The following is a 109740-nucleotide window of genomic DNA, read 5'->3' as shown; positions in this document are numbered from 1 at the left end:
CAAAATATTGACGTAAGTCCAGAATTTCTCCTATTTACCTATTTAACTATTTACCTATGAAACTATATAAATAGTTAAATAGTTGTTCTGTTCATGCGGGTTTCAGAAATTTTGCTATTTAAAAGTACCTTTGCTAAAGGTTCATTCATTTATAAAATAAACTTTTGATAAAACAACTTTAAAATTCAAATTAAAAACCTCCCCCAGGTAATTATCACTTTAAACCAACCTTTAAATCATAAATAAAAGCCTTAGTGAACTCTTATTACTCTCCATAGATCATTTTTGCTTTTGGCAAATAACAAGTCCCCTTACCAAGTACATTATCTTCTACATATTTAATATTTTCTTCTATTGTTTGTCCTCTAAGTGATCCTGTTATAAGTGATTTTACAATTAAATATGTTTTTCCACCTTCAATCATGTGTGCATCATGAAGAATTTTCCCTTCTAGAGTGATAACTTCCTCATCCTTTTGTTATTCCCTTGAAGCATTAATAATTTTCTTTATCATACTCTGAGACATATTCTGTTACTGTAACCATTGAATTATATTTTTCTCACCATTATATATAAAGCCATGAAAGTATGCACCATATATTAAAATATCCATATCAACTTTATAATCAATGCTCTTCACTAATTTTTCAACATATTTTAGAACTCTTTCAATATGTGATAAGTCATGCATTATATCTTTATTTTTATAATAAGGAATAGCAAACTTAACTAACTTTTCTTTACTTATCATTTCATTCTGTATATTTTGATCATCCACCTTTAAGCACCTCTCTTTACCATAAAACATCTATTTAAATTATATATCATAACAAAATATATTGTTATAATATTCTTTATTTTACATAAATTAATTTGCATATTTAAGGCTATTATGATTTTTATATAACATAATTAAAAGAGTACCCTATATTATTCTTTAAATAGTATAGGATACTTTTATTTTAAAAGGTAATTACCTTATATATTCTGTTACAAGATCCGTAAAAAGTATTCCATCTAAATGATCAATCTCATGACAAAAGCACTTTGCTAAGTCACCTGTACCGGTAAATGTGACTTCTTTACCATTTTCATCTAAAGCCTGCACTATAACCTTTGCTGGTCTTTTTAGTTTTCCCCAAGTATCTGGTATACTTAAGCAGCCTTCTACAACCTTTTGTTCTCCTTCTTTGTGGATTATCTCTGGATTAACTAATTTTATCAATCCTTGTCCCATGTCCATTACAACTAATCTTTTTAATATTCCTACCTGTGGAGCAGCTAAGCCACCACCATTTTCTGTATTGTACATAGTATCTGCCATATCATTTAAGATTAATCTAATCCTATCATCTACCTTTTCAACGACCTTGCTTTTTTTTCTTAATATCTCATCATTTGAAAGTCTAATTTTTCTTAATGCCATTTATTCTATACCTCTACTTTACTGTAATCTTGATTTTCTTCTAATATTTTAATAAATTTTTTCTCATTTAAGATATCATTTGTAATAAATTCGCCATTATAAAATAAACTATAGGTAGTAAATGGTGTTGATGAATTTCGAGCTTCTTCTATATTTTCATATTTGTTAACCTGCATATTAATATTCATACTTTTAGCAATTTCCTCAACAAGAGGTACATACTTAGCTGTAAAAGGACATTGATTACTATAATAAAGTACAAATCCCATTTCATCTATTTTACCTTCCTTTGCACATGACTTAAAGGAAGGTTTACTTTCTCCATCTTTAAAAGGTAAATATAACAGTTCATAATAAGGCTCTGCTCTATCTGCAATTAAGAACCCCTTATGAATCAGATATTTTTTATCTGCTAAATAAGGTCTTTTTTTTTCTGAAGATAGAATTACTAATCCCTTTTTTCCTTTGTTTTTACTATCTATAATACATTCATTTAATAATTTATTCGAAATCCCTTGACCCTTATATTGACCAGATACCCAAAGACAATTAATGAACATGTACTCTTCTGCAATAATAGGACACCAAGCTTTCTCTGCAGGTATATACTCAATAAAAACCTTACCTCTTACATCACCTTTTTTAAATACCAATCCATCAGCGAATCTAGCCTTCATCCATATTTTCTTCGATGACACTTGGCATTCACCTTTCTTATCAGCAATAGCACAGCAAATATGTTCCTTTTCAATATTTTCATTGTTTACAGTAATAATATTCAATGATTTATTCCCCTTCCCCAAAATAGTTAAATCTATTATCACTATTTAGTTTTCCAAATTTTATTTATAAAAGTTCCAACTTCCTTCCATGCCGCTTTACTTTCAGGAATTAAGTCTCCTGCCATTTGAAACACATGAAACATACCTTCATAAACAGACAATTTAACTTTAACCTTTTGATTTCTTGCCCTTTCTGCCACAGTGAGAGTATCACTTAAAAGAACTTCATGGGTTCCCACTTGCATAAGCATTGGTGGAAATCCTGTAAAATCTCCATATACCGGTGATATATATGGGTTATGAGGATTATTATCTCCTACATATGCTGAATTATATAACATGTTGTTTGTAGTCTTACCAAAAAGAGGATCAATCTCATAATTTTCTATATAACTTGTACCACTATGAGTTAAATCATTCCAAGGTGACATAACTACAATTCCTGCCGGAAGAGAAATTTCATTATCCCTTAGGTAAAGACACAGTGCTAATGCTAATCCTCCTCCAGCAGAATCTCCTACTACCATGATTTTCTTTGATTCATAATTTTTTTCTTCTATAAGCCACTGATAAGCAGCTATTGCATCTTCTAATGCTGCCGGAAATGGATTCTTTGGAGCTACTCTATAATCAATAGTTAAAACCTCTGTACTTTTACCTAGTTCTGAATAATTTACTGCAAATCTTCTATACACATTTTTCATGGGACCAATGTAGCCTCCACCATGAAGCTGCAGAATTACTTTTCCGTTAGATTTTTCTTCTGGCTTTAAATATTCCATAACAAAATTATCTAACTCTATTTTTTCATATAAATATCCATTAGGACACTTCCAAGGAGGTTCTACAGGATGCTTTCTAAATTTTCCTGTTTGAATTGGTTCCCCCAAGGAAGTATCTGTAATATTATTGATTAATTCTCTAACTAAATTTCCACGAATACTAATCTTTTTCTCTTTCATCTTCTCTCTCCTAGGTATTAAATCTGCGAATTAATTCATTTTTTACGCTTCTATCCCCAAAAACTATGGTACCAATTAAAATAAGAATTGAAATTCCACTAGTTAAAATAGCTAAAAATGGTCTATCTATTAATTTTACCCAAAATAGTATCAAAGGAATAAAGCTAAAAATAGTAATAGCAATTTGATACATAAAATAACTTTGCCAGTTCATAGGATTAACTATCATAAGAAGCACAATTGCTAAGTTAGCAAATAGTATCATTGCAGGAACTGCATAGTTCACAGACCATCCAATGTATCCTGTAACATTATCAATAACTACAACTAGTATTCCAGCTCCTATGGTTTGAACTAATATTTTAGAAGCCAAATTAGCATTATTCATAATGGAATAGGTAACTGTAACTCCAAAATATATAATTCCAACCACTGCAATTAAAGACCATATTACTCCTGAGTAGGTAATATAGTTAATAAAACCTAAAACTACAGAAACTACAGTTAATATAAACAAAAAAATTCTTTTTATTTTATTATATTTACCTATATCAAACTCAACATTAGGATACATACTTGTGGATTCTTCATTCATTTCATCATACTCTAGTACTCTCCTGCATAGAGGGCAAGTATGTGTTTCATCCAATATGTTTACTTGACATCTTCTACACCTTTTCATTTAATACACCATTACTTTCTATTGTTACATCAATTTCTTCTTTAGTTAAAGCTCTAAAGAAAGCTCTTTGCAAATATGTATCTCCTAACACTGAGGAAAAAGTTACTACCACTTTATCTTTATAAGAGCATATTCCACACTTCATTTTTTGTTTTTTAGACACACCTATAATAAAATGAAAATTCTCTATGTAATCCTCAAATTCTGGGAGAACCTTTATATATCCTAAGTTAGATAAAGTCATGGTATTTCCTCTGCTTATTTTTCCATAAACTAACTGTAATGCAATATATTTAAAGGCTAGTGGAGCAAATCTAACTAAAGGTTTTTTCTCGTTGGATACATTATAAGAAATAGTTTCTTCTAGCTTCTCTTTAGTTATATTTTCATCCATCTGTTTATTTACCATAAAAAGAATATCCTCAAAACTATGCTCTTTTCCATCAGATAAAAATTCTATGGCTGTTACAGCAAAGAAGTTCATAGTAGTTGTAGAATCAAAGAAAGATCTAAGATTAATAGGTAAATTAATTGATATAGGATCTTCATGTTTTTGCTTATTTAAGTATTCCTCATAAATACACCATATCAATAACGCCAATAAGTATCTAGTTATACTTACGCCTTTTTCTTTACATTTTGATTTAAGCCCTGCTAGGTCAACATAACCATGAATAACACTTACTGTATCTAGATATAATAATTCTCCCTTTAACTGATAAGCCTTTTTAGTACTATAAGATTTCTTAGCTAACCTCTTATAATTTTTTAAATAACTATCCTCAGTATCAAGTATACATTCACTACTGGGTCTCTTTGTAACTTTTTTAGGGGAATCCTTAATTTTAAGTAGTTCTATATAGTGATAAGTAAGTTCCTTTAAAAAGTTAATAGCACCCATTCCATCTGTAATAGCATGAAAAACCTCTAAGTTAATTCTTTTTTCATAGTAAGATACACGAAATAAAAATTGCTGATTACTACGTGGGTCTATATACTTACATGGGTAAGTAGCTTCTTTTTCTACTATGGGTATTTTTTTATTAGTTTCAAAGTAATACCAAAAAAAACCGCTTCTAAGCCTTACGTTAAATCCATCAAACCATGGAAGTACCTCTTCTAATGCTTGCTGTAAAATTTCTGGTACTACATTTCCCTTCAAAGTGACAGACACTCTAAATACATTACTTAAGTTTTCATTAGCAATGACAGGAAATATTTTTGCTGTATTATCTAATCGTCTCCACTTTGTTTGATGACTTTTTTTATTCATTTATCTTCACTCTTTCTTAACTATTGTTAATATAATAATTCCTAATTACTAATTATTATACCAAATTTAATCTATACTTTCATTAGCTTGCATCTAGTTAGTCACTTTTATAAATATTTTTATATAAAATTAACATAAAAATTAATCTAAATATATAATTAAAATTCTAATCTGCCTTTGTATTCTAGCCATATTAGTGAAAAAATATTAAAAGGTATAGAATAAAAATTCTATACCTTTTAATCAGCTTTTATACCTACAGCTCGTCCTATAGTTCCACCTAACTTTTCCCATACATAATTATGATCCTTATCCGCCTGAGAGAAATCTCCTTTTTCCCATCTATTTAAAATATCTAACAGTTTTTCTCTATCCTCATAATCTATCTTTTCTACAATTCTTTTTAAATTTTGAATTTCTTCTTCTTCCATGGGCAATTCTCCCCAAATTTTATTATTCTCTGCAATTATCTTAGTATTAGCCATTCTATGCATTATATCATAAACATCTGCTTCTGGGTAATAATCTGCTGGCTTCAATTCCTTAGAATCTTCTTTTGATATCTCTTCATTAATTGATTTTATTTCCTGTTGATTTTCTTTAGCTGTTAACTTTCCTGACTTTCTATCCATTAGATAATTTACCCCAAATACAGCAGCTATTATTACAAGAATTACTATAATAAAAATGACAACAGACTTTTTCCTAAAAAAACCCTTCATACACTACTTACCCCCCTTTTATCTTATATGTAAATAATTGTATCAATAACTCCATATACTTTTCAATGATTTTATAAAAAAAAGCCTTATTTCTAAGGCCTAACTACTCTTATAATACCAAATAAATTAACTTTCTATCCTCCAAACTACAGTCACTGTATCTTCTACATCTATATCATCAGGCTGTAAATCAATGTTTGGAGCTCCTCCTGTAGAAATTAGATTCTTATTTATGCTATAAATATCCCTATATAATTGAATATCACTCCCACTATAATCTATACTTAGCACCTTTCCTAATCTTACCCCTGCAGCCTCTGCCATTACTTTAGCCTTTGATCTTGCATCCTCTACAGCTCTTTCCAAAAGTAAATCCTTAACATCTGTATCATCTTTAACCTTATACCTTATAGAAAACTCGGGTGTTGCTTTGCAACCTGCAAGAGCATTAAGGACTCTAGTTAACATCATAGCATTTTGCTCAAATTCAATTCTTAAGTTATTGGTAACTTCATATCCTACAAAAACTCTTCTATAATTCCCATTGGCATCAGTAATATTTTCATACTTAGTGTCCACTCTAAAATTAGTAGTCTTTATATCTTTTTTATCAAAGCCTACACTCCTTAAGCATAATATCAATTCACCCAAGTCTCTACTAGCAGCATTCATAGCTTCTTCATAGGTAGGTTTTAACGTAGTTAATATCATATTAATTTCTATTGTATCTGGTGGTATTGATGCTTTACCCTTTCCTTTCACACTTATAACTCTTTCTTCCATAATATACCTCCTAATTTAATAAATTTGTATAGTATAAACTTATTAAATTAGGATTTAAATATTACTAATAGCTATTATAAAATAAATAACATGCCACAGAGAACTATTATCTGTAGCATGTTATTTAAACATTAGTATACTATACTTCCATAATTATTGGGAATATAGTTGGTCGTCTTTTAGTTTCATCATATAAAAATCTCTCTATGGATCTTTTTACATTGGTCTTCAATACATACCATTCTATCTGATTATTTGCTAAAGAATTTTCAATTTCTTCTCTTGCTATATCTCTAATTTTATTGATCATATCTTCTGCTTCCTTGGCATAAACAAAACCTCTAGTTATAATATCTGGTCCTGCTAATATACTATAATTTTCCTTCTCTATAGTTACAACTACAACAACCATACCATCTTGACCTAAATACCTTCTGTCTCTTAGTACTATGTTACCTACATCGCCTACTCCTATACCATCTACAAGTACCCTTCCAGTATGAACCCTACCAGATATTCTTGCTTGATCCTCAGAAAGCTGAAGTATATCTCCAGTATTCATTATAAATATATTCTCTTCTTCCATACCTAAACTTTTAGCCAGATCTTTGTGATGTTTTAAATGCCTATATTCTCCATGAACAGGCATAAAATACTTTGAATGAACTAATGAATGTATTAATTTTAACTCTTCTTGACAAGCATGCCCAGATACATGGATATCTTCTAAAGCTTCATAGATAACATCTGCGCCTTTTTTATAAAGTTCATTGATAACTTTAGATATCAGCTTATCATTCCCAGGTATAGGAGATGCTGAGATAATAAATAGATCATCACGCTCTAATTGAATCTTTCTATGATTTGAAAAAGCTATTCTAGCAACACCTGCCATAGGCTCTCCTTGGCTACCTGTAGTTATTATAGTTACTTCTTCATTTCTGTAATTTCTTATGTCATCTACATTTATCATAGTTCCTTCTGGAATATGTAAATAACCTAACTCCATAGCTACAGTAGATATATTTTCCATACTTCTACCGCTAAAAGCAATTTTTCTTTTGTACTTAACTGAAGCATCAGCTATTTGTTGCATTCTATGTATATTTGATGCAAAGGTTGCAACTATCACTCTTCCTGTAGCTGTAGAAAAAATTCTATTTAAGGTCTGCCCTATAGACTTTTCTGATAAACTATGACCTTGTCTTTCTACATTAGTACTATCTGCCATTAAAAGCAATACCCCTTCTTTTCCTAATTCAGATATTCTTTTTAAATCCATAACCAAACCATCTATAGGTGTATAATCAATTTTAAAATCTCCAGTATGAACTATATTTCCAATAGGAGTGTGGATAGCTAAGGAACAAGAATCAGCTATACTATGGGTATTTCTTATGAATTCAACTTTAATATCTTCAAATTCTATAGTTTCTCCGGCCTCCACAGTTTTAAGGGTATATTCATTTTCTAAAAAATGTTCTTTTAGTTTATTCCCTAATATACCTAAGGTTAATTTAGTTCCGTAAACCGGTATATTTAGTTGTTTTAAAATATAAGGTAATGAGCCAATGTGATCTTCATGTCCATGAGTAAGAACAAAAGCCTTTACCCTTTCTTTATTATCCATTAAATAAGTTATATCTGGTATGATTAAGTCAACTCCATACATTTCTTCATCCGGAAAAGCTATACCACAATCTATAACTACAATGTCTTTATCATATTCAATAGCAGTAATATTTTTACCTATTTCACCTAGTCCACCCAGAGGTATTACTTTAACAAATTTTTTCTCTTGCATAAAATCCCTTCCTTTAACATTAATTAATATACATTTATTATGTGTTATAGTATGAATTTAAATACTTTCATTAATTTAAATATTTTTTATAGTAAATAAAGAGACTATCCCAACTTTGAGATAGTCCTTATACTTTCTTATAGCTCTAAAATACTATATTTATTTTTTCTTCTTTAACTCGTTCTTATTCTTAACTTTCTTGTCACCCTTCTTATCTTTGCCAGTATTCTTAGCTGCCTTTTTATCTTCCTTGCCCCTACCTCTAGACATATCTTCCTCCTAAATTAATAATTTATATAGTAAAATATATTAATCTATATAAAGAAATATACTGAATTTACTACTATATAAAATTAAAGCTAATAGAAATATCCCTCATTGCAGCTTTATTATCTACAATAAGGGATATTTATTAATTTTATGGGAAAATGTATAATTAATTTTTAAAATTTATCTGTTATTATTTATAGAACTCTTGAGTTGCATAAACTCTATTACCAGCTTTATATACCCCTACCCCTATACTTTCAAAATTAGTTGATAGTATATTTTTTTTATGGCCTTCTGAATTCATCCAGTTAGTCATAAATTGATTAGCTAATGCAGTTGGGTCAGATACTCCTCCAATATATGCTATATTTTCTCCCCAAGCTCTATATGAAACTCCATCAGCCTTCATTTTGGTTGTTATAAGATTTCCACTTAAGTCTTGATGACTAAAATAGTTTTTATCTCCCATATCTTGAGATTTAATTCTAGCATATTTTTCCATAGTTTTGTTATAAGTTAAAGGTGCTACTCCCGCTTTAGCTCTCTCTTCGTTTACTTTATTGAATATAGCTTGTTCAACTTGAGCCATATACTTCTCATTAACAACCGGTGCCTCTGGTACTACTGGTGTTTCAGGCACAACTGGTGCTTCAGTGACAGGAGTTTTAGTTGACGTGTCCTGTCCTGTTGATGGTTGTGTTGTTGGTTGTTCCACTACAGGCTCCTTTACTTGGTCTTTAGAAGGTATACTTGGTACACTTGTGAAATTATTTTGATTTATTATCATCTTTTTCATAGCTTCAAAGTCAGTTATAAAGTTCCCACTCATAAATTTAGTATAATCTACATTGCCATATTGATAGTTACTTATTGTTCTATAACTCACAGTTTTCACTTGATTTCTAGTTCTTACAGCTGCTTCAGCTTGTACTCCACCTACGAATGTACTTCCTACTAATAATAATGTTAATATCGATAATGTTCTCGATTTCATTTCCATTCCTCCTATATTTGGACATAATAACTTGTCCATTTTTCTAGTAGTTAATGTACTTTTACGTCTAACCACCTTGTCCTATCTTTATAACATATAAATTTTAAATTTATAATGGTTGATAATTTCTAATGAATGATACATTATCCTTCAAAGGTAAACATTCTCCATAATGGATTTATTAACTAAATCAAAAATAAGAATATTACTGGATTTCAGGATTTTTGTAAAAATATCCATAGATAAAATTACTAAAAATAATCTTATGAAATTTATGAATATCTTAATGTTTTTAATTGTAATTTCACATATTTTTTAACCTTTATGAAAAATTAATAATAAAAAGGTGGTATTTATACCACCTTAATTATACTAAATCATTAATTATTATATTCATTAATCCCAATTGCCCACTGTTCATCAATAACTTGAAAACCTTTGTATACCTTTTTCTCTATATTATTTAAATATTTATCTCTTATAAAATAATATATTTTCATATCTATATTGTACAATGGTGCTTCTCCTTTTTCATCTATAAGTGTAAAAAACATACTATCTTTAATAATATCATAATCAAAATATATCTTTTTAGTACAAAAATCCAAATTAGTGTCTACCAAATTAGTAATATAATACAATTTATATATTTCCATAACTCTATCATCTAAATTACATTCTAAAATTTTAATTTTTTCTATTAAATCATAGTTACTAGTTACTATTCTAAGTTTATACTCATTACCAAATTGAGGCAAGATTTCGTCTGATAAAGTTTCTAGCTCTTTAGCTAATTCATCATTATCTCTACTATAATTTGTTATTAAATATATCATCTCTTTTTTATTCATATCATGATATAAACAATCATATTCAAAGGTTGATACATGTCCACATATAGGACATTTAAATTTAAAAAATTCATTATCTAATATTTTTTCTTTTATTCTTTCATCTATAGTTACATTAATACTATTCCATAACTTAATGTTACTTTTTATCAAACAATTTGGACAGGTTACTTCCACATTCCTCTTTAAAGCCATAAGTATCCCCCTCTTTTTATTAATAGACTAAGAAAAAGTTTTATTCTATATTGTATATTTTATCACATTATATTGTAAATGTAACTGCATTATTTTCTAAATATTAAAACTTTTATCTCCAATTTTATTCTTTTTATATGAATACAACAGAAAAAGCTACATCTTATATAGACATAGCTTTCAACTTAACTTGAGCTGATAATCATCGCATTAAATATTCTTGATTTCCTTAATCCAATTTACTAGCATTAACTCCATTTCTGCATCCCCTTTAACTGGATACCTCTCAGATAACTTTATGGCCTCTTCATAATATTCTAATGCTTTTTCATTATTATTATTATAGAAAATTTCATAAGCCATCATTATTCTCTTTTTCCCTATCATAAATTTAGAAGCTTTTATATATTTTTTAATATTTTTATCATATATGCTATCAATAAACTCCTTATTACAATCACCTATGAGTTCTAAAAATATTTTTTCGCAATTTATTTCATTTCTATACAATGGGATTATCTTATTAATCCATGGTGTAAAATCTTCAATACACTGTCTTGCCCTTGTAAAATCCATATTATCCAAGTACCAATTGTACTCAATAAGTTTAAGTGAAGAATTGAGTGGATTCACTAAGTTACTTCCTTCATTTAACTTAAATTCTTCCAATTCCATATCTTTAATTCGCATTCCTTGTGATTGTAATCCATTAACCCTAAGCTGTAAATAAAACCCTCTTCTTGCATCTTCATCTTTCAACATTGATATAACATTATATCCATCATTAGAAATTCCTCCAACTTTTAAAGGGATTATATTAGTAAAGGCTGCAAATATACCTGCTGCACTAATTAATATTAGTATTGTTGAAATCGAAACAGGAATTCCTTCTATTAAAACAACTAGTAGTATACCCACTGCTGCTACTATTAAATTCATTATTCCTCCACCATAGTTATACATTATGAAGGGATACCTTCCATCCTTTGCTTCTGGAGGCATCATAAGACACTGACCTGCTGTACCTGGTATACCAAACTTTTTATATCTTATTTTATCTTTGTCTTTAATTATAGTGAAAGATCCTATCCTAAATGATACAAAAGAATATCCTGACATAAATCCAAATAAAAGATGTCCTGCTTCATGAATAATAATATGAATTATATACCCTAAGAAAAATATTAGTATAAGTCCATAGTATTTAAGTAATTCCCAAAAAAAATTATCACTTTTGATATAGGTATCCATAAAACTTTTAAAATAACTTGCAGATAAGAACCCTATACCAGCTCCAATAGCTCCACAAACTACTAAAAACATAAGCCCAGGTAAAAAGTTGCTTTTCTTTTTATTTCCCTTTTTAGTTATTTCTTTTTTTTCATTAATCATTAAAAGCCTCCGTTTTATTAACATTTAATATGAATACAAACTTGTATTCATATTAAATTATATATTATCTTATCTATATATACTATGGTTTATATAGATATCATATAGTAAATATGTTTCTTTTAAAGTATATTATGCACTTTTAGTAAATGGCTCTATTGAAAATTAATAAATATTATTTATAGGCAATTTAGGCATAATTCTTTATTATTTTTATATAAATATATTAGATGTGTATGTGGAGGTTATTTATGACTAAAAAAACTAAACTCCTACTACTCCTATGTATATTAATTATTATAGTGCTACTCAACAAATGTTCAACCACTGATGGCAACTACAAAACTAGTAAAGCTAAAGAACACTCTTCAAAGAGCTCTATAGAAATGACTTATAAAAGCTTTAAGGGTTATAAATACAAAATTCTTAAGTTAGACATGGATGACCAGTTAACTCTTAATATAAAGGTTGAAAATGAAGATGGAAACTTGGCTATATTGCTAATTGATGAGGATGACCACACATTATATAAAATTGAAAACATAGATAATTCTTTAATTCAAACTATAGTCATACCTCATGATGGGAAATACAAAATACAGGTTGAAGGAGATCATAGCGGGAGTTTTAAAATAAGTTGGGATGTAGATTAGACTTCACATTCCGACTTTTTTTATTTTATTTAAACTATTCTACAACAATATAATATTTAAGAGGTATTCTCTTAAGATGTTTTATTGAAATTAGAATTATAAACTTTACTGTTCTAATGAAAATACCTTAATCTATATCCATTCATAGCAGTATCACCTAGCTTTTCCACTAACTTATAATTAGCTACAGCTCCTACTGCTCCTCCTATAACTGGTACAAGCTGAAAAAACTTAGCTAAATCTATATAATCCCTATACTCCTGTTGAAAGATCCTCCAATCAAAATTCTCCTTATCCAAAGGCAACTTATCCGAATATGATCTCCAATTATTTAATATGTGAAATACTTCTATTCTTCTTTTATCACTACAGAAAGCAATTTGAAATATGTAAAGAAGGTGTAATCTTTCTCTATAATCTTTTGTGTCATAACCGTATATACTAGCAATCTCATATAGTAGCTTAATTTTTATACTTAACAAAATAGGAAAGTCAGTTAACCCTATAAAAAACCCACCAAATCCTGTGCTAGCTCCACTTACTGTTGCTATCTTTCTATATAATTGAATCTTTTCCTTTACTAACATCTCTCTCTCTATTATAGGCATATATGTTATAGGTTCCAATGTAGTATATTCAGACCCTAAAATAACTACTTTAACCATATTCTTTATAACTTCTGTGACCATAACATGAAATTTTTCCGGGATAAATCCGTTCATTTTATCTTGTATATTTTTAGAAAGCTTATTCCCAATAGTGGGTTTCCTCATCATTTCTCTTTTCCACTCCATTAGCTCTCCATATATTATATCTTCGTACATATCCATTTCATCACCTTATTTCTTAAATATATACTTTATTTTATCACAATTCATATATTTTTAACCAATTGTAAAAGAGCAGATTACTCTGCTCTTATTTATGATTTTTTTGGTTAGCACAACAATCTACTATGCTATCTACTAAGTTCTGTGACATACATAAAATTGTACACATTAACTGACGATTTGAGCACATCAGGTAATTTAGCATTTGACTATTAATACATCTATAGTATTGAGAGTTTGTATATACATTTTGACAATAAAGAAGTATTAATATCAATATTAATAGTCTATCTTCCTTTCTTTGACATCTAACTTCCTTCGCATCAACAACTCCACCTACTCCACCGTCAGTGGAATCACAATCACAATCGCACTCATAATTGCAATCATATTTACAATCATAGTTGCAATCATCATTGCAATCACATTTATCCTTACAATTATAGTTATCTTTACAATTGCTCATTTAATAACTCCATAATTCTTGCTATATTTTATGTTATGTATGATGCTTCAAATAAGTCACACTATATTACATAAAAATTAATTTTATTTTATTGACGTCGAACAAATGTTCTGTTATAATTCTTGTATAAGATATTTATTTTATTGTAGAAGGTGATTTTCAATGGAGATTAGTGAAAAGCTTAGAGTATTAAGTGGGGCAGCAAAATATGATGTATCATGCTCCTCATCAGGTTCTAATCGTCGAGGAATCAAAGGTGCTTTAGGTTCTTCTGCTCCTAGTGGTATATGTCATTCCTTTACTCCAGATGGAAGATGTATATCTCTTTTAAAAATTTTATTAACTAATTACTGCATATACGACTGTGCCTATTGCATTAATAGGCGAACTAATGATGTAGAAAGAGCTGCCTTTACCGTAGATGAAGTGATAAACTTAACTATAAACTTTTATAGAAGAAACTATATTGAAGGATTGTTTTTAAGCTCAGCAGTAATTAAAAATCCTAATTACACTATGGAACTATTAACATCAGTTGTAAAAAAGTTAAGAAATAATTTTAACTTTCGTGGATATATTCATCTCAAAGCTATTCCAGGAGCTGATGAAGATCTAATAAAAGAAGCTGGTCAATATGTGGATAGAATGAGCGTTAATATTGAGCTTCCTTCTAATAATTCCCTAAAACTTCTAGCCCCTGAAAAAAATAAACAGGATATATTTACTCCTATGAAATCCATAAAAAATAATATAATTATAAGTAATGGAGAGAGAAAGTTATCTAAAAAAGCTACTTTATTTGTACCTGGTGGTCAAAGCACTCAATTAATTGTGGGCGCAACCAAAGAAGATGATTTAGACATTTTAAATCTTACAGAAAATCTCTATAATAACTTCTTACTAAAAAGAGTCTATTATTCAGCCTACATTCCAGTAAACAATGGTAAGAATTTACCCAACTTTAAAACCCCGCCTACCCTTAGAGAGCATAGACTTTATCAAGGGGATTGGTTACTACGGGTATATGGTTTTAAAGCTGAAGAACTTCTTAATAAACAAAATCCAAATTTTGATATAAATTTTGATCCTAAAACTAATTGGGCTCTAAATAATCTTCATATTTTTCCTTTAGAAATTAATACAGCTTCCTATGAACTATTAATTCGGATACCTGGTATAGGTATTAGAGGTGCTAAAAAGATAATTAGTGCTCGAAGAATTGGTTTTCTTACTTTTCAGGATTTAAAGAAATTAGGAGTTGTTTTAAAACGAGCTCAATACTTTATAGTATGTAAAGGTAAGTATTACGGTTCTGTGGCCTTAGATGAAGAAAAAGTAAGATCTGTGCTAAAACCTAAAATTGACTTAAACTATATTGAAAATGAAAGGTATGAACAATTAAGCTTTCTTGGCTTTAACTATAATAACAGTTCTATACCGATTTTAGATAATCAATATAATAAACTTCTATTATCTTCATCCTCCCAATATGATATAAACCCCTTAGATAAAACTTTACTTCTAGAGGATAGAGGTTCCTATATAACTGGAGAACTATAAGTATAATAAAGTTATAGGTGGTGTTACAGCATGAAAGAATTTTTATACGATGGTTCCTTTGAAGGACTTTTAACTACAATTTTCTATGCCTATAGTTATAAAGAGGAAGTTAAAATTACCAAGTCTTCCTCATATATTCCTAGCTTAATCACGACAACGGAAGAAGTAACTACTGAAGATGATAAATTTAATAGAGTATATTCTAGTATAAAAGATAACCTTAGTTACTTAACACTTAAAAATGTATACTATTTATATTTAAGTGCTCTCCCTACTTCTGAGGATTTAATATTTAAATACATTAAGCTATGTTACAAATTTGGAGACAGCATTAATTTAGCTAAAAATAATGATATTATCTTAACTGTAGATAAATATTGCAGAAGAGTTTCTTTAGAAGCTCATAGATTTACTGGATTTGTTAGATTTAAAGAAATAGCTCCCTTTACCTTTTACTCAGTTATAGAGCCTGATCATAATATTCTTCCCCTTATTCAGACTCATTTTATAGAAAGATTTTCTGACCAAAATTTTATAATTCATGATATAAAGAGGGAGCTTGCTTTAATATATAATAAAAAAGACGGTATTATCTCATCTTTTTCTAAAGCTAATGGTGAATATCTAGAAGCGTCCTCTCTCAATGATAATTTTGAAAGCCTTTGGAAAGAATTCTACAATTCTATAAATATAAAGGAACGAGAAAATCTTAAATTAACACGTAGAAGCATGCCTACTAGATATTGGAATCACTTACCTGAAGTAAAATAAGGTCATATACATAGTTTCCCATTTGTATATGACCTTATTTCCATGCAATAGAAACTCTACCTTCCATTACTTTATCTTTTCTAAAAATTTGTATTCTCCTTGAGCATGTACTTGTTCAAGTAAATCATTATATAAGTCTTTTAATTCTTCAGGAGTAGTCATGCCTATTTTATCTATTTCATTGGTATGCTCCTTAAAATATAACTTTGTGCTTATATATTTACCATGAATACTATCTAATACATAAAGTATATTTTTATCATCTAATTCTATTTTCATATTGTCACCCAGTATAGATAAATTTATATAAATTTTCTATACCATTTCCTTTCTATAAATTACTAATTAAAATCTACTTTATTTAAGTTTATACTGTAATCTAATAATGTATATTCTATATAAATACTATTTATCCTTCAATTTAATTTAAAGTATTAACACTTATAGTATTTTATTCTTTCACCCAATATTTTTTACAATCATTAGATCTGCTTAAAAATCCATATTCAATTAATGCTCTTCTTAAAGTGGCATAGTCTTCATATATCCTAGCCAATATTCTATTTATTTCTTTCTCTGGATAAGTTTTCCCTATAGTAAATTTTTTTGTTATTTGCTCTAAAACTATAATCTTTTTCTTTTCCTTAGATGGATATCTTTTTAAACTACCATCTTCATTAATATAATTTTGTATAACTTGAAGCTTTTCTTCAGTAGTTATATTAAATCTATCATCTAAGGTAGTAGCAGTCTTATGAGCATCACAAATAATTCCCTCTTCTAATTTGTTTATCTTCTTATTAGTACTTTCATTTAATAATTCCACCATTACTAAATATAGCTTTGCCTGCTTTTCTTTTTCTCTTAACTTATATCGATGATTTCTTATAGTAGAAGTTGCAACTCCTAATCTACTGGCTATTTCTTTATCCGATATACCTTCTGCAAAAAGCTTTAATACTTCCCTCTGTACATCTGTGATCCCAGTAAAAACCCCATTCATATTTAGTAGATATTCAAGCATGGAATTATGGGCATTCTGAATGTGAAGCTCTGCTGCTTTCCATGATTCATAAAATTCTTCATCTATTCTATATACTTTTCCACTCTGGAATATTCTACCACAAATTAAACATTTAATAGTATCTCCTTCTTCAATATATCCTCTTTTAAGCTCTTCTATGGTTGAACTCCAGAATATTTCATTAGATTTTGCTTCTATTACTCTATTATTTTCAATATCTTTATTTTCTGTATCAACACTCTTTATATTACTTTTTTTTACATTTATTTTATTGTTCATGTGTTTCCTCACTATTTCTCCAATATTCTGATCCATCCTTTTTTCTACATAAAAATTTATAATCTATTAAACTCCTGCGTAGCAAAAAATAATCTTCAAAAGTATGCCATTTTTTAATAATATCATTAACTTCCTTCTCATTATATAAATAGTTATACTTAAACTTAGTAGCTAAATACTTCAGAATCTCAATCTTTACTTCTTTCTTCTTTGGCCATATTTTTATTCTACCTTCATCATCAATAAATCTATCCATATTTTCCAATATAATACCCCCTTGATCAAACATTATTTAATTATTCTATAATATAACTATATGATATATTTAAGATTTCGTCTATATATTTATAGATATATTATAATTTTGTTTGTATTTACACTTTCATATTATAGATTTAACAAACTATTATTAGGATTTATTGAAAAATAAACAGGCAGTTATACTAACTACCTGTTTATACAATACTTTATAAATATAGACCTTATTCTACTACTATGTCTTAATTTAATTTTGAATAATTTTTCCCTTTTCTCTAAATTCTCTAAAAGTAATAACCTCATCAATAAGTAAAATTATTAATAAAATCGTAGAACAAATTGGCCATATTGGATAAATTATTTCATATGCTTGATTTATTACTACCTGTAAATACTTTACTCCAATAAAGCTTAATAAAGTCCAAGCTATAGAGAACTCTAAACATATTATTCCCTTAAAATTATACTTAACATCAGTATAGTCCCAATAATTTTTGTTAAAATGATTCCTCATTATTATTCCCGTTACATACTCCACAATAGTTGGTATTATAAAACATAATGGTATTAAATAATAAATATTAATTTTAAAAGTAGATTCTATTACTACTAAAATGCTCATAGCTATGGCATACATAGGTTTAAATGGTCCACTTAGAAACCCATCCTTTTGAAAGTGCCCTCTAATACAATAGCAAAACAAATTCTCAATTATCCACCCTACAAATCCATAGAAAAAGAAATTAAATGTAAAATATAATAAAAAACTTACAATATCCATAAATACTCCTCCTTCGGTAATATTTTTACCTACATTTATGAATTTATTCTAAGTTTTTCTACATTATTGTTAAATTTTTTCTTAATAATCTTTCATTTAAAAAACATATTATTAGTTAGCACTGATAATATGTTTTAAATATAGATATAAGAGAGGTTATTAAGAACCTCTCTTATCTTTAATATTATTATACTTAAATCTATTTTTTAAATATATCTAATAAGCTTTTAAAGAAACCTTTTTCCTCTTTAACTTCTTCTTTTACTACGCCCTTCTCTTCATCTTCCTTATTATCTGCCTCTGCTTTAACTTCCTCTGTTCTCATAATAAATTTAACTTTTCCATTCATAGAATTATTCATACCTGAAAAAGCACCATATTCCTTAGAAAGTTTTACAAGTTCATCCTTGGCTTCAACTACACCCTGGATATCCTTTATAGCAGTATTACCTTTTTCATTAAGCTTATCTAATCCTTCTTCTTTTAATTTTACAACACCCTTATAGAGTTCTGTATTGCCTTCTTTTAATTGATTTATACCTTTTAATAATTTCCCTGAATTATCATATAGTTCATTACTTCCATTTAATAATGATGAACCTCCAGCTCTTAACTTATTAGTACCATTTACTAAAGAACCAATTCCTTGAGATAGTGATGTACTTCCATTATACAACTCTTCTGAAGCTCCATTAAGTTTTACTGAACTTTCCTTTAAAGTGTTAGTACCTTGTAATAAAAGTTCTCCTTTATTTTTAAACTCATTTGAACCATTAGATAATTCATTTAATCCTTCTTCAAGGTCCTCTGCACCAATAGAAGCACCTTTCATTCCTTGTTGTAGTTTTCCTATGCCATCCTTTTGTCCCTGAGATACAGCTTTAATTCCACCACTTGCCTTTGCAATATTATTTGCTAATTCAGGATTAACCTTTGCAACTGAATCACCCATTGCATCTAATTGAGCTGCTATAGTATCTAAATTTGCTGTAGAATTATTGAGATTTGTTAAACCTTCATTACCTGCAGCTAATCCTTCTTTTAGCTTTGTTGAACCAGCTAAACATGAATTTATCCCTTTATCTATGGAATTATACGCTGTAAATAATTTAGAAGCATTGTCTTCATAAGTTTCTATTCCTTTAGAAAATTGTCCTTGAGCATCCTTTAATTGTGAAAGTCCATTTTGTAGCTTATCAGCTCCAGATTTTAAAGTAGGAGTATTATTAGATAAGCTGTCTATTCCATTACTTAAATCATCAACTCCATTTTTTAAAGTTCCTACTCCATCATTAAATTTAGCATAGTTGGAACTTAACTGCTCTTGACCATCTACTAGCTTTTTAGAACCTTCTAACAATTCATCCCCACCATTTTGAAGTTGAACAAGGGAATCTTTCAAGCTATCTAAACTATCATCATCACTAATATTTTCTAAATCTAGTGCTTCTGTAGTTGCAACCATCATAATAGCTGGCACACTAAAGTTTGTAGTTGTTCCTTCTATTACTAAAGTATCTTTAATATCTAATATACTTCCTAAATTTAAAGACTCTTTTAATCCTGGTGCAGAAACAAAGGTAATTGAGGAATTATTGCCATCTTGAATAAGCTTACCATTATCCACCTTTACGTCATTAAATTTATCATTAGATAACATAATTTCTGAAACTGTGACAAAAGGAACATACAAAGTTCTATTTTCTCCATTGATTTTAACTGTTCGTGATTCATTATTTTTTACTGTTAAAGTTATTTTAAAATTACCTGACTGTCCTAAAGCTTCCTTAGGCTCTACTTTTTTTCCATTAATCTCATAGTTTAGACTAACTGATAAAGGTAATTCTCTCTTACTTTCTCCTTCATAATAAAGATCTTTTCCATCTACCTTCCAAGTTAGTTCCTCTCCACTTATAGTTGGAGTTTCTTCACCCTTAACATTTTTTATATTATCTAAATTACACTTGTCCTTAAATTCTCCTAGATTTTCTTCACCATTTATCCAAGTCGATACTATCTTTTGTTCTGGTTTTCCATTACTATCTAAAATTACATATACTGTTTCATCCTTATTTATTTCTTGCGCCATTGCCACTGTAGAAGTCATCATAGATGCTACTGTAGCTAATACTATAACTCTCTTTGATAATGCTTTTCTTCTCATTTTTATGCAGCCTCCTCACCTTTTTTTATAAAATTTTTACTTGTTTTTATTATAACTTTGTCACTAATTAACAGAATTCCTGGTAATACAAATAAGATTACAAACATACTAATTATTGCTCCTCTAGCCATTAATGTACATAGAGAACTTACCATTTCCAGTTTAGATATAATGCCAACTCCAGCTGTAGCCCCAAAGAATGTCAAAGCGCTAGTAATAATTGATCTAGCCGAGCTTTGAACAGCTATTCTCATAGCATCCATTTTGTTTGATGAAATCTCAAGTTCTTCTTTAAATCTAGAGGTTAATAATATAGCATAATCCACTGTAGCACCTAATTGTATTGTTCCTATCACTATTGAAGCTATGAATGGAATTACACTTCCTGTATAGAAAGGAATACCTAAATTTATAAATATAGCAAGCTCAATAGCAATAACCAAAATTATCGGCAAACTTAATGACATAAATACTAGTGCTATAATTATAAATATAGCTACTATAGATGCTATACTAACATTTTTAAAGTCTATATCCGAAATTTTGATTAAGTCATTAGTCAACGGAGCTTCTCCACTTACTAATCCATCAGAATCATATTTTTTTACTATGTCATTTATTTTTACAAGTTGTTCCTTTACCTCATCTGTTGCTGCTTTATATTCTGAGTTTACTACAAAAAGCTCATAGCCTCCTGACCTTATCTTTTCTAATAAATCTTTTGGTACAAAACTCTCTGGTACCCTTGGTCCTAATATTTTCTCTAGGGCAATTACTGAGGATACGCCCTCTACCTGTTCTAGTTCATCAGCCATAGCTTTAACTTTATAGTTATCTAAGGTATCTTTAATCAAAATCATGTTTGTAGATGTCATTCCATAGTCGTTCTTCAACTTATTAGTGCCTACTATTGATGGTAAATCCTTTGGAAGAGACTCATCTAAATTGTAATATACTTTAGCATTAATCTTACCTATAAACGCAGGGATAAATACTAAAATTCCTATTATCACAAAAGCTTTATGGTGCTTTACCACAAATTCAGAAGTCTTCTCAAAGGTTGGTAGTAAAGTTTTATGTTTATATTTATGAATAACTCTATCAAATGTAAGAATTAAAGCAGGTAAAATAGTTACTGTACATATAACTCCAAGAAGTACTCCTTTAGCCATAACCAGTCCTATATCTTTACCAAGAGCTAAATCCATTGTACAAAGAGCTAAAAATCCAGCTATTGTAGTTAATGAACTTCCTGCTACAGAAGTCATTGTGTTTGCTATAGCATTTGACATAGCTATTACTTTGTCCTTTTGAACTTCTCTTTCTTCATCATATCTGTGAAGTAAGAAAATTGAGTAATCCATAGTTACTCCAAGTTGCAATATTGCTGATAGAGCCTTAGTTATATAGGATATCTCTCCAAAAATAATATTACTTCCCATATTATAAATTACTGCAATTCCTATACTCCCTAAGAATATAACTGGTATTACCACTGAATCCATAGTCAGTGCTAGAACTATTAAAGATAATACTACTGCTATTAATACATAAAATGGAGTTTCCTTATCTGATAAGTCCTTAGTATCTTTAACTATTCCAGCCATCCCACTTAGAAAACTTTGTTCTCCAGCAACCTTTCTTATATCTTCTACAGCATTTTGTGTAATAATATTAGCACTACCTTCCTCTAACATTATTACCATCATAGTTGAATCCTTAGCATAAAATACATCTTGTATGCTACTAGGAAGTATATCCTTAGGAATCGGTGAATCCAAAACATCATTAATCCACAGTACCTTTTGTACTCCTTGAATTTTTTCCACCTTTTCCTTTATTTTTACTACATCCTTATCTTCCATACCTTCTACTATAAGCATACTAAGTGATCCACAATCAAAATCTCTTTTTAGAATCTCTTCTGCTCTTACAGTTTCTAAATCATCTGGTAAATAGCTTAGTATATCATAATTAATTTTAGTCTTAATAAACCCTAATACAGATGGAATAAGTAATAAAAATGCTAAAACTAAAATTATAACTCTGCTCTCAGCTATCTTCTTAGATATTTTTGTCATAGTTTGTGCCCATCTCCCTTTCCTTAATATCCCTCAATTCTATACCGACCAGTCAGTTTCATCAATTGTCATTTATCTTCATTTTTTAGATTTTATGAACTTTTAAACGTTTTCATTGTATCTTATCTCAATTTTTCTTCACTTTTCATGGTACTACATCTTTTAAAAGTAATATTTTTACAACAATGAATTTCTAATCATCAATTCCTTCAATAAAAATCAACCTTTTCCTTTATTACTTAACTATACCCATTGTAAATAGCCATTCTTATTTCATGATAAATTTCAGAAAATTGAACCTTTTTTTCTTATATGTAGATATCTTCATTAAAAGGAAAAATTACATTAACAAATTATTTACTTATTAATATTTAGTAACAATAGATACTTAATATTAAAATCTATTTGCTTTGTAAAATAGCAAGAATTAATTTCTTGCTATTTACATACACTACATTGCTAAATCTATAAGAGAAGATTTAATTATTGGCATACCTTTTTCATTTTCCCCTTCTAATACCCCATAAATCCTAACTACATCTCCGTCTGATATTTTTAAACTTTTAAAATTAAGTTTTCCTAATTCCCATGTAACTACATAAGACTTGGCCTCTTCTCCTTCATCTTGTGTGATTATGAAATTAGCTTTGTCCATATTATCTCCTAAAGAATCTATTGAAGATACAACTCCTACTGCAAATACTTTTTCTCCTTTTAATTCTTCACTTTCTACTTGTGAACTTTGAACTTGTATTGCAGTATCTCTTATATCTATGTTTACATTATTATCTTCTACTTGCTCCTCAATTTGAGTTGTATTTCCTTCATCTTTGTTAGAGTTTTTAATAGACTTATTGCATCCTACCATGGAAGTAACGGCAATACCTAAACACATTATAATCAACAATACTTTTTTCATTTTTTCATCTCCTATATTCTCTCTATAAACTATATATATCAATATCAACATGAAAATAATACATTATTTACAAAGATAAATTATTTTTATCTATATTCTTCATAAAGTATCCCATATCTATAGGAATCATTCCATATAGGTTCTCCATCTAGAGTTCTCTAGAAAAACATATCTTAAAGCATATGTCCCTCTCTCCTCATATATAATCTCTCCAAAAGCTTCTATGAAGATTCATTCTTCACATTTACCCTGCCACTATTCTATGACATTTCTTCTCCTCAAACCCATATTTTAATATTATCCTACACGCTTCTGTTGCATATCCTTGTTCATAAAATTTAGGATTAAAAACATAACCTAACTCCCACCGCTTGATTAACATACTTTTGTATATTTCCTATTATTCCCATAATAGATTTTATACTAAATTTAAAATAAATAAAAATAAGGCTAGTAAGACTTTCATTAGTCTACTGCCCTTAATTTCACTATTGTAAATTATATAAATTTATTTTATAATTAAAACATTTTTAGTTTAGCTAATTTAAAAATTCATCTTGAAAATATGATAGTAGCACTTTTAGAATCACTAAGCAATTCCTAATGCTACATTTACCATTTTATTTGTTCTTGTAGATGCTGCTATTATCTTTTCATAGAGTTCATTATCATTATATCCTTGATTTAAATATTTATTTTCATAATACTCAAAAGGTAGATTAGAATTATTAATACTTAATTTTTCTGCCAACATTCTATCTGCCATTAGCTTTCTAGCTTGTGCTCTATACTTATTTCTTAAAAAGTGAGCTTGCTTTGCTTGTTCTTTTATTGATAATGATTTATCTATTTCATTAATAATATTTTTATCACGTTTATTATACCATATTCTTACTTCTAAATTGTCTAATTTCCCTATTAATTTCTTGTATCTATTAAAATTATTTGCTGTTCTTACCTCTTTAACCTTTCTTACATATTTCATTTTTCTTTCTTAATTATTATATCATATTTGTTAAAATCTATCAAACCGCATCTTTATATACCCCTTTTAATCATATCACCTATAATCTTAATTCCTCCAAACCCGCATGAATAAAACAACTATTTAAATATTTAAATAGTTTCCTATATAAATTATAAAGTCCGTTAACATTCATTTGATCACTTCTTTGTGCTACTTATAAATATCTAATAGAGTTTCTTTTAACAGCTACATATAAATTTTAAAACTTTGCTTCTTCTAGACCTTCAATATACAGACATAGGCTATTCTTCTATTCATAAGTATGAAATTAGTATCAATCCTAATAATGAGAGCATAAAAGTATTTCTAATAAACTTAACATCTATATTTCATATTTAAAAGACTAGGTCTCAGTATAATTAACCTAATCTTTACTCATATAAAATACAATCCTATTAAAATTCTATATGTTGTATTTTTTTACTACTCTTATACTCCTTGGAGATTCTCTTTTTCTTGTTATATATCCCTTTTCTTCAAGCTTATTTAAATGTGCATGAACTGTAGATGTAGATGTTATACCTACAATATCACATAACTCTCTAACTGTTGGTGAAATACTCTCCATCTGTACATATTCATTTATGGCATTAAGAACTATCCTTTGCTTTTTAGTCAACATTTTATAACCCCCTATAAATACATTTTATCAAACATTTGTTCCCTTTTCAATTATGTGTTTATAAAAAGACTAATAAATATTTTACTCCCTACTAGCCTTAAATATTATTTACCTAACTTCTTACAATAATCTATAGCCTTATCTAATGTTTCCTCTCTATTCTTACCCTGTATAAGTACATTTGTATGTCCACTCTTATTCTTAGCTTCTCCTACTGCAATAACTGTTTTATATTGTCCGTAATGTGCATATGGTCTTAAACAGTTTATTGTTGGACAGTTTAACCTATCTGCCATTACCTCGGCTATAGCTTGGTCTGTTGCATTTGAATATTGTATAATATAATCCATTTTCTTTTCTTCTTTGCTATCTGTATTAGGTTTTGGTTTTGTTGGTTTAGATGTATTCGCTTTAGGATTAATTAATCCAGGATAATTAACATAGCAATAGTTCATATCTACATTCCCACTAATACCATTTACTCTTCCATCACTAGCATATTGCCACATATCATGTTTACCTTTATAATTACAAGTTGTATTATATTGAGCCACCCACTTAACCCACTTATTAAACCTAGCATCTGTTAGTTTATTATTAAACCAAGATGTATTTGCATAAATCCCAGCCCAATAACCAGCCTTTTCTATAGCATTGCAAAATACCTCTGCCATATCTGCTATAAGTTTATTAGAGCACTTCCCTGTAGTTCTTGCATCTTCTAAATCATAATAAACTGGATAATCTAATTTATAACCTTTTAATAATCTTAATACATGATCCGCCTCACACTTAGCTTGAACTGTTGATGTTGCATAAGAATAAATATAAACTCCAAATTGTATTCCAAGTCTTGTACATTCCTTAGCATTTCTATGGAATTGCCTGTCATCCTGGCTTGTTATGTTATCACCATATCCTATACTTAAAATTGCATAATCTATTTGACTTTTAACTTTATTCCAGTCTATGTTCCCTTGGTGGTGCGATACATCTATACCTCTTAATTTCATAATCAATTCCTCCTTAGATATAAAAGAGTGAGATTGCTCCCACTCTGTAAACTACTTATTAATTTGTTTTATAAGTTGATTTGTATAAACACTAACACCTACTACTAGAACACCTTGAATTATAGCATTTATATCAAAGCCCATAAGTGCTATAGCTAGACCTATACCTATAGGTAATAGTATTAATGGTATATATTTATCTTTTATTCTTTCTGTACCTTTTAAAATCATACCTATAATATAAAGTACTGGTATTAAAATTAAAGCATTTTCTGTAATGTAATTAATAATCTCCATAATTATATCTCCTTCCTATTTAAATAAATTAGTTTGAATTGCATAAAAAAAGAACCCTAGCAAACTTGTAGCCATAAGTCCTATTAACCAATTTATACTCTTTGTCTGTGCTTCAAGCTTTTCGCAGAGATTATCCATCTTAACATCTGTAGCAGCTCTTCCTCTTTCAAGTTCATCAATGCGCTCACTATGATTATTAATTCTTTTCTCATGTACTTCTAATTTATGTTTTATCAATTCATCATTCATATTTCACCTTCCTAATTTAAAACTTATACCTATAATTATTTCTATTATTTATATACAAACTCTATACATATAATTGATTTATATACTTCTTGTGTTATTGTTGATATATTCATACTTAAATATTTTACTACTACATCTTTTATTTTGTGTGATATAAGTAACTCCCCTCGCAATTATCTAAATAAAAATAGCATACAAGAGCTGTAGATATACTTGCACTAGCATTCAAAAGTCTATCCAATAATACTTTAACTATAAATATAACAGATTTTTCTAACAACACCTTTAAATACAACATCACCTTACACTTTCTTGTAATATAAACTCATATTCCTAATCTAGAATAATTCTTACAATATTTAATGTTCCTAATAGCCATATTATTCTAATTCCTATGCCTACTAATATAATCTTTATATAATTTTTGCTTCAATTATATATATCTTTTAACTATACTTATATACTTTATTTTCCGTCCTCTCACACCACCATGCGTACCGTTCGGTACACGGCGGTTCAATAGAATTACCTACATATTAAATAACTTTCAGTTAATGTTATAAACCCTTGTTCTTTTAGCTAGTTGTTAGATAATATTATTGCTAAAACAGAGCTGTTGGAGATTCTCCAATAGCCTTTTCTTGTGTTTGCATATCCCCACGCTTTGAAGCTATCTAATCCTAATTTAACTAGATTATCATGTTTTGTTTTAATTTTCTTCCACTGCTTCCAATAGCATAGGCGTAGCCTTCGTCTTAGCCATTTATCTAACTCTCTTAACGTACCTTTTAAATCTGCTAACTTAAAGTAATTAATCCAACCAATTATTATTTGTCTTAATTTTACTGCACGATATTCCATGCTCATTGCATTGCTTCGCCCAGTAATTTTCTTAAGCGTAGCTTTTAATTTTTCAATGGATTTACTGTGTACTCTTATTCCCATCTCATTTTTCTTGTTATAAAATGAGAATCCTAAATACTTTAACTTCCACGGTCTATCGACCTTACTTTTGTCCTTATTCACTTTGAGTTTTAAATCTTCTTCTATGAACTTTGTGATACTATACATTACTCTTTCTGCGCCCTCTTTGATTTAACATATATATTACAATCATCAGCATATCTACAGAAATTTAATCCTCGTTTTGCTAGTTCTTTATCAAGTTCATTTAATATGATATTGCTAAGCAATGGAGATAAATTACCTCCTTGAGGTATGCCTTTCTCCGTAGTATTTACTGCTCCGTTCATCATCACACCTGCTTGTAGATATTTTCTTATTAGAAAAATTACCCTAATATCTTTAACCTCTTTATAAACTAATCCTATTAGCTTATCATGGTTTACAGTATCAAAGTATTTCTCTAAATCTATATCAACATCCCACTTATATCCATTATCCATGTACTGTTTACATTTTAGAACTGCTTGATGAGCGCTTCTATTTGGTCTAAATCCATAACTATTCTCAGAAAACTTCTCTTCAAATATTGGGATAAGCACTTGAGCAATGGCTTGTTGTATCCTTCGGTCAACTGCCGTTGGAATTCCCAGTGGACGCTTCTTTCCATTTTGTTTTGGGATTTCTGCACGTCTAACTGGATTTGGTTTATAGCTACCGTCCAATATAGATTGCCTGAGGCTATCGCCATTTTCTTTTAAGTATTGTAGAAGTTCATCTACTTTCATACCATCAATACCATGACTTCCTTTATTAGCTTTAACTCTTTTAAAGGCTTGATTTAGATTGTTTCTATCTATAATCTTCTCTAGCAATCCATTGGAGTATTTAATTTTGGCGTCTTGTCGCTTTTCTAACGTCAATGAAATGCTAGGTGCTCCTACATACTCTTCGAGTTCCACTCTATCCTTCCGTAGGTAACCTTCTCTATGAAGTTGTCTGCTTTCATCACATTTCTTTGTGTTCTTCAAAGTTTCAAAACCTCCTATCGTTCAGTGCTTCCACTCGCTTTCGCGATTAGCGAGAGTACTATGACCTCTGCTGACTTCTCAGACTTCAGCTATGTATCACTACATAGGTTATTGCTTCAAAATTCATTTCTACAATGTATATCTAAGACCTCCCCAGGTAAGAACATAATCTTTCTCTCCATCTATCTGCCACATTTACATTACCTATTTTCGAGTAGTTATTGGGCTTTAGTTTGATTATCAACCTCACCCATAGGTACTGCCTTATATGTAGTTTCTGTTCGTCAGACCAGAGATTTGCCGCTGACTTCCTTCAGATTCCACCTCACGGTGGACACCCTTGTCTTAAGCTATACACTTACCACTACTAGGTCATGTTATGGACTTTCACCCTTAAGATTACGCCCATGCTGGGCGCACTAAGTAAAAGAGACTAGAATTAAATCTAATCTCTTTTCTATTAAATCATTTCACAATATCAGTCTATTGTTGCTGAACTTGTTTTATTGCTACTATTTCATTATACTCTTCCTTGGTTATTTGATTCTTAACAACTCTAGCTTGAAGATACTCTTCATCAGCTTTTCTCATAATCCACATATTTTTTAAAAAATTATAAAAAGGATTCATCTATATCACTCCCATCATTAATTTTTCAAGAGCTTCCATTCTTTGCTCTAGTGAAGGTTGTTGAGGTGTAGTATCTGATGGCTGATTTTCTAAAATAAATTGATATTCTTCATCTGTAACTTCTCTGACTTCAACCTCTTCACTTGTAAACCCACAATTTAATGCATTTTGAAGTTCTGTTTCTATATTACTAAAAGATGATGAAACTATTATTTTATTAGTAGACTTTTCTATTGCAATTATCATTTTTATCCTCCTATCCTAATGCTTCAATAATCATCAATATTGTATCTTCCGGCAATGCTCCATAGACTTCCCAAATAAGATTAAAACCTATATCCGTAAATTTACACGTTGCTCTATTGTATGTGTTGCCTGAGTGTAACATTATAATTCCCATAGTATTACTGTTACCAGCTAAAGTTCCATTTCCGTAACGATATAACGTAGCGTAACCAACACCATTATAAACTCCATCACTATCATAATCAGGTTTATTTTTTAGCGTTGCATGTATTCTTAAAAATTTTGGCTTAAATCCCAAATCAAAACCTTGTGTTCCAACCGTATTGATTACTCTTGAAGATATTCTTACAGTTTTGTTCTGAAGTGAAACGATACTGTTTTTCATTGAACCAATACCATTTAAAAACACATCTCTAAACGGATAAGTTTCACTTCCTATGTTAATCTGATTTGCCTGAGATGTGATTGGTCTAATTAATCTTTGCCCACTATCATTTCCAATTACAATCTGACAAGATGCTAAACTGCCACCTCCGTCAGAACAAAGTTTCATATGTGTTCCGGTACCTTGAATTGTTTGGAACCCTGCTTCATCAGTGTACAGAGTAAGATTACCTATCTTTCCACCATTGTTAAAAAAATTTATAAAATCTTCCAATTTTGAAGTGTGTGTATCAATCTGTTTCTGCAAATTTCCAGCTGCATCAGTACTTAACTGATCTTTAACATGTTGAAACCATACTTCAAAGGAGTTATTATATTGAGCAAATAAATCCGTAGTATCTATATTTTGCATTGGATTATATACATAACCACAATATTCTTGTATAGGTCTCAAGTCTGTTATATTTGCTTGTACTATTTGAGTTGTCCCCTTTTTAACTAATACATCTGCAAGTCCTAATTCCCATATATCATCATCCCTTTGTAAATCAGGTGCTGAATAAGAAGTAGTTCCATAAGCACCCTTTTTTACTTCTATAGATATTTTTCTATTTATCCTATCTAACCTTGTTACAATTCTATCTATTCTATTTAAATCTGAGCTTGCTGGCTCAAGAATTATTTCTCCATCAAAATTATCATAAGCATAATAACCGTTTATAAAACAGCTACCTGCTTTTACTTTCAATTTCATCAAGTCATTAACCATTACCTGAAAATTATTTGATGGATTGGCATATACCCCATTACTTAAAAATTCACTATGATATTTTGCAAAATATTCTTCATCCACAGCCCTATCATAAATAGGAAGCCCACTTTCGTCTATATCTACAATTTCGCTAGGAAATATTCCACTTATAATTGACATTTTATTTCACCTCTCTATTTAATTTTTGCATTATTGTTTTTTCTTCTTTACCAAATACTATAGAAATATCGTGCTTATTATTTTCATACACTTCAGTTATTTCAGTTATTCGCTGATTAACTACTATACCTAATTCATTATCTATATAACTACATAAATCACCTAAATCATAATCTACTTTATATTTAAGATTAGATATAGAATTGACTGTGGTATTAACATTTTCAACAATTCCATATTCATATAGTTTTTCAATCCCCTTTTGATATAACACTTTTTTATACTCCTCTAGTGTCAATTCATCTTGTTTATCTCTGACTTCAAGGAAAATCTCTCTACGCTCATTACCATTGGTTAAATCTATAGCAGTAATTACTTTAATACCGCCCTCTCCTTCACCAACTACATAAGCAAAGTTTTTATACTCTTTATGGTTATACTCGTAGGTAGATGTAGAGATATTCTCATATTCATCACTAAATACAACAATTGAATTTAAACTTTGATTTTCAGTTCTATCTATTCCTTGCCACACTTCAAAGTACATCTTATTCTCCTCATAGTTATATTTAACTCTTATAGATGACTCTTGAGTACTTGTAATATCATATATTTTTTCGCATAGATTTTCATACCCTACTTGCAATGCAATGCCTGTGCCTACTCCATTAACATTACCTAATTTAAGATTATTTATGGGTTTATTAGCAATTGCAAAGTTATTTACAAGATTTCTAACTATATTTTCTACTGTTCCATTCAAATTTTGTATTTTATCTATAACTCTGTAACTAAGTAAAGCCTCTATAAATCTACCTTTAATAGTGCATTGACTATCTTCATTTATATAAGAATAAGTTTCTATAATTCCAACTTCTCTAAAGCTAGAACTATAAATATACTCTCCCCTTCTTAATAGCTGAAAATATTTTGAATCTATATATAACTCATACTCCCCAACATTGTAATATCTTCTAGTCCATATAAGAGATGTGAAACCATCTATAAATCCTATTGGTTCAAATTTGTTATTTAGTATAATTAGTTCTACCATATCCTACACCCCAAAGAATTCAGCTGTCCACTTTGGATAAACATTAAGATTTGTATATCCTTTATCAGCACTATATTTTAATATATTTTCTCCTACCTGCATGTCAATAAAAGAGCTAGAACGATCCATTTTTTGAGAAATATTTTTCCCATTTAGTTCTATCCTCTTAGTACCTTTATTCGTATTAATTGTGAGAATATCACCAGGCATCAAGTCCACTACTATCCTTAAAAATTTTCCTGTAGTTAAGTTTTCTATCTTTGGATTGCTCACCTCACCCTTTGCCATAAATGAGATAATTAACCCTGTATCTTTATCTCCATTATTAATTATTGTAGCCTCTTGTCTCAATACTTTAGCCGACATAATCATACCCCTTGCTGGAATAGTGAAAGGTACAGTAATACTATTAATTTTACCAGCCATATTTTTACTAAACTCTCTCTCATCTTTAAAAAATGGATTAGGACATATCAAATTAATAATAAATTTAAGTGGATCATATAAATTCTCTCTACTATCTTTAAAACCTGCTACCTCATAATTAATTACCCTCTTAACTCCAGAGTAGTTTACATACAACTTTCCAGTCAAATAAGGATTAAAAAATCTAATTAGGTTTTGTCTTCTAGTTTCTGTATCCTCTGTTGATGGATATTCTGCTGTAATAGTTATAAGTCTTGATTCTACTCTTTTACTTTTAACAGTGCCACCATCAAATTGTGCATTATTTACAATATCTACACTATATTCTGAGCTAGAGATTCCTTCTATATTTATTAATTTGTATAATTTATCCTTACCAATCTCTAAAATCTTGCCATTACATTCTAATTTAATATCTATATACTTATCCAAATGCAAGCTCCTTTCTTTGTATTTTTATTGCTCTCGCAACTTCAGATGGTGATTTTACTGGTTGATATATATTAATAATCTCATTAACACCGTTATCATTATTATTTACTATGGAATATGGTGTTTCCATAGCAGCTCTATAACTAGAGTTCATTGCCATATTGCCGGAAACTTTAGTAGTTTCAAAATCAATTGTAGCTTTCATTTTTCTTGTTAGATCTTGTAAATTGCCCCCTACTTCTTTTTCAAGATTTGGAGTTTCTACATCAATACCTACACCAATACCTTTAATAAGGTTTTTACCTATCATATCTCTAAATAGAGTTGATGGTGAGTGAATTCCAAAAAAGTCTTTAAATCCATTTGCTATACTACTGGCTACATTTCTTACTGTATCAACTACTGCACTAACCCCTGCTATAAGACCATTTTTTAAACCCTCCAAACAGTTTGTACCAATTTGTTTCCAATCAGCTTGAGCAAAAGCTCCTATAATTGCAGCTATTATAGTGGGTATATTACCTATTAACGTAGGAATTGCTATAATGAGTCCCTGTATTAGAGCCATTATTATTTGAATTGCCGCACTTATAATTGCTGGCAAATTATTTATAACTGATAATACTATTCCATTTATTATCTTTGGTATTTCCATAATTAATTGAGGTAATGCTCCAATTATTCCTTGTATTAAAGCCATTATTATTTTAATAGCTGCATCTATAACTTGTGGAAGATTTGTTATGATGGTATTTACTATATTTAATAATGCTTGTACAGCCATTGGAATTAACTCTGGTAACATTGCTGCTATTCCATTAATGAGTGCCACAAGAATATCTATACCACTCTGAATTATAAGTGGTAAATTTTCTCCTATAGATGTAATAATAGTTGTTATGGCTTGCATTACTAGTGGTATTAACTCTGGTAACATTGCTGCTATTCCATTCATAAGTGCTAAAACAATTTGAAATCCACTTTCTATAATTAATGGTAAATTTTCTGTTATCAATGTCATAATACTTATAATAGATTCTTGTACTAAAGTTATTAACTGTGGAATAGCTCCTACTAATCCTAATAACAATTCAGATATTAAAGTAATTCCTAGCTCAAATATATTAGGTAACATAGAAATAATACCTTCAGCTAATTGTATTATTATTTGTATTGATGATTCAGCTATTGCTGGCATATTTTCTTGAAATCCAGTTATTAATGATTCTATAATTGAAACTGCTACTTCCATGAATTCAGGAGCCTTGTCAGCTATTCCTGTAATTGCCTGGGTAAATACGTCTCCAACACTACTTGCAAGTCCTTTAAATCCACCTTCATTAAATGCTGAAGATAATTGTCCTATCATATCCGTTGCTGAATCTGTTATTTCTTTTAACGGGGCATCTACGCTATCACTCATATCTTTTCCAAGACTCATTAGTGAGCTTTTAAATATTGTAACTCCACGGCCTAATCCATCTTCCATGGTTGCTGCTGACGCATTTAAGTCTTCTATTTCTTTTCCTGCATTTTTACTAAAATCTGCTATTTTAGATACCCCTTGTGCAAACTCTTTTCCAGCTTTAATTCCATAAGAGCCAACTTTTCCAATAGCTTTAATAGTCCCACTAAAAGCAGCTGATGTAGCCTTACCAATTTTTGATGATATACTTTTAAATGCATCTACTCCGGCTTTACCAACAGTATTAGCTATCTTCCCAAATGCTCCCTTTCCTGATATTCCAACATCAGAACCAATTCTTTCAAAAGCTTTTCTACCATAATCTATAGTTGAAGATGCCATTTTTAACCATCTTGTTTCTTTTATTGAGTCTGTCACTATCATTGCTGAAAGTTTAATATCGGTTTTTAGTGTATTAAAGATTCTTCTTATTTTTTCTGAAAGTCCTCCTACTTTTTCTTCAAAAGTTTTCGCTATCGACTCAAAGAAACTTATCTTAGAAAGCCCTTTATTTAACCCTTGTCCAATTTTACCTATAGCAACAGAGTTAGCCTTAATTATTTCTTTTCCTGCTGCAGTAACTAATTTAGAAATAATTTTTGTACTTTTCTCTTTAGTTTTTTCACCTTCTGATTCTAAATTTTCTAATATACTTTTTAATGTTGCATTTATCTCTTCGTTTATACTTGTATTTGACATAATATCACCTGCCTTTTATAAAGCAGGCTATGGCTCACTACTCTATGGTGTGGCTCTAAGCTCTGGCTTTTCTATTTTTATATTTATTAACCTCTTACATCTACTACATTTTATTTCTCCTTTGATGTAATCAGCTTTAATTAACAATTTATTGCAAAATGGACATTTTACTTTTACTATGCAAATCACCTACCTTTACTAATAAAAAGTGCCTAGTTTTATAAGCACTTTTTATTAGTTTTTATAGTTAGAATACTAAAATTAAAGTATCCCCCTTAAGTCTCCATTTTCCATAAGAGCATTTTCAATTTCTGTAATCTTTTGTTTCTTAGATTTACTCATTGGAATAGCATGAATCCTCTTCATATTACTATAAAAATCCTTTTGTTCTTTGCTCATATTGGTATTTATAGTCATAGATCTGTATCCCATAATTTTTACTATTTCATTGTCTTCCTTTAGAGCTCTAAACATAGCTCTAAATTTCCACCAATGAAAGTATTCTATATCCTGAAGATCTATACCATATTGAGCGAAAAAAGCAGAGTATATATAGTCATCATCATAATCAAAGCAATATGCTCTTGTATCCTTTCCCATAGATACTCTACTATTTCCTGAGCTAGTTCTTTCGCCAATATCTTTTCCACCTCTATAAAACCAAAGGATTTGTTTAATCGCTTCTTCTAAATTATCTGGTATTACTGGATAATATAGAAGAAGAGCATTATATATCTTTTCTTTATCATCAAGCTCATCATCCTGCATCATTATCTCAAACAAAATGGATGTACGAAAATCGTAATTAATCTTATATTCTCTATTATCTATTTCAACTTTTCGAGGTAAAACATCAATTAAAATATTCATTATTTTTTAGAACGCCTTTGAACTCTATTAGAAGAATACTTATTAGCAATGAGTTCAATTTCTTTATTTTTCTCATTTATGCCTGTTATTAGAATCTCAAAAGCCTTTAAACATTCGAGTAAGTTAACTTTATCTCCAAATACTCTTTCATGAGTACCTTGTCCAAAAAGTTCATCAAAAACATTAAAGATGGCTTTGCACTGAGTTCTTATCCCTTCTCCAATTGACATACCCTTTGTTTCTTCTTCTATATTCATTACTTTTTTTATTGCTTTATCATATTTTTCTGCAACATCGGCATCAAATATATCTAATTCTAGCTCAATTCCATTAATATTCATTAAATATTCCTCCTACTAAATTGCAGTAAATGTTTTTGTTGCAGTATTGAATGTACCTTCTATAAAATCTCCTACTGCATTTAAGTTTCCTGATACTACAATAGTTTCTCCGCCTGCTCCAGCTAATCCAGCAACTTCACAACTTACTATAAATTTTCTAGCCTTATAAGTATTCTCACTTCCTTCTATTGGTTGAAATAGTTCAACTTTAACATAGTCAAATTGTGCATCTGCCCCTGTAAGATGATTTCTTCCAACATTATATAATGCCATTACTGCCCCTTCACTTTTAATTAAATCTGATGTGAATGGGAATTGTGTTTGGTATGACTTAATTGTAGTTGAAGATGATTTATCGTTAATATAAACTTTAGTATCAAGTTGAGCTGCTGGATTTTCATCTAATGTATTAAATCCAGCTCCCATTAATTCATATTTTTCTACACCTGTTGATTCACCTATATTTATATAATCTGCTATTTGATGTCTTTGTATTGATTCTCTACTCATTATTTTTTCCTCCTTCTTGGTAATATACCAATCTACATTCTATTTTATATTGTGCTTTATCTAGATTTTTTTCGAAAACATAACCACTTGTTAATGCTTCTATTTTTTGTGCCACTCTCCCATTATCTAATACTGGTAGATTATTAAGCTCTGATTGAAGTTCCAGCCACTTAGCAAAGTTTTCATAGAATTTACTATTAGCTATATTTTGTACTACATCTTGTCCGCATACTTCCCTACTAACAAACATGAAACAGTATTGTCTAAGACTAGTTCCATCAATATACTTTTTTAAAATTTGTTCTCTAGGAAGTTCTTCTATCATATAGGATACTGTATTTTCACCTAAGTAATTAATATTAATACCATCATTAATATTTGCTAGATAAGGACAGGTTCCTATATATTCTTTGATACTTTCTACTATATTCATTTCTACCTCCTCTACTGATTTATATATTTTCAATATCTATTAGCTATTTATTAAAATCATTGTCACAGTTTAAGAGCTTTGGTTACTAGTTTTTAAAATTGAATTAATTTATCTACACCTATTTAGCTAATTAAATTTAAATATATATTTTTACTTACTTTAAATTAGAGGCTATTCTTTCTTTTTAAATTATCCTAATGTATTTCAAAGAATTTATAAATCTTAATATGAAAGTCACCGCATTATTATCACCCCTTTCCTTTAGCTTCATTTCTTATTTGTTAATAAAACTTTTTAACCATAACTCATAGTGATAAATTAGTAATCTAAACTTTATTATTCTTATTTTAAAATTAAAAACTAATTCATTATCTTAAGACTCAACTTTTAATAACTTATCACCACTGCGATGATATTATTCTAGCACCTCTTTAAACCAATTATATAAAGAGAGTTTAAAAGGAATTTATAAAGAATTTAAAAAGAATATATTTGCAAGAGATTTGATAGCTTTTGACTTTATTGCTGATACATATTCTTCTGTAATATAAAGCTTTGCTGAAATATTTCTATTGCTTTCCTTCTGAAAATATCTCATTTCAATAATACTTCTTTCTCTATCTGTAAGAATTTCTAGAGCATTTTCAATCTTTTTTATTTCAGCTTCTTTAACTTTTATAGCATAATTTAATCTATTAATTTCAGCCTCTTTTCTTATTATCATATTTTCCACTGTTGAAGTAATCTTATTAGTTTTTCCTGTCTTCTCCACGTAATTTACACCACTTCCGTCATCATACTCATTTTCTAGTAACTCTATATCTAATTTTATATTTTTAATTTCTGCTTTCGTTTGATTAAAGTTATAAAGCATAGTTTCAATTTTTTTATTCATATTCATATTTATCCCCCTTGAATTTAATTCAATTTTTATTATTTATTCTTGAAATATTATATTGATTTAAATTCAATATAATATTTCATTTGTTAAAGACATATTTCAGCCTAAACTCCATTTATAACACGATTCACTATTATTGATTTATTTATCTAAATATACTTCATTTCTTATGTAACCCCCCATATTTGAATTTAATTCAATATTTATATTTTAATTTTATTGAATTAAATTCAAATTGTCAAGTCGTATTGAACTTTTTTTGATTTTATTTCAACTTGTGTTGATTTTACTTCAAATATGGTTATAATATAATTATAGGAGGTGTAAATATATGAATACACTGGGTATTAGGTTAAAAGAACTTCGAAAAAAACATGGATTAACACAAAAATCATTAGCAGATATCCTTTTAATAGATAATAGCTCAATTTCTAAATATGAGAATGATAAAGCAATACCGGAAAATGAATTGCTTCAAAGAATTGCCGATTTTTTTTCTGTATCTGTAGACTACTTACTTGGTAGAAGTGATATATCATCACCTAAAAAATCAACTTTTGATGATTTAGAATTAAATCCCAAAGATAAAAAAGATATTGAAAAAATTTTTAACAGTACCTTGGAGTCTTTAGAAAATCAAGAAGGACTTATGCTTTCGGGTAATCCTATTAATGATGAAGACTGGGAACTATTAAAATCTGCTATTCAAAATGGAATTGAGTATGCTAAGAAAATGAATAAGATAAAATATACCCCTAAAAAATATAAAAAATAATTTTAAACTTTATTTCGTAAAATTTAATGATGTTTTGGGGGGAATATAATTTTGGAAATTTCAAATTTAGTAAATAACTTAGTAAAAAAATATAAAACTAATGATCCTCGAGAATTATGTGATGCTCTTGGAATAAATGTTATGTACGAAGATTTAGGGTCTATTCATGGATTTTATCAATATGCTCCAAAAAATAAAATAATTCACTTAAATATTAGATTAAGTGAAATTGATATGTTATTTACTTGTGCTCATGAACTTGGCCACGCTATATTGCATAGTAATTTAAATATACTTTTTCTAGAAAGTAAAACTACTCAAGTTAAAGGTAAATATGAAATGCAAGCTGATCAATTTGCAGCTGAGCTATTGATTGATAAATCAATACTACTTAATTATGAAGGTTTATCCATAAACACTATTGCTAAATGCGAAAATATAGATATAAAATTTTTAAAACATAAATTTTTATATAAATGAATTATTAATAGTTTATTAATAAAACCATCAAGATATATTTAATCTCATATCTTGATGGTTTCTGTTAAATAGATTTATATTCTAAATTTCATGTATTCTATACTAATTTTTGATTGAAAATATTATCTAACTCTAACTTCCTCACCTTTTTTTGAATTTCTTCTGACTCTAAAATATAAAGTCCATTATCCTTCATTCTCTTAAAGTACTCGGCTCCTGCAAAGGTATATCTATTTCTTCTACCTTCTGTAGTTTGAACCTTTTCATTAGCATAAGCTATAATGTCTCCAGTAGCTAAATTTCTTGGAAGGGTTAAAAGTGGCATTCCAAGCTCATTTCTAACAGTATTATGTCCTGCTAATGAACCAGTTGTTATGGCTTCCGTATGTCCTACAAAAAGTCCGCTTTTTTCTCCAGCACAGAATAAATTATCAAGTCCTACAACTTTCATTTGATTACTTCTTGGTGCAACTGATAAATATCTAATGGAGTTTCCTTTACCACCTGCATATGGATCTACAAATTTTGCCTCTTCAAGACCTTCAATTTTTCTAAGTTTATCTAAGGGATAATAAGAAGTCATTAACTTAGCATGACCAGTATCTAAAAGCACTATATTTTCGGCAAATTCCTTTAGCGCATATTGCTGACAAACCTTTTGCTTTAACTTATCCGTATTTATATCTTCTGTTGGAACCTTTAATACTACTACTCCTGTTTCATCTAACTGTCTTACTATTTTCTCTGATAAACTATCCTTCTCCAACTTGCATGATCCACTGAAAGCACCAAATACATCTTCCTGTCTTTCACCTTTTATATCCTCTATACCTGCTCTATAACTAATACTTACTCTTGGTCCAAAGGCTGGGCATCTTAAGATACACATAGAACAACCATTTCCATAGCGTAAACAATTTCCCATAGGTCCTGTAGAACCAGTAGTTTCTACAAAGGCATCTGCTTCTATATATTCACCATTACTAAGATAAATTCCCTTTATATTAATCCCTTCCATATTTACATCTACTACACGGTTTACAAATCTAATTTTTATTCCCATTCTTTCAATGTGTCTTCTTACTGCTGGCTCTATTCTATTTACATTATAAAGCCATGCATGCTCATGCCCTGGAAAACCTATATTTTTGTGGAGTGTATTAGCATCAGTTATGTTGATTAAATCTCCAGCTCCTAGAGCTATAAGCTCCTCTGCTGCAGTATATCTTCCATTATTCCTCATAATCCCGCCAACATTTCCAAGTCCTAGTAATAAATCTGTTTTTTCAAATATTTCAACTTCAGCTCCGGCTTTACGTGCAGAAATTGCAGCTGCACAACCAGACCAGCCTCCCCCTATTATAACTATCTTCAATACAATCTTCTCCCTTCAAATATATATTTAGGACTGGTTTGCATCTTACACAATCTTCTCAATTTTTCATCATCATTCATAATTGTACAGCAACCACAAACCCCTTCCCCACAACACATTTTTGCATTATTGGAACAAGAGAATTCAATATTCTTATCATAAGCTTCTACTATTTTCATGATTTGATGACTAAGCACATCTGCACTGTCACAATGCACTAAAGCAATATTACCCTTAGTTAAAATTCCTTCTAAAATCTTTCTACACTTACAATCAAGAATTCCACCCATAAGCAATGTATTGGTTTTAATTATTTCTGTAGCATATTTTTTCAATTCCTTTTCTATAAATATTGTATCTAACGTTCCTTCATCAAGAATTACTGTAATTGTGTTTTCATTATTATATAATTTCTCCATAACAGGTACCATAGGTGCTTGACCTATACCTCTACATACTAAAACACAATGATTTCTTTTAATGGTATTCACTGAATCAAGTCCTAAAATTCCATTCCAAAAAGGACCTTTAATTAAAACATATTCATTAATATTTACATCTTTAAGTATGTTTGTTTTAAGTCCCTTTAATTCAATAGCCAAGGTAATAACATCATTTCCCGTATCACTATCCATAACACAAATCGGAGTATCAAAGGCTTGTTCACAATCCTCTTTTCTAATAAATACAAAGGAACCAGGACCAACTAATTCGCTAGCTAGTTTTTGAGTAACTTTAATCTTTAATATCATAAGCTTTTCATTTATTAGTTCTTTATCTATAATTTGAAATCTTTGATGTTTCCTTCCTTCCTTTGCCTTAAAATTGTTTTGCATAAATTCCTGATATATACATACTCCATTCCAATTTACGCAATCACAAAAGTCTTTGCCATCTAGGTGAGAACAAAGAATGCAATTTCCTGACTCAGCTAAATGACATGGACAGTATTCACTTCCACAATCTATACAGTTATATGGTTCATAGCCCATTACCTGTGCCTCCAAAATTACTATATTACCAGAATATTTCACAATAAGTTATTTGCTACTGTTTCCATGAAAAAAACCAAGGTTTTTTACCTTGGTTAATATTATTTATTCTATTCATCTTTATTCATCATGTATTTAATGTAATCCCATATTCCAATTTTTTCAATATCTTCTTTGGGATGAAGGGTTATTGCATATTTAGAGTTTAATTCATTGGTTATAGTAAGTATTCCTATATCATCTGTAGTTCTAATTGGTGTAGTTAACTCATAATTAGGTATAACAATATCTTTGACTATTTTTTCTTCCTTTCTAACAGGGAACATTAAATCTTCTTCAGCAACTAATGGTATTCCATTTTCTTTTCCCTTAACTTTTATATCTCCTATAATTTCACCAGCTTCGATAATCTTTTTATACTCATAATTATCTTTTACATATTCATAAATTCTCTGACTTTCTTTCCATCTTGGAACACAATTTAATGTTACTACAATTATTTCATTTTTATCTAGTTTAAAGGAACTAACAAGACATTTTCCAGCCTGTCCTGTATATCCAGTCTTAACTCCAGTACAATTAGGCTCTGAATATAAAAGTTTGTTTATATTATTAAATTGTTTTGTAAATTCTATTCCTTCTTCTCCCGTGATTAATTTAGTAGATACAATTTTATTAAATTCTTCAATCTCCTTAGCTTTTTTAGTTGCTATAGCTAAATCATATGCTGAAGAATAATGGGAGTTACTATCTAGACCATGAGGTGATTCAAAATGACTATCTAATAAGCCTATAGATACTGCAAATTCATTCATGACTTCACAGAACTTTTCTACAGTTCCACTAGTTCCTTCTGCAATAGCAATAGCACAGTCGTTACCTGACTTAAGCATAAGACCATATAAAAGTTCTCTTATGGTTACCTTATCTCCAGCCTTATATCCTACTTTAGAGCCTCTTATAGATGCTGCATTTTTAGATATTTCCACAACTCTATCTATATCTCCATACTGTAAAGTAACCAGAGCAGTTATTATTTTTGTTGTACTTGCCATAGGTATAACTTTATGGGCATTTTGATCAAATAAAATAGTTCCAGTAGCTGAATCTATAGCTATTGCAGATACTGCATCTACTCTTATTGGAGCTGCATCTACGTTTTTTATAGGAATACTCGCTATAGTAAATAAAAATATTAATAGAAAACAACATACTCTTCTTTTCATCCTTTTACACTCCCCACTTAAATTTGTGACTTATTCTCAAATAGTTTTATTTTTTTATATACTATGAATATATAAATCATAGTTGGATAGAATTGCAGATATAAAACTATGGAGGTTTAGTATACTAATGAAATATTTTTTATGGATTTTAGCCATAGTTACACTGATCTTATTATTTCCTATTCCAATAAAAATAACACTTATATATGCTAATGAAATTTTTACCTTAAAAATATATAATAAAGTGATAATTCCATCAAAAACTAAAAAAACTAAGGCTAAAAATGAAAACAAATGGAGTGATTATGTAAAAACTCCTAACGAAGAAAAAATTTCAAAATTGAAACTTAAAGATTTAAAAGGAATAATAGAACTCTTTATTAATTCTAAATTTAAATTTACTATACGCACTAAATTTAAAATGGACTACTCTATAGAAGATGCTGCTATAAACGCTATTATTTACGGCTTTTTATATCAAATTACAGCATTTTTTTCAACAATTTTAAATCTATTTTTTAAAGTTAAAAATTTTACTCCTACTATCAATATTAAATATAATGAAAATTTCTTTAAATTTGAAAGTACTAGTATAATTTTTATAAATATAGCAAAAATTATATACATGGTTATTGTAATTTTTTATCACCTTATCAAAGTACGAAAAATTTCTTCCTTTGATAAAGTGAATTTAAAGGAGGAATTTTAAATGGACGGTCATCCAATAGAAAATTTAATGAAGTCAACTATGGAAAATATTAAAAATATGATTGATGTGGATACAGTTATTGGTAATCCTGTAAGTGCACCTGATGGTACCACAATCATTCCAATTTCAAAGGTATCCTTTGGTTTTGCCTCAGGTGGAAGTGAATTTAAGGATACTAACTTAGATTCCTCTAACAGGCATCCCTTTGCTGGTGGATCTGGTGCTGGAATCTCCTTAAAACCAGTGGGGTTCTTAGTAGTACACAAAAATACTATAAGATTTCTTTCCGTGACTGAGTATAATCCATACGATAAGATAATCGATGCAATGCCTCAAGCCATTGATATGATTTCTGGGCTATTTAACAAAGATAAAGTCAATGGTGATAATTATTCTGAAGTCTATAACCCATGTGACCCTTGCGATTAACTCTAAGAAAAAAGGCTATTTAAAAATAATTCACTAATCTTTTTCTAATGTTGAGGATGTACTTTAATACTATAAGTACATCTTCAATATTTATTTAAGATTTAGTTTTTATTTTAAATATAGCCATAATATTATGTGTAATAGTAAAATATATTTATTTTATTATTAGAATTTCTTTTCTTCAATATCCTTTTCCTCTAATTCTACTAGCTCTTCATCTTCAATAAAATTATCTAAAGATGGTAATTCGCCTAAAGATGTAAAATCAAAATGCTTTAAAAATTCGTCAGTAGTAGCATAAAGATTTGGTCTTCCTATAACACTTTTCTTTCCTGATTCCTTTATTAGTCCTTTTTCTACTAAAGTACTAATAGCTCTATCACTTTTAACTCCTCTTATGTCTTCAATCTCTATTCTAGTTATTGGTTGTTTATAAGCAATTATAGACAGGGTTTCAAGAGAAGCTCTAGATAAGGATTGTCTAATATTTGTCTTTAACAGCATTTGAAGATAATCACTATTTATAGGTTTTGTACCAAGTTGATAGGCCTTATTGATACATATTAGTTTTACTCCCCTAGACTCATCTCTTTCATATACCTTTTCTAAAACCTTTAAAAGTTCTGTAGCAAATTCTACTGAACATTCTAAAATACTTGCTATAGTGTCTACTTCCAATGGGTCTCCAGTTACATATAATAAAGACTCTATTATAGAAAAATATCTTTCATATTTAGACTCGTCTATAAGATAATTTAACTGATGTTCTGATTCTTGAAGAACCTCTTCAATTTTATTTCTAGGATCAATATCTATACTTCCATCTTCTTTATTTACTCTACTTAAAATTTTATCATTAACTTCTGCATCTTCATGATTTAAATTAGTATGTTCATTCATCCCCCATCACTCCTTCTAAATATATTTCACCAAAGTTGCCATGTTGAACTACTCGTACATCCTTCAGCTTTATTAACTCTAACAAGGCTAAGAAGGTTACAATGATTTCCGTTTTACTTTTGCTCTCCTTTATTATACTAGTGAAGGCAGTATTTTTACTATGCAATAAAACTTCTTTTAAGTAATTCATCTTATCTTCTATTTTAAATAACTCAACCTGTACTCTGTCTTCTATGTTAAAGGTTTCATTCATCTTATTTTTATATATTTCCATAAGTTCAATATACATATTATATAAATCCATCATAGTTATGCCCTTAAGTAGCTCTTTGGCATCTTGCTTTTTTTCCCTGGTATCTTCAATTATTTCAGGCCTTTTAGTAAATATAATGCCTGTATTTATTTGTCTCTTGCCCAGAAATTCAGCTATATTTTTAAATTTCTTATATTGAACTAATTTATCTATAAGCTCTTGTGTATCATCAACCTCTTCAATCTCTGGTTCCTTATTTTTAGGAAGTAATACCTTAGATTTTAATTCAATTAATGTAGTAGCCATAACAATAAATTCTGAGGCAATATCTAAATCCAATTCCTTCATTTCATTTAGATATCCTATATATTGATTTGTTATATCTAAAATACTTATATTATATATATCCATTTGGTTCTTTTTTATTAAGTGTAATAAAAGGTCAAAGGGCCCCTCAAAGTTTGAAGTTTTAATTGTTAATGCCATGATTTCACCTTCCTTACAACAAATTTATCTGTATACTAAAAACTTCAATATATATTTTAGCATGAAAACACTCATTTTAAATTATACTCTAAATTTAGTTAAATTTACAATAGTAAAAATGATATCTTTCAATTATGACAATTATTATTTTGAAATCAAAAATTACAGCAGTTCATTTAAAAATAAAAAATCACCCTAAAAATCTTAGAGTGATTTTTTATATCAGCATTATACATTTGGGGTTGTATATTGTAACTGATAACTATAGCATTAAACTGAATTTTAAATTAACCTTTATATATATTTTTTACAGATATTTATTTTTTATTCTATATTATTAATATTTAAAAATTAAATATACTTATATTGAATGATCAAATATATTGGAAAATATATCTTTAACATTTTTAAAGAACTGAGATTGTTTCACTTCTCTATCACTATATAATTCTACTTTTCCTAATAATTCATCTCCATTATAAACTTCACAATAGCCAACAACATCACCAGCATTTATTTTTTTCAGTTCAGGATTAATATTTACTTTCTTTGTTAATTCTTCCTCAGTGCCTTTTTCTACGGTTACTTTTAAATCATCTTTTGCTTTTGCTATAAAGAAAGAATCCCCTTTTTTATTTAATGGTATTTGTTGCACATCTACATCTTTAGCTACTATAGTTTTACTTTGGTATTTAGAAAATCCAAAATCCATAAGCTTACTTGCATCTGCATTTCTTTGTTTATATGTAGGTGCTCCCATTATTACTGCAAGCATCCTTACATTGTCTCTAGTTGATGTAGCAGATATACAATACATAGCTTCTTGTGTAAATCCTGTTTTTAGACCATCACATCCTTTGTAAAATCTCACCAACTTATTATGATTAACTAATTCAATTGGTGTTTTTCTACCTTCTGATATAGTTTCCATATATATAGATGAATATTTTAATATGATTGGGTGCTTTAAAAGCTCTCTAGACATTATGGAAATATCTCTAGCAGTACTTAAATGTCCTGAAGCACTAAGACCTGTAGCATTTTCAAAGTGAGTATTAGTCATTCCAAGTTCTTTAGCTCTTTCATTCATTTTTACTGCAAAAGCTTCTTCACTGCCTTCTAAAAATTCTGCCATTGCCACTGCTGCATCATTTCCTGATGCTATAGCTATACCTTTTAGAATTTCTTCCACAGTTCTTACTTCTCCAGTGTCCAATATCATACTACTACCGCCCATGGATTTAACCTTTTCACTACAAACTATTTTATCTTGAAGAGTTATTCTTCCATCATCTAAAGCTTCCATAGCAAGTAGCATAGTCATTATCTTTGTAACCGAAGCAGGTGCAAACTGTTCATCTGCATTTTTTTCATAAATAGTTTTACCTGAATTAGGCTCTAATAGTATTACAGATTTTGCCTGTGGCTCAAACCCTATTACATTATCTGCAGGCTCATTTTTTATTTCATCATCAGCAAAGGCTGTTGGAAGGATTATAGCCTGCAATGAAAGTAGTACGGATAATAATAAAGTTAAAACAAATTTATTCTTTTTCATAACCGACCTCCAAAACAATTATTATGAGGTTATTTTTACCTCAATCTTAAAAATTATCCTAGAAATTTAGAAATTTTATTTTCTAAAGTTTCTTCCTATTTAGAGTTCCCTAATATAGAATTTATATCCTCAAGGTGCATATATTACTTTAAAAATAAAATGAAGCTATATAAAANNTTTTATATAGCTTCATTTTATATTAATATATACTAACTAATTACTTCATGGATTAGTGGTATATCATTTTTATAGCCTTCAACTATTTCATAGTTTTTTAAGATACCCTGATTAGCTTTTTCAATGAGACTTTCATTATTACTATGAATATATGCTATGGTGTCACCCTTTTCTACTTTATCACCACGTTTTTTATTTAAAACTATTCCCACGGCTAAATCTATTTTACTTTCTTTAGTGGCTCTTCCTGCTCCAAGCTCCATTGCAACTATTCCTAAGTTTTCAGCATGGATTTTTTTAACCACTCCTCTATTTTCTGCAATTACCGGTACTACATACTTAGCTTTAGGTAATAAATTTGTATTATCGATACAGTCTATATCTCCACCTTGAGCTTTAACAAATTCTTTAAGCTTTCCTATGGCTGATCCTGAAGTTATAGTCTCTTTTAACATAGCTTCAGCTTCCTCAGCAGTACTTGCTTTTCCTGCTAACATTACCATACGACTTCCTAAAACTAAAGAAAGCTTTAATAAGTCCTCAGGACCATTTCCCTTTAATGTATTTATGGCTTCTTCTACTTCTAAAGCATTACCTATAGCTAAGCCTAATGGTTGGTCCATATCAGAAATTACTGCCATAGTATTACGCCCAATATGTTTTCCTATAGAAACCATTTCTGTAGCCAATTCCTTAGCAGATTCTGTGTTTTTCATGAAAGCTCCGTCTCCAACCTTAACATCTAAAACTATAGCATCAGCTCCTGAAGCTATTTTCTTGCTCATAATGCTAGAAGCAATTAAAGAAACATTATCAACGGTTGCTGTAACATCTCTTAAGGCATATAACTTCTTATCAGCTGGTGCTAAGTCTCCAGTCTGGCCTCCCACAGCAATTTTAATAGTATTAACATTATTAATGAATTTTTCTGTTGGCATCTCCACTGAAAAACCTTTGAAAGCTTCTAACTTATCTATGGTTCCTCCCGTATGTCCTAGACCTCTACCTGACATCTTAGCCACTGGTATTCCCAATGCTGCTACCATAGGTGTAAGCACCAAAGTTGTAGTATCCCCTACTCCACCTGTGCTATGCTTATCTACCTTAACTCCTTGAATTTGACTTAAGTCTAACATATCTCCAGAATGTACCATTGCCATTGTTAAGTCTGAAGTTTCTCTCTTATTCATCTTTTGAAAATATATAGCCATTAAAAGAGCTGATACTTGATAATCTGGAATTTCTCCCTTTGTATAGCTCTCTACAAAATAATTTATTTCCTCTGTAGAAAGCTCTCTATCATTCCTCTTTTTTAGAATCAAATCATACATTCTCATAAAATACACCCCGCTCTATACCTTTATATTTAATTTTGTTTGTAAATGGCCCACTATTATAATTCTCTAACTATTCCTTTCACTAAAGAAACAAATTTTGATTTTACTTTAGCAGAAGTTTCTATTACTTCTTCATGATTTAATGGTTGGTCTAAGATTCCAGCTGCCATGTTAGTTATGCATGAAATTCCTAGTATTCTAAGACCACAATGATTAGCTGCAATAACTTCAGGAACTGTTGACATTCCAACTGCATCAGCACCTAGTATTCTTGCCATTCTTACCTCTGCTGGAGTTTCATATACTGGACCTGTAAACATCATATAAACTCCTTCTTTTAATTCTATATTAAGAGATGCTCCAACTTCTTTTGCTAGTTTTAAATATTCTCTATCATAAGCTGTAGACATATCTGGGAATCTTGCTCCTATTTCTTCTTCATTTTTACCTATAAGTGGATTTGTACCTGCAAAGTTTATATGATCTGTAATCATCATTAAATCACCTGGTACAAAGCTAGTATTAACACCACCACAGGCATTAGTTACTATTAAGGACTTAACACCCAAGTATTTCATAATATGGATTGGAAGTGCTAATACACTCATAGGATGGCCTTCATAATAATGAAATCTACCTTGCATCATGATAACCTTTTTACCATCTAAAGTTCCGCATACAAATTGTCCTGCATGACCTTGTACTGTAGATACCGGAAGATTAGGTACTTCTGAATACTTTACTACCACTCTATCTTCAACCTTATCAGCCATATCACCAAGACCAGATCCTAGGATAATACCTATTTCTGGCTGGAAGCTTAACTTAGCCTTTATATATTCTACACTCTCATTAATTAATTTAATATCCATTATAATTTCTCCTCTTCTTCACAGTTATATAATTTTATTTAGTTATACTCTATGTTATCAGTTTATTAATTTATCTTAACATTATTTGTTTGACTAGTTAGTTAAATAAATAATATTAACAACAAATTACAATATATTATTACCTTTAAGTAATTTATATATTGTAATTTGTGTATTAAAATTTTTATTACCTTTATATTTTTATACTATCTAAAACTCTTTTAGTCCTAGATTACTAGCTATACAATTAAATCTTTAAAGCTTTTTCCTACTAAATCATTTTCAATGTCAAGTAAATCTAATACAGTTTTACCTATATCGCAGAATCCATTTCTAGTTCCAAGATTTATATCTTCCTTAAGATTTCTTCCATATACAAGTACAGGCACATATTCTCTTGAATGATCTGTGCCTTCTGTCGTTGGATCACATCCATGATCTGCAGTAATGATTAATACATCATTATCTCTTAAAGCTTCCTTAATTTCTGGTAATCTATCATCGAATTCTTCTAAAGCCTTAGCATATCCTTCTACATCATTTCTATGTCCAAATTTCATATCAAAATCTACTAAGTTTGTAAATATGAATCCATTAGAATGAGACTTCATCATTTGTAAAGTCTTATCAACTCCATCCATATTGTCCTTTATAGATACAGATTCTGTAACACCTTTTCCTGTAAATATATCTTTAATTTTACCTACAGCTGCCATAGATAAGCCAGCTTCACTAACATACTCAAGAGCAGTCTTATTAAAAGGCTCTAGCGCATAATCATGTCTATTAGCTGTTCTTACAAATTCACCTTTTTTCATACCTTTAAAGGGTCTGGCAATTACTCTACCTACCATCTTATCTCCAACTAACATTTCTCTTGCAACTTTGCACATATTATATAATTCTTCTAAAGGTATTACATCTTCGTTAGCTGCAATTTGAAATACACTATCTGCTGAAGTGTAAATTATAGGGTATCCAGTTCTTATATGTTCTTCCCCTAATTCCTCAATGATAGCTGTACCAGAAGCAACTACATTTCCTAAAGTCTTTCTTCCTATCTTAGCTTCAAATTCATCCATAATTTCTCTTGGAAAACCATTAGGATAAGTTTGAAGAGGTGTTTCTAAAATTACTCCTGCCATTTCCCAATGTCCTGTAATTGTATCCTTTCCTTTTGAAAGTTCACTACATCTTCCATAAATTCCTTCTGGATTTTCACACTTAATAAGGTTTTCCACGCCTTCTATTGAACCAATTCCTAAAGCTTCTAAGTTTGGAATAGAAAAACCTTTAACATGTTTTGCTATATTACCTAAAGTATTACTACCTTTATCTCCATAAAGCTCTGCATCTGGAAGTTCTCCAATACCAACACTATCAAGCACAACTAAAACTACTTTTCTATCCATGATATACTTCCTTTCTTCTTAATCACTGATATATTATATTTTACCACAGTTGTTTCAAAATATATAACTAAATAAAATAAATTATGTGTCACTGCTAAACTTACATCTTTTTTAGCAATGGCACATAATATAATAGTACATTATTATTTAAATATGTCAATTTATTAGTTAAATTTTTTTATCTATATTTTTTCTTTATCTTAATATGGAATTAAATATATAAATATAGTTATATAATATTTCTAAAGGTTTTATTAGTTCATTGCCCACTAAAATACTATTTTCATAAATTCCAGGTTTATAAAAATAACTCAGTACATAATCTAATATATTAGGCAATACTCCCCCCATAACAAATATAATTATAAAGCACTCTGCATATAAAATTAAGAACTTTTTAATGTCGTCTTTCATACTTTTATGCCCCTAACCCCTTTAGTGCAAAATTTATAAGTATAGGTGTTATAAAAGACTCAAATAAAAACCCAATAAACATAATTCCTGTAACAATTAAAAACATCATAGTGTAATTTCTTACTGAACCAGTATTAGGTGAATATTTCTTTGCAAATTTTTCTTTTACTATACCTATAGAAAATTCAATAGATAGTACTGATAAAAATATTAAACATGGTATATATATAAGGTTTTGTGGTAAAACACCTAAAAGTGATAAGAGTAATCCTTTTTCTTTTAATCCATATATAAAAAAACTAAAAGTAAATCCTAAAGAAAATCCTTTGTAAATACTAAGTAAAATAATTATTGGAAGTCCTACTACCGTTAATCCTAAGAACCAGAATCCAATTATAATGGGTATATTATTTTTTAAAGTACCCATTAATATTTCTTTATTAGATAATCCATCTAAGGTCGATGATGAGCCAAAAGCAGTTATATAGTTAATTAAGGTACTCTTGTCCACATCCCCCATATATTTAACACAGTAGAGACCTAAAATCATCCCAGTGGCCATAAATAATATCGTTAATAAATACATCCAAATATTTTCATAAAAATGTTTATTAAAACTATCTATTACGCTTCTTAATGTCATACATATTCCCCCTTAGTTTATTTAAGAATTAATTTATATTTATGCCTAACCTAAGGATAATATTCCATTTTATTTAACTTTTACAAGTATGCTAAAGCTGCAATAGTCTTTCCGTCTATAACTTCTCCACTTTTAACCATTTCTTTAATTTTATCTATACTATATGATTTTACATTTATAAATTCGTCATCATCTCTATTAACTTCACCTTTATATAACTCAGTAGCCTTATATAAATATATATATTCATCTGAAAATCCAGGTGCTGTAGCTATTTTACCTAAGAACTGAAATTTTTTAGCCTTATATCCAGTTTCTTCTTCCAATTCTCTAATACCACATAGTTTAATATCTTCTCCCTTTTCTATTTTCCCAGCTGGTATTTCTAAAATTGTTCTATCTAATGCTTTTCTAAATTGTTCCACAATAAGTATAGTATGTGAATTCAAATAAGCTACTATCCCAACTGCTCCTGGATGTTCTATAAGTTCTCTTTTTCCCACTTTTCCATTAGGAAGTTCCACTTGCTGCACTTTCAAATTTATTACTGTTCCTTTAAATTTATATTCTTCACTAATAGTTTTCTCAAAAAGTTTCATCATCACCACTCCTCGTAATATATAATAACCTATCATACATAAAATAGACACCTTCAATTTTCTCAAATTGAAAGATGCCTATAACTTATAATTTTATATTTTTTGGTGTAAAAAACTATTTGTTGCCTTGATTTTGATAATTAATCGACTTAAATTTTACTATAATTCTAATAATCTCAAACTTCTAGCACACTTTATTTTTAAGTCTTAGCTTGTCCGCTACCATTGCAATGAACTCTGAATTAGTTGGTTTACCCTTTTCATTATGAATAGTGTATCCAAATAATTTATTAATAGTATCAACCTGTCCTCTACCCCACGCAACTTCTATAGCATGTCTTATAGCTCTTTCTACTCTACTTGCAGTAGTATTGTATTTTTTAGCTATTGCTGGATATAGTTCTTTAGTTACTGCTGACAATAATTCTATATCATTTACCACTAAAGTTATAGCTTCTCTTAAATACATATACCCCTTAATATGAGCTGGTACACCAATTTCATGAATGATATTAGTAATTTCTGATTCTAAATCCATAGATCCACTATTTGATTTAGGTTTAACATCCATCATTAATGATGAAGAACTAGTTGTATTATTAACTGGTGTTTTTCTAACTGTATCACTTGAAATTGAATTATTAAACATATCTCTTATTCTATTAGATAATACGTCCATATCAAAAGGCTTAACTACATAATAATCAGCTCCTAAAGATATAGCTCTTTGAGTTATTTTGTCTTGACCTACTGCTGATAATATAATTATTCTAGGCATTGGATTTAAATTCATTGTATTTAATCTCTCAAGAACTCCTAATCCATCTAAATGAGGCATTATAATGTCTAGAACTACTAAATCAGGGTTAGTTTGTTCAATAAGTTCTAAAACCTCTACTCCATCTTTTGCTATACCAACTACGTTGATGTCCTTTTGACTTAAAAAATAATCACTTAAAATATTGCAAAACTCCTTATTATCATCTGCAATTAGCACATTAATGCTTCTTTGCTCCATTCCACAACTCCCCTTTTTGTAATTTTTACCATATCATAGATATATAATTTCGACAAAAGTAATAAAACTCCTTCTACTACCTAAAAAAAAAATAAATTTTTTTAAAATTCAACCTTTTCTTATATTATAACATCATTTTGAGTCAAATAAAAACAACCTATTATAATTTTATATAAATAGATTGTTTTTATTTAATTATTTATGATTATTATATAATGTTTTGTATTTTTTAAGTGTAATTGATAATATTTATTTATTTCCTAATGTTTGCTTCATTTATCATCCAATCCATATATATTCCATATCCTGTATCAGGCTTATTGACAAGAACATGGGTTACTGCACCTACTATTTTGTTATTTTGAATTATTGGACTTCCACTCATCCCTTGAATAATTCCACCTGTTTTCTGTATACACAATGGATCTGTAACTTTTATTATCATACTTTTACCATTTGGTTCTTGTTGATTTAATAATTTTTCTATTACTATGTCAAATAATTCAGGCTCTTCTCCATCTATAGTTGTAAGAATTTGTGCTTTTCCTACCTTGACTTCATCTTTAAATCCTACTTTCATAGGCTTATTATAATTATTGCATATTAAATTATCATTACCTTCTCCAAATACTCCGACAGAGGTATTTAATCTAATTATTCCTAATGTCTTATTACTATCTGTAAAAATACCCCTAAGTTCACCTGGACTACCTTTAGCTCCTTTCCTTACTGACACTATATTAGAATCTACAATTTCACCTTTCCCAACACTCATAATAGTGTTGGTATCCATATCTGTTATAGGATGTCCCAGCGCTCCAAACTTCCCACTTTCTTTATGATAAAATGTTAAAGTTCCCACACCTGCCACAGAATCCCTAACCCATAATCCAATTTTATAGTTTTCATCCTTCTTACTGACCACTGGATTAACTACAAAATTCATTTCTTCGCCTTTTCTATTTACTGTAATCTTTACCTGTTCTCCTTTGGCTCTATTTACATAAGTAGCTATATCTTCGGCACTTTTTATTTCTTCATTATTAATTTTTACAATGCTATCTCCTATAGCTATTCCAGAAATAGCAGCTGGGCTTTGAACCTTATTACCATCTACTTCAATATCTGACAAAGCAATAACAAGGGCTCCTTTTGTATTAATTTTAATTCCTAAAGGTTTTCCTCCTGGATAAACCATTATGTCGGAGGTTTTAGCATAATTAACCTTTTTTAGACTAGGAGCTTCTGAAAAATTTAATTTATAATCCATAGCACTTGAATAATTATTTATTGATGGCACTGCTTCATTAAAATATCTATTAACTATATCAGTATAGCAATTTATAGATATTAGTATGAAGGTTGTAGTAAATATCAAGAATAAAATATTACTAAATTTTTTCATAATGCTTTACCTCCTGTAAAGAATGTTTAACTTTAATTTTCCCCTATGAGAAATTTTTATGTTAGAGTTCTTTTTCTTTTAAACCCAAAAAGATTTCCTAATTGAATTTTTTAGAACATGAAAATAAAACACTATAAACTAAAGTTATACTTAGTTTATAGTGTTAAACATTTTTATAGTATATATTCACATTTTAATTTTAATTTTTTAAAATTTATAATAAAATCTAAGACATGCTGTTTATCGTCTTAAATAATCTTTTATTTCTTTTGCTTTTGAAATCATCTCTCGTGCATTTTCAATAGTTATAGCCGTAACTTCGCTACCACCAATTATTCTAGCTACTTCTTGTTCCACTTCATCATCCTTTAGCTTCTCAACCCTTGTAAACGTATTTACTTCATCGCTGTTTTTTTCAATTAAATAATTTACATCTGCTAGTGCCGCAATTTGAGGTAAATGAGTTATACAAAATACTTGATGCGCTTCAGAAATAAGCACCATTTTTTCTCCTACTCTTTGAGCTATTCTACCACTTATTCCAGTATCCACCTCATCAAATATTACAGATGGAATTTGGTCTTTATCTACAAACACAGTTTTAAGTGCTAGCATAATCCTTGATAATTCTCCACCTGAAACCACTTCTTCTAAAGGCTGTAATGGCTGTCCAGGGTTAGTAGAAATATTGAACTGTATCTTGTCTCTACCTTTAGAATTAAGATTCTCTGTATATTCTACCTCTATTTTAAATCTACTTTTTTCAAGACCTACATAATCTAATTCTTTTTTTATTTCTTTTTCTAGTACTTCACTTATTTCTAACCTTAAATTATGCAATTCCTGTGCTATTCCTTCTAATTTCTCATATAACTTCTTCTTTTGTTTTAACAGTTCTTCTATAATTTCTCCACTGTTTATTAATTCGAAATATTGTTCTTCTATATTATTTTTATACACTAGTACATCTTCTAAAGTAGGTCCATATTTCTTTTTACAAACAGATAATTGATACATTCTAGAATTTATAAATTCCAATTCACCTATATCATAGTCTGTATTATCCTTCAAGTCACTAAGGGTTCTAGTATTATCCTCTAACAAGTAATATGATTCCTCCAGAGAATCTACTATGGATTTAACTTCTTCATGATGAGCTTCAATATATTTAAGTTCTCTAATAACATGCATTAAGGAATCTATAATAGAAATCCTACTTTCATCATTCGCTTTAAGTAGCATATAACTTTTTTCTAAAGCCTTTTTGATTTTTTCTCCATTAGATAACATATTAAATTTCTTTGATAATTCTTCATCTTCACATATCTTAGGTTTTATACTGTTAATTTCATCTATTTGAAACTTTAGAAAATCTATTTTTTTCTCTCTTTCTCCATCATTTCCTTGAAGTCTATTTATTTTTTTTTCGACTTCACCATACTTTAAATAAAATTTATCATATTCTTCAAGTTTATTCACCAATAACTCTTGTCCAAATGAGTCTACATAATTTATGTGCTTTGAACTATCTAATAAATTTTGGTTTTCATGTTGACCATGAATATCAATTAAGGTTTCACTAACCTGCTTTATCTTAGATAGCAATAAGGTTTTATTATTTACTTTTGCTATGGTTTTCCCTGAGTGAAAGCTTTCCCTACTGAGTATTACTATTCCCTCATCACTTATATCTAATTCTTCTAAAATAGCCCTAGTTCTTTGATTTTCAATAGAAAAAACTGCTTCTACTACAGTTTTATCTTCTCCTACCCTTATTAAGTTCTTATTAAATTTACCTCCAAGAACAAAGCTAATAGCATCAATTAATATAGATTTACCTGCTCCTGTTTCTCCTGATAAAACATTAAATCCCTTAGAAAAATCTATGGATAGTTTTTCTATAAGAGCAAAGTTCATAATATTAAGTTGTAAAAGCATTTATACCATTCCTCATTTACTTTATTAATTTTTCTATTTCTAATTTAAGTTCCTCGGCTTTTTCGTCAGTCCTTACCAAGATAAAAATAGTATTATCTCCAGCTATTGTTCCTGCAATTCCTTCTAATTTAAAAGAGTCAATTGCTTCAGCTGCAACTTGAGCTGATGCTGTAATTGTTCTAACAACCAAAATTTTATCTACCTTTTCAACAGATATAGCTGTATTTGAAAATATATATGCCAATGCACTAATAGTTGAGTTGTTACTTGTATTTACTTGTGCATACTTGTATCTTCCTGTATGAGATAAGGTTTTAATTAAGTTTAATTCCTTTATATCTCTAGATACAGTTGCCTGAGTTACATTTATATTTTTAGCTCTTAATCTATCAGCTAAATCTTCTTGAGTTTCAATATCTTCATTTCTTATTATATCCAATATTATACTATGGCGATTTTCTTTCATATATTTTCTCCTCACAATCCATAGATCTTGAAATTATTTTTGTTCTTAATATTTTAAAATAATCATAATCCTTAAATTGAACAATCTTACACTTATCTTCAATTGTTTCAATTATCATCTCATTGTATTTATCTGATTCTAATTCTAAATGCCCATCACAGGTTAAGAATACATTATCTTCATTAGTATTTAATATTATTTTTATCTTATTATGAGGATCTAAAATAATCGTCTTTACTCCATTAGATATAGGACAAATAGGAGTTAAACTTATTAGCTCCATAGTTGGATAGATTATTGGACCCCCTGCCGATAAAGAATAGGCTGTAGAGCCTGTAGGGGTAGATACTATTAACCCATCAGCTTTATAGCTACTATAAAAGCTTCCATCTACAAATATATTATAAGTCAACATTCTGCTTAAAGTCCCCTTGGTTATAACTATATCGTTTAAAGCTACATGGACATTTCCACCATCCTTTTTAGGAATAGTAACCTTTATCATCATTCTTTCCATGATTTTAAATTCATTATTTTTAAGTTTTTTAATTGCTTCACTAACTTCTGTTAGTTCTACACTAGTTAAAAAACCTAAATGTCCTATATTAACTCCAAGAATCGGTACCCCATACTTATATATTTTTCTTGCTGCTCTTAAGATAGTCCCATCTCCACCTAAGGTAACAAGCAAATCTAATTTTTTGTTTTCTTCTAGCTCCAATCCCTCAGCATCTTTAAATATATGTAATTCACTTTTGGGAAATTCTTCCTTTATTAGATCATGAACATAGTTTAGTATTGTATTCTTCTTATCTTTAGATGAATTGATGTTAATACCTATACTCTTCATATATCCTCCACAATAAGTTTTTCATGAGCATTTTTTACAATATTTCCTATACTGTTGCTGTTAAAATTTCCTATTCTACTAAAATCTTTAGTAAAATTAATCAGGTATTCTATATTTCCATTAGGACCCTTAATGCCTGAATAAGTTAAATTTAATATATTAATGTGATTTTCCTTCAAAAAAGTTACTACATTTAAAATAACCTCTTCATGGATTTTACTATCCTTTACTACCCCTTTTTTAGAAACTTTTCCTCTACCAGCTTCAAACTGAGGTTTTATAAGTGCTACTACTTCTCCCACTTCCTTCAAAAGTGGAATAACATGAGGTATTACTTTGTCTAATGAAATGAAAGATACATCTATAGATGCAAAATCACAGTATTCACCAATTTGTTCCATTGTAAGATTTCTTACATTTGTGCTTTCCATAGAAACAACTCTTTTATCCCCTTTAAGTTTGTCTGCCAATTGATCTTTACCTACATCTATTGCATATACCTTAATGGCTCCACTAGTAAGCATACATTCTGTAAACCCTCCAGTAGATGATCCTATATCTAAACATTTAAGCCCTTTAAGATTTATATTAAAATCTTTAAGGGCTTTTTCTAATTTAATTCCACCTCTACTTACATAGGGAATTACTTCCCCACGCATTTCAACTTCAGCAGTTTCTTCAACTTTTAGCCCGCATTTTCTTTCTTCTTTTCCATTGACGTATATTTTTCCAGATAAAATATATTCTCTAGCTTTTTCACGAGAAATTGCTAATTGCTTTTTTACTACTAATAAATCTAATCTAACTCTTTCCTTTAACATGCTTACTCCTTAGTTAAAAATTCCTCTACACTACTACAAATTCCTTCTGGGTCTAATTTGTTAAGATTATATAATATATTAACATCACCATGCTGTATAAATTTATCCTTAAGTCCTAATGTTAAAATATTATTCTTAAGTAATCCTTCCCTATTTAAATACTCTAATACCTCACTTCCAAGACCACCAGATATCATATTATCTTCTACGGTAACTAAATCATATCCTGACTGTACTAGTTCTTTTATCAATTCACTGTCTATAGGTTTTACAAAACAGCTATTTACTACAGTACAATCTATGTTTTTCTTCTTTAACAATTCTTTAGCAATAATTACATTTTGAACCATTTTACCTACTGCTATTATTGCCACTTTTCCAGATTTATTACCCAAAACTTCCCACTTACCTTTTCTAAAGAAAGTCATAGGTGAAAGTTTAATACTAGATAAGTCTCCGCCCCTTGGATATCTTATAGCTATAGGATAGTTTTGTGTAACTGCAAACTGTAGCATATACCTTAACTCCTCAGTACATTTAGGGCTCATTATTGTCATATCCGGTATGTGAGTTAAGTAAGACAGATCAAATACCCCTTGGTGAGTTTCTCCATCTTGACCTACAATACCCGCTCTATCTATAGCAATTACCACCGGCAATTTTTGTATTGCTACATCATGAATAACTTGATCATAAGCTCTTTGAAGAAAAGTAGAATACACTGCAAATACAGGCTTTAATCCTTGTGATGCCATACCTGCTGCCATGGTTACCGCATGTTGCTCTGCTATACCTACGTCAAAAAATCTCTTTGGAAATTCCTTAGAAAATCCCTCAAGTCCTGTTCCCTCTGGCATAGCTGCAGTTATAGCTACTAATTTTCTGTTTTTTTCTCCCAATTTTACCATAGTATCACCAAAAATTTCTGAATAGGATTTGCTAGCCTTTGAAGGTTGCTGTCCATTTTCACAATTAAAAGGTCCTACTCCATGAAATTTATCTGGGAACTCCTCTGCATACTCATAGCCTTTACCCTTTTTAGTTATTACATGAATAATTACTGGACCTTCTACCTGTTGAGCTTTTTTTAGTACCTTACTCATTTCTTTAATATCATGGCCATCTATTGGTCCATAATATTTTAATCCCATATTTTCAAAAAGCATTCCAGGAACCATAAGTTGCTTTACAGAATCCTTCATCTTATTTATAGAATTAATCATGCTTTTTCCTACCTTTGGTATCTTCTCCAAAGTAGCATTTACATCACTTTTAACTCTATTATAAGCATTTCCCATCCTTAAATCATTTAGATATGTGGATATTCCTCCAACATTTGGTGAAATAGACATTTGATTATCATTTAATACTACTATCATCTTAGTTTTATTATATCCTATATCATTTAAGGCCTCCATAGCCATTCCGCCAGTAAGAGCTCCATCTCCAATTACAGCTACTACATCATGTTTCNNAGATATAGATGTACTACTATGTCCTGTATTGAACATATCATACTTACTTTCTTCTGTTTTGGGAAATCCACTAAGACCTTTATATTGTCTAAGAGTATCAAATTTTTCTTTACGTCCTGTTAATATTTTATGAACATAAGATTGATGCCCTACATCCCAAATTATCTTATCCTTGTCAAAATCAAATACGTTAAATAAACTCATAGTCAATTCAACTACACCTAAATTAGATGATAAGTGTCCTCCAGTCTTAGAAACTTGAGTGATCAGAAATTGACGTATTTCTTCTGCAAATTCTTCCAATTCATTTATTTTCATATTTCTTATTTCATTAAAATCTTCATATCTATCTAAATACTTTGACATTTACCTTAACCTCGTTTTATAAAATATATTACTTTTGCAACTGCATATAATATATTATTACTATTTGTAATTGCGAATTTTTTTCCTATAGCTTTTCCACCAACAGTGGCTCCTGCTATCATTGCACTAATACCAGATGCTATTAATATTTCAGAACCATAAGGGTAAAGTTGCAATATTTTTGCTACTATTACTACACCTACAGCTCCACTTATAATACCACACACATCTCCTACCACATCGTTACAAAAATTTGAAACCTTACTTGCATTTCTTATCATCTTCACTGCTATTTTTGCTTCTTTTATCTTCTTTGCAGCCATGGCATGAAATGGAATTTCATTTGCTGCCGTAACCGCTGTACCTATCACATCAAAAATTACGCCTAAAAAAATAATCAACACTAATATGGTAAACGCTAAGGAAGCATTAACCCTTGGAAGTGTAGATTCTGATAAAAGTGAAGCAGTTCCACTAATAATTATAGTATAAATTGTAATTTTAGTTATCCATAATGCTTCTTTTGTATTTTTTTTCTTACATTCTTTGTTTTTGGCTTTTTTATTACGCCTACTACTATCGATTTCCAATTTTACCCTCCAAAAATAGATAAAGGTGGTAGCATACTAAGTAAAATTTGCGGCTTAGGTCTAGCAGGATTTCCCATAGAGTAATCAAGATGTCGCCATCTTGACGGTTTCCCTTTAATGCTCTATCTATAGTGTTTCCAACTACAGGGCTAGATTACCACTTAGTCCACACTGCAATCCTTAATATGCTTCACATGGAACAGTCTAGGAGATTTCCTCGACAGTTAGGTACTCTCTTATCCTCTTTTGCAACATGGGTTTTAGCAAGCAATAGCCCCATTACCCTGGCCGGGATAACAAGATTTGTTCTCACCTCTACCCACCTCACTCAAGGCAGGCTACTCTGCACATAGCTCGTTTACCACAATGCAGGTTTAATCCAGTGCCGTACCGTGGGTATCTCTCCCAAAGCACAAACATTGGTCTCCACGATTGTAGGGTCGATGTCGCATGCCTTTGCGGTCGCCCCACAACCTTACTCCCAGCACAAGCCCACAACTGGGCGTTACAGGCCAGCACAAGGAACTTCATCGATGTGCCCTTCAACGGATTTTTAGCCCCGTCCTCAAAAGTACTTACCTGACTAGAATACTGCACCACCTCATTAAATTAATTATAGCATAACTATAATTAATTGACATTACTTTTTTATAAACAGATTTCTTAGCTTACTCGAAAGTTAAATGTACTTAGAATCATTTTTTAGTAGATTAGTATTCTCTTTCCAATAAAAACTTAGNNTTTTAATTCTTTTGTATCTCTTTCTATGCTGTTTAAAAGCTCATAGCATTCTTGAGTTAAATTATTACAAAAATCTTTACACTTATGAATTCCATACATAGTAATAAAATTTGTTTTATTATTTTCTCCATCACTTTGAGTTTTACCTAGTAATTTCGAATCTCCTTCAACATCTAAAATATCATCTTTAATTTGGAATGCAAGACCTAGTTTTTCTCCAAAGGATTTAAGAGTTTCCAAATCTTCTTCTGGAGATTCTCCCATTGTAGCCCCTGCAATAATGGAAGCTGATATTAGCTGACCTGTTTTATTTTTGTGCATATCTAAAAGAATTTCTTCATTTATTTTTTGACCTTCACTTCTTATATCTATAATTTGACCCTTTATCATACCATCTATACCTGATGACTTTGAAATAACCGCTGCTGCTCTAATTTTTTTCAATTCCCCATTTAGACATTGTGAAAACATTATATTCATAGCCTCATTTAGTAAACTATCTCCGGCTAAGGTAGCCATAGCTTCTCCATAAACCTTATGGTTTGTTGGTTTACCTCTTCTTAAATCATCATCATCCATACATGGAAGATCATCGTGTATTAATGAATAGGTGTGTATCATCTCCATAGACGCAGCAAAAGGAAAAATTTCATCTATAGTATTACTATACATATTATAAGTACAAATCATAAGAATAGGTCTTATTCTTTTACCCCCAACCTTTAAGCTATATATTATAGGTTCTAACATGGAACTATCACCAACATCTTTAGTTTTAAAATAGTTTTCCATCCAAATTTCTATTTTTTCCTTATAGATATTAATATTCATATTTAATCCCTCACAAAATACAATTAATCTTCCTGACGAAAATCTGCTTCACCTTTATCTGTCAATATCTTAATTTTTCCTTCTGATTCTTGAAGCGTCTTATATAAATCACTATAAAGCTTCATTCCCTCTTCATATTTACAAATAGCCTCATCTAAAGTAACTTCTCTATTTTCCATTTGAAGCAATATTTCCTCTAACTTAAGGACCTTGCTCTCATAAGTTTCTTTTTTCTTAGCCATATTATTCCTCCACCTGTTCTATTTTAAATAGTCCATGACCATCTTTCATGGTAATCCCTACAACTTCATACTCTTTCAATTTTTCTAAAGATTCTATATGATGATTCTCTGGACTTTTTATAATGCTATACCCCTTATCTAATATGTCTAATGGGTTATTTCCAATTAATCTATGACTTATAACCTTTAATCTATTTCTTTCCTCTTGAATCTTCAATTCCATAGTAAACACTAGTTTACTTTTTAGATTATCTAACTTATCATATTGATTTACCACATAATTCTCGGGGCTATATAACAATAATCTATTAATCATATTATTAAGAATATTAAATTTCTCATTAATATTTTTATTTATAGCATATTTCATTTCTTCTCTTAATCCATTTAATTTTTCCTTAAAACTTTCTAAGCTGTACGCTGCAATTTCAGCAGCATGGGAAGGAGTGGCTGCCCTTAAATCAGCTGTAAAGTCAGCTATTGTAAAATCTGTTTCGTGTCCTACTCCTGTAATAATAGGAATTTTAGAGGCTTTAATAGCCCTAGCTACCTCTTCCTCGTTAAAGGCCCATAACTCTTCGATTGAGCCACCACCTCTAGCTAAAAGTATCACATCTACATCCTCAATATTATTAAGAGCTTTTATACCGGCAGCTATATCTATACTAGCATTGATTCCTTGAACTAAGGATGGATATATTAAAATATCAATGTTTGGGTTTCGTCTAGTTGCTACTTTAATTATATCCCTTACTGCTGCACCAGTAGGTGAAGTAATTACTCCTATTCTTCTTGGTATGGATGGAATTGGCTTTTTTATATTATTATCAAAAAGTCCTTCTTTCTCTAACTTTTCTTTTAATAAATTAAATGCAATAAAGAGTTCTCCTTCTCCTTCTACCTCCATAGTGTTGCAGTAAAGTTGGTAGGTTCCTTCTTTCTCATAAATAGATATATTCCCAGATACTACTACATTCATTCCATCCTTAGGTATAAATGTTAAATCCATGGCTCTTGCCTTGAACATTACACATTTAAGCTTTGTAAAACTATCTTTTAATGAAAAGTATATATGACCACTGCTATGAATTTTTACATTAGATAATTCTCCTTTGATATTAGAATTTTTAAGGATAAAATCATTATCTATTACTTTCTTTATATAGCCATTTATCGCTGTCACTGTTAAAATTTTACTGTACATTTTTTAACCATGCCTCACAGGTATTTTTCATGAGCATAGTTGTTGTCATAGCGCCTACCCCACCAGGTACTGGAGTTACTAAACTAGCCACTTCTAATACTTCTTCAAAGTTTACATCCCCTTTAACCTTGCCTTCAACCATAGTAGTTCCTACATCTATTACTATGGCACCCTCTTTAACAAAATCTTTAGTTAGAAAGCCTGGTTTTCCTATGGCAGAAACTAAAATATCTGCTTTTTTACAAACACTCTCTATATCTATAGTTTTTGAATGACATATAGTAATAGTAGCATTTTCTTTAAGAAGTAAGAAAGCTGCTGGCTTTCCAACTATGTTGCTTCGTCCAATTATTACGGCTTCTTTTCCCTTTATATCTGCTTGGGATTTAATAAGTTCAAGAACACTCCTAGCTGTACATGGCATGAAAGATTTTTTATCTTTATACATCTTTCCTAGATTAAAATCTGTAAGTCCATCTACATCCTTTTCTACATCAATAGCATCTAAAACTCTTTCTTCATTTAATGCTTTTGGAAGAGGTAATTGAATTATTATTCCGTCAACAGAATTATCTTCATTTAATTCTTTAATTTCATCAATAAGCTTATCTTCAGAAATATTTTTTGAAAACATTTTTGTTTCATACAATATTCCAAGCTCCTCACTTACCTTTTTTTGTCCTCGAGTATACGAAATAGATCCTCCATCTTCACCAACAATTATTGATACTAGCCTTGGAGGTCTTTTCCCTTTTCTTACTCTGCTTGCAATTAATTCTTTAATTTCGCTTTTATGTTGAACTGCCAAGTCTTTTCCACTTAATTTTGTTCCCATAAATACACCTACTTTTTAATTAAATTATTTAACACCCCATTTATAAATGATGGTGCATTATCATCTCCATACCTCTTTGCAAGTTCTATAGCTTCATTAATAGTAACTTTGTTTGGAATATCTTTATCAAATAATATTTCATAAGTTGCCATTTTCAGAATAGCTAAGTTCATCCTTGGTAATCTTTCTAATTTCCATTTTACTAGATACTTAGAAATAGTTTCATTAATTTGAGCTTCATTTTCAGATACTCCCTTTAATACTCTTATTACATATTCAAAGTCTAAATCCTCTATTTTTTCCTCTGTATTTTCACGAAAATTTTCAATAATGTCTACATAACTCTCCTTGTTAATTGACATTTCAAATATTAACCTAGTTGCTATCTCTCTACTTTTTCTTCTATTCATATATATACCTCCATAAAATATCTCTTGTTTGTTATTTTTCCTAATAAGTTTTTTGTAACTTTTTATAAATAAATTATCTATATAAAACCACTGAAATGGGAATTTCTTATGTACAAGATCCTTGTATATTCTTATTAATACTATGTTCTTAAAATTGAAATTAAACTCCACATTATGACATGGGATAAGTTAATTTTACACATGGAAACACCCTCTTCACTAGAGGGTGTTTAAAATTACTCTATTTCCTCTTCTTTGTTCATCTTAGGAAATATAATATTCTGCACGTTAATATTAACTAATGATACATTTAAACCTGTCATAGTTTCAACAGTGTTTTTAACATTTTTCTGCACCTTTAAACACATATCCGGTATCTTTATACCATACTCCACGGACATATGTAAATCTATTACTGCAGAATCATTATCCATAGTTACTTTAACGCCCTTTGATATATTCTTTTTACCAGTGAGCTTTTTACTTATATCTTCTACTAATCCAGCACTCATACCTGCAACACCTTCTATTTCTGATGCTGCAAGACTAGCTATTACACCAATAACTTCGTCAGATATTCTTACTATACCAACTTCTTCCTCTGTAGGAACTTCATTTAATATATTTTCTTCCATAATTCACTACCCCCTCACCAGTGTGATTAATAATATTCATATTATATCAGATAACAATTTCTTTTACAAATTTTATAATAGAAATACTCACTATTTTTATATTACCCACTTTTATAAATATTACCCTATAAATATATTAAAAACAGCAGATTTTTACTCTACTGTTTTTAAAACAAAATATGTTTAGTTATTCAGCTACTTTTATTTCTATATCTTTTATATCAGCTTTACTCATAACTACATCTTTAATTTGTCTAACTTGCTGGTCTGAAAGCTCTCCTTCATGTTTAACTACCACTGTAGCCTTTTCCTTATCTAAAGTACAAAGAGCTTCTTCAAATCCTTGAGCTTTAAGAGCTAATTCAATTTTAACTTCTTTATCAGATTGAAGTGCTAAATTCTTATATTCATCAGCAGCCTCTGCCTTTTGATCCTGTGGAGTGTTTTCATCATCTAATAAAGCCTTTAAAGTTTGAAGAGTTTTAGTGGCATTGTTATCACGTTGTAATCTTGCTTCTGTAAAATAATTTGCATTAGTTGATGCACTAATTGTAGTGCCATCATTTCCCTTTGTATCACTTACATAAAGTGGTCCATTTACTTGAGTCGCTAAATAACCTGCAAATAAAATTAATACTACTAGTGAAGAAATAATTATAGTTTGTTTTTTATTCATTATAGTTCCCCCCAAATTTTTTATTTATATCACATTTATATGCTACTTTTTCATAGGATATACCTGTACTTTATCATCTGAAAGACCAAATAATTTAATTACAGCTTGACGTATCCTTAATTCTGTCACTGAATCCCCAGCTCCTTCAGCTACTACACAAATACCTGTAATTGTAGGATTATAAGTTTTTGTTATAAAGGGTTGTTGTTGATTTTCCTTATTTTCCATAACTACTGTACTCCCACCATTTTCTTGTGTTATCTCCCTTTGTCCCCCACCATTGTCCTTTTCACTAGTAACACTAGTTGAAGTTTCTTCATTAAATACCGGTACCTGTTCTTGTCCACTTTCGAAGTAAATCATAGAATGAACTTTACCTACACCTTCTATTTTCCCTAATAAACTAATTAATTCTTCTTGCATCTTCTCCTTATAAGCCTTATCTACAGCTGAAGATGTAGTATCTGTATTCTTTTGTATTTCATCACCACCTATTGCAACTACATTAGCAGTTCCACTGTCACTTCCCTTTGGACTATTATCCTTTGTAAACATACTTCCTACTATTAATAATAAAACTCCAACTAAAAATACTATGGCTAAATTTGTTAATAGATTAGAATTTATCACCTTAGGCTTTTTACCGCTTTCTCCTATAGTAGTTTTAGAATCTTTATCTTGCTGTTTGCTCTCACCTCCTTTTTCCTTAAAAATATCTTCAAATATTTTTTTTAGATTACTTAACACTTTTATCCCCCCAAACTTCTATATAAAATTTATGTTTAATTATTATTAAGTTTGTATACATATATATTTTCCTCATCTATATCGTAAGTAGAGCTAATAAAATTTCTAACCTCCATTGATTTTTTATCTGTTGAAGAATCTTGATTGTCTACTTGAACTGACTCATCACCGATCTGTACCTTTTTTACCCTTTGCACTGAACCATCATTAATTCCTATCTCAATTCTTTCAATAAGAAAAATGCTATTTTCATTGTCATAAGCTGCATCTACCTTGGCACTATACCCATCTCCCTTAAAATTTTTCTCTAAATCAGCTACACATTGTTTTTCTAAATTGTTTTTAAATCTTTGTAATGTACTATTTATATTAGCCTGTCTATATTCTTCATAATTTCTATCACCTTTATCATTGAATACTAAGTCTGCAGATTCTTCAATTATTTTGTTCACTTGTAGCTCTTCATTAAATATTTTTAGAATAGGACTTAATATAACTACAAAAACAATTAACCCAAGAATAAAATTACAATACTTTTTTAATGAATTATCTGGTAATATCATTTGTACTGCTGTAGAAAAAAATATTGCTACACATATGGTTATTATCCACTTTCCTAAAGGTTCTATCATTCCATCACCTACTTTTAACATAAATTAATCTAATATCTACATTAGAATAAATCCTTTACCTGTAGCAGCTATTATAGCAATCATTATAAAAAACATTACACTGACACATATAATACAAGAACCAAGTAGCATCAAAGATCCTCCTGCAGCATCTATAATATTAGTTACTTTATTATCACTTACTGGTTGCAATAATGCAGAAGTTAGTTTATACATAAATCCCATAACAAAAATCTTTATTATAGGAAGTAAAATTATAGATATAAGAATTACTACACCTAATAGACTAACTGAATTTTTCAAAAGTAAGGTATAGCTGGCTACTGTAGCAAAGGCATCAGATAGGGTTTTACCTACTACAGGTATAAAACTGTCCATGGCAAATTTAGCTGTTTTTGTGGTCACCACATCAAAACTATTTCCTACAATCCCCCTAATTGTTATAATCCCAACAAAAATTGTTAGAAAAATACCTTGAACCCATAGAGCAAACTTTTTAAGTAAACTAGTCAAATTCTTAACGTTATATTCATTAGATATATTATTTACAAAATCTAGGACAAAACTCATACAAATTATAGGTATTATTATAGAAGAATAAAGCTTAGTTCCTAAGGTGCATACACCCATAATAATGGGATCCATCACCACAGCTTGACTTACACTCCCTACACTTGCCAGTAACATTATAAGCACCGGCATTAGCGCTACCATAAAATCACTTATACTATTTATAACCTGTTGGGTTAATTCCACTCCTATATAAAATCCTCGAGCAATCAGTATAATCATCACTGAGAAGCAAGCAAAATATGCTACATTACACAACTTTTCATTGCTAAATGCATTTTGAAGATTATTTAATAATGCACAAACTATAGCTATTATGATAAGTTGTCCTATTATTTTAAAAGATACTACTATTTCTTTAAACAAGTATCCTAAAGCCATCTTTAATATCTCTTTTCTTTCTAAAGAGCCTTGTCCATCTTTCATATAACTTTGTACAAATTCCTTAGGAGACATATCCTTTAGTAATTCAGTTCCAGTATCCAGATTACTTATATAATCATATAGTCCATTTATTTTGCTCATTTGCTCATCATCTATATTTACTTCATCATTACCATAAGCTTTTATAGGAATTAAAAATATGATCATAACTATTAAAACAAATATACTTTTCTTCATATTTACACCTACATTATCTTTAATATTGTTTGCATCACAGCCATTAGTATTGGTATTGCAAGAGTAAGAATTAATATTTTACCAGCAAATTCAACCTTTGATGCAATACTACTCTCACCAGCATCCCTACAAATTTCACTACAAAAGGATGATAAATATGCAATACCTAAAATTTTAAATACTGTATCCAAGTACACTATGTCTATATTAGCTTTATTAGATAAGGTTTGAAGGAAATTTACTATTATGGTTAGCTTGCTAACTAAAAACATAAATACTATTATGCCTGCTATTAAGCTAATTAAAAGTGCAATATCTGGTCTTTCCTTTTTTACCATTATCACAATAAGAAGAGTTATTAGTGCAAAGGATACTATTTTGATAATATCCATAGTTTCCTCCTAAAAGTAAAATAAAGTTTGTATTGCATTGAATAACTTTGAAACCAAACTAATCACTAATATTAGTATTATTACTATTCCTGCTAAATTACTAATAACTGCATATTCCTTTTTCCCTCCACTATCTAAAACTTTATCTAAAACTATCATTACTATTCCAAATATACCAATTTTTACTATTATACTTATATCTAACAAAATCCACACGCCTCCTTACATTAAAATAATTCCTATCATGGCACCGAAGGAAAACCCCAGGTATCTATACATCTTCACGTTTTTATCAATGTTACATTCTGCATTCTTAATTGCTTTTCCCAAATTTTCTAGAGTTAGTGCAAACATATCATTATGTCCTTCTATGTCCATTTCACCTAAACTTTTAGTAAAATCTAAAAATATACCTAGGTCATCTTTTGTTAAAGATAATTTGTCCACTCTTTTATCTAGACTATGAATAAAACAACTATTTACATCACATTCCTCGCTGCTAATAATTAATTCTGACGCTTCCTTAAAAATTCCAGCTATGGGTTCTTCACATTTTTCATAGACCTTATTAAGAGCCTCTGGAAGTAATGCATGGGTAAAATTTATTTCATTCTTTAATACATATACTCCTCGCTGAAATTCCTTTAACTCCCTAACTCTTTTTTTAAATTTTTCTCCATAGGAAAATCCTAAAATAGTAGATGAACCTACTATGAGAATAAAACCTATTACTTTTATCATTTATTACCACCCCCTTACTTTCTCACCTTTTGTAAAATCATATATATATTCTATGGTTGCAATGCCACACTTATTACTTAAAATTACAGCCCTTTGAAAAACTTTATTTTCTAATATCTCTTTAAATACTGGTCTATTATAGAGATCCTTTTCGCTAAATCCGTGGATAGTAGTTATTACATTTACACCTGAATTTAATGCTGCCACAATACTCTCCATATCTTTATAGGTACCTATTTCGTCACATACTATAAGGTGAGGAGCCATACTTCTAATGGCCATGATTATTCCTTGACTTTTCGGGCAGTTATCCAGTATATCTGTCCTAATGCCTACATCCATTTGAGGAACGCCTCTATAACATGCTCCAATTTCACTTCTTTCATCAATAATAGCTACATTTTTGCCACTTAATCCATATCTTGATAATCCATTAGATATCTCCCTTGATAAATCTCTCAATATAGTTGTTTTCCCACATTTAGGTGGAGATATTATTATAGTATTTAATATAGAATTATCTTTAATGATAAAAGGTAAGATTCCATCACTACATCCCTTTACCTCTCTAGCAATACGTATATTAATTGAAGATATGTGTTTTATAGTCTTAAGAGAGTTTTCTTCTAAAACACAGGTACCACAAATTCCAACTCTGTGACCACCTTGAATAGTTATATATCCTTGTTTGATTTCTTCCTCAAAGGCATATATGGAGTAGCTACTTATCTTTTGAATAATTATCTTTATGTCCTCTAGTTTTGTATTATAGCTTGTTCTTATCTCCTTATTATTGCTTATACATATAAGAGGTTTGTTAACTTTCAATCTAATTTCTTGTAGTTTTCCACCATGGTCATAGTTTATAACTTCAGTTCTAATAGAAGGAGATAGTATATCCAAAACATCTTTAGTAATCATGCAACTCACCCTTTCTTACTTAATTGTTATTACCTTTCATAGATAATTATTACTATAATATTTTTATTTTTTATTTTTTGCAAAAAATAAGTGCTTCATATAATGANNTCATTATATGAAGCACTTATTAAAAACAGTATGTTTTCATATATCTCTGCAACTTATTAAATATGTATTCATAGAATAAATAAAAACTAGCCTTCAATTATGAAAGCTAGCTCAATATGGACTAAACTCTTTCCATATATTCTCCTGATCTAGTATCAACTCTAATTGTGTCTCCTTCATTTACAAATAGAGGAACTGGAACTATTGCCCCTGTTTCTACTGTAGCTGGTTTTAACACGTTAGTTGCAGTATTTCCTTTAACTGCTGGTTCAGTGTTTGTAATTAATAATTCAACGAAGTTTGGAGCTTCTACTGAGAAAGCTTCACCCTTGTAGAATTTAATTATTGCAAACATGTTTTCTTTTAAGAACTTTATAGCTTCTTCTACTTTATCGTAGTTTAAAGGAATTTGCTCGAAAGTTTCTTGATCCATGAAGTAGTATAACTCTCCATCAGAATAAAGATACTGCATTTCTTTTCTCTCTATTACTGCTTCTTGGAATTTAGCAGTTGGGTTGAAAGTTGTTTCTGTAACCGCTCCAGTTATAGCATTTTTCAATTTAGTTCTAACGAAGGCAGCACCCTTACCTGGTTTAACATGTAAAAATTCTACAACAGTGTAAACTTGTCCACCATCTTCAAAAGTTGTTCCTTTTCTTAAATCTCCAGCTGATATCATAATGTAACCTCCCAATATATAATAGCCTTTGTTAATAAAATTATTATAACCTATTTAAAGCACTTTAATACCTTATGTAGTTATTAATATGCATACTAAATTTTAGTAATAAATTAATTACCTAATTTAATAATTATAATTACTTACATTTACATTAACAATGATATTTTATCAAAACTATGTATTCTTTGCAAACAAATTATACCTTCATATTAAGAAACTTGCAATAAAAGTTTAAATATATTATTAAAAATGCATATTATATCCATATATCCATATATACATATATTCATATCTATTATATGCATTTTGATAGATTTAAAACCCAGGAATAATAGCTCCTTTATAATTCTCTTCGATGTATTTTTTTACTTCTTCAGAAGTAGCTGCCTTTGTTAAAGCTTTTATTTTATCCTTTTCTTTATCTTCTGTTCTAACAGCAATGATATTTGCATATGGACTATCTATACCTTCAATTACTAAAGCATCTTTTAAAGGGTTAAGTCCTCCCTCTAAAGCATAGTTAGTATTTATTACTGCTAATTCTACATCTTTTAGAACCCTTGGTAACTGTTCTGCATCTAGCTCTGTAATCTTAACATTTTTAGGATTTGAAGTAATATCTTTTGCAGTTACTAGATCCCCCTCTGAAATTTCAATTACTCCATTTTTAGCTAAAAGCTTTAAGGCTCTTGCTCCATTAGATGGATCGTTAGGAATTGCTATTTCCGCACCATCTTTAATAGCGCCTATATCACCTAATTTTTCTGAATATACTCCCATTGGTTCTAGGTGTACCTTTGTTGTATAAGAAAGATCATAAGATTTTTCCTTTACTGTAGCTTCTAAAAAAGGTACATGCTGAAAATAGTTTGCATCTATTTCACATTCTTCAAGGGCAGTATTAGGTAGTACATAATCTGAAAATTCCACTATTTCTACTTTATATCCTTGATTCTCCAATAGTGGCTTTATAGCATTTTCCACTATAGCTTTATGAGGCTCTGGAGACACTCCTATAGTTATAACCTTATCTGCACCCTTAACCTCTGAGCCTACTTTTCCCTTAGAACCACAGCCTGCTAAAGCCACACCTAAAGCTAGGGTTAACGTTAAACTTAATAATTTCTTTGCTGATTTTTTCATGTATATATTCCTCCTTGATTATAAATTTCTAAACTTAAATTTCTAAACTTAAATTTTGAATACTAGCTTAATTTCTTATATATGTAGTTTCCTAAGCTTTGAATAAGTTGAACAAATATAATTAAAACTACCACTGTAAATATCATAATTGTAGTATTAAATCTATTATATCCATAGGTTATAGCTGCTGCTCCAAGACCACCTCCACCAATAGATCCAGCCATAGCAGAATAGCCTATAATGCTTATAATAGTTAAAGTAAGACCTGACGCAATAGATGGCAAGGCTTCCTTTATCATTATTTTAAATATTATTTGAGTCTTAGTAGCTCCTAAGGATTGAGCTGCTTCTATAACCCCTTTATCTACTTCCTTTAAAGAAGTTTCAATAATTCTTGCAACAAAAGGCGCTGCAGCTATAGTCAAAGGTACTATGGCCGCTGTAGTTCCTATAGATTTACCTACAATAGCTCTAGTAACAGGAACTACTACCACCATCAAGATTACGAAAGGTAAACTTCTTAAAGTATTTATAACCCCATCTAATATTTTATATATATATTTATTTTCCATTGGACCTTCTTTGGTTGTTAGTATTAAAGCTATGGCTAAAACCATACCAATAATTACTGCAAAGATCGTAGATATCACTACCATTATTAAAGTTTCTATTAGTGCACTACTAAGGATCCCTATAATTACTTCTGCTGTCATAACTATAACACCTCCCATTGGAAATTATTCTTTTCTAAGTAACTAGTAACAACTTCCTTCCACTGTTCATCAACTCTTATGACTAATGATCCCAATACATTTTCTCTGAATTTTTCTAGCTTTCCCCATACAACAGAAAAATTTACATTCAAATCTCTAGCCATGTTGGTTATAAATGAATTTTCACTTTTATTTGCCGGAAAGTATATCTTAATATTGACTCCATCTTGAAATAAAAATTCTTCTTCTCCTAAGAATTTTCTTAGAGAATATCCTGGTCTTAAGAACAGTTCATCTACATTTCCTTCAGCTTTAACTTCTCCGCCTTCTACAAGCAATATTCGTTGGCATATAGACTTTACTACTTCTATCTGATGAGTAACCATTACTATGGTAATCCCCATTTCTTTATTAATTTTAGATAACAACTCTAATATGTCCTTTGTAGTTTTAGGATCCAGTGCCGAGGTTGCTTCATCACAGAGTAATATTTTAGGTTCTAAAGCTAAAGCTCTTGCAATTGCTACTCTTTGCTTTTCTCCGCCACTTAACCCTTTAGGCATAGACTTTATCTTGTGGTATAATCCAACAATTTCCAACAATTCTTCTACCTTTTTTTCTATATGCTCCTTATCATATCCCCATAGTTGTAATGGTAATGCCACATTATTATATACATTAGACCTTTTAAGTAAGTTAAAATTTTGAAATATCATTCCAACATTTTTTCTAAACTCTCTAATATCTCTTTCTGTCATAGAGGAAACTTCTTTTCCCATAACTTTCAAACTACCTTCATCATAACCTTCTAATCCATTTATACATCTTAACATGGTAGATTTTCCAGCTCCACTGTGACCTATAATTCCATATACTTGTCCTTCTTTTATGGTAAATGAAACATTGTTTAGAACTTTTAAACTCTCAAAGCTCTTATTGATATGTGATACCTCTATCATGTTCTATCACCGTCCTTTACTGTAGATATCCTATTTACTTTAAATCTAGATTTAATTATTTGGGGTAAAACAAAAGCACTAGAGAATAAATCTCTAGTGCATAAAATTTCATGCATGCCAATTCATTCTCTTATCTTCCAGCTCAAAAAAGCTGCAGGATTTAGCACCATGACGAACATATAAAGATATATGATTCAATATATATACACAGGTTGCTGGGTTTCAAAGGGCCAGTCCCTCCACCGCTCGTGATAAGACAATATTTACTTTTACCTTGGCACTAATTATACATAACAATAAATAAATAGTCAATATAAAAATACCAAAATTTTTAGATTTTTTTGAATACAAGTATAAAGGTGCAAATATCTTCTTCCACCACCAAAGAGTTAATTTCTTTTATTTCATCCATCTTACCTAAATCACTAAGTAAATTTTTAAAAGTAGTAAAATCACCCTTACACTTGATAGTCACTTCACCACAAGAGTCATAAACAACAATGTTATTTAAAGAAATATCATTATAACTTCTTAATCTATTTAAAAATTCTCCAAGTTTAAACTCTTCCTTTTTATTTGCTTCTACACGGTTACTTACAACTAAATTTCTATGATTTTTAGCATTATTTAAATTTATTTGTGTTTTACCATAGGCTATTAAGAGTATTATAGTTATTATAACTACTGTAATATTAATTAATTTATATTTTCTAGTATCCATTAATCTTTACCTTAGCTGTAAAATATAGCTCTTCCTTCTCTTGAAGAATAGATGAAACTTCAACTATTGAAAACTTTTCTTCTAAAATTTTAATACTCATTGAATAATCTTCCTTATCTTTAATCTTTATATTTAATCCTATATTATTATCCTCTATATTCATAGAATTTATCTCAAGATCTTCCTTTGAAATTATTTCATAAATATAGTTATATACAAAGGTTGTAATACTTTTTCTGTCATTATTTAATTCTATGTTTTTGTTATACTGAGCTTTATCTACAATATTTAATCTCTTATAATAATTACCTAATATTCCCATGGAAATAATTATAAATAATGCAGAAAAATATATCAAAGTCCTTATTATATTTTTCTTATAAATGTACCTTAAATTCTCTATATACCATTGAGGATAATATCCTTCTTTCATTACCTCTCTCCCCTTTCATAAATTAAGAATTTACAGGAAAACTCCTTTTCATCTCATATAAATTAGCAATCTTAACCTTTTCATTTTTCTCATTTGTAATGATGTAAATTCCCTTATTATTATATTCTTCCCCACTAATCTCTCTCAAAAATGCTAAGATTTCTATATTTACATTTTCTTTACTTCCATTTATAACTCTATTTGCTCTTATAGCTCCATTTCCTACTTCAATGATATAAACATACTTATTTCTATATATTATTAAAGTGAATTCTCCATTTTTTATCTTTTTGTTGTATTTATTTGTATATAACTGTTGTATAGGTATTACAGAGTTTATATTTGCCCCTAAAAATAATTCTCGATTCATTAAAAGTGAATCCTTTACATTTATGCAGTATATAGCTACCTCTAATTTCTCTCTTTTATTCCTAATAATTTCATAGTTAAAGATTATATTTTCTATATCATAAAAGATTTTTATTACCTGATTTTTAACAATTAAATCTAGTTTAATTTTATTTACTTTAGGCACAAAAATATTATGTACAAATATCTCTTCTCCTTCTAAAATTATGTCCAAATTAAGCTTTCTTAAATTTTCCTCAACTGCAACATCACTGTCTTTATAATTTTTCTTACTGCAATATGTGCAGTAAAAATTCTTATCCTTTTTTAAATCTTTAATCTTTTCTTTTACAAACTTTATTTCTTCTTCACTTATTTCAATTGTACACCTTTTCTTCATAATTCTCCCTTCTACTGTACTAAATTTCCCTTAAAAATATATTTAATTTTACTATCACTAATATCCACAATGAACCTATAAACTCTATTTAACCCATTGATCTGAAAATACTTATTGCTTAAGTCATAGGTGATATAACTATTATCATAGGTGATTAGTTTTTCACCAGCTTTCCTTTCAAAGTATTTCTCTAGAGTCTCTGCATTTATAGTTTCTATATTTTCTAGTACATAACTATTAAAACTAGCTATTAAGCGCTCCTTATAGCTATGGTCCTGATTTTCTTTCAAGTTATATTCCACATAATTTTTAATATAAGAATTCCTATTAATAAAGGATTTCATAGAATAGCATATAGTAAGGGAAATAATCATTCCTACAATTACTACATAGGTTAATATCCATCCCCTATGAATTTTTCTATATTTGTTTAACCATATTTTATATTTTTCCAATTCCTCTCTCCCCACTAATTCCTTTATCTGTAACTATTTTAATGAATAGAACCTTACCATTTTGCCTAACTTTAAATTCTTTGACATCATATAAAAGGGGCTGATTGGTGTGGCCTACTCCATTTTTATTCTTAAAAAAGAACCTAAGTTCATTCCCATCTAAAGAAATATAACTTTCTCCTACATTTGTAGGTATAATTAAATCTCCATCTTTTAAAAAACATCCTTCACCTCTATAATTAACATAATTCTCTATATACATAAGTGCTTCATAAATCCCTGTAATTTCACTAGAATAATATACTCGTTCCTTATAACTTTTCATCCAAATACTATAACTGCTAATAATAACTGTAATTATTAAGGATGAAATGCTTAAAGCAGCTATTAATTCTAATATAGTAACACCTTTAACTTTTCTCATAATTCCCCTTGTAGAATACATAATTTATTTCCTTTCCATCTTGAAACCTATATAAAACTTCTACTTTTATAATTTCTTTACCAGTTTCTTCTGTTCCCATTAACATTATAATTGGATATTGTTTTACTTCATCCTTTATAATATGCCTTATATTTATACTACCTATAGATTTCTCTGATAAATCACTAGTATTTATGAATCTAGTTTTTCCAACTATATCTTCTTTAATATCACCATAATCCATATTGCATAAAATAAGCTTTTTAACTGCATCTATCTGAAAAGTGGCCTTCATTTCCTTTTGCTCTTCTTCTTCACATCTTCCCATTACACCATAAAAAATAAGTGCTCCTATGAGAATAGTAGATATAACTAACATGCTTATTATAGTTTCTAACAGTGTAATTCCTTTATTTTTGCTTACTAACATAATCTGTTCCTACCTTTATGGTTATAACTTCTCTACGTCCCTCTGAATCATATATATTTATAGACCTTCCCATAGATGTATTTCCGTCAATATCTAATGGTATAGTTATACTAGCATCATTAGATATATGTATCCTTAGTGAATCTGGTAATAGATAACTGTGTACTTTTACAGTTCCATGATATAGGTTTAATTCTCTACTTTGGATAACTAATCTAAAGAGTTTTCTATTATCATAATTATTTCTTGCATACATCTTACAACTATTTATAAATTCAATTGTTCCATTAACCCCATGTTCCATTTCCATGGTCAACTTCTTTTCCTCATAGGAGTTTAAATGAGGATATATTATAAATGAACATATAGATAATATTCCCAATACTACTATTAATTCTATTAATGTAAATCCATTTTTCTTCATAGCTTTCTACCTTAATACCTTCTAAAGCTTTGTATTATACATATTAAACAATGGAATCATAATTGCAATAATGATAGATCCTATAAATATACCTACAAAGACTATTAGTAGCGGCTCTATTAGAGATGTGACCCTATCTAATTTTCCTTCAAGTTCTTCTTCGAAAACTTCATTACAACATTGCAATACCTCTTCAATACTTCCATTAATTTCTCCTATATATATTGTTGATAGAAAATAATTCGAAAAAATATCACACCGCTTAAGGCACTCATAAAGGCTATCACCCCTTTCTAACCCTTCTATACATCTATTTAACCGCTCTTTAATGTAAATGGCATTTTCACAATTTCTCAGTAAAATTAAAGATGATTTTATATCAATACCACTACCTATCATCATTGAAAGAGCCATAGTAAATTTACAACAAAATCTATTTTTCTCTAAATTTTTCGTTAGTGGATTTTTATATTTAAAATTATAGGTTATCCCCTTCCCCTTTAGATAAATATGCATAAAGCTTATGCCAATGAAAATCCCTATGACCATTGGTAGTACAAGTATACCTAGACTATTTATAACTCTAGATAATCCTAAATAAAATTTAGTTATATAAGGGAGTTTCATATTTTCTATATCCATAGAATTAAAAAATGCAGGTACTAACTTGTAAATGGCAATTAACCCCATAATTAATACAAATATAAATAATCCTATAGGATAAATACTTACGCTAATAATTTTCTTTCGCCTTTTATATTCCTTCATATAGTACTTTTCCATGAAAGTTAGAATTTGCTGCAATCTACCACTTTCTTCTCCAAAATGAACTAATGTTATAAAAAATTCGGGAAATACATTTTTAAATTTCTTTAAGCTTTCTGAAAAGGATAAACCACTTTTTATATTGTTTATAACTTTATTTAGAATATCACATAACCTTTTATCCCCTAAATGCTCTTCTAATAATTTCAAAGCATTAACTAAAGGAATTCCTGCCTTTAAATTATTCTTTAAATTTCTGCAAAAAGTAGATAAATTTTTTTCTGAAATCCTTCTTTTAAGCAAATATGTATTTTCTTTATGCAACTCTTTATATTTAATACAATATATTTCTTCCTCTTCTAATCTTTCCATTAAACTCCAATGATCTTCTACTATAACTTTTCCTGATACAATTTTCCCCTTTACATTTATCCCCTTATACTTATACTCCATAATCCACTCCTAAGGCTTTTTCAATGTTATAAACCTGCATATTTCCATAATACTCTTCCACAGAAGTAATTCCCTCTACAACTAATTCCTTAAAATATTCATTCATAGTAATCATTCCCTCTTCAATAGCTATGTTTCTTAATATATCACTATCCCCACTATCCATAGACTCCTTTAATCTCTTTCCCATAATCATAATCTCATAGGCTACAGTTCTTCCTCTGTATCCAGTGCTATTACATTTAATACATCCAGTTCCTCTATAGCCTTCTTCAACCCTATCCATGGCTAGAAGTTTCTTTTCTTCCTTGGATAATTTATATTTCACCTTACACTTTTCACATATTAATCTTGTTAACCTTTGAGCAATTACAAGAACAAGAGAACTTTTAATTATATCTCCATCTATCCCCATGTTAGTTAGTCTATTTATAGCACTGCTAGCATCGTTAGTATGCAAGGTAGTTAAAACTAAGTGACCTGTTAAAGATGCTCTTATAGCTACTTCAGCAGTTTCCTTATCTATAATTTCACCAACCATTATTACATCAGGATCCTGTCTTAATACTGCCTTTAATATATTTCCATAGGTAGCACTACCTTCTCCTATGGAAACTTGATTAATTCCCTGAACTTCACACTCCACCGGCTTTTCTACAGTGACTATATTCCTAATTTCTTCGTTCAACTCATTTATCATAGAATATAAAGTAGTAGTTTTACCACTTCCTGTAGGACCCGTAATTATAATTAAACCTTGTTTAAACTTTAATATATTTTTTAAGATTCGATAATCTTTAGGTGTAAAACCCAGCTTATTTATATTTAACAAAGGTGCATTTCTTTGTAATATTCTTATTACAAATTTTTCTCCGTGAACAGTAGGCATTGTAGATATTCTTAAATCATAAATATGTTCTTTTACTTTAAGATTTATCTCTCCATCTTCTGGAGCATATTTATTAGTAATATCCATATTTGCCATAACCTTTATTCTTGTGGCTATAACCTCATAAAGACTCTTAGGTAAAGCACTAAAAACATTTAAAACACCATCAATTCTGTACCTTACAGTAATTTTATCCTTCCATGGTTCTATATGGATATCACTAGCACCTTTTTCAATACCTTCTCTAAAAATTGAATCAACTATAGAAATAATGGGTCCTTTTACTTCTTTATCAAGCTCCTTTCTAGGATACTCTTCACCTTTAAGTCCCTTAACTATTTGCTTTCTATAAATTTCTTCATAATATTTATCTAAATAAATCTTAAATTGATCTATAGTACATAAATTAAATACTGCTTTCTTCTTTAAAATAAATCTTAATCTACTAATTTCTTCATTGGTATGCTCCTTGAAGGTAGCTAAGTGAATCTCATTATTTCTTATGTCATAAGGGAAAACGCTATACTCTTCACACATCTCCTTGGAAAGCATAGACATAGCCTTAGTATTTATTGCTATTGAATCTAAATCTACTCTGTTGATCACCATTTTATCTCCTTAAACATATTAAAAATATAATCTTCTTTTGTCACAACTATAATTATTACCATTTATTTCAAATATAATTCTATAAATAAATAAAAAAGGGTTTATATTAAAACAATTTTATTAATTGTTTCAATATAAACCCTTCATAGCTCACTTATACTTCTATTTCACCCTTAAATACATTTTCCGCTGGCCCCGTCATCATTATTCCATCCTCAGTTATTTCTATAGCTAAAATACCTCCTGGAGCCATAACCTTCACAGATTTATCTACTAAATTTAATTTATTACAAACCACCACCGATGAACAACATCCTGTTCCACAGGCAAGGGTTGGCCCTGCTCCTCTTTCCCAGGTATTAACCTTTNNTTTCCTCCCTATTCACAACTCTACAAAAGTTAACATTGGTACCCTGTGGAAATAATTCATGGGTTTCTATGACTGCACCTTCTTCAACTTTAAACCCTCCATCTTCAGTTAATAAAACAGTATGAGGAACTCCAAGTAATAATGAAGTTATATTATAGCTTTTCCCATTGGCACTGATATCTTTTTTAATAATTTCTTCCTCTCCTAAGGCAGGAATAAACTTTGGATTAAAACTCTCTCTTCCCATATTTATCTTAACAGCTTTTACCTTATTATCTTCTAAGAATAGATGACAAACCTTTATACCATCTCCTGTTTCTACGGTAAACTCACTTTTTCTTACTATGTTATTTTCATATACGTATTTTGCAAAGCATCTTATTCCATTTCCACACATACCAGCATAGGAACCATCACTATTTATTATTATCATTTGAATATCAGCAATTTTGCTCCTTCTTACTACTAATATTCCATCTCCTCCTATGCCAAAATTTCTATCACATAACTTTTTAGCTAAAGTACCTAAATCATTGTGTTTTACTTCCATATCTTCAAAAACCACAAAATTATTTCCTGCTCCCTGCATCTTTATAAATTTTAAAATTTTCATAATATTCTCCTCTTAAAAGTAATTTTTAAGTATAACAGCTCTTATAGATTCATAATTAATTGTCTTAGGTAACTCTGCCTTTACCTTACTAACCCTATCATATCCAATCCTTTCACAAACTTCCATGATAATTTTTTCTTCATCTTGGTTAAAAAACTTATTTAAAGGAATAGTAAACTTAGGTCTTCCATACTCCTCTATATACTCTGTAACATATCCAAGTATAGTTGAAATTGATATCTCAATCTCTTCAGCAATATCCTCAATTGCAAAATCTTCATTTAACATATCTAAAGCTATTTCCTTATTCTTTCTTTCATCTCCATCTATAACTAATCTTTTTTTCTTTTTTTCTTCCCATATTGGAGTTATTCCTTCTTCTTCTAAATATGTATTTACTGCTTCTATTAAAGTCACTCCATATTTTTCTATCTTCTTAGGCCCCATACCTCCTATATCCTTTAGCTCTTCTAAGGTTTTAGGGTATCTTCCACTTATCTCTTTTAGAGTATTTTTTGCTATGATATTCTGTTCCATAGCACCTTCTATCCTACTTAATTCCCTTCGCACTAAAACTAACCTTTCAAATAGCTTTTTATCAGTCTTTACATAAAAATCCCCTGATTCCTCCTTAATACTGCTAACCTCTTCTGATTTAGTTACACTAACTTCTTCATAGCTTTTGTTAGAGTTATCTTTTTCCTTAACAGTTAGATTGTTAGCTTCAACATACTCTATAATAGCACCTTGAAATTCATTGCCATACTTACTATACTTAGTTTCTCCCACTCCAGATATCTCTAAAAACTCCTCCTTATTTGTAGGATGCTTAACGCTCATTTCCCTAAGGGTTCCATCACTAAAAATTATATATGGAGGAATTCCAGCAGCCTTTGCCATGTTATATCTAAGTTCTCTTAATATATCAAAGAGTTCATTTCTTACCTCTGCATTAACTTTCACCTTAAATTCTTTAAAGTGAACTACTTCCTGACCTCTAAGTACTTCCATAGACTTATTATTTAATGCAAGAACAGGATAAGTTCCTTCAACTTGATTTATATACCCATGAGAAATTAATGTATTTATAAAAGTTTTTAGATTTTCACCTGAATAATCCTTCATTATTCCATAGGTAGATAATTCCTGAAAATTAAACTGTGTAACCTTTTTATTTTTTGAACCTCTAAGTACATCTATAAGCATAGTTGCACCGTAGTTTCGTTTCATCCTATATATACAAGATAGTACCTTTTGAGCATCTACAGTTTTATCAACTATCTCTCCCTGATTTAAACAATTACTACAATTTTTGCAGTCATCTTCATAACTTTCTCCAAAGTAATTTAAAATATATTTTCTATAACAATCATTGCTATAAACAAAATCCACCATCTGCTGAAGTGCTTTATACTGATTGTTTTTTCTCTCTGGATTTTCTATGCTCATCTCTATTAAATACTTTTGAACATGGATATCTCCTGGAGAAAATAATAGTATACACTGACTCTTCTCACCATCTCTACCAGCTCTTCCAATCTCTTGGTAATAACCTTCTATATTTTTAGGCATATTATAGTGAACCACATATCTTATATTAGACTTATCTATTCCCATACCAAAGGCATTAGTTGCCACCATAATCTTAACCCTATCATAAATAAAATCTTCCTGATTCGCTTTTCTTTCCTCGTCAGATAAACCAGCATGATATCTAGCTATATTATATCCCTTGCTAGAAAGCTCTCTATAAATATTATCTACTTCCTTTCTAGTAGCTCCATATATAATACCAGAGTTTTCTTTATTGTCTTCCATAAATTTAAGAAAATATTTCTTCTTATTCTCAGATTTAACTATATTTATAGACAAGTTTTCTCTATCAAAGCCAGTAATAAATATTTTAGGACTTTGTAACTTTAAAAGTTTTACTATGTCCTGTCTTACTTCTTTAGAAGCTGTAGCAGTAAAGGCTGTAACTATAGGTCTCACCATAAGCCTTTCTATAAAACCAGCAATTCTTTTATAGCTAGCTCTAAAGTCATGACCCCATTGAGATACACAATGGGCCTCATCTATAGCTATCTGGCTAATAGGTATCCTAGAAATTACATTATAAAATTCTATATTATCTAACCTCTCAGGGGCTATATAAAGTATTTTATATTTTTCTTCCTTTATTCCATCTAATACGTCCTTAAAATCTTTACTACTTAAGGAGCTATTGATATAGCTACAAGGTATCCCCATGTCTTTAAGTGCATCTACTTGATCCTTCATAAGGGAAATTAAAGGTGAAATTACTATAGTTAATCCCTGTAGGATTAAAGCAGGCACTTGGTAACATATAGACTTACCACTACCTGTAGACATTATAGTAAGTGCATCCTCTCCCTTTAAAATAGATTCTATAACCGGCTCTTGACCTGTCCTAAAGCTTTTATATCCATAATATTTTTCTAAAATTTCTTTCATTGCTTTTTTCAAAACTACACATCCCTTAGCTTGTTTAATTAAATCATATCCTTTTGTAAAAAGGTTTTTATCATACATACATAAGCATCATGACCTATTATAAGTGATTCTTCATTAAAATCAAAATGAGGATTATGATGTGGTGCCACAATAGAAGATGGAATTATAAAATACATTCCCTTTCCCCCTTGCTTTTCCACCTCTTCTAACATATAAGTTATATCTTCAGAGGCTCCAAAGGAAAATTCTTTAATAATTTCTATAGGTAAACTTCTAAGATTTTTTATTACTATCTTAGAAAATTCATTATCGTGGCTATTATATGCCCTTGCAGAACCAACTACTCTTATATTATATTCCACATTGTAGGAAATTGCTGTACCCTTAACTACACGACAAACCATATCCATTATTCTATCATTAATTTCGTTAGTATCTCCTCTAGTTTCCAACTGTAAAACTGCTTTATCTGCTATGACATTTTTTCCAGTTCCTCCATGAAGAGTTCCCACATTAAGTCTTCCTACTCCTTTTCCAAATTGCACTTGACTATGAAGATTTAAAATACAACTCGCCCCTGCTAAAAGAGCATTTCTTCCCTCTTCTGGGCAAAGACCTGCATGGGCAGATTTACCTAAGAACTCTACCTCCACTTTATTAGTAGCAAGCAAATTTTTAACTTTAACAGCTATGGCATTATTTTTATCAATAAAACCAATGTGACCAGAAAATAAATAATCTACATCTTTTAAAAATCCAGCTTCTACTATAGACTTAGCCCCTCTAACCTCTTCCTCCGCCGGTTGAAATATGAGCTTTATTTTTCCTGTTAATTTTTCTTTCATCTCTACAATAGTATTTGCCAGCTGAAGGCCTATAGCTATATGAGCATCGTGACCACAGCAATGACATATTCCTGGATTTTTAGAAGAAAATCCTTCTTTAAAAGGTCTATGATTTCCCTTAGCTTCCTCAACCTTAAGCCCATCTATATCAAATCTAAAGGCCATGGTAGGACCCGGAACTCCTGTATCCATAGTTGCTACTACCCCAGTATATCCTTCTAGAATTTCATCTATATTAAAGGGCATGTTTTTAATTACTTCACTACACCCTAGCCTATGATTAGTAAGTATTTCCTCATCAGGCATACCCATTGGATTACTATGTATTTTTTTGCCATATTGTAGATTATATCCAAGTTTTTTTAAGTAATCCATTATTTTTATGGTGGTTTCAAATTCTAACCACCCTGCTTCTGCACATCTATGAAATTCCCTTCTTAAGTCAATAATACTTTCTTTTAATTCCATTTATATACACCTTTCCTTCGTAATTTTTTCTATCTATTCAATTGTTATGTAAATTCATTCTTATTACTTCTTAAGCATCTACAGTTCCTTTAACTTAAATACTCCTTAAATGACATATTACTTTTATTATATCATCTTCAATTAAGGAAATTATCCTTGTCCCAACTTATTTTGTATTTTATTTATAAAATAATAGTGATATACTGTAAAATATATGCTTAAATGAAAGGATGATTTATATGGCACTAGATGGATTATATTTACGCTCTCTAGCCACTGAAATAAAAAACACTCTAATAAGCAGTAGAATAGATAAAATAACCCAACCTGAAAAGGATGAAATAATACTGAGCTTTAAAATAAATAGGAAACCCGTTAGAATACTACTAAATGCTAACGCTTCTTATCCTAGAATAAACTTTATAGATTACTCTAAGGAAAGTCCACTTAAGGCACCTGTATTTTGTATGGTTTTAAGAAAATATCTAAATACTGCAGTATTAAAAGATGTTACTCAATTAAATAATGACAGAATTCTACTTTTAGATTTTGAAAGTAGTGATGAATTAGGCTTTAACAGTATATATACCCTGATAATTGAAATCATGGGTAGACACAGTAACATTACTTTGATAAGAAAAAGAGATGGACTCATTATGGATTCCATAAAACATATTACACCAGATATAAATAGCTATAGAGTACTCTATCCTGGTATTAAATATGTATATCCCCCTGAAAGTAATAAACTTGATATATTCAACACTACCTTTGAATCATTTCAAGAAAAAACTTTAAGTCTTTATGAGGATGAAGAACTAAATGAAAAATTCTTTACTAGAGCTTTAGATGGAGTAAGTAATCCTGTAGCTAAAGAGATTTCTTTTAGGCTAAATAAAAGAAATATTCCTTTAAGTAAAAATAACCTAAAGGAACTCTATGAATTCTTAATAGAGTTTTTCTCTAAACCCAAGGATAATAATTATGACCTCTATAGCTATTACATAAATGATGAACTAAAGGATTTCCACTGTATAAAGCTAGAGCATATTTTAGATGATGATGGACAATGTGAAGAATTTTCTTCTCCTAGTAGTCTTCTAGAACGCTTCTATCATGCAAAGGATAAAATAAATAGACTTCAAAGCAAAAGCCATGATATGCAAAAGTTAGTTATAAATAACATAGACAGAGTTGAAAAAAAATTAAATATTTTAAAGAAAACTTTAATTGAATGTGAAGAAAAGCAAAAATATAATCTATATGGAGAGCTTATAACTGCAAATATTTATAATATTAAAAAAGGTGATAAAGAGGTTGAAGTATTAAATTACTATAGTGAGGAAGAAGAATATATTAAAATTCCTTTAGATATAAATAAAACCCCTTCTGAAAATGCTCAAAAGTATTTTAAAAAATATAATAAATTAAAAGCTGCAGAAGAAAATGCATATATCCAAATACAATTAGCTGAAGAAGAAGATGAATATCTTCAATCAGTACTTAGTAATATTGAAAATGCTGATAACTATAAAGATTTAGAAGATATAAAAAGTGAGTTAGTGGAAACTGGCTATATTGCTTTCAAAAAATCTATGAAAAGTAAAAAGACTAAGGCTTCAAAACCACTCCACTTCATGTCTAGTGATGGCATTGATATATATGTAGGTAAAAACAATCTAGAAAATGATTATTTAACTCTAAAGTTTGCTCATAACAATGATATTTGGCTTCACATAAAAAATATCCCAGGTTCCCATGTAATCATTAAAAACCATGGAGATGTACCTGATTCCACTCTTCTTGAAGCTGCTACCTTAGCCGCCTTCTATAGCAAGGGTAAAAACTCTACAAAGGTACCTATAGACTACACAGAGATTAGAAATGTTAAAAAAATGGCTAAAGGAAAGCCTGGTATGGTAACCTACTCCACAAATAAAACCATCTATGTAGATCCTATTAAACTTGATTTAAAGCAAGTTTAAAACAAAGACTATCTCAAANNTTTGAGATAGTCTTTGTTTTATTTCTTCGGATTATATTGATAGTAATAACACTGAATTCTTCCATTATAAAGCTTCCTGTTTTTATCAGCTTTTTTTCCAAATACTTTTTGAAAGTCATCATAGGATGTTAGTACATAGCAAGACCAATCCTCTAGCCCTGAATACACATTAGAAAAAGTTTTGTACAGATACTTAACCTCATCTTCGTCTAAAAGTCTCTCTCCATAAGGTGGATTAGTTATTATCATACCACCTTTTTTTCTATTTTTTACATCCTTCATATCAAGTCTTTGGAAGTTAACATACTTCTCTACACCTGCTTTTTTAGCATTATCCATGGCAGTTCTAAGGACTCTTCCATCTATATCAGAGCCTTGAATAACGAAGTCCTTTTTATTAACACTTCTTTTTGCTCCTTCACGTACCTGCTCCCAAATTTCTTTGTCAAAGTTAGGCCAAGTTTCACTTACAAAGTGTCTATTAACTCCTGGTGCTATGTTTTTAGCTATCAGTGCAGCTTCTATAGGTATAGTCCCTGATCCACAAAATGGGTCTATCAAAAGCTCATCTCCATTGAATTTGGCTATCAAAACTAAGGCTGCTGCTAAGGTCTCCTTCAAAGGAGCCATTCCTGCATTTTCCCTATATCCCCTCTTATGAAGTCCTACTCCAGAGGTATCTACTGCAAGGGTTACCTTATCCTTTAGAATTCCAACTTCTATCTTATATACTGGTCCATCCTCACTAAACCAGTTAGTATCATATTTTTCTTTCATTTTTTCTACTACAGCTTTTTTTACTATACCTTGACAGTCAGGTACACTATGTAAGGTAGATTTAACAGATTTTCCTATAACATGCATCTTACCATCTATAGGTATTAATCTACCCCAATCAACTTTTTTAGTTCCTTGAAATAACTCTTCAAAGGAGGTAGCTTCAAATTCTGCCATCTCTAGAAAAACTCTCTCTGCAGTTCTTAAATGGATATTACAGATAGCAACATCCATTTCATCTCCTTCAAAGGTTATCTTTCCATTTTCTATTTTTAAGTCTTCATATCCTAAATTCTTTAGCTCCTTGCCTGTAATAGCCTCTATACCAAAGGTAGTAGTTACAATTATTTTATACATATATTTTTTCTCCTAATTATTCTCGTATAGACTTACAGAGTCCACTCCATCTTTTTCTACTAGTTCAACAGATATATCCTCTTTTCTTGAAGTTGGTATGTTTTTCCCCACATAATCAGCTCTTATTGGTAGCTCTCTATGGCCTCTATCTACAAGTACAGCTAGCTGAATCATTTCAGGTCTTCCTCTATCTATGATTGCATCTATTGCAGCTCTTACACTTCTTCCTGTAAATAAAACATCATCTACTAAAATTATTCTCTTACCAGTTATATCTACACCTAATTCTATACTATTATGTTCCTTTAAGTTTTCAGGTTTTTTTAGGTCGTCTCTATATTTAGTTATATCTACACTACCTACTTCTACCTCTTCACCTTCAAACATGTTAATTAGTTCAGCAATCCTATTAGCTAGTGGCACTCCTCTACTTTTAATTCCTAATATAACTAAGTTTTCTGTACCCTTGTTTTTTTCTATAATTTCATGAGAAATTCTCGTCAGAGTTCTCTTAATTGCTTTATCGTCCATAAGTACTGATTTTAGTTCCATAACAATACCTCCTTAAACTTCTTTTCTTAATTTATCTAATATATCCTGAAAATATTCTGGAAGTTGTGAATCAAATTCCATATACTCTCCTGTAGTAGGATGTATAAAACCTAATTTTTTCGCATGAAGTGCTTGACCTTGCAATTTAAACTTCTGTTTTTTATATCCATATACTTGATCTCCAATTAGTGGATGATGTAAATGAGCCATATGAACTCTAATTTGATGTGTTCTACCTGTTTCTAATCTACATTCCACCAAAGTATTACTTTTAAATCGCTCCAACACTTTATAATTAGTAATAGCTTCTTTTCCATACTTAACTACAGCCATCTTTATTCTATCTATAGGATGTCTTCCTATGTTGGTTCTAACAGTACCTTCTTCCTCCTTTACTATACCTTCTACTATGGCATAGTAAGTTCTCTTCATGGAGTGATCCTTTAGCTGCATAGCTAATGAATTATGCGATTTATCATTTTTAGCAACTACTAATACCCCTGAAGTATCTTTATCAATTCTGTGTACAATACCAGGTCTTATAACTCCGTTTATACCTGATAAGTCCTTACAATGATGAAGAAGGCCATTAACAAGTGTTCCAGTATAATTTCCTGGGGCAGGGTGGACTACCATGTCCTGTGGCTTATTTATTACTATAACATCACTGTCTTCATAAATTATATCTAAAGGAATATCTTCAGCATCTACTTGAAGCTCCACTGGCTCAGCTATTTCTACTTGAACCTGGTCCCCTATTCTTAATTTGTAATTACTTTTCTTTATGTGTCCATTGACTTTCACTTGTTGTTTTTCAATAATTCCCTGAACAAAAGATCTAGACATATCTACTTCATTTTCGCTTACAAATAAGTCAAGTCTCTTCCCCACATTTTTTTCTTCTATAGTGTAATTTTTAAAATCCATTAAATCTCATCCTTCAGTATACATATTAATAGAAAAAACGTCCCTATACAAACTAGCATATCAGCCACATTAAAGGTTGGAAAATAATATACATCCCTATAGTGAATCATAATAAAATCCACTACATAATTATAACTTATCCTATCTATAAGATTACCTATTGCTCCTGCAATTATCATAGCAATAGATACATATACTAATTTGAACTTAGGCTTATACTTTAATAAGTAGAATATCATGCCTATAACTACAATTATAGTAATAACAATAAATAACCACTGTTTATTTTGAAGCATTCCAAAGGCAGCTCCACGGTTTTCTAAATAATCAAGAGTAAAGAAATCCTTAATTACAGTTATCCCTTCTGAACCTTTTAAGGTGCCTATAGCCCACCATTTTGTTCCTCTATCTATTATTAGACCTAATACTAATATTATTATTCCTAAAGTCAAAACCACTCCCCCTTATCTTAATTAACTAAAATATTTTTAATGGTATTAGACTTGTTTATAATTTTTTTTAAATTTTCTACATTAATAGTTTGTCTTGCATCTGATACAGAATTATCAGGATTTACATGACTTTCTATAATTAGCCCATCTGCACCAGCTGCTACAGCTGCTAAACTCATAGCTTCAATTAACTCACGTCTTCCAGTTCCATGACTAGGGTCCACAATAACAGGAACTCTATAATTTTCCTTAATTACCGCTACAGAGTTTAAATCCAAGGTATTTCTAGTTGTAGTTTCAAAGGTTCTTACTCCTCTTTCACAAAGTACCACTTGATTATTACCTTCCTTTAAAATATACTCAGCAGCATAAATCCATTCAGCCACAGTGGCACTTATTCCTCTTTTTAGAAGTACAGGTACTTTAAGCTTTCCTAGTTCCTTTAAAAATGTATAGTTATACATATTTCTAGAACCCACCTGTATCATATCTACATATGGAAGAGAAATTTCTATATCTCTAGCATCCATTACCTCAGATACAACTGGTAAGCCAAATTCATTTCCCACTTCTTTAAGTATTTTTAGTCCCTCTATACCGAGACCTTGAAAATCATAGGGAGATGTTCTAGGCTTGAAGGCACCAGCTCTCATCATATGTGCTCCCTGTTCCTTCAATGCTCTTCCTATATTTATCATTTTATCATAGTTTTCCACTGCACAAGGCCCAGATATAAACACTAAGTCATCTCCACCAATGATTACATCCTTAACCTGTACTGTAATTTTTTCTCCACTATTTTTTTCTGCAAGTATTCTTTTCATATAATATCACCTTATAAAGTTTTTAACATAGAACGCAATATAGTATTTGAATTTTTAACTGATATTGCTTTGAATTTTTCATAATCCATATGTGCTCCATTATTAGCATTGTCAGAAATTGATCGTATTATAACAAAAGGTTTGTTATTAAGATAAGCAGCATGAGCTATACTTGCTCCTTCCATCTCGCAAGATAGAGCATTAAACTCACTTTTTAACCATCTTATCTTCTCTATATCAGCTATAAATTGATCTCCAGATACTATTCTACCAGTGAAAATATTTATATCTTTTATACCCTCGCAAGCACTTTGAGCTTTTTCTACTAATCCCTTATCACATTTAAAGTCAAAGACTTCCATATTAGGAACTTGACCTGGTCTATCTCCAAATTTAGTTGTGTCCATATCATGCTCCACTAAATCTGTAGCAATAACCACATCGCCTGGATAAATATCTTCTCCAATACCACCAGCTATACCAACATTTATAACTGCATCCACATTAAAGTCATCAACTAAAATTTGTGTACAAACTGCTGCATTTACCTTACCTATTCCACTTCTAACTATTACAACATCCTTATCATAAATAGTTCCATGATTAAATGTCATCATTGCTCTTGTAACTTTTTTCTTTATTTCCATATCAACTATTAGAGAACTTACTTCCTCTTCCATAGCTCCTATAATTCCTATTCTCATGCTAAAATCTCCTCTTTTCTTCCTAGGTACAAATAATTCTAGGTACTTTTCTTTAATACAAATTTAGATAACCAATTATGCTAATACATATCCAAGTATAATTTTTCACATTAATTGGGTATAACTACATCTATTATAATATACATGTTTCGGGATATGTCAATAGCTTTCAGCAGATAAAAAAATCTCACCCTAAAGTGAGATTAAAGAGCTGCTACGTCCCTGTATAACGATTCCCCCTAAAGGACAACGAATTTTAAGTATGAAATAAATTGATACTTAGAATTTTGTTAGTAACCTTCAGTTGGAGTAAATAACTCTGTTTATACATTAATCATATTTACCAAAAATTACACAATATATATAAATACAATTTCAGTATTACTTATCTACAAAAAAGCTTTTTATATCCTCTAATTCAGCTGTATTATATTCAAAGCTTTCTACATCTTTTTCTGAAGCAACTTCTAGTGATGGCTCATGTACCTTCTCTTCGATTACAGTTGAAATATTATAATTTTTATCAAAATCTTTTTCTAGAGCTTCAAACATTTCCATTTGTGTAACTATAAAGTTTCTAAACTTGCTCCTAAACTTAGCAAATTCCTGTTTTGTTCTATCGAATTCATCATTGATATTTAAAACATCAGTGTGGGCTTTATCTAAAATTCTTTTAGCACTTTCATTTGCATTTTTAATTATAAGTTCAGCTTCGGATTGAGAACTTTGCTTTGCCTGTTCTGCTGCATTTTGTGCTAATAACAAAGTACTTTGAATAGTAGTTTCCATCTTTGCATAATGATCTAATTTATCTTGAAAAACATCTAATTTTTCCTTTAAAATAGCATTTTCCTTATACACGGTTTCATAATCCTCAGAAATTTGTTCTAAAAATTCATCCACCTCATCCATGTTATATCCTCTCATGGCTTTTTTAAAATCTTTGTTCATAATGTCCATAGCTGTCATCTTCATATCCTTCACCCCGCATTAAATATATTTACCTATTAATAATTTAATTCGTCCCTTATTAGTTTCTCCTTCAATTGAATTAATTTTATACTTTCCAAATCCCCTTATGGTAATAGTATCCTTCATTTCTATTAATTTATCTTTTCTATTACATTTAAGATAATTTAATAATACAGAACCATTACCTATAATATCTATGCCTTTAGCCCTAGACATATTGCAAATACTAGATACCACATTATCTAATCTAAGGGATGTAACAATTATAGTCTTTTCTTCAAATTCAATCTTTGGGATATCTTCACTATTTATATCTATTCTATCAATAGTACATGGACAACTTCCAATAGTAGTTAAATTATCTTGAACATACTGAGAAACTGACCTTGTCATTGGAACAAAGCATACATCTCCTTTTACTACTAAGTCTCCAAATAAGCTTCTCTTAACTCCCAAAGCCATCATAGAGCCTAAATAATCTTTATGCTTAAGATCTTTAAACTTTGATTTATTTTTTATCTTAACAATATGAATATCATAGTCCAGAGTTTCATATGTATTAATAGAAAAACATAATATCTTTCTCTCACAATCCGCAAACACACCAGTACCATGAACAAAAACCCCAAGTTTACTTTGGTTGTTTTTTATATTCATATAGATATCCGGAGTTACAAACTCCTTTGTATATATAGGAATTTCTACGTTTTTACATAGCTCTATGTCCTCATATATACTTGAAATATAATTTTTATCGTAATCTTTAAATATATCTAAAAAGGTCTTTTTATCCATAGCTTTCCTCTAATTCATTATATATTATTAAATTAATTATAATTCCTCTTTATACTGTTCATATTTTATAAGCTATATTCCACCATTCAAATATATAAAAAACTAACCACGTAATACTTTACTAAGTTTGAATACTAGACTTATTTGAATGAACTAAAAATTCCTTTGTTTGTAAGCTCATTTTTTAATTCATTACTAACTTCAATATTAGATGGAGTTAATATAAATACGCCCTTTTCTACAGGTTGAAGTCCACCCTCTAATGCATAAATAGCTCCTATTAGGAAATCAAGTATTCTTTGACCTTCCTTAGGTTCTACTCCATTTAAATTAACAATAACAATTCTTCTAGACTTTAAATTGTCTACAATAATTTTCCCCTCATCATAATTTGAAGGCTTACTAATTACAACCTTTGAGGATGATGCAGTATGAATATTAACTATTTTATTTTGCTTCTTGCTTACGAAAGGTTCAATTTCAATCTCCTCTTCCCCTGCATCATAGCTTTCTTCCCTATTCTCTAATAATTCTTCATCATCTTCTTCATCAAATCCCATCATTCTACTTATTCCTTTGAAAAATTCCATAATAAAACCTTCCTCCTACCTTAATTTGTTATAATCTCTTTTCCCAAAAACCCCTTCACCAATTCGAATCATATTTGATCCTACTTTTAAAGCTTCTTTATAATCTCCACTCATTCCCATAGATAAAATCTCCATGGTAATATTTTTATAGCTTTTAGTTTTCAGGGTATCAAATACTTCTTTAGTCTTAGTAAAATAGTAATTACAACTTTCAGTATCTCCTTTTGGAATAGTAGCCATAATACCTTTCACCTTGACGTTTTTACATTGTTCACAAGCATTTATAAGCTCATCTAAATCTTCCATCATAATCCCAGTTTTAGACTCTTCTCTACCTATATTAATTTGAATTAATACATTTGCAATAACTTCCTTACTTGAAAATTGTTTTTCAATCTCCTGTAAAAGTCTAACACTATCTAAAGAATGTATTAAATAAACTCGTCCAACTAAATATTTAACCTTATTTCTTTGAAGATGACCTATTAAGTGCCACCTAATATCCTTAGGTAAGACTTCTTGTTTTTCTATTAACTCTTGAACTTTATTCTCTCCAAAATTTCTTTCCCCTAAGTCATATACATTTTGTATTTCAGCTATAGATCTAGTTTTTGATACTGAAATCAATGTCACTTCTTTTGGCAACTCATTCTTCAATTTTATAAAATTTTCTTCAATAGACAATTTTATTCCTCCCGTCTCATATACAAACTCTAGCTTATAATGGAAAATATATGCCCATATATTTTATTCTCGATATAATCTAAAAAACCTTTAATATTATTAATTTTTTCTAGTTTTTTATTTTGATTTTAAATACTCACTTTTTAACTCTCCATTATAGGCTGGCAACTTTTCATCATAAATTGATTCAATATCTACATAACAACCTCTTGCCTTTAAACTCTTAAGATGATTTTGTTCATTTTCAAGAAAACTATTTATTACATTTTCATTTCCTATAGCTGTAATATAAAACGGAGCTATTATTTTTATTCCATCTACCTCTATGGTTGGTCCAGCACAAAGTCCAGCTGTTGAACCTATTATTCTATATCCATTAATAGCTATCGCCTCCGCTCCTGCAGCTTTTAAATCATTAATAACCCATACTAAATCGTAATCATGAACAAGCATATCGTGAAGTACATTTTCCCCTAAAATTGTAAATTCAGGTGCATCATTTAAAGTAATTTTTACGCCGTTTCCAACAACTGGAATCAACCCTAATGCAATCTTATTTTCATTTATCTCTGCAGTCATCTCTTTTCTAACTTCATCCTCAGATATACTACTTCTTTCATATTTATTAATTTTATCATTAATTTCAACATATTGATCTTCTAAATTACTTATTTCATTTTGTAACTTTGTCCTACTGTCATATGCCTTTTGATATTGCTCTACATCTAAAAATTTAGTTTCTCCTCCTAAATTTACATTCATAGCTATTAAAATACCAATTATAATGGTAGCTATAAGTAAAAATATATTAGCTTCATTAACTCGCATTTAATTATCTCCTTAATGATGTGTTTTTATTCTATCCATCAATAATCTTCTTATAACAGCAAAGTTTGTAAATATCCTCTGTCCAAATATTATAATTGCTGCGATATATACAGGTATACCCAACTTATCCCCTAGATAAACCATTCCGGCTGCTAAAAATGCATTTCCAAAAAATCCTGATATAAATATATCTGGTCTAAAATCCTTATTTAAAGTAGCTCTAATAGCACCAAAAGTGGAGTCTATACAAGCAAATATTGCAACAGATATATATGGTGATAATTTAAGTGGAAAATTTATGTTGAAAGCTATTCCTAATATAATTCCTATTATAAGTCCTACTAATGCAATCATTTTAACACTCCTACTCTTAGTTTTCTTCTACTTCTTTTATATGTTCATATTTTACTGGTATACTTGCCTTTTTAATTTTAATGTTATCCTTTATTTCCGATGTAACCTCACAGATTCTTTTTACTCTATTAGGAATAAACCATCCTTTAGTCCCTTCCAATATAGTCTTATTTCCTATAGCTTTTATTACTATACGCTCCTGTGGTGAAATTCTTTCACCATTAATTCTAATACTATTTCCCGCTACCCTTATACTGCTGTTTCCAATAAGTCTTATATCATTTATAGATACAGCTTCAGCACCTGCAGCATATAATTCATTAACGATATACAGTAACTCATAATCTTGTATAGGATCATCTTCTACTTGTGGAGTGAATAAACTAGTTTTAGGATCAATATATATTATAATACCTGGTCCCTCAACATTAGTTACTCCAGCTCTAAGCCTAGTATTATTTAGTTCTTCAAGGAGCCTTTGATTCTTTGTATCTTCTGTTGCTTCCTTTTCGTATTCAGCCGCCTTCACCTCTAGTTCTTCGACAGTCTTTTCTAATTCTTCCTTTTGTTTTTTTAATTGTTCATTTTCTAAATATATTTCTGGACTTTGCGAACCCTCAACTTTATCTATACTTTGCTCTCCTATAGTATTAAGTTGAGTAATTATAACAAATCCAAACATTAAAAATATAAGTCCGGTACATAGCTTGGAAATAATACTTTTCACTTACCCTACCTCCCAATAAAATCTTTCTTGAACTATGATTCTTTTACCATTTAATCTTTTAAACTATTTTTCCTTATAAATAACTGGATTACCTTCAAAACTTACATCCACATATCCCTTCATCTCTCCAAAGGCCCCACTTTCTATTATACTAAAACCCCTAGCAATTTTACTATTCACTTTATCAACCGTTCCGAGTTTTATGTGTAAATTATTTACGTATACTTTTAAGTCTATAAAGTCATTAACTTCTAATTTTATTATGCTGTATTTTTCAAACAAACTATTTTCTTTTAAAAACTTGTAAATGTCGCAAATTCCCTTTATTTTATCTTCATCTATATTTTTAATCTGTTCACCTATTTTTAAATATGTTTCATCAATTCCTTCAATCCTCAAAGCTTCTATGCCTTCAACAGATTCCTTCTTTTCCAAAACCACACCCTTATCATCAATCACATAGAAACCTCCTGATATTTCTGTGTAGAAAGCAATCCTTCTCTCATTTATAGCAATAGATAGTTTATTAGGATATTTTCTAATAATGGTTGCTTCTAATATGTAAGGGTTTTTCTCTAGCTCTTTTTCCATTTTTTTTGTTTTTATCTTAAATATATTGGTACCCTTTTGAAGCTTTGTAGTTGCTTTAACACTGTCTTCAGATAAATTTACCAACCCACTAACTAAAATCTCTGATAAATTAAAAGCAGGTAAAGTTAAAGCCAAAGTTATTAAAATAGAAATCATTACTACAAGTAGTAATATGGTTTTTTTTAATTTAATTTTTTTTTTCTTTCGCTTTAATATCTCTTCTTTATTATCTATTATATAATTACCATAACTCTGTTTAGTTTTCTTTGCCACATTTTCACCACCAAATTACAATATATAAATATGAAAGTAAATTAATACACCTTATATCATACCATTTTTATATTACAAATTCATTACAAAAATATTAAATATTACGGCTATGCGTATTATCTTTTATTATTTAATAGTATGCTGGAGTATTTGTTCAAAATTCAATGCTATTACTACAGAGCCAAAATAATAGGACTGAAGAATACAAAGAATCTTCAGTCCTATTATTTCTATGAAGTTTTTTTATTGTTCTGCCGAGTTATATTAAGAAGTATTCCCATAAATAACATATTAATTACTAAGGAAGACCCTCCATAGCTTATGAATGGTAGAGGAACACCTGTTACTGGCATAGAACCTGTAACAACAGCAATATTAATTAAGCTTTGAATAACTACTACAGAAGTTATTCCTGTAGCTAATAGGGAACCGTACATATCCTTTGCCTTAGATGCTGCAATAACTCCCCTCCATAGAAACAGTATAAACAATATAATAATAAAGGCACAGCCTATAAAACCTAGTTCTTCACCTATAACTGACAATATAAAATCATTATGAGGTTCAGGAATATAAAAACACTTTTGTCTTGATTGACCTATTCCAACACCAATGAGTCCCCCAGAACCTAATGCTAAGAGAGATTGTACCAATTGATATCCATCTCCTTGAGAATCACTCCAGGGATTAGTAAAACTTAAAAGTCTTCTAAGTCTATATTCCTCTGTTAAAATAAATACAGCCCCTAAAACTCCTACAGTGCCTATTAGTCCCCCCATATGAATAACTTTAGTTCCAGCTACAAATAACATTATAAGACTAACCACCATGGTAACTGTGGCAATACTAAGATTCTTTTCAAGAAGAATCATTCCTGCTATAAAACCTGCAAATAAAAGGTTAGGCACTACGCCCTTCCAAAACTTTTTTATATTTTGAGGATTGTTTGATATATATTTTGCTACAAAAAGCACTACCACGTACTTTGCAATCTCTGATGGTTGAAAGGATAATGGGCCAAGTCTAATCCAACGCTGAGCTCCCTTTACTGGCGGAAATAAAAATACTAAACAAAGGGCTATAAATGTAAAGATTATTAAAATTCTTGTATACTTTTTATACTTATGGTAATCGATATTTAATGTTATCATCATTCCAACAAGTCCAAGTCCAGCCCATTGAAGCTGTTTCCATAGAAAGTATTCTGCATCATCATATTTAAAGGCTGAAAAATATGAACTGGCACTATATACCATGACAACTCCCACCGTAACTAACATAATAATTACAGCAAAAAGTAGAAAGTCCACATCTCCCAATTTCATTTTGGGTTTTTTCATATTAAATTCCTCCTACGCCATTTTAATAAGTTAGTGCAAGGAATCCTATTAAACATAGTATAACTGTTATTATAGAGAATACTGCTACTATCTTACTTTCATGCCATCCCTTTAATTCAAAGTGATGATGTAGAGGTGCCATCTTAAATACTCTCTTTCCAGTAAGTTTAAAGGAAGCAACTTGAATAATTACTGAAAGAGTTTCTAATAAATAAACTCCACCTACAATTATTACTATAAGCTCTAGCTTTAATATCATAGCAATAGCTGCAACAGCTCCTCCAAGAGCTAATGAACCACCATCTCCCATGAAAATTTGTGCTGGATAAGAGTTGTACTTTAAGAATCCAAGAATAGCTCCAGCTAGAATTCCACAGAAAATTGCTAAAGTATAATATGCCATGCCAAAACTTACAAGAGCAAAGAAAGTCATAATTAAAAGGGTAATAGAGCTACAAAGCCCATCTAATCCATCTGTAAGATTAACCGCATTAGTTACTGCTGCAAAGTATACTACTATAAAAGGTATAAATAGCACTTTTAAATCCCAAGTTACTGTGCCTAGGAAAGGTATCATAATATCCGTTCCTATTTTATCCTTAGCATAATATCCAAAGACTATAGATACTATTACTAAAAGCAACATTTTTTGATAGCTTTTTAAGCCTTCATTCTTCTTCTTGATTATCTTTAGACCATCATCTAAAAATCCAATAGCTCCAAAGGCAATAAGGGCATAAAGAGCAAGCATTGCCTCATCATGAGGATTTCTAACCATTAATATCATAGTAATACAAGTAGAAATAATAAATATTATTCCTCCCATGGTTGGAGTTCCCTGCTTTTTCAAATGACTTTGTGGTCCATCTTCTCTAATGTTCTGACCAAATTTCAACTTGTGTAATCCTGGTATTATAAATGGTGCTATTGCAAAAGATATTATAAATGCTACTAAAATAGAATATATTAATTTATTCATATTCCATCCCTCCCTATATATTTTTCTTTTGTAATTCTTTAATTATATTTTCAAATTTCATAGTTCTAGATGCCTTTATTAATAAAATATCATCACTTTTAATAGTTTTCTTTAATTCTGCTATTAGCTCCTCCATGGAATTGAAAGCCATAAATTTTTCACTGCCATAGCCCTTTTTAAAGTTCTCATTAAACTCTCCTAAGGTAAATAATAGATCTATGCCACTTGCCTTTGCATAAGCTCCCACGTGCTCATGAGCTCTAGTAGAATCTTCACCTAATTCCTTCATAGTTCCAAGGACAGCAATTTTCCTTCCATTATATTGTTTTAAAACCTCTAGAGCAGCCTCCATAGAATCTGGACTTGCATTATAAGCATCATTTATTATAGTACAGTTATTTAAATTTACAACATCCAATCTCATAGATGTAGCCTCTAAATTTTCTATTCCTCCTTGGATTTCTTCATAGGTAACCTCTAATTCTCTAGCTACAGCTATTGCCAATAATGAATTAAGCACATTATGTTTTCCTGGTACTGGTACTTTTATAGTAGCATTTACATCCTCACCATTTTCCTTAACACCAAACTCTATACTGTCCTTATTTATAATTATTCTACAACCTTTAAAATTATAATCACTATCTATACCAATTTTTACAATTTCGTATTTATTTGTGTAATAATTGTGAAGCATATCATTATCTCCATTTATAATTAATACATTTTCTTCTGTAAAATTATTTGCTATTTCTAGTTTAGCTTTTAAAATATTTTCTCTAGTCTTTAAGTTTTCTAGGTGAGATGTACCTATGTTAGTTATGACTCCTATAGATGGTTTTGCTACTTTTGCCAAGATATCAATTTCTCCCAAATCGCTCATACCCATCTCTAAAATTGCAACCTGGTAAGTTTTATCTAATTTAAATATCATCAAAGGAAGCCCAATATCATTATTAAAATTCCCTTGGGTTTTAAACACTTTATATTTTTTACTAAGAGCTGCTGCCATTAAATCCTTTGTCGATGTCTTACCTGTAGAACCAGTAATTCCTATCACCTTTATATCTAAAGTACTAATATAGTAGGATGCTAAATCAAGAAGCGCTCTCTTAGTATCCTTAACTAAAATTATAGATATATCTTTTTCATGTAAATTCTCATATTGTTCTTTTTCATGTACTATGCAAAGTTTTGCTCCACTATCTATAGCTCCATTTACAAATTTATGACCATCAAAGTTTTCTCCCTTAATTGCTATAAAAACATCTCCCGTAGAGACATTTCTACTATCTATGGTTACATTCGAAAATTCATCTATAGCTCCACTAATTAATATTTCTCCTGATATAGCCTCAGCTATTTCCTTTAACCCTATAGTTTCCATCTAAAGCTCCAACTCCTCTATCAATTCTAATACAACTTCCTTTTCATCAAAATGAATAGTTTCATTTTTAAGGATTTGGTAAGTTTCATGTCCTTTTCCTGCAATTATTATAATATCATCTTTTTCCCCGAGGAGTAATGCTGTTTTTATGGCTTCTCTTCTATTTTCAATAAGTTTATAGTTAGATTTCTTAACCCCAGCCTTAATATCTTCTAATATCATATAAGGATCTTCACTTCTTGGATTATCAGAGGTTATTATGGCTATATCACTGAGCTCTGTTCCTATTTCTCCCATGATAGGTCTTTTGGTTCTATCTCTATCACCACCACATCCAAAGATACAAATCAACTTGCCTTTAGTAAGTTCTCTAAGATTTTCTAAGATATTTTTTAAGCTATCTGGAGTATGAGAATAATCTCTAATTACTTGAAAACCCAAGTTCATCCCTAAAGTTAAGTTCTCACATCTTCCAGGCACAGTAACCTTAGAAAGTCCTTCAATAATAGTATCCATGTCTATGCCTTCATCTAAGGTAGCCCCAATACAACCTAGTGCATTATAAACGTTATATCTACCAGGTATAGGCAATTGAACTTTATATATTTTTTCATTTTCTTTTAAACTAAATATAATTCCTGTAGATTCTAAACTAATGTCTGTCCCCTTTAAATCACTTTGTTTTTCAATAGAATAAGTAGTTACCCTTGAATTTATTTTTTCAAGAAGCTTAATTCCATAACTATCATCTACATTTACCACAGAATGTTTACAGATTTTAAACAATTTACTTTTTGCACTAAAGTAGTTTTCAAAGGTTTTATGGAAATCTAAATGGTCTTGAGTTAGATTTGTAAATATTCCTTGCGAAAATTCAATTCCATAAACTCTATCTAAGTCTAAAGAGTGAGATGAAACTTCCATAACACAATAATCCATATCACTGTCCACCATATCCTTAAAAAGCTGTTGTAATTCCAAAGATTCTGGAGTAGTTTTTTCTGTATTAATCTCCTTATTCCCTATATAGTTAGCTATGGTACCTATTAGTCCAACTTTATACCCCTTTGCCTCTAATATTCCCTTTAACATAAAGGCACAAGTAGTCTTGCCATTGGTACCAGTTATACCTATTATTTTCATCTTTTTGCTTGGATTGTTATAAAAGTTTGAAGCTGCTGTAGCTAATGCCCTTCTACCATTTTGAACTTTTATAAATGTTATTCCTTCAACAAGAGTCACATCTTTTTCAACCACTACAGCTTTAGCACCATTTTCTATAGCCTTTGATATAAAATTGTGTCCATCTACATTAAATCCCCCTATGGCAAAAAATACATCTCCACATTTTATCTTTCTACTATCATATTGAGTATTATTAATTTCTATACTCTCATCTCCACTTAAGACTGTATAGGTTGCTCCCTTTAATATTTCTTCTATTTTCATCTTGCTCACATCCTTAAAATACTTTTCTTTCTAATTAAAACATTGTCCAAAATTTGATTTTTATACCTTATAGCATATAAAATCCGGTAGCACAAGTCAACCTGTAACTACCGGATAATCTAATCTACTAAGGTGCCCAGATGGAAGGTTACCGTGGTTCCTTTTTTAATTTCTTGGTTTCCTGCAACACTTTGTTCTACCACTAGACCTTCACCTATAAATTCACTCTTTAATCCTAAATCATCAAAAAGCTTTATGATACTTTCCTTTGTAAATCCCTTTAAATCAGGAATTATAACTGTATCTACGCTTCCATTACTGCCTCCTGCATATAGGATTATTTCTTTACCTTCCTTAAGAGTAAACCCTGGTTTTGGATTTATATCTGTTATAGTGCCTCCACTGCCTTCTACTCTAATAGTTAACCCTGCATCAGTTATTACTTTTTTAGCATCTGCAACTGATAGTCCTCTAACCTCAGGAACAATTACATCTGCTTTTAAACTTTCATCAACCTCCATATAGCTTCCATTAGGCTTCATTTCTGTATAATTAAACAAATCATTAAATAATTTCTGTCCAACTGGGGCAGCAATTTGCCCTGCATAGTACCAAGATGGATTTGGTTCATCAATAGATACAAATACTGTATACTTTGGATTATCAGCAGGGGCCATCCCTGCAAAGGATGATAGATACTTACCATTTGCATATCCACCATTAACAGTGTCTACCTTTTGTGCTGTACCTGTTTTACCAGCGATTCTATATCCATCAATTTTAGCCTTTGATCCTCCACCTGCACCAACTACTTGTTCTAAATGAGACCTCATTTCAGTCATAGCCTCTGGAGTAAACTGTTGTTGCTTTTCTATCTTATAGGCTTCATCAACTACTAGCTCTTCTTTATCATCGTAATGATTTATTTCCTTCATTAAATGAGGTGTTATCAAATATCCACCATTGGCAATTGCATTGAAAGCTCTCATAAATTGAACTCCTGTAGTTGTATTGCTTTGTCCAAAGGATATAGTAGCTAAGTCGGTTACAGATATATCTTTTGTTGCTTTAACTATACCTGCTGATTCACCTGGTAAATCAATTCCTGTTTTATGTCCTAGCCCAAATTTTTCAATATATTCGTTAAGGTTTGCAGCACCTAATCTCTCTCCTAAAATCATAAATCCAACGTTACAAGAATTTTTTAATATTTCTTCAAAGGTTTGAGGACCATGACCTGAAGTCTTCCAACAGTGAATATTTCTTCCTCCAATGGTAAGGGAGCCTCCACAATTAAAAGCTTCTCCCTCTGTAAGAATCCCTTTTTCTATGGCTGCCGTAGCTGTAACTACCTTAAAAATAGAACCTGGTTCATAGGCATCACTAACTAATCTATTTCTCCACATCTGCTGAATTTCATCATCTGATGTTCCTTCTGCCCATGGATTATTAGGATCATAATCAGGCTTATTTGCTAAAGCCAATATTTCTCCTGTATTAGGGTCCATAACCATAATTGATACTGCTTTAGCCTCATTATCTGCCAAGGCCTCTTCAGCTAGTTTTTCTGCAAAATTTTGTATATTCTCATCAATGGTAGTAACTACATTTCTTCCATCGATAGGTTCTGTAAATTCTGAGATTGTATATGGTAATCCCTCACTCTTTTGGTCAATTTCAGCAACTTTAATTCCTGGAACTCCAGATAGATACTTATTATAATAAAGCTCTAGCCCTGTAAGCCCTTCTCCATCTGAATTAGTATGACCTAATATATGAGCAGCAAAATTACCATTTGGATAATACCTTTTAGTATCAGGTGATATTACTATACCATTTATGTTATTATTTTTACAAAACTCTCTTATGGCATCTGTTGCATCCTTTTCTATTCTTCTCTTTAATATTGCAGAGCCTCTAGGTTTTCCATTGGGAAGAGGATTAGTTAGTATGTGTAATACATCAGCCTGTTCTTCTCCAATTATTCCACTTAAAGTTGTTGCAACTTGTTCCATGGTCATTCCATTATTTTCTATATCTTTTCTTAAAGTATTCAAATCTAAATCCGCTCTATAAACATTAGCACTTATTGCTAGCTCATTACCATTTCTATCTAATATCTTACCTCTTTTAGCATTTATCCTAACATCACTGGTCCATTGCTGTTTCGCTAAAGACTTATAGGTTGATTCTTCAACAAACATAACATAACCTAATCTTACACTTAATCCTAAAAAAACTAAGAATGCTAATAGCATAGCTAACATCATTCTCTTTTTCATTAACACTTTATCAACAAAATATTTCTTTGCCACCTACAATTACCTCACTAACTAATTAAATAATAAGTTTTTAATTTTACTTAATAAACTAACCCCTTTTTCTTCATCAGTGCTACTTGTAGCTATCTCTTTAATTGCATTAATATCACAATAGATCGCATTAGTACTCTTTGGTTCAATCATTTTTAATTCTTTAGTGGCAACTTCTTCTATGTAGGAAAAATTGTTAAACTTAAGTAGTTTTATTCTCAAATCTTCACTCTCTTCTGTTAGCGTTTGTATCTGCTCTTGAAGAACTATTATTTCCTTTTGATTATTATATATAGCACTGTATCTAGATACAATAATAGCCCCTACTAATCCTGCTGCTACTATACTTCCATTAAGCTTTAAAAATTTTGTTATCTTTTTCTTCCTAATTTTTCTTAATTCTTCTTTACTTGGGCCTTGTTTAGTAGGAGTTTTTACCCTTTCTCTAGGTAACGGATTTACCTGAGAAGCTAAGGCTGTATTCCCACTTACCCTATTTTTTCTATTTTCTACTACCATTTTACTACCCCCATCTAGTTTTTAGAACTAAATCTTTTTACATCCCCTTAACTTGGCACTTTTACTTCTTGAATTATTATCAAGTTCTTCCTTAGTAGCTTCTATAGGCTTTTTGTTAATTAATTTAATTATTGGCTTTTTCCCACAAACACACATAGGAAGATCCTTAGGACACTTACATGGATCCACTAAATCTCTAAACTTATTTTTTACAATTCTATCTTCTAAAGAATGGAATGTAATTATTTCCATAACTCCATCCTTATTTAAAGCTTCTATGCCATCGCCTATGGCTCTATCTAAAATACTCAATTCACTGTTTACTTCTATTCTAATACCTTGAAATGTTCTTTTAGCAGGGTGTCCTCCCTCCCTTTTAAACTTGGCAGGTATGCACTCATCTATAATTTTTACAAGTTCAAGGGTAGTTTCAACAGGTTTTACTTTTCTTTTTTCTAATATCCTCTTAGCAATTCTTCTTGAAAACTTCTCCTCACCAAAATCTCTAAGAATTCTAAAGAGTTCATCCTCACTATACTCATTCACTACATTATAGGCTGAAAAAGCTTCTTCCCTATTCATTCTCATATCTAAGTCTGCTTCCTTCATATAGCTAAAGCCTCTTTCACCTTGATCCAACTGATAAGATGAAACTCCTAAATCCATGAGTATACCATCAACTTTTTCTACTCCCAAAGAATCCAATATGTCCTTAATATTATAAAAATTATTGTGTACATAGGTAACGTTATTAAACTCCTTTAGCTTTTCCTTTGCAGCCTTAAGTGCATCTAAATCTTGGTCTATTCCTATCAATCTTCCTTTTGGTGAAAGTTTCTTTAAAATTTCCTTTGAATGACCTGCTCCACCTAAAGTACAATCAACATATATACCATCTTCTTTAATATCTAACATTGCTATGCATTCTTCTAACATTACTGAAAAGTGTTTAAATTCCATTATATATTCTCCTTTGTTATGTCTATGGTTTATAAAATATAAACTACAGAATCCATTTATACACTTATCATTGTACCATAAATAATTCTATAAGTTTACATAAATTCCTTTTAAATATTCCCTAAATGAAAAACTTTTTTAAACAAATTTATAAATATATATAAAGAATCTCCAATTAATTTCCAATATATTTAAATTTTATAATATAATTCCTTATTTTTCTACGAGCTTTTCCTAATTACTCGATATAACTTGTAGAATTATTGAAATTACCTTTTCTGTAGAGTATAATTTAAAAGAATGAAATTTTTAAGTAATAAGCCACATGGTTTACATAGAAAGGACGAATATTATATGAAATTAGGAATAGTAGGTTTACCTAACGTAGGAAAGATTACATTATTTAATGCTATTACAAAAGCAGGAGCAGAGTCTGCTAACTATCCATTTTGTACTATAGAGCCAAATGTAGGAGTTGTTAGTGTACCTGACAGCCGTCTTGATGTATTACAAAATTTATATAATTCTAAAAAACAAGTACATACTGCTATAGAATTCTATGACATAGCAGGATTAGTTAAAGGAGCAAGTAAAGGTGAAGGACTTGGAAACAAGTTTTTATCTCATATAAGAGAAGTAGCTTCAATAGTTCATACTGTTAGGTGTTTTAAAGATGATAATGTTGTTCATGTAGAAGGATCTGTATCGCCTATAAGAGATATTGAAACTATTAATTTAGAATTAATTTTTTCTGATTTAGAAGTGCTAGAAAGAAGAATGGAAAAATCTATAAAACTAGTACGTTCAGGGGATAAGACTGCAAAAGTTGAATATGCAATTATGGAAAAAATCAAAAAACATTTAGAAGACAATATGCCAGTTAGAACTTTAGAGTTTACAGATGAAGAAGAAGAATTTGTTAAATCTCTTTTCTTAATAACTTCTAAACCTGTATTATATGCATGCAATGTAAGTGAAGAAGACTTAATGGAGTGTGGCGGAGAAAACGAAATGGTAAAAGAAGTAGAAGCCTATGCTGCTAAGGAGAAATCTGAAATCATCATAGTATGTGCTAAATTAGAAGAAGAATTATCTACATTAGATGATGAAGAAAAGAAAGACTTACTTTCAGAGTATGGTCTTGAAGAATCAGGTCTTGATAAACTAATCCATGCAAGTTATAAACTTCTTGGACTAATGAGCTACTTAACTGCTGGTGTTCAAGAGGTAAGAGCTTGGACAATTAAAATAGGTACAAAGGCACCTGCGGCTGCTGGTAAAATTCATACCGACATTGAACGTGGATTTATCCGTGCTGAGGTAATTTCCTTTGATAAGTTAGTTGAATGTGGCTCTGAAGCCGCAGCTAAAGAAAAAGGCTTCTACAGACTTGAAGGAAAAGAATATATAATGCAAGATGGAGATGTAGTAAACTTTAGATTTAATGTATAATTATTCTAAAATTAAATTCTTTATATAATTTGAAAGGGGGCGTCGCAAAATAA

At 29.9% G+C, this 109740-nt stretch carries 119 protein-coding genes, 2 pseudogenes and 1 riboswitch; of the genes and pseudogenes, 9 read left to right on the top strand and 112 right to left on the bottom strand.

Translation table 11 applies throughout. The features are described from left to right. Window positions 1-265 precede the first annotated feature (265 nt). The 13 genes from B3630_RS05325 to B3630_RS05265 all read right to left on the bottom strand — a co-directional run bounded on the left by B3630_RS05325 (window position 266) and on the right by B3630_RS05265 (window position 12136). On the bottom strand, window positions 266-424 hold the full coding sequence (locus tag B3630_RS05325; protein WP_346896169.1) for a hypothetical protein: 159 nt from the start codon (window positions 422-424) through the stop codon (window positions 266-268). 108 nt (window positions 425-532) lie between these two features. Continuing rightward, window positions 533-778 (bottom strand): hypothetical protein, encoded by a 246-nt coding sequence (locus B3630_RS05320; protein ID WP_346896167.1) that lies wholly within the window; start codon window positions 776-778, stop codon window positions 533-535. A 195-nt stretch (window positions 779-973) separates the two neighbouring features. Continuing rightward, window positions 974-1426: a peptide deformylase gene (def, locus tag B3630_RS05315; RefSeq protein WP_346896165.1), complete on the bottom strand. Its 453-nt coding sequence runs from the start codon at window positions 1424-1426 to the stop codon at window positions 974-976. 5 nt (window positions 1427-1431) lie between these two features. Beyond that, window positions 1432-2208 (bottom strand): N-acetyltransferase, encoded by a 777-nt coding sequence (locus B3630_RS05310; RefSeq protein ID WP_346896163.1) that lies wholly within the window; start codon window positions 2206-2208, stop codon window positions 1432-1434. Window positions 2209-2249: 41 nt separating this feature from the next. Next, window positions 2250-3170 carry an alpha/beta hydrolase gene (locus tag B3630_RS05305; RefSeq protein WP_346896161.1) on the bottom strand — a complete coding sequence of 307 codons (921 nt, stop codon included), beginning with the start codon at window positions 3168-3170 and terminating at the stop codon, window positions 2250-2252. Between the two features lie 10 nt (window positions 3171-3180). Continuing rightward, a complete protein-coding gene (locus B3630_RS05300) occupies window positions 3181-3852 on the bottom strand; it encodes a DUF6320 domain-containing protein (RefSeq protein ID WP_346870906.1) in 672 nt (223 codons plus the stop codon). After that, the gene (locus tag B3630_RS05295; RefSeq protein WP_346896159.1) at window positions 3839-5125 is read right to left on the bottom strand and encodes a hypothetical protein; all 1287 of its coding nucleotides are present in this window, start codon (window positions 5123-5125) and stop codon (window positions 3839-3841) included. Before B3630_RS05295 ends, B3630_RS05300 begins: the two co-directional genes overlap by 14 nt. A 239-nt stretch (window positions 5126-5364) precedes the next feature. After that, window positions 5365-5847 carry a DUF6241 domain-containing protein gene (locus tag B3630_RS05290; RefSeq protein WP_346896157.1) on the bottom strand — a complete coding sequence of 161 codons (483 nt, stop codon included), beginning with the start codon at window positions 5845-5847 and terminating at the stop codon, window positions 5365-5367. A 126-nt stretch (window positions 5848-5973) separates the two neighbouring features. Next, complete coding sequence (locus B3630_RS05285; protein ID WP_346896155.1) at window positions 5974-6630, bottom strand: SIMPL domain-containing protein; 657 nt, start codon at window positions 6628-6630, stop codon at window positions 5974-5976. A gap of 139 nt (window positions 6631-6769) precedes the next feature. Next, entirely contained in the window at window positions 6770-8434 is a 1665-nt protein-coding gene (locus tag B3630_RS05280; RefSeq protein WP_346896153.1) for a ribonuclease J, read from the bottom strand. A 460-nt stretch (window positions 8435-8894) separates the two neighbouring features. Further along, complete coding sequence (locus B3630_RS05275; protein ID WP_346896151.1) at window positions 8895-9698, bottom strand: CAP domain-containing protein; 804 nt, start codon at window positions 9696-9698, stop codon at window positions 8895-8897. 380 nt (window positions 9699-10078) lie between these two features. After that, complete coding sequence (locus tag B3630_RS05270; RefSeq protein ID WP_346896149.1) at window positions 10079-10744, bottom strand: CpXC domain-containing protein; 666 nt, start codon at window positions 10742-10744, stop codon at window positions 10079-10081. A 210-nt stretch (window positions 10745-10954) separates the two neighbouring features. Next, a complete protein-coding gene (locus B3630_RS05265; protein WP_346896147.1) occupies window positions 10955-12136 on the bottom strand; it encodes a M50 family metallopeptidase in 1182 nt (393 codons plus the stop codon). Window positions 12137-12387: 251 nt separating this feature from the next. On the opposite strand from B3630_RS05265, the gene B3630_RS05260 reads away from it, so the two are divergent. Next, entirely contained in the window at window positions 12388-12789 is a 402-nt protein-coding gene (locus B3630_RS05260; protein ID WP_346896145.1) for a hypothetical protein, read from the top strand. 113 nt (window positions 12790-12902) lie between these two features. Here the strand turns inward: B3630_RS05260 and B3630_RS05255 are convergent, their stop codons facing one another. Next, complete coding sequence (locus B3630_RS05255; protein WP_346896143.1) at window positions 12903-13619, bottom strand: EcsC family protein; 717 nt, start codon at window positions 13617-13619, stop codon at window positions 12903-12905. 88 nt (window positions 13620-13707) lie between these two features. Then, the gene (locus B3630_RS05250) at window positions 13708-14085 is read right to left on the bottom strand and encodes a hypothetical protein (RefSeq protein ID WP_346896141.1); all 378 of its coding nucleotides are present in this window, start codon (window positions 14083-14085) and stop codon (window positions 13708-13710) included. Window positions 14086-14247: 162 nt separating this feature from the next. On the opposite strand from B3630_RS05250, the gene B3630_RS05245 reads away from it, so the two are divergent. Beyond that, complete coding sequence (locus B3630_RS05245; RefSeq protein ID WP_346896139.1) at window positions 14248-15645, top strand: putative DNA modification/repair radical SAM protein; 1398 nt, start codon at window positions 14248-14250, stop codon at window positions 15643-15645. Between the two features lie 30 nt (window positions 15646-15675). Beyond that, window positions 15676-16416 (top strand): TIGR03915 family putative DNA repair protein, encoded by a 741-nt coding sequence (locus tag B3630_RS05240; RefSeq protein ID WP_346896137.1) that lies wholly within the window; start codon window positions 15676-15678, stop codon window positions 16414-16416. Between the two features lie 66 nt (window positions 16417-16482). Here the strand turns inward: B3630_RS05240 and B3630_RS05235 are convergent, their stop codons facing one another. The 26 genes and pseudogenes from B3630_RS05235 to B3630_RS05105 form a co-directional block, all read right to left on the bottom strand. Beyond that, on the bottom strand, window positions 16483-16695 hold the full coding sequence (locus B3630_RS05235) for a hypothetical protein (RefSeq protein WP_346869655.1): 213 nt from the start codon (window positions 16693-16695) through the stop codon (window positions 16483-16485). Between the two features lie 172 nt (window positions 16696-16867). Beyond that, complete coding sequence (locus B3630_RS05230; RefSeq protein WP_346896179.1) at window positions 16868-17638, bottom strand: DUF2087 domain-containing protein; 771 nt, start codon at window positions 17636-17638, stop codon at window positions 16868-16870. A gap of 70 nt (window positions 17639-17708) precedes the next feature. Next, a complete protein-coding gene (locus tag B3630_RS05225) occupies window positions 17709-17975 on the bottom strand; it encodes a DUF2087 domain-containing protein (protein ID WP_346896177.1) in 267 nt (88 codons plus the stop codon). 249 nt (window positions 17976-18224) lie between these two features. Continuing rightward, the gene (locus tag B3630_RS05220) at window positions 18225-18758 is read right to left on the bottom strand and encodes a putative ABC transporter permease (protein WP_346896135.1); all 534 of its coding nucleotides are present in this window, start codon (window positions 18756-18758) and stop codon (window positions 18225-18227) included. A 199-nt stretch (window positions 18759-18957) separates the two neighbouring features. Continuing rightward, the gene (locus B3630_RS05215) at window positions 18958-20922 is read right to left on the bottom strand and encodes a hypothetical protein (RefSeq protein WP_346896133.1); all 1965 of its coding nucleotides are present in this window, start codon (window positions 20920-20922) and stop codon (window positions 18958-18960) included. Between the two features lie 2 nt (window positions 20923-20924). Then, window positions 20925-23003: an efflux RND transporter permease subunit gene (locus tag B3630_RS05210; RefSeq protein WP_346896131.1), complete on the bottom strand. Its 2079-nt coding sequence runs from the start codon at window positions 23001-23003 to the stop codon at window positions 20925-20927. Window positions 23004-23454: 451 nt separating this feature from the next. Continuing rightward, on the bottom strand, window positions 23455-23922 hold the full coding sequence (locus B3630_RS05205; RefSeq protein ID WP_346896129.1) for a hypothetical protein: 468 nt from the start codon (window positions 23920-23922) through the stop codon (window positions 23455-23457). Window positions 23923-24166: 244 nt separating this feature from the next. Then, window positions 24167-24304 carry a GNAT family N-acetyltransferase gene (locus tag B3630_RS05200; RefSeq protein WP_346896127.1) on the bottom strand — a complete coding sequence of 46 codons (138 nt, stop codon included), beginning with the start codon at window positions 24302-24304 and terminating at the stop codon, window positions 24167-24169. A 207-nt stretch (window positions 24305-24511) separates the two neighbouring features. Next, window positions 24512-24907: a hypothetical protein gene (locus B3630_RS05195; RefSeq protein ID WP_346869660.1), complete on the bottom strand. Its 396-nt coding sequence runs from the start codon at window positions 24905-24907 to the stop codon at window positions 24512-24514. 445 nt (window positions 24908-25352) lie between these two features. Next, window positions 25353-25571: a LexA family protein gene (locus tag B3630_RS05190; RefSeq protein WP_346896125.1), complete on the bottom strand. Its 219-nt coding sequence runs from the start codon at window positions 25569-25571 to the stop codon at window positions 25353-25355. 104 nt (window positions 25572-25675) lie between these two features. After that, window positions 25676-26584, bottom strand: coding sequence for a glycoside hydrolase family 25 protein (locus tag B3630_RS05185; protein WP_346896123.1), 909 nt, complete (start codon window positions 26582-26584; stop codon window positions 25676-25678). 51 nt (window positions 26585-26635) lie between these two features. Further along, on the bottom strand, window positions 26636-26881 hold the full coding sequence (locus B3630_RS05180; protein WP_346896121.1) for a phage holin family protein: 246 nt from the start codon (window positions 26879-26881) through the stop codon (window positions 26636-26638). A 15-nt stretch (window positions 26882-26896) separates the two neighbouring features. Then, a complete protein-coding gene (locus B3630_RS05175) occupies window positions 26897-27130 on the bottom strand; it encodes a hemolysin XhlA family protein (protein ID WP_346896119.1) in 234 nt (77 codons plus the stop codon). A gap of 579 nt (window positions 27131-27709) precedes the next feature. Next, window positions 27710-29064: pseudogene (ltrA, locus tag B3630_RS17450) on the bottom strand (group II intron reverse transcriptase/maturase). Window positions 29065-29547: 483 nt separating this feature from the next. Next, window positions 29548-29694, bottom strand: a complete 147-nt coding sequence (locus B3630_RS05160) for a hypothetical protein (protein WP_346896113.1) — start codon at window positions 29692-29694, stop codon at window positions 29548-29550. Next, the gene (locus B3630_RS05155) at window positions 29695-29940 is read right to left on the bottom strand and encodes a hypothetical protein (RefSeq protein ID WP_346896111.1); all 246 of its coding nucleotides are present in this window, start codon (window positions 29938-29940) and stop codon (window positions 29695-29697) included. It abuts the gene before it with no gap. 10 nt (window positions 29941-29950) lie between these two features. Then, window positions 29951-31255: a hypothetical protein gene (locus B3630_RS05150; RefSeq protein ID WP_346896109.1), complete on the bottom strand. Its 1305-nt coding sequence runs from the start codon at window positions 31253-31255 to the stop codon at window positions 29951-29953. A gap of 1 nt (window position 31256) precedes the next feature. Continuing rightward, window positions 31257-32309, bottom strand: coding sequence for a siphovirus ReqiPepy6 Gp37-like family protein (locus B3630_RS05145; RefSeq protein ID WP_346896107.1), 1053 nt, complete (start codon window positions 32307-32309; stop codon window positions 31257-31259). 3 nt (window positions 32310-32312) lie between these two features. After that, on the bottom strand, window positions 32313-33167 hold the full coding sequence (locus B3630_RS05140) for a phage distal tail protein (protein ID WP_346896105.1): 855 nt from the start codon (window positions 33165-33167) through the stop codon (window positions 32313-32315). After that, entirely contained in the window at window positions 33160-35331 is a 2172-nt protein-coding gene (locus tag B3630_RS05135; RefSeq protein ID WP_346896103.1) for a hypothetical protein, read from the bottom strand. The genes B3630_RS05140 and B3630_RS05135 overlap by 8 nt, the downstream gene beginning before the upstream one ends. 42 nt (window positions 35332-35373) lie before the next feature. Further along, window positions 35374-35520 carry a Com family DNA-binding transcriptional regulator gene (locus B3630_RS05130; protein ID WP_346896101.1) on the bottom strand — a complete coding sequence of 49 codons (147 nt, stop codon included), beginning with the start codon at window positions 35518-35520 and terminating at the stop codon, window positions 35374-35376. Between the two features lie 72 nt (window positions 35521-35592). After that, window positions 35593-36201: a bacteriophage Gp15 family protein gene (locus B3630_RS05125; RefSeq protein ID WP_346896099.1), complete on the bottom strand. Its 609-nt coding sequence runs from the start codon at window positions 36199-36201 to the stop codon at window positions 35593-35595. Beyond that, the gene (locus B3630_RS05120; protein WP_346896097.1) at window positions 36201-36542 is read right to left on the bottom strand and encodes a DUF6673 family protein; all 342 of its coding nucleotides are present in this window, start codon (window positions 36540-36542) and stop codon (window positions 36201-36203) included. Before B3630_RS05120 ends, B3630_RS05125 begins: the two co-directional genes overlap by 1 nt. A 15-nt stretch (window positions 36543-36557) precedes the next feature. Then, window positions 36558-37052 (bottom strand): hypothetical protein, encoded by a 495-nt coding sequence (locus B3630_RS05115; RefSeq protein ID WP_346870780.1) that lies wholly within the window; start codon window positions 37050-37052, stop codon window positions 36558-36560. Then, window positions 37045-37485, bottom strand: a complete 441-nt coding sequence (locus tag B3630_RS05110; RefSeq protein WP_346896095.1) for a chloramphenicol resistance protein — start codon at window positions 37483-37485, stop codon at window positions 37045-37047. The genes B3630_RS05115 and B3630_RS05110 overlap by 8 nt, the downstream gene beginning before the upstream one ends. Window positions 37486-37951: 466 nt before the next feature. Next, window positions 37952-38386 (bottom strand): sigma factor-like helix-turn-helix DNA-binding protein, encoded by a 435-nt coding sequence (locus tag B3630_RS05105; protein ID WP_346896093.1) that lies wholly within the window; start codon window positions 38384-38386, stop codon window positions 37952-37954. 331 nt (window positions 38387-38717) lie between these two features. Between B3630_RS05105 and B3630_RS05100 the strand changes: the two genes are divergently transcribed. Both B3630_RS05100 and B3630_RS05095 read left to right on the top strand, forming a co-directional pair. Beyond that, a complete protein-coding gene (locus B3630_RS05100) occupies window positions 38718-39161 on the top strand; it encodes a helix-turn-helix domain-containing protein (protein ID WP_346847974.1) in 444 nt (147 codons plus the stop codon). A gap of 51 nt (window positions 39162-39212) precedes the next feature. Further along, window positions 39213-39641: an ImmA/IrrE family metallo-endopeptidase gene (locus tag B3630_RS05095; protein ID WP_346896091.1), complete on the top strand. Its 429-nt coding sequence runs from the start codon at window positions 39213-39215 to the stop codon at window positions 39639-39641. A 97-nt stretch (window positions 39642-39738) separates the two neighbouring features. Here B3630_RS05095 and B3630_RS05090 read toward each other — a convergent pair whose 3' ends face one another. The 3 genes from B3630_RS05090 to B3630_RS05080 form a co-directional block, all read right to left on the bottom strand. Next, the gene (locus tag B3630_RS05090) at window positions 39739-41016 is read right to left on the bottom strand and encodes an FAD-dependent oxidoreductase (protein ID WP_346896089.1); all 1278 of its coding nucleotides are present in this window, start codon (window positions 41014-41016) and stop codon (window positions 39739-39741) included. Continuing rightward, window positions 41013-42008, bottom strand: coding sequence for a sulfide/dihydroorotate dehydrogenase-like FAD/NAD-binding protein (locus tag B3630_RS05085; protein ID WP_346896087.1), 996 nt, complete (start codon window positions 42006-42008; stop codon window positions 41013-41015). Before B3630_RS05085 ends, B3630_RS05090 begins: the two co-directional genes overlap by 4 nt. A gap of 110 nt (window positions 42009-42118) precedes the next feature. After that, on the bottom strand, window positions 42119-43234 hold the full coding sequence (locus B3630_RS05080) for a D-alanyl-D-alanine carboxypeptidase family protein (RefSeq protein WP_346896085.1): 1116 nt from the start codon (window positions 43232-43234) through the stop codon (window positions 42119-42121). A gap of 127 nt (window positions 43235-43361) precedes the next feature. Here B3630_RS05080 and B3630_RS05075 point away from each other — a divergent pair, with 127 nt between their 5' ends. Beyond that, on the top strand, window positions 43362-43943 hold the full coding sequence (locus tag B3630_RS05075) for a DUF2953 domain-containing protein (protein WP_346896083.1): 582 nt from the start codon (window positions 43362-43364) through the stop codon (window positions 43941-43943). Then, on the top strand, window positions 43944-44372 hold the full coding sequence (ytfJ, locus tag B3630_RS05070; RefSeq protein ID WP_346870788.1) for a GerW family sporulation protein: 429 nt from the start codon (window positions 43944-43946) through the stop codon (window positions 44370-44372). A gap of 165 nt (window positions 44373-44537) precedes the next feature. Here the strand turns inward: ytfJ and scpB are convergent, their stop codons facing one another. The 47 genes and pseudogenes from scpB to B3630_RS04835 all read right to left on the bottom strand — a co-directional run bounded on the left by scpB (window position 44538) and on the right by B3630_RS04835 (window position 86877). Next, window positions 44538-45272 carry an SMC-Scp complex subunit ScpB gene (scpB, locus tag B3630_RS05065; protein ID WP_346870789.1) on the bottom strand — a complete coding sequence of 245 codons (735 nt, stop codon included), beginning with the start codon at window positions 45270-45272 and terminating at the stop codon, window positions 44538-44540. After that, entirely contained in the window at window positions 45265-46011 is a 747-nt protein-coding gene (locus B3630_RS05060) for a segregation/condensation protein A (RefSeq protein WP_346896081.1), read from the bottom strand. Before B3630_RS05060 ends, scpB begins: the two co-directional genes overlap by 8 nt. 361 nt (window positions 46012-46372) lie before the next feature. Further along, the gene (locus B3630_RS05055) at window positions 46373-47569 is read right to left on the bottom strand and encodes a D-alanyl-D-alanine carboxypeptidase family protein (protein ID WP_346870791.1); all 1197 of its coding nucleotides are present in this window, start codon (window positions 47567-47569) and stop codon (window positions 46373-46375) included. Window positions 47570-47778: 209 nt separating this feature from the next. Beyond that, window positions 47779-49083, bottom strand: coding sequence for a pyrimidine-nucleoside phosphorylase (locus B3630_RS05050; protein ID WP_346896079.1), 1305 nt, complete (start codon window positions 49081-49083; stop codon window positions 47779-47781). A 56-nt stretch (window positions 49084-49139) separates the two neighbouring features. Then, on the bottom strand, window positions 49140-49955 hold the full coding sequence (locus B3630_RS05045; protein WP_346896077.1) for a purine-nucleoside phosphorylase: 816 nt from the start codon (window positions 49953-49955) through the stop codon (window positions 49140-49142). A gap of 239 nt (window positions 49956-50194) precedes the next feature. Continuing rightward, window positions 50195-51367 (bottom strand): phosphopentomutase, encoded by a 1173-nt coding sequence (locus tag B3630_RS05040; RefSeq protein WP_346896075.1) that lies wholly within the window; start codon window positions 51365-51367, stop codon window positions 50195-50197. Window positions 51368-51562: 195 nt separating this feature from the next. Further along, on the bottom strand, window positions 51563-51781 hold the full coding sequence (locus B3630_RS05035) for a hypothetical protein (RefSeq protein WP_346896073.1): 219 nt from the start codon (window positions 51779-51781) through the stop codon (window positions 51563-51565). Window positions 51782-51785: 4 nt separating this feature from the next. Further along, window positions 51786-52424, bottom strand: a complete 639-nt coding sequence (gene spoIIM / locus B3630_RS05030; RefSeq protein WP_346896071.1) for a stage II sporulation protein M — start codon at window positions 52422-52424, stop codon at window positions 51786-51788. An 80-nt stretch (window positions 52425-52504) separates the two neighbouring features. Next, the gene (locus B3630_RS05025; protein ID WP_346896175.1) at window positions 52505-53023 is read right to left on the bottom strand and encodes an NUDIX hydrolase; all 519 of its coding nucleotides are present in this window, start codon (window positions 53021-53023) and stop codon (window positions 52505-52507) included. 184 nt (window positions 53024-53207) lie between these two features. Beyond that, on the bottom strand, window positions 53208-54041 hold the full coding sequence (spo0A, locus tag B3630_RS05020) for a sporulation transcription factor Spo0A (protein ID WP_346896069.1): 834 nt from the start codon (window positions 54039-54041) through the stop codon (window positions 53208-53210). 253 nt (window positions 54042-54294) lie between these two features. Then, window positions 54295-55449: a SpoIVB peptidase gene (gene spoIVB, locus B3630_RS05015; RefSeq protein WP_414632997.1), complete on the bottom strand. Its 1155-nt coding sequence runs from the start codon at window positions 55447-55449 to the stop codon at window positions 54295-54297. Between the two features lie 237 nt (window positions 55450-55686). Next, window positions 55687-57384, bottom strand: a complete 1698-nt coding sequence (gene recN, locus B3630_RS05010; protein WP_346896065.1) for a DNA repair protein RecN — start codon at window positions 57382-57384, stop codon at window positions 55687-55689. 16 nt (window positions 57385-57400) lie between these two features. Beyond that, on the bottom strand, window positions 57401-57850 hold the full coding sequence (locus B3630_RS05005; RefSeq protein WP_346896063.1) for an arginine repressor: 450 nt from the start codon (window positions 57848-57850) through the stop codon (window positions 57401-57403). Further along, window positions 57831-58700 (bottom strand): NAD(+)/NADH kinase, encoded by an 870-nt coding sequence (locus B3630_RS05000; protein WP_346896061.1) that lies wholly within the window; start codon window positions 58698-58700, stop codon window positions 57831-57833. The genes B3630_RS05005 and B3630_RS05000 overlap by 20 nt, the downstream gene beginning before the upstream one ends. After that, entirely contained in the window at window positions 58697-59521 is an 825-nt protein-coding gene (locus B3630_RS04995) for a TlyA family RNA methyltransferase (protein WP_346896059.1), read from the bottom strand. The genes B3630_RS05000 and B3630_RS04995 overlap by 4 nt, the downstream gene beginning before the upstream one ends. Window positions 59522-59523: 2 nt before the next feature. After that, window positions 59524-61362 (bottom strand): 1-deoxy-D-xylulose-5-phosphate synthase, encoded by a 1839-nt coding sequence (gene dxs, locus B3630_RS04990; protein WP_346896057.1) that lies wholly within the window; start codon window positions 61360-61362, stop codon window positions 59524-59526. Window positions 61363-61367: 5 nt separating this feature from the next. Then, window positions 61368-61952, bottom strand: a complete 585-nt coding sequence (locus B3630_RS04985; RefSeq protein ID WP_346896055.1) for a hypothetical protein — start codon at window positions 61950-61952, stop codon at window positions 61368-61370. 735 nt (window positions 61953-62687) lie between these two features. Then, entirely contained in the window at window positions 62688-63485 is a 798-nt protein-coding gene (locus tag B3630_RS04980; RefSeq protein WP_422653256.1) for a polyprenyl synthetase family protein, read from the bottom strand. Between the two features lie 62 nt (window positions 63486-63547). Further along, entirely contained in the window at window positions 63548-63766 is a 219-nt protein-coding gene (xseB, locus tag B3630_RS04975; RefSeq protein WP_346896051.1) for an exodeoxyribonuclease VII small subunit, read from the bottom strand. Window position 63767: 1 nt separating this feature from the next. Then, entirely contained in the window at window positions 63768-64970 is a 1203-nt protein-coding gene (gene xseA, locus B3630_RS04970) for an exodeoxyribonuclease VII large subunit (protein WP_346896049.1), read from the bottom strand. Beyond that, entirely contained in the window at window positions 64960-65805 is an 846-nt protein-coding gene (locus B3630_RS04965; RefSeq protein WP_346896047.1) for a bifunctional 5,10-methylenetetrahydrofolate dehydrogenase/5,10-methenyltetrahydrofolate cyclohydrolase, read from the bottom strand. The genes xseA and B3630_RS04965 overlap by 11 nt, the downstream gene beginning before the upstream one ends. An 8-nt stretch (window positions 65806-65813) precedes the next feature. Further along, on the bottom strand, window positions 65814-66215 hold the full coding sequence (gene nusB, locus B3630_RS04960; protein ID WP_346896045.1) for a transcription antitermination factor NusB: 402 nt from the start codon (window positions 66213-66215) through the stop codon (window positions 65814-65816). 236 nt (window positions 66216-66451) lie between these two features. Then, window positions 66452-66850 (bottom strand): Asp23/Gls24 family envelope stress response protein, encoded by a 399-nt coding sequence (locus B3630_RS04955; RefSeq protein ID WP_035129363.1) that lies wholly within the window; start codon window positions 66848-66850, stop codon window positions 66452-66454. Window positions 66851-67037: 187 nt separating this feature from the next. Then, window positions 67038-67526 carry a SpoIIIAH-like family protein gene (locus B3630_RS04950; RefSeq protein ID WP_035129361.1) on the bottom strand — a complete coding sequence of 163 codons (489 nt, stop codon included), beginning with the start codon at window positions 67524-67526 and terminating at the stop codon, window positions 67038-67040. A 42-nt stretch (window positions 67527-67568) separates the two neighbouring features. Further along, window positions 67569-68273 carry a stage III sporulation protein AG gene (gene spoIIIAG, locus B3630_RS04945; RefSeq protein WP_346896043.1) on the bottom strand — a complete coding sequence of 235 codons (705 nt, stop codon included), beginning with the start codon at window positions 68271-68273 and terminating at the stop codon, window positions 67569-67571. A gap of 35 nt (window positions 68274-68308) precedes the next feature. After that, window positions 68309-68905 (bottom strand): stage III sporulation protein AF, encoded by a 597-nt coding sequence (gene spoIIIAF, locus B3630_RS04940; RefSeq protein WP_346896041.1) that lies wholly within the window; start codon window positions 68903-68905, stop codon window positions 68309-68311. A gap of 36 nt (window positions 68906-68941) precedes the next feature. Continuing rightward, window positions 68942-70096: a stage III sporulation protein AE gene (gene spoIIIAE, locus B3630_RS04935; RefSeq protein WP_035129358.1), complete on the bottom strand. Its 1155-nt coding sequence runs from the start codon at window positions 70094-70096 to the stop codon at window positions 68942-68944. Window positions 70097-70104: 8 nt separating this feature from the next. Continuing rightward, window positions 70105-70488, bottom strand: a complete 384-nt coding sequence (spoIIIAD, locus tag B3630_RS04930; protein ID WP_346870813.1) for a stage III sporulation protein AD — start codon at window positions 70486-70488, stop codon at window positions 70105-70107. A gap of 9 nt (window positions 70489-70497) precedes the next feature. Next, window positions 70498-70695, bottom strand: a complete 198-nt coding sequence (spoIIIAC, locus tag B3630_RS04925; RefSeq protein ID WP_346896039.1) for a stage III sporulation protein AC — start codon at window positions 70693-70695, stop codon at window positions 70498-70500. 15 nt (window positions 70696-70710) lie between these two features. Next, a complete protein-coding gene (gene spoIIIAB, locus B3630_RS04920) occupies window positions 70711-71229 on the bottom strand; it encodes a stage III sporulation protein SpoIIIAB (protein WP_346896037.1) in 519 nt (172 codons plus the stop codon). A 3-nt stretch (window positions 71230-71232) separates the two neighbouring features. After that, window positions 71233-72150, bottom strand: a complete 918-nt coding sequence (spoIIIAA, locus tag B3630_RS04915) for a stage III sporulation protein AA (protein WP_346896035.1) — start codon at window positions 72148-72150, stop codon at window positions 71233-71235. A gap of 229 nt (window positions 72151-72379) precedes the next feature. Beyond that, window positions 72380-72937, bottom strand: coding sequence for an elongation factor P (efp, locus tag B3630_RS04910; RefSeq protein WP_035129348.1), 558 nt, complete (start codon window positions 72935-72937; stop codon window positions 72380-72382). Between the two features lie 318 nt (window positions 72938-73255). Continuing rightward, the gene (locus tag B3630_RS04905) at window positions 73256-74083 is read right to left on the bottom strand and encodes a MetQ/NlpA family ABC transporter substrate-binding protein (RefSeq protein WP_346896033.1); all 828 of its coding nucleotides are present in this window, start codon (window positions 74081-74083) and stop codon (window positions 73256-73258) included. 62 nt (window positions 74084-74145) lie between these two features. Continuing rightward, entirely contained in the window at window positions 74146-74796 is a 651-nt protein-coding gene (locus B3630_RS04900) for a methionine ABC transporter permease (protein ID WP_414632996.1), read from the bottom strand. Between the two features lie 2 nt (window positions 74797-74798). Beyond that, window positions 74799-75755, bottom strand: a complete 957-nt coding sequence (locus B3630_RS04895) for a methionine ABC transporter ATP-binding protein (protein ID WP_346896031.1) — start codon at window positions 75753-75755, stop codon at window positions 74799-74801. A 127-nt stretch (window positions 75756-75882) separates the two neighbouring features. Further along, a riboswitch (SAM riboswitch) is annotated at window positions 75883-76013 on the bottom strand. 73 nt (window positions 76014-76086) lie between these two features. Then, window positions 76087-76476: a hypothetical protein gene (locus B3630_RS04890; protein WP_346896029.1), complete on the bottom strand. Its 390-nt coding sequence runs from the start codon at window positions 76474-76476 to the stop codon at window positions 76087-76089. Further along, on the bottom strand, window positions 76466-76909 hold the full coding sequence (locus B3630_RS04885; RefSeq protein WP_346896027.1) for a hypothetical protein: 444 nt from the start codon (window positions 76907-76909) through the stop codon (window positions 76466-76468). Before B3630_RS04885 ends, B3630_RS04890 begins: the two co-directional genes overlap by 11 nt. A 22-nt stretch (window positions 76910-76931) precedes the next feature. Then, window positions 76932-77657, bottom strand: a complete 726-nt coding sequence (locus B3630_RS04880; RefSeq protein WP_346896025.1) for a hypothetical protein — start codon at window positions 77655-77657, stop codon at window positions 76932-76934. A gap of 11 nt (window positions 77658-77668) precedes the next feature. Then, window positions 77669-78112 (bottom strand): hypothetical protein, encoded by a 444-nt coding sequence (locus B3630_RS04875; protein ID WP_346896023.1) that lies wholly within the window; start codon window positions 78110-78112, stop codon window positions 77669-77671. Further along, entirely contained in the window at window positions 78099-78536 is a 438-nt protein-coding gene (locus B3630_RS04870; RefSeq protein WP_346896021.1) for a hypothetical protein, read from the bottom strand. Before B3630_RS04870 ends, B3630_RS04875 begins: the two co-directional genes overlap by 14 nt. Continuing rightward, complete coding sequence (locus B3630_RS04865) at window positions 78523-78966, bottom strand: hypothetical protein (protein ID WP_346896019.1); 444 nt, start codon at window positions 78964-78966, stop codon at window positions 78523-78525. The genes B3630_RS04870 and B3630_RS04865 overlap by 14 nt, the downstream gene beginning before the upstream one ends. Continuing rightward, on the bottom strand, window positions 78947-79390 hold the full coding sequence (locus B3630_RS04860) for a prepilin-type N-terminal cleavage/methylation domain-containing protein (RefSeq protein WP_346896017.1): 444 nt from the start codon (window positions 79388-79390) through the stop codon (window positions 78947-78949). Before B3630_RS04860 ends, B3630_RS04865 begins: the two co-directional genes overlap by 20 nt. Before the next feature lie 21 nt (window positions 79391-79411). Continuing rightward, the gene (locus B3630_RS04855; RefSeq protein ID WP_346896015.1) at window positions 79412-80608 is read right to left on the bottom strand and encodes a type II secretion system F family protein; all 1197 of its coding nucleotides are present in this window, start codon (window positions 80606-80608) and stop codon (window positions 79412-79414) included. Further along, window positions 80598-82106 carry a GspE/PulE family protein gene (locus B3630_RS04850; RefSeq protein WP_346896013.1) on the bottom strand — a complete coding sequence of 503 codons (1509 nt, stop codon included), beginning with the start codon at window positions 82104-82106 and terminating at the stop codon, window positions 80598-80600. The genes B3630_RS04855 and B3630_RS04850 overlap by 11 nt, the downstream gene beginning before the upstream one ends. 154 nt (window positions 82107-82260) lie before the next feature. Beyond that, a pseudogene (gene dapF / locus B3630_RS04845) lies at window positions 82261-83089 on the bottom strand (diaminopimelate epimerase). A 12-nt stretch (window positions 83090-83101) separates the two neighbouring features. Further along, window positions 83102-85576, bottom strand: coding sequence for a DNA helicase RecQ (gene recQ, locus B3630_RS04840; protein ID WP_414632995.1), 2475 nt, complete (start codon window positions 85574-85576; stop codon window positions 83102-83104). 26 nt (window positions 85577-85602) lie between these two features. Next, window positions 85603-86877, bottom strand: coding sequence for an amidohydrolase (locus B3630_RS04835; RefSeq protein ID WP_346896011.1), 1275 nt, complete (start codon window positions 86875-86877; stop codon window positions 85603-85605). A 239-nt stretch (window positions 86878-87116) separates the two neighbouring features. On the opposite strand from B3630_RS04835, the gene B3630_RS04830 reads away from it, so the two are divergent. Beyond that, window positions 87117-88862: an Rqc2 family fibronectin-binding protein gene (locus B3630_RS04830; RefSeq protein ID WP_346896009.1), complete on the top strand. Its 1746-nt coding sequence runs from the start codon at window positions 87117-87119 to the stop codon at window positions 88860-88862. Window positions 88863-88900: 38 nt separating this feature from the next. Here B3630_RS04830 and B3630_RS04825 read toward each other — a convergent pair whose 3' ends face one another. The 21 genes from B3630_RS04825 to rsmH all read right to left on the bottom strand — a co-directional run bounded on the left by B3630_RS04825 (window position 88901) and on the right by rsmH (window position 108235). Beyond that, window positions 88901-90016 (bottom strand): class I SAM-dependent RNA methyltransferase, encoded by a 1116-nt coding sequence (locus tag B3630_RS04825; protein ID WP_346896007.1) that lies wholly within the window; start codon window positions 90014-90016, stop codon window positions 88901-88903. Between the two features lie 12 nt (window positions 90017-90028). Then, a complete protein-coding gene (gene pyrR, locus B3630_RS04820; RefSeq protein WP_035129314.1) occupies window positions 90029-90568 on the bottom strand; it encodes a bifunctional pyr operon transcriptional regulator/uracil phosphoribosyltransferase PyrR in 540 nt (179 codons plus the stop codon). Between the two features lie 12 nt (window positions 90569-90580). Beyond that, on the bottom strand, window positions 90581-91495 hold the full coding sequence (locus tag B3630_RS04815; protein WP_346896005.1) for an RluA family pseudouridine synthase: 915 nt from the start codon (window positions 91493-91495) through the stop codon (window positions 90581-90583). Beyond that, window positions 91495-91947: a signal peptidase II gene (gene lspA / locus B3630_RS04810; RefSeq protein WP_346896003.1), complete on the bottom strand. Its 453-nt coding sequence runs from the start codon at window positions 91945-91947 to the stop codon at window positions 91495-91497. Before lspA ends, B3630_RS04815 begins: the two co-directional genes overlap by 1 nt. A 17-nt stretch (window positions 91948-91964) precedes the next feature. Continuing rightward, window positions 91965-92771 carry a 3-deoxy-7-phosphoheptulonate synthase gene (gene aroF / locus B3630_RS04805; RefSeq protein WP_346896001.1) on the bottom strand — a complete coding sequence of 269 codons (807 nt, stop codon included), beginning with the start codon at window positions 92769-92771 and terminating at the stop codon, window positions 91965-91967. Window positions 92772-92782: 11 nt separating this feature from the next. Further along, complete coding sequence (locus tag B3630_RS04800; RefSeq protein ID WP_346895999.1) at window positions 92783-93475, bottom strand: 5'-methylthioadenosine/adenosylhomocysteine nucleosidase; 693 nt, start codon at window positions 93473-93475, stop codon at window positions 92783-92785. 381 nt (window positions 93476-93856) lie between these two features. Then, window positions 93857-94450 (bottom strand): DivIVA domain-containing protein, encoded by a 594-nt coding sequence (locus B3630_RS04795; protein WP_346895997.1) that lies wholly within the window; start codon window positions 94448-94450, stop codon window positions 93857-93859. Between the two features lie 15 nt (window positions 94451-94465). Then, window positions 94466-95242: an RNA-binding protein gene (locus tag B3630_RS04790; protein ID WP_346895995.1), complete on the bottom strand. Its 777-nt coding sequence runs from the start codon at window positions 95240-95242 to the stop codon at window positions 94466-94468. Window positions 95243-95382: 140 nt separating this feature from the next. Then, a complete protein-coding gene (locus B3630_RS04785) occupies window positions 95383-95832 on the bottom strand; it encodes a cell division protein SepF (protein ID WP_346895993.1) in 450 nt (149 codons plus the stop codon). Between the two features lie 15 nt (window positions 95833-95847). Then, window positions 95848-96516, bottom strand: coding sequence for a YggS family pyridoxal phosphate-dependent enzyme (locus tag B3630_RS04780; RefSeq protein ID WP_346895991.1), 669 nt, complete (start codon window positions 96514-96516; stop codon window positions 95848-95850). 117 nt (window positions 96517-96633) lie between these two features. Further along, window positions 96634-97344, bottom strand: coding sequence for a DUF881 domain-containing protein (locus B3630_RS04775; protein WP_346895989.1), 711 nt, complete (start codon window positions 97342-97344; stop codon window positions 96634-96636). A 12-nt stretch (window positions 97345-97356) separates the two neighbouring features. Beyond that, a complete protein-coding gene (locus tag B3630_RS04770) occupies window positions 97357-97698 on the bottom strand; it encodes a small basic family protein (RefSeq protein ID WP_343823599.1) in 342 nt (113 codons plus the stop codon). A gap of 16 nt (window positions 97699-97714) precedes the next feature. Beyond that, a complete protein-coding gene (locus B3630_RS04765; protein WP_346895987.1) occupies window positions 97715-98425 on the bottom strand; it encodes a DUF881 domain-containing protein in 711 nt (236 codons plus the stop codon). A 63-nt stretch (window positions 98426-98488) separates the two neighbouring features. Further along, the gene (locus B3630_RS04760; RefSeq protein ID WP_346895985.1) at window positions 98489-99289 is read right to left on the bottom strand and encodes a cell division protein FtsQ/DivIB; all 801 of its coding nucleotides are present in this window, start codon (window positions 99287-99289) and stop codon (window positions 98489-98491) included. A gap of 230 nt (window positions 99290-99519) precedes the next feature. Beyond that, complete coding sequence (gene spoVE / locus B3630_RS04755; protein WP_346895983.1) at window positions 99520-100629, bottom strand: stage V sporulation protein E; 1110 nt, start codon at window positions 100627-100629, stop codon at window positions 99520-99522. A gap of 22 nt (window positions 100630-100651) precedes the next feature. Next, window positions 100652-101608 (bottom strand): phospho-N-acetylmuramoyl-pentapeptide-transferase, encoded by a 957-nt coding sequence (mraY, locus tag B3630_RS04750; RefSeq protein ID WP_035129292.1) that lies wholly within the window; start codon window positions 101606-101608, stop codon window positions 100652-100654. Between the two features lie 13 nt (window positions 101609-101621). Beyond that, window positions 101622-102995, bottom strand: coding sequence for a UDP-N-acetylmuramoyl-tripeptide--D-alanyl-D-alanine ligase (locus B3630_RS04745; RefSeq protein ID WP_346895981.1), 1374 nt, complete (start codon window positions 102993-102995; stop codon window positions 101622-101624). After that, window positions 102996-104444, bottom strand: coding sequence for a UDP-N-acetylmuramoyl-L-alanyl-D-glutamate--2,6-diaminopimelate ligase (locus B3630_RS04740; protein WP_346895979.1), 1449 nt, complete (start codon window positions 104442-104444; stop codon window positions 102996-102998). It lies immediately after the preceding gene. 119 nt (window positions 104445-104563) lie between these two features. After that, the gene (locus B3630_RS04735) at window positions 104564-106759 is read right to left on the bottom strand and encodes a stage V sporulation protein D (protein WP_346895977.1); all 2196 of its coding nucleotides are present in this window, start codon (window positions 106757-106759) and stop codon (window positions 104564-104566) included. Between the two features lie 18 nt (window positions 106760-106777). Next, window positions 106778-107275, bottom strand: coding sequence for a septum formation initiator family protein (locus B3630_RS04730; protein WP_346895975.1), 498 nt, complete (start codon window positions 107273-107275; stop codon window positions 106778-106780). 27 nt (window positions 107276-107302) lie between these two features. After that, complete coding sequence (rsmH, locus tag B3630_RS04725; RefSeq protein WP_346895973.1) at window positions 107303-108235, bottom strand: 16S rRNA (cytosine(1402)-N(4))-methyltransferase RsmH; 933 nt, start codon at window positions 108233-108235, stop codon at window positions 107303-107305. Between the two features lie 354 nt (window positions 108236-108589). Between rsmH and ychF the strand changes: the two genes are divergently transcribed. Then, window positions 108590-109687, top strand: a complete 1098-nt coding sequence (ychF, locus tag B3630_RS04720; protein ID WP_346895971.1) for a redox-regulated ATPase YchF — start codon at window positions 108590-108592, stop codon at window positions 109685-109687. The last annotated feature ends 53 nt before the right edge of the window (window positions 109688-109740 follow it).

The organism is Clostridium sp. UBA7503 (genome assembly GCF_002477055.1).
Lineage (GTDB): Bacteria > Bacillota > Clostridia > Clostridiales > Clostridiaceae > Clostridium_J > Clostridium_J sulfidigenes.
This window is presented reverse-complemented; position numbering and strand designations above follow the sequence as displayed.

Excerpts from the sequence above, each read along its gene's own strand:
- spoIIIAE (WP_035129358.1), bottom strand. The coding sequence starts at position 70,096 with ATGAAGAAAAGTATATTTGTTTTAATAGTTATGATCATATTTTTAATT.
- B3630_RS04995 (WP_346896059.1), bottom strand. The coding sequence starts at position 59,521 with ATGTTAAAGGAAAGAGTTAGATTAGATTTATTAGTAGTAAAAAAGCAA.
- B3630_RS04775 (WP_346895989.1), bottom strand. The coding sequence starts at position 97,344 with ATGCGAGTTAATGAAGCTAATATATTTTTACTTATAGCTACCATTATA.
- ytfJ (WP_346870788.1), top strand. The coding sequence starts at position 43,944 with ATGGACGGTCATCCAATAGAAAATTTAATGAAGTCAACTATGGAAAAT.
- B3630_RS05190 (WP_346896125.1), bottom strand. The coding sequence starts at position 25,571 with ATGTTGACTAAAAAGCAAAGGATAGTTCTTAATGCCATAAATGAATAT.
- B3630_RS05210 (WP_346896131.1), bottom strand. The coding sequence starts at position 23,003 with ATGACAAAAATATCTAAGAAGATAGCTGAGAGCAGAGTTATAATTTTA.
- B3630_RS05000 (WP_346896061.1), bottom strand. The coding sequence starts at position 58,700 with ATGAAGAGTATAGGTATTAACATCAATTCATCTAAAGATAAGAAGAAT.
- B3630_RS04955 (WP_035129363.1), bottom strand. The coding sequence starts at position 66,850 with ATGGAAGAAAATATATTAAATGAAGTTCCTACAGAGGAAGAAGTTGGT.
- B3630_RS05055 (WP_346870791.1), bottom strand. The coding sequence starts at position 47,569 with ATGAAAAAGAATAAATTTGTTTTAACTTTATTATTATCCGTACTACTT.
- B3630_RS04870 (WP_346896021.1), bottom strand. The coding sequence starts at position 78,536 with ATGAGAAAAGTTAAAGGTGTTACTATATTAGAATTAATAGCTGCTTTA.
- B3630_RS04890 (WP_346896029.1), bottom strand. The coding sequence starts at position 76,476 with ATGGATACTAGAAAATATAAATTAATTAATATTACAGTAGTTATAATA.
- nusB (WP_346896045.1), bottom strand. The coding sequence starts at position 66,215 with ATGAATAGAAGAAAAAGTAGAGAGATAGCAACTAGGTTAATATTTGAA.
- B3630_RS04800 (WP_346895999.1), bottom strand. The coding sequence starts at position 93,475 with ATGAGAATAGGAATTATAGGAGCTATGGAAGAGGAAGTAAGTTCTCTA.
- B3630_RS04795 (WP_346895997.1), bottom strand. The coding sequence starts at position 94,450 with ATGAAGATGACAGCTATGGACATTATGAACAAAGATTTTAAAAAAGCC.
- B3630_RS05145 (WP_346896107.1), bottom strand. The coding sequence starts at position 32,309 with ATGGTAGAACTAATTATACTAAATAACAAATTTGAACCAATAGGATTT.
- B3630_RS05265 (WP_346896147.1), bottom strand. The coding sequence starts at position 12,136 with ATGATTAATGAAAAAAAAGAAATAACTAAAAAGGGAAATAAAAAGAAA.
- B3630_RS05050 (WP_346896079.1), bottom strand. The coding sequence starts at position 49,083 with ATGAGAATGTATGATTTGATTCTAAAAAAGAGGAATGATAGAGAGCTT.
- spo0A (WP_346896069.1), bottom strand. The coding sequence starts at position 54,041 with ATGGAGCAAAGAAGCATTAATGTGCTAATTGCAGATGATAATAAGGAG.
- xseA (WP_346896049.1), bottom strand. The coding sequence starts at position 64,970 with ATGTACAGTAAAATTTTAACAGTGACAGCGATAAATGGCTATATAAAG.
- B3630_RS05270 (WP_346896149.1), bottom strand. The coding sequence starts at position 10,744 with ATGGCTTTAAAGAGGAATGTGGAAGTAACCTGTCCAAATTGTTTGATA.
- B3630_RS05275 (WP_346896151.1), bottom strand. The coding sequence starts at position 9,698 with ATGAAATCGAGAACATTATCGATATTAACATTATTATTAGTAGGAAGT.
- def (WP_346896165.1), bottom strand. The coding sequence starts at position 1,426 with ATGGCATTAAGAAAAATTAGACTTTCAAATGATGAGATATTAAGAAAA.
- B3630_RS05005 (WP_346896063.1), bottom strand. The coding sequence starts at position 57,850 with ATGAAAGAAAATCGCCATAGTATAATATTGGATATAATAAGAAATGAA.
- B3630_RS05205 (WP_346896129.1), bottom strand. The coding sequence starts at position 23,922 with ATGAAAAAAGTATTGTTGATTATAATGTGTTTAGGTATTGCCGTTACT.
- B3630_RS05100 (WP_346847974.1), top strand. The coding sequence starts at position 38,718 with ATGAATACACTGGGTATTAGGTTAAAAGAACTTCGAAAAAAACATGGA.
- B3630_RS05200 (WP_346896127.1), bottom strand. The coding sequence starts at position 24,304 with ATGTTAATCAAGCGGTGGGAGTTAGGTTATGTTTTTAATCCTAAATTT.
- B3630_RS05300 (WP_346870906.1), bottom strand. The coding sequence starts at position 3,852 with ATGAAAAGGTGTAGAAGATGTCAAGTAAACATATTGGATGAAACACAT.
- B3630_RS04745 (WP_346895981.1), bottom strand. The coding sequence starts at position 102,995 with ATGGAAACTATAGGGTTAAAGGAAATAGCTGAGGCTATATCAGGAGAA.
- B3630_RS05075 (WP_346896083.1), top strand. The coding sequence starts at position 43,362 with ATGAAATATTTTTTATGGATTTTAGCCATAGTTACACTGATCTTATTA.
- B3630_RS05160 (WP_346896113.1), bottom strand. The coding sequence starts at position 29,694 with ATGAATCCTTTTTATAATTTTTTAAAAAATATGTGGATTATGAGAAAA.
- B3630_RS04905 (WP_346896033.1), bottom strand. The coding sequence starts at position 74,083 with ATGAAAAAATCAGCAAAGAAATTATTAAGTTTAACGTTAACCCTAGCT.
- spoIIIAB (WP_346896037.1), bottom strand. The coding sequence starts at position 71,229 with ATGATAAAAGTAATAGGTTTTATTCTCATAGTAGGTTCATCTACTATT.
- B3630_RS05295 (WP_346896159.1), bottom strand. The coding sequence starts at position 5,125 with ATGAATAAAAAAAGTCATCAAACAAAGTGGAGACGATTAGATAATACA.
- B3630_RS05175 (WP_346896119.1), bottom strand. The coding sequence starts at position 27,130 with ATGAATGATGAATTGATAAAACATAAATTAGAAGTACATGAGAAAAGA.
- B3630_RS04880 (WP_346896025.1), bottom strand. The coding sequence starts at position 77,657 with ATGAAGAAAAGGTGTACAATTGAAATAAGTGAAGAAGAAATAAAGTTT.
- recN (WP_346896065.1), bottom strand. The coding sequence starts at position 57,384 with ATGCTTTTACAACTTAATATTATGAACTTTGCTCTTATAGAAAAACTA.
- pyrR (WP_035129314.1), bottom strand. The coding sequence starts at position 90,568 with ATGGAACTAAAATCAGTACTTATGGACGATAAAGCAATTAAGAGAACT.
- spoIIIAF (WP_346896041.1), bottom strand. The coding sequence starts at position 68,905 with ATGATAGAACCTTTAGGAAAGTGGATAATAACCATATGTGTAGCAATA.
- B3630_RS05185 (WP_346896123.1), bottom strand. The coding sequence starts at position 26,584 with ATGAAATTAAGAGGTATAGATGTATCGCACCACCAAGGGAACATAGAC.
- B3630_RS04825 (WP_346896007.1), bottom strand. The coding sequence starts at position 90,016 with ATGTATAAAATAATTGTAACTACTACCTTTGGTATAGAGGCTATTACA.
- B3630_RS04730 (WP_346895975.1), bottom strand. The coding sequence starts at position 107,275 with ATGGTAGTAGAAAATAGAAAAAATAGGGTAAGTGGGAATACAGCCTTA.
- xseB (WP_346896051.1), bottom strand. The coding sequence starts at position 63,766 with ATGGCTAAGAAAAAAGAAACTTATGAGAGCAAGGTCCTTAAGTTAGAG.
- B3630_RS04785 (WP_346895993.1), bottom strand. The coding sequence starts at position 95,832 with ATGGAATTTTTCAAAGGAATAAGTAGAATGATGGGATTTGATGAAGAA.
- B3630_RS05125 (WP_346896099.1), bottom strand. The coding sequence starts at position 36,201 with ATGAATATTTTAATTGATGTTTTACCTCGAAAAGTTGAAATAGATAAT.
- B3630_RS05110 (WP_346896095.1), bottom strand. The coding sequence starts at position 37,485 with ATGAATATAGTAGAAAGTATCAAAGAATATATAGGAACCTGTCCTTAT.
- B3630_RS04900 (WP_414632996.1), bottom strand. The coding sequence starts at position 74,796 with ATGACAGCAGAAGTAATTATAGGGATCCTTAGTAGTGCACTAATAGAA.
- B3630_RS05060 (WP_346896081.1), bottom strand. The coding sequence starts at position 46,011 with ATGGCATTAACAATTAAAACTTCAAACTTTGAGGGGCCCTTTGACCTT.
- spoVE (WP_346895983.1), bottom strand. The coding sequence starts at position 100,629 with ATGAAAAAACCCAAAATGAAATTGGGAGATGTGGACTTTCTACTTTTT.
- B3630_RS04835 (WP_346896011.1), bottom strand. The coding sequence starts at position 86,877 with ATGGAATTAAAAGAAAGTATTATTGACTTAAGAAGGGAATTTCATAGA.
- rsmH (WP_346895973.1), bottom strand. The coding sequence starts at position 108,235 with ATGGAATTTAAACACTTTTCAGTAATGTTAGAAGAATGCATAGCAATG.
- B3630_RS05045 (WP_346896077.1), bottom strand. The coding sequence starts at position 49,955 with ATGGATATTAAATTAATTAATGAGAGTGTAGAATATATAAAGGCTAAG.
- B3630_RS04860 (WP_346896017.1), bottom strand. The coding sequence starts at position 79,390 with ATGAAGAAAAATGGATTTACATTAATAGAATTAATAGTAGTATTGGGA.
- B3630_RS05215 (WP_346896133.1), bottom strand. The coding sequence starts at position 20,922 with ATGAGAAGAAAAGCATTATCAAAGAGAGTTATAGTATTAGCTACAGTA.
- B3630_RS05105 (WP_346896093.1), bottom strand. The coding sequence starts at position 38,386 with ATGAATATGAATAAAAAAATTGAAACTATGCTTTATAACTTTAATCAA.
- B3630_RS05120 (WP_346896097.1), bottom strand. The coding sequence starts at position 36,542 with ATGAATATTAATGGAATTGAGCTAGAATTAGATATATTTGATGCCGAT.
- B3630_RS04740 (WP_346895979.1), bottom strand. The coding sequence starts at position 104,444 with ATGAAAATAGAAGAAATATTAAAGGGAGCAACCTATACAGTCTTAAGT.
- B3630_RS05195 (WP_346869660.1), bottom strand. The coding sequence starts at position 24,907 with ATGAAATATGTAAGAAAGGTTAAAGAGGTAAGAACAGCAAATAATTTT.
- spoIIIAD (WP_346870813.1), bottom strand. The coding sequence starts at position 70,488 with ATGGATATTATCAAAATAGTATCCTTTGCACTAATAACTCTTCTTATT.
- ychF (WP_346895971.1), top strand. The coding sequence starts at position 108,590 with ATGAAATTAGGAATAGTAGGTTTACCTAACGTAGGAAAGATTACATTA.
- B3630_RS05235 (WP_346869655.1), bottom strand. The coding sequence starts at position 16,695 with ATGAAAATAGAATTAGATGATAAAAATATACTTTATGTATTAGATAGT.
- B3630_RS05325 (WP_346896169.1), bottom strand. The coding sequence starts at position 424 with ATGATTGAAGGTGGAAAAACATATTTAATTGTAAAATCACTTATAACA.
- B3630_RS05115 (WP_346870780.1), bottom strand. The coding sequence starts at position 37,052 with ATGAGTAGAGAATCAATACAAAGACATCAAATAGCAGATTATATAAAT.
- B3630_RS04865 (WP_346896019.1), bottom strand. The coding sequence starts at position 78,966 with ATGTTAGTAAGCAAAAATAAAGGAATTACACTGTTAGAAACTATAATA.
- B3630_RS05290 (WP_346896157.1), bottom strand. The coding sequence starts at position 5,847 with ATGAAGGGTTTTTTTAGGAAAAAGTCTGTTGTCATTTTTATTATAGTA.
- B3630_RS05080 (WP_346896085.1), bottom strand. The coding sequence starts at position 43,234 with ATGAAAAGAAGAGTATGTTGTTTTCTATTAATATTTTTATTTACTATA.
- B3630_RS04965 (WP_346896047.1), bottom strand. The coding sequence starts at position 65,805 with ATGGGAACAAAATTAAGTGGAAAAGACTTGGCAGTTCAACATAAAAGC.
- B3630_RS04950 (WP_035129361.1), bottom strand. The coding sequence starts at position 67,526 with ATGAATAAAAAACAAACTATAATTATTTCTTCACTAGTAGTATTAATT.
- B3630_RS05305 (WP_346896161.1), bottom strand. The coding sequence starts at position 3,170 with ATGAAAGAGAAAAAGATTAGTATTCGTGGAAATTTAGTTAGAGAATTA.
- B3630_RS05135 (WP_346896103.1), bottom strand. The coding sequence starts at position 35,331 with ATGTCAAATACAAGTATAAACGAAGAGATAAATGCAACATTAAAAAGT.
- B3630_RS04855 (WP_346896015.1), bottom strand. The coding sequence starts at position 80,608 with ATGGAGTATAAGTATAAGGGGATAAATGTAAAGGGGAAAATTGTATCA.
- B3630_RS05040 (WP_346896075.1), bottom strand. The coding sequence starts at position 51,367 with ATGGATAGAAAAGTAGTTTTAGTTGTGCTTGATAGTGTTGGTATTGGA.
- scpB (WP_346870789.1), bottom strand. The coding sequence starts at position 45,272 with ATGAATGAACATACTAATTTAAATCATGAAGATGCAGAAGTTAATGAT.
- B3630_RS04770 (WP_343823599.1), bottom strand. The coding sequence starts at position 97,698 with ATGATTGCATTAGTAGGACTTATAATAGGAATTATATTAGGAATAGCT.
- B3630_RS05285 (WP_346896155.1), bottom strand. The coding sequence starts at position 6,630 with ATGGAAGAAAGAGTTATAAGTGTGAAAGGAAAGGGTAAAGCATCAATA.
- efp (WP_035129348.1), bottom strand. The coding sequence starts at position 72,937 with ATGATATCAGCTGGAGATTTAAGAAAAGGAACAACTTTTGAAGATGGT.
- B3630_RS04790 (WP_346895995.1), bottom strand. The coding sequence starts at position 95,242 with ATGGATAAAAAGACCTTTTTAGATATATTTAAAGATTACGATAAAAAT.
- B3630_RS05255 (WP_346896143.1), bottom strand. The coding sequence starts at position 13,619 with ATGGATATGTACGAAGATATAATATATGGAGAGCTAATGGAGTGGAAA.
- B3630_RS05220 (WP_346896135.1), bottom strand. The coding sequence starts at position 18,758 with ATGGATATTGTAAGTTTTTTATTATATTTTACATTTAATTTCTTTTTC.
- B3630_RS05225 (WP_346896177.1), bottom strand. The coding sequence starts at position 17,975 with ATGGATAGATTTATTGATGATGAAGGTAGAATAAAAATATGGCCAAAG.
- mraY (WP_035129292.1), bottom strand. The coding sequence starts at position 101,608 with ATGAATAAATTAATATATTCTATTTTAGTAGCATTTATAATATCTTTT.
- B3630_RS04895 (WP_346896031.1), bottom strand. The coding sequence starts at position 75,755 with ATGATAGAGGTATCACATATCAATAAGAGCTTTGAGAGTTTAAAAGTT.
- B3630_RS05250 (WP_346896141.1), bottom strand. The coding sequence starts at position 14,085 with ATGAGCAATTGTAAAGATAACTATAATTGTAAGGATAAATGTGATTGC.
- B3630_RS04885 (WP_346896027.1), bottom strand. The coding sequence starts at position 76,909 with ATGAAAGAAGGATATTATCCTCAATGGTATATAGAGAATTTAAGGTAC.
- B3630_RS05155 (WP_346896111.1), bottom strand. The coding sequence starts at position 29,940 with ATGATAATTGCAATAGAAAAGTCTACTAATAAAATAATAGTTTCATCA.
- B3630_RS05025 (WP_346896175.1), bottom strand. The coding sequence starts at position 53,023 with ATGAAACTTTTTGAGAAAACTATTAGTGAAGAATATAAATTTAAAGGA.
- B3630_RS05240 (WP_346896137.1), top strand. The coding sequence starts at position 15,676 with ATGAAAGAATTTTTATACGATGGTTCCTTTGAAGGACTTTTAACTACA.
- B3630_RS04850 (WP_346896013.1), bottom strand. The coding sequence starts at position 82,106 with ATGGTGATCAACAGAGTAGATTTAGATTCAATAGCAATAAATACTAAG.
- B3630_RS05260 (WP_346896145.1), top strand. The coding sequence starts at position 12,388 with ATGACTAAAAAAACTAAACTCCTACTACTCCTATGTATATTAATTATT.
- B3630_RS05035 (WP_346896073.1), bottom strand. The coding sequence starts at position 51,781 with ATGAAAGACGACATTAAAAAGTTCTTAATTTTATATGCAGAGTGCTTT.
- B3630_RS05180 (WP_346896121.1), bottom strand. The coding sequence starts at position 26,881 with ATGGAGATTATTAATTACATTACAGAAAATGCTTTAATTTTAATACCA.
- spoIIM (WP_346896071.1), bottom strand. The coding sequence starts at position 52,424 with ATGACATTAAGAAGCGTAATAGATAGTTTTAATAAACATTTTTATGAA.
- B3630_RS04830 (WP_346896009.1), top strand. The coding sequence starts at position 87,117 with ATGGCACTAGATGGATTATATTTACGCTCTCTAGCCACTGAAATAAAA.
- B3630_RS04815 (WP_346896005.1), bottom strand. The coding sequence starts at position 91,495 with ATGGATTTTAAAAATTACACTATAGAAGAAAAAAATGTGGGGAAGAGA.
- spoIIIAA (WP_346896035.1), bottom strand. The coding sequence starts at position 72,150 with ATGATTACTAAAGATGTTTTGGATATACTATCTCCTTCTATTAGAACT.
- B3630_RS05280 (WP_346896153.1), bottom strand. The coding sequence starts at position 8,434 with ATGCAAGAGAAAAAATTTGTTAAAGTAATACCTCTGGGTGGACTAGGT.
- B3630_RS05085 (WP_346896087.1), bottom strand. The coding sequence starts at position 42,008 with ATGGGCTATGAACCATATAACTGTATAGATTGTGGAAGTGAATACTGT.
- B3630_RS05150 (WP_346896109.1), bottom strand. The coding sequence starts at position 31,255 with ATGTCAATTATAAGTGGAATATTTCCTAGCGAAATTGTAGATATAGAC.
- B3630_RS05245 (WP_346896139.1), top strand. The coding sequence starts at position 14,248 with ATGGAGATTAGTGAAAAGCTTAGAGTATTAAGTGGGGCAGCAAAATAT.
- aroF (WP_346896001.1), bottom strand. The coding sequence starts at position 92,771 with ATGAAAAGAATACTTGCAGAAAAAAATAGTGGAGAAAAAATTACAGTA.